Source organism: Dyella kyungheensis (assembly GCF_016905005.1).
Taxonomy (GTDB): Bacteria; Pseudomonadota; Gammaproteobacteria; order Xanthomonadales; family Rhodanobacteraceae; genus Dyella; species Dyella kyungheensis.
Window position 1 is genome coordinate 1 of record NZ_JADIKC010000003.1, and the last position, 112,159, is coordinate 112,159.

The following is a 112,159-nucleotide window of genomic DNA, read 5'->3' on the forward strand; positions in this document are numbered from 1 at the left end:
CCCAAAGGCACCGACCTGTCGGTGCATAGCCAACGCAAACTCGATGCGATTGCGCGGGAGATGAATCTGCGACCGCGGGCCACCCTCGACTACCACTGTCCGGCGGAGATGTTCATGCGTGCGCTGGGGCGCGATGACCTCGCCCAAGCGATCGATGATGCACTTCTAGATTGACACCGCCTAACCAAAAGAAAGGGCCCCCCGGATGACGCGCCTTCCGGGCCTGCGGCCCTCCAGGTGCGCGGGTGGGTTACGGGGTTTTTCGACAGGGCATCCTGCCCTGGCGAAAAACTGGCCCGCATCCATGCGGGCCACCCTGCGGGCTTTCCTCCACCCACCCGCCGCGTCATACGGGGACCCCTGAGAGCCAAGAGCTGAAGCCAAGAGCTGAAGCCAAGAGCTAGAGCCGGAGCCAAGAGCTGCGGATCTACTGTGGGAGCGCACCCTGTGCGCGACAAACCTACGGAGCGTTACATCCCAGTGTGCCTGTCGCGCACAAGGTGCGCTCCCACAGGTAGGCGCTTCGCCTAAACTGGTCCTATTGCACCGCGAAGCGACCCCGCATGGCCTCCCCCTTTACCGCCATCGATCATCTCCACATGGCGCACGCGCTGCGCCTGGCCGAACGTGGCCTCTATACCACCCACCCCAACCCTCGCGTGGGCTGCGTGATTGCCCATGGCGAACAGGTGGTGGGTGCGGGTTATCACCTTCGTGCTGGCGAACCCCATGCGGAGGTTCATGCGCTGCGCGAGGCCGGCGACAAAGCGCGCGGTGCCACTGCCTACGTCACGCTTGAGCCTTGTGCGCATCACGGCCGCACGCCGCCGTGTGCGGACGCCTTGGTCGCGGCGGGCGTGTCGCGCGTGGTGATCGCAGCGGAAGATCCGTTCCCGCAAGTCGCCGGCCGTGGCATCGGCAAGCTCCGTGAGGCCGGCATCACGGTGGATGCCGGCCTGATGCGCGAAGCGGCGCGTGAGCTCAACATCGGTTTCTTCAGCCGTATCGAGCGCGGCCGCCCGTGGGTGCGCGTCAAGCTCGCGATGAGCCTGGATGGCCGCACGGGTCTGGCCAATGGCGAATCGAAATGGATCACCGGCGAAGCGGCGCGTGCGGATGTGCAGCGCTGGCGCGCACGCAGTTCGGCGATTCTCACGGGGTCGGGCACCGTGCTGGCCGACAATCCACAACTCACCGTGCGCTTGCCCGACGGCGAATCCTTTACGCCACCGTGGCGCGTCGTGCTCGACCATCGACTGCGAACGCCGCTCGGGCATCATGTGCTCGACGGTGCGATGCCGACGCTGGTGCTGCACAACGAGCAATACACGCCGCACGATGCACGCTACCAGGCCGTGGAGCTGGCTGTGGTGAAGGAGAAGGGTGGCGCGATGGATCTGCACGCCGTGATGGATCTGCTCGCGCGCCGCCATATCAGCGAGGTGCATGTGGAGGCCGGTCCCAGCCTGTGCGGTTCGCTGTTCGCCGCAGGGCTGGTGGACGAACTGCTGCTGTACGTGGCGCCGGTATTGCTGGGCGACAGCGCGCGACCATTGCTGGGATTGCCGTCACTGACCGATATGGCGTCGCGCTGGAAACTGCGCACCATCGATCGGCGTGTGCTGGACGAGGACATGCGGCTGCTGCTGCGTCCCGTCACCTGAGCACCGCTTTTCACACGTAAGGGATGGCCAGGAACGAAGACATGACGCAACTCACCCCGCAGCACACCCTTCTGAGCGACGCTGAGCGCGCCTCTTTTCGCGAGCACGGTTACCTGATCCGCAAGCTCCTCGACGACGCCAGCATTGGCCGCTACGTGGCCGCGGTGGAAGAGGCGCGCCGCGAACGAGGCGACGTGCAGCGCATGAGCAACCTGCAGTTCCTGCAGCCGGGCAAGGCGATACGCGGCATCCAGGACATCATCTGCAACGAGGAGATCCTCGCTGTCTGCCGCGACCTGCTGGGCGACAACATCATTGTCGACGGCGCCTCGTTGTTCTACGGCGAGGCGGGCGTCGACTATCGGCAAGGCTGGCACCGCGACGTGCTGCAGGTGCCGGACGAACAGATCGACCTCAGCTGGTTCAGCGAGGACTATCACTACAACTACGTGCAGATGAACATGCCGCTGACCACGGACGGTTGCCTGTGGATCGTGCCGGGCAGCCATCGTCGTCAACTCGATGCGCAAGAGCGCGCGGTCTTCGGGAACACCGAGAAGATGGCGCCCGTCGACGCACCGGAACTCTCCAACGGCAAGCAGATCCTGCTGCAGCCCGGCGAGGCGGTGTTCTACAACAACTACGCCGTGCACCGCGGCTGGGGCGGCGTGCTGAAGGACAAGCGCATCACCATCCACATGGGATTCCATTCGGCGCAATATCCGCCGACGCTGCATTTCGGCGTGCTCGACCACACGGAATACAGCCTGGACTATCTCTCTTCGCTAGCGCCGTGCGTACGTGAAGCGCTGCGCGCGCACCTGGTCGAGCGAGCGCGGCATCCCGAAGTGAACGTGTTCCACGCCTATCATCAGCAGTTCCTCAAGCAGGAGTTCAAGACCACATGACGACGGCAGCGGTACGCTGGGGCATCATCGGTTGCGGCAACGTCACCGAGGTGAAGAGTGGTCCGGGTTTCAGCAAGACGCCCAACTCCGCGCTGGTGGCGGTGATGCGGCGCGACGGCGACAAGGCGCGCGACTATGCCGAGCGCCACGGCGTGCCGCGCTGGTACGACGACGCGGCCACGCTGATCGCCGATCCCGAGGTCAACGCCGTCTACGTGGCCACGCCGCCGTCGACGCACAAAGCGTATGCGCTGATGAGCATCGCCGCAGGCAAGCCCGTCTACGTGGAGAAGCCGATGGCGATGGATTTCGCCGAGTGCGAGGCGATCATCCACGCCGGGCAACAAGCCAAGGTGCCGGTGTTCGTCGCGTACTACCGCCGCAGCCTGCCGCGCTTCCAGAAGGTGCGCGAGCTGATCTTCGGTCAGCAGGCCATCGGCAAGCCGCGCATCGTCAATACGGTGCTGTACGAACCGCATCATCCGCGCTATCACGACGCGGCGAATCTGCCCTGGCATGTGCAACCGGAGATCTCCGGCGGTGGCGTGTTCATGGATATCGGCTGCCACACGCTCGACATCCTCGACTGGCTGTTCGGACCGATCGTCTCGGCGAGCGGGCAGGCGAGCAACCAGCGCGGCGCCTATTCGGTGGAAGACGGCGTGGCGATGTCCTTCGCGTTCGGCAACGGCATGCTCGGCACCGGTCTGTGGAATTTCGACGGCTTCAAGCGCCACGACCAGATCGAAGTGATCGGCGACCAGGGACGCATCACGTTCGCCACATTTGGCGACGGGCCGATCCATGTCGAAGGCGCCAACGGCTCGCACGACTATCGGGTGGAGAATCCGCTGCACATCCAGCAGCCGTTGATCGAAACCATCGTGGCCGAGCTGACCGGCCAGAAGGGTGCCTGTCCCTCCACCGCCGTAAGCGGCGCGCGTACCAGCTGGGTGATGGACCAGGTGTTGCGCGAATACCGGCGGGATACCGGGCAGGCGATCGGCTTGTAACCTGGCGAGGCCCGGCGGGCACTCACCGAAGGCAACACATTGTTCCCGGGTGAGGACGATGCGCCCCGGGCCATCGGGCGAGGGCGTGTTAAACTCTCCCGGCCGGTTTGCCGGCAAAACCACAAAACGACGTCTTCAGGGCGGGGTGCGATTCCCCACCGGCGGTAGGTCCCTCGGGACGAGCCCGCGAGCGCTTCCAGGTCATCGGAAGGTCAGCAGATCCGGTCCAATGCCGGAGCCGACGGTTGGCAGCCAGCGATGGCTTCCAGAAAGTCCGGATGAGAGAAGACGGTATGGCGCATGCCTTCGCGGGCGTGCGCCTGCCTGACGCCTTGGGGCGTTTTTCGCACTTTTTTTCGCGGGAAACGTTTCATGTCCAAGCATCGTTGCCATTCCTTCGCCACCTCCGTTCGGGAGGTGCGCTGATGTTCACCGGCATCATCCAGAGCGTGGGCCGCATCGCGCGGCTCGAACCACGCGGCGGCGACGTGCGCCTGCATGTCGACACCGCCGACCTCGATCTTGCCGACGTGCAACTGGGCGACAGCATTGCCGTGTCCGGCGTGTGCCTGACCGCGGTGACGCTGGGTGCGCGCGGCTTCAGCGCGGACGTCTCCAACGAAACGCTGTCGCTCACCACGCTGGGCAAGCACAAGGCCGGCGATCCGGTGAACCTGGAAAAGGCGCTGCGCCTGGCCGATCGCCTGGGCGGTCACCTGGTGTCCGGCCACGTCGACGGCGTGGGCAAGGTGGTGTCGATCACGCCGGATGGCCGCTCGCTGCGCTGGGTGTTCGAAGTGCCGGCCGCGCTGTCGCGCTACATCGCCGCCAAGGGCTCGATCTGCATCGACGGCACCAGCCTCACGGTGAACGAGGTCAACGGCCATCGCTTCGGCGTCAACCTTATTCCCCATACGGTGGAACACACGGCGTTCCAGGCACGCAAGGCGGGCGACACGGTGAACATCGAGGTGGACGTGGTGGCGCGCTACATCGAGCGGCTGATCGCCAGTGGCGATGCGCCGAAACTGGACGAGGCGTTCCTCAAGCAACACGGTTTCGCTTGATCTTGCGCTCGTCATTCCGGCGCGGGCCGGAATCCAGGCGCGGTGTGCACGAAGTCCGACAGCCTCAAACATTTTTTCGGATGGCTGCGTAATGGCGATAACCAAACCATGACGCTACTGGATTCCGGCCTGCGCCGGAATGACGAGCAGAACAGCAACAGCATTGAACTGGACAACCCATGAGCTTCAACACCATCCCCGAAATCCTCGAAGACATCCGCGCTGGCCGCATGGTCGTGATTCTCGATGACGAAGATCGCGAGAACGAAGGCGACCTCATCATGGCCGCGCAGATGGTGCGCCCCGAGGACATCAACTTCATGGTGCGCGAGGCGCGTGGCCTGGTCTGCCTCACGCTGACCGAGCAGCGCACGCGCCAGCTGGGCCTCAAGCCGATGGTGGTGGACAACACTTCGCCGTACCAGACCAACTTCACCGTCTCCATCGAGGCGGCCGAGGGCGTCACCACCGGCATTTCCGCGCATGATCGCGCCCGCACCATCCAGGTGGCGGTGAAGTCCGATGCGAAGCCGCAGGATCTCTCGCAGCCGGGCCATATCTTCCCGCTCACGGCGCAACCGGGCGGCGTGCTGACGCGTGCCGGTCATACCGAAGCGGGTTGCGATCTCGCCGCGCTGGCGGGGCTGGAACCTTCGGCGGTGTTGATCGAGATCCTGCACGAGGACGGCTCGATGGCGCGCCGTCCCGAACTGGAGATCTTCGCCAGGAAGCATGGCTTGAAGATTGGTTCGATCGCCGATCTGATCCGCTATCGCCTGGAAACCGAGAAGACCGTGCAGCGCGTCTATGAGGGCGACGTCGACACGGAGTTCGGCGCGTTCCGCCTGGTGGCCTATCGCGATGCGATTCGCCACGGCCTGCATTTCGCGCTGGTGCGCGGCCCGGTGGATGACGGCGAGCCGGTGCTTACGCGCGTGCACGTGCGCAACACGCTGTCCGATGTGTTGCATCTGCATCGCGACGATCTTGGCCTGACGGTCACATCCGCGTTGCGCCGCATCGCCGACGAAGGCCGTGGCGCCTTGCTGGTGCTGTCTGGCGAAGACACCGCGGACGCGCTGTTGCGCCGCCTCAATCGCCAGCCCTCGGCGCAGGCGCCCGAAGAAGCGCAGCAGCAGGAATGGAGGCAGTTGGGCCTGGGCGCGCAGATCCTCGCGGATCTCGGCATCCGCCAGCTGCGCGTGCTGGGCACGCCGCGCAAGATGGTCGGCCTGGGCGGTTTCGGGCTGGAAGTGACCGAATACGTTTGAAGAACCACGCCACCTTGTGGGAGCGCACTTGTGCGCGACTGCGGCGCCTGATCATTACCGCTCCGTAGGTTTGTCGCGCACAAGTGCGCTCCCACAGTAGGTTTGCTCGATCTTGCCACTTCCACGCCATCCCATCGTCGGCATACTCCAGGCTTTGAGCCAAGAACCCGCGCCATGACCTTTCCCACCGTCCGCCTGATCGCCCCCTCGGGCTACCCGCACGATCGCGATGCCATGTCTCGCGGCGTGGCTCGCTTGCGTGCGGCCGGATGCACGGTGGACGGACTGGGGGTGCTCGATCGGGTCGAACATCGCTTTGCCGGTCCGGACGAAGCGCGCGCAGCCGACCTCAATGCGCTGGCCACCGCCCCGGCGCTGCCGGATCTCGCGCTGGCCGTCCGCGGCGGCTACGGCGCCACGCGCCTGCTCGAACACCTGCACTACGGCGCGCTGAAGGAGCGGCTGGCCGGTTCGAACACGCTGCTGGTGGGCCATAGCGACTTCACGGCGATCCAGCTGGCGCTGTACGCGAAGAGCGGGCTGGTGACGTTCGGCGGCCCCATGCTCGGCCCGGATTTCGGTGCGCCGGAACTCAACGGGCTGATGTGGGAGCACTTCTGGCGCGCGGTGGGCGATGCCGAAGCCACCGCGAACTGGACCACGCCCACCGCGACCGAGCTGGATGTCGAAGGCCCGCTTTGGGGCGGCAACCTCGCCATGCTGTGCAGCCTGCTGGGCACGCCGTATTTTCCGGTCATCGAAGGCGGCATCCTGTTCGTCGAAGACATCGGCGAGCCGCCGTTCCGCATCGAGCGCCTGCTGTACCAGCTGCACCTGGCGGGCGTGCTGGATCGGCAGCGGGCGCTGGTGCTCGGCCATTTCACCCATTGCCGCCCGCACAGCTACGACAACGGCTACGACACCGAGGCCGCGTTCGAGCAGATCGCCCGCGTGGCGCGCATTCCGATCATCCGCGGCCTGCCCTTTGGGCACGAGGCGGACAAGTTCACCCTGCCGTTCGGCGTGCCCGCACGGCTGCGCGTGGCGGCAGGGCAGGCCAGCCTGAGTTTTTCAGGCCATCCGCGCCTGTCCGAGGCGGTTTCCCGGCCCGATCCGGGCACGCTGCCGCAAATCCCGTAAAATAGACGGCCCTCCGGGCCCCGACCCCAGGAAATTGGAATCCATGAAGATCATCGAAGGCGATTTCGCCACGCCCAAAGGCCGTTTTGCCATCGTCGCCGGCCGTTTCAACGGTTTCGTGGTCGAGCCCCTGGTGGCCGGCGCCCGCGACGTGCTGGTCCGCCACGGCGTGAAGGACGATGCCATCGAGCTGATCCGCGTGCCGGGCGCCTGGGAAATCGCGCTGGCCGCGCACAAGCTGGCCAACTCCGGCAAGTACGCCGCGGTGATCGCGCTGGGCGCGGTGATCCGCGGTTCCACCCCGCACTTCGACTACGTGGCCGGCGAATGCGCCAAGGGCCTGGCCCAGGCCGCCTATGCGTCCGGCGTGCCGGTGGCGTTCGGAGTGCTGACCACCGACAACATCGAACAGGCCATCGAGCGTTCCGGCACCAAGGCCGGCAACAAGGGCGCGGATGCCGCGCTGGCGGCGCTCGAGATGGTCAATCTGTACGGAAAGCTGTGATGAACCCACGTCCGGAAGGTATCGATCTCGCTGCACGTTCGCGTGCCCGCCGCCGTGCCCTGCAGGCGCTGTACGCATGGCAGATCGGCGGTAGCCGCATGCACGCCGTGATCGAACAGTTCCGCCACGAGCAGGACATGGAAGTGGCCGACCTCGAGTACTTCGAGGATCTGCTGAACGGCATCGAGCGTCATGTCGCCGTCATCGACGAGGCCATCAAGCCGTACGTCGATCGCGAGGTCGAGCAGATCGACCCGATCGAGCGCGCCGCCCTGCGCCTGGCCACCTATGAACTGAAATATCGCCCGGACGTGCCGTACCGCGTGATCATCAACGAAGCCATCGAAGTGACCAAGCGCTTCGGCGCCGACCACGGCCACAGCTACGTCAACGGCGTGCTGGACAAGCTGGCCGGCGTGCTGCGCAGCGCGGAAAAGCGTCACTGATGGACGGGGCCGCGGCGCGTTCGTCCGTGGTCCCGGTGGTGGAGACGGCGCGCCTGCGCCTGCGCGCCCACCGTGCCGACGACCTCGCCGCATGCCTGGCCATCTGGTCCGATCCGGAGGTGGTGCGCTACATCGGCGGACGCCCGTTCACTTCCGAGGAAGTGTGGAAGCGCCTGCTGCAGTACCAGGGCCTGTGGAGCCTGCTCGGCTACGGCTATTGGGCCGTGGAAGAGAAGGCGAGCGGCCGCTATATCGGCGACATCGGCTTTGCCGACTTCAAGCGCGAGTTGGAACCCTCGCTGCACGGCATGCTGGAATTCGGCTGGGTGCTCGCGCCCCACGCGCACGGCCAGGGCTATGCGAGCGAAGCCGTGACGGCCGCGACGGCATGGGCCAGCGAACACTTTCCGCACTTGAGCGCCGTGTGCATCATCGCGCCGGAAAACGCGCCATCGATCCGCGTGGCCGAGAAGGCCGGATTCGTCAAATGGACGGATTCGACGTATCACGGCGCGCCGACGGTGGTATTCCGGCGTTGAGCTTGCTTCGCCGCCGTTGATCGGCCGGCATCGCACAGCGCTACGGCGTCACTTCCCCGCGCAACTTGCGTGCTGGTTGTCCGCAATGCCGGCGACCAGCCACTTTCCATCGCGCTTGACCAGATGCGCGATGTCCGTGCCGCAATGATCCGGCTTGCCATCGATCAGGAATTCGTAGGGCGCCCAGATGATGGCGATGTCGTCGTCGACGCGCACCAGCGGATCGTGGATGCGTTCGGCGAACTGCTTGTCGCCACTGGTGGGGATGTGGTCGATGAAGGCGTCGAAGTGCAGCTGGGTGATCTTGTCGCCCCGCTTGAGCGTGATCATGCCGCCGGGCAACAGCGCCGCGCGCATCATCGCGTGATCGCGCTTGCCGATGCCGTCCAGCAAGGCCTGGAACGGGGCGAGCACGGCCTGTTCCTCCGGTGTGGCAGCGTGGGCTACGGAAACGCCCAGCGTGGCGCACGCGGCACCGGCAACCAGGGCTAGGCGCGACAGGCGGGGGAAACGAGCGTACATGGCGGGCTCCGGCAGCAGACAAGGCCTTTCGATTCTAGGGAGCGGCCCGCCAACCCGCAGCCATGACTGATGGCCGGGGCGCGGCGTCGTCGTTCAGCCTCGCGCTTGCGCGCGCGCGCGCCGGGTGGTCTTCTTCCTGAAGTATTTGCTTGCCGAGCTGCCATGGAATTCCGACTGATCGATCGTATCCGCGAGCGCACCGCGCAAGGCCGTGAAGATGTGAAGCTGGGCATCGGCGACGATGCCGCCGTGGTAGCACCGCCAGCGGGGCAGGAACTCGCCATCGCCATCGACACCATGGTCGAGGGCGTGCATTTCCCGCATGGCACGGCGGCGGCCGACATCGGCTGGAAATCGCTCGCGGTGAATCTTTCCGATCTGGCCGCCATGGGCGCCAGCCCCGCCTGGGCGCTGCTGGCCTTGAGTTTGCCGGTGCAGCGCGCGGAACAACTGGGTGCGTTTATCGATGGCTACGCCGACGGCTTCGCCCAGTTGGCCCAGCCGCATCGCCTCGCCTTGATTGGCGGCGATACCACCCGCGGCGCCCTGACTATCAGTGTGGCCGTGCATGGCTTCGTTCCGCCCGGCAAAGCGCTCACGCGTTCCGGCGCACGCGCGGGCGATGTCGTCCTAGTCACCGGCACGCTGGGCGATGCGGCCGCAGGTTTACAGTTGTTACGGCGTGGCGCGCGTGTGGACGAAGGCGACGGGCGCGCGACGTATCTGATCGAACGCTTGCACCGGCCCACGCCGCGGCTGTCGACCGGACTGGCCTTGCGCGATCGCGCCAGCGCCTGCATCGACGTCTCCGACGGACTGCTCGCCGATCTCGGCCATATTTGCGAGGAAAGCGGCCTGGGTGCGGAAATCGAAACGGAACTGCTGCCGCGCTCGTCGATGCTGATGGCGAGCTTCGACGAAGTGAGCGTGCGCGATTTCGCCCTTGCTGGCGGCGACGACTACGAATTGTGCTTCACCGTGCCAGCCGCGCTTGTGGCGGAGGTGCAGAGCGATCTTGCGCGGCTGGGCTGTGGAGCCACGCGCATTGGGCGTATGGTGGAGGGAGCGGGCGTGCGAGTGCGCGACGCGCAGGGACAATGGCTGGAAGCCGCACAGCGTGGCTGGGACCATTTTGCATGAGCGACAAGAAGACCCTCACTGCGGAACAGCGCCGCGCCTTGCTCGCCACGCCGGCCGGCTGGCTGGCCTGCGGTTTCGGCTCGGGCCTGGCGCCGGTGGCGCAAGGCACCTTCGGTTCGCTGGCGGCGTTGCTGCCATGGCTGTTGCTGCGCAGCCTGCCGCTGCAGCTCTACGTCTTCGCCATCACCGTGGGTTTCGTGATGGGGGTGTGGGCTTGCGGTGTGGCGGGGCGGGCAGTGGGGGTGGATGACCACCGCAGCATCGTGTGGGATGAGTTCATTGGATTGTGGATTGCGTTGATCCCGGTGTTGCTGGGCCCCTGGTGGATGGTGGCGGTGGGATTCGGGTTGTTCCGCTTGTTCGATGTCTGGAAGCCTTGGCCGATTCGGTGGCTGGATGGTCATCTGAAGGGCGGGGTGGGGGTGATGGTGGACGATGTGGTGGCAGGGATTTTTGCTGCCATCGTGCTTGTGGTTTTGCTGATGGTGATGCGTTGAGGGGCATGCTCGTCATTCCGGCGTAGGCCGGAATCCACTTCGCATCGCCTTTTGCGATGTACGACACTTCTCCCTCTCCCCGGAGGGGAGAGGGCTGGGGTGAGGGGCGGGTGCTCGCGGGAACGTGTGTGCTTTCTGTGGGAGCGCACTTGTGCGCGACAGCGACGCTGGAATCTACAGCTCCGTCGGCTTGTCGCGCACAAGTGTGCTCCCACACATAGCCCGCCACCGTTTCGCCACGTTGCCGACCTCGCCGCGCCCGAGCCCTGCGATATATTCCCCGGCCGCGACTCCGTCCGACGCACTCGCCTCGGATGCCGCATGGATGCCACTAGAGGGAACTGCGTGAACCGATTGCCGGGTTTGGATCTGCTGCGCGCGATAGCGATCGTGTGGGTGATGATCTTCCACTCGTATTTCATCGGCGGCTGGGGGCACTTCGGGGGTATCGAGCAGAACGGGTGGATGGGGGTGGACCTGTTCTTCGTGCTCAGCGGTTTCCTGATCGGATCGCAGGTGCTCAGGTCGCTGGCCGGACGCGGGACGTTTTCGTTCGCGGAGTTCTATCAGCGTCGAGCGTTCCGCATCCTGCCCGCGTACCTGGTGGTCGTGGCGGCGTATTTCATTTGGCCGTCCATCAGGGAACAGGGCGATGTGCAGCCGCTCTGGCAGTTCCTCACCTTTACGGTGAACCTGTTCATCGATGCGAAGGACCATCTGGCGTTCTCGCACGTATGGTCGCTGTGCGTGGAGGAGCATTTTTACCTGCTTTTCCCGCCACTGGCATGGTGGCTGGCGCGGCGTCCGTCCGTGCATCGGTTCGCACTGGTATGCGGCGGCATCGTGGCGGCGGGGATGCTGGTGCGCGGCCTCGTGTGGTGGCACGAGTTGTCGCCCTGGGCAGGGATTGACCAAAATTCCTATGGAAAAACCTTCCTCGAGCGCATTTACTATCCCACGTGGTCCCGTCTCGACGGCCTTTTGATGGGAGTGATGCTGGCTGCGGCCAGGGTCTACCGGCCCGTCCTATGGTCCCGATGGGGACGCCACGCCAACGGCTTTCTGCTCGCAGGGGTAGCGGTGGTCGGCGGTTCGATCTGGCTGTTCCGTGATCGGACCGGCTTCATTCCCACGGTGCTGGGATATCCGTTGCTTTCCTTCGGCCTGGGGCTGCTGGTGTTGGGCGGTGCCCACGCGTCCGGCGCGCTTGCGCGTGTTCGTGTGCCTGGCGCCGGCTGGCTGGCCGCGGTTTCGTACAGCCTGTATCTCACCCACAAGGCGGTATTCCACCTGCTGGAATCCACCCTGGGAGCCGCCAGCCTGGACGGCCACGGCGTGATGACTTTCGCGGGTTATGCGTCAGCGGTAGTGGGGATGGGCGCGTTGCTTCACTACGGGGTGGAACGGCCATTCCTGAAGTTGCGGGACCGTGTTTTGCATCAGGCGCCGTCTGCGGCGCGGGCATCCGGCGCGATCGCCGGAGCCGGAACGGAGACGGCCTGATGCGGATGTAAGGGGAAGTTCTCTCAAGGGGAGGGGTGTCATGTGCAAATCCATGCGCATTGTGTGTTTCCTGCTGTTGCTGTCCATCGTGCCTTGTTCGGTGTTCGCTGCCACCGCAGCGCCCGCGGGACCGTGTCGCATCATTGATCCATCCACTTGCGCCAATGCCAACCAGCTCGCGCATGCCAATGGCTTCGTGACCGCGCTCGGTCATTTCGCCGGCGACAACAAGGTCAACTATTTCCGGGGCAGCCGTTCGGTGAGCGACCAGGCGCTGTCCGCGCTGGGCGGTTCCTCGGCGTCGGTGCAGCTGCTGGCCGACAACCGCTACCTGTTCACCGCTTGCCCGGCACGCGAGTGCGGCGGCAGCGCGGCGGCGGTCATTGTCAATGAATACGGCCAGATCGAAGCGCTGGGCTTTTCCAGTTACCACTGCGATACCGCCTGCGACGATTTCCGCCATCTGGACTTCTACGTCCGCAAGGACGGCGACAACCAGGCGCTCATCGCCGCATTGAAGGCCTGGGGCACGGGCGATCCGCTCAAGAGCACGGTGTGGCGCCCCGAAGCGGACCACGGCATCGAAAACCGTATGGACGTCCATACGCTGCCGTAATCCGGCGGGCATCATGCATCGACGGCCGCCGGCAACCGGCGGCCGTACTCGGCGTTGTAGCGCACCTTCGGGAAGAACGAGGAGCAGCCGCGTAGCTGCGTTGGCTTCCGCTCATGCTGGCGCGTGGCGAAACGCAAGACTCTAGAGCGCATGGCGTTGGCGCCATGTGTAAAGCGCGATGATGGACGGATGACGCTTGCCCTTGGCATGCTGTTCCATCCCCACTCACCGGAGCGCTTCCATGCAATACCGTCGCCTTGGCACATCCGGCCTGCAGCTTTCGGCACTATCGTTCGGTGCCTGGGTCACCTTTGGCACCCAGGTGGGACGTTCGCTGGCCCGCGACCTGCTGGCGATGGCGCACGATCACGGCATCAATTTCTTCGACAATGCCGAGACCTACAACAACGGTGTCGCCGAAACGCTGATGGGCGACGTGCTCGCCGATCTGCGCTTCCCGCGCGACAGCTACTGCGTGTCGAGCAAGGTCTATTTCGGCGCGGTGGACAACCCGTTGCCTACGCAGCGCGGCCTGTCGCGCAAGCACGTGATCGAAGCCTGCCACCAGGCCTTGCAGCGCCTGCGGGTGGAGCATCTGGACCTGTATTTCTGCCATCGCCCTGACCCGGATACGCCGATTGCCGAAACGGTGGCGGCGATGGACACCCTGGTGCGGCAGGGCAAGGTGCTCTATTGGGGTACCAGCGAATGGCCGGCGGATGCGATTGTCGAGGCGCATCGGGTGGCGCGTGAAAACCATATGTTCGCGCCCGTGATGGAGCAGCCGCAGTACAACCTGCTGCATCGCGAACGGGTGGAGCAGGAGTACGCGCCGCTGTATGACGCCTACGGCATGGGCACCACCATCTGGTCGCCGCTGGCATCGGGCCTGTTGAGCGGCAAGTACAACGACGGTGTGCCGTCGGAGTCGCGTCTGGCGCAGCCGGGTTACGAGTGGTTGCGCGACGCGGTGCTCGAGCACGACGGCTCCCGCCTGGAGAAGGTGCGACGTCTCGCGCCCATCGCGGCGGAGTTGGGCGTATCGATGGCGCAGCTGGCGATCGCCTGGTGCCTGGTCAATCCGCATGTGTCCACGGTGATGCTTGGCGCCAGCAAGCTGGAGCAGCTGGAGCAGAATCTCGCCGCGCTGGATTTGCTGCCGAGGTTGGATGCGGCGGTGTTGAAGCGCATTGCGCAGGCGGTAGCCTGAGCGGCAACGTGTCCCTGTGGGAGCGCACCCTGTGCGCGACAGCCACGCTGCAGTGCAACGCTCGTAGATTTGTCGCGCACAGGGTGCGCTCCCACAGAAAGCTTTGCTATTGAGGCGGAGTTCCATTGCCCGCGTGTTGTCAGACTTCGCCCGCGTGTTGCCCGGGGATGGCCGCATGGAGGCGGCAGTGACTGCCAAGCTGCGCGCACCCTCTCAACAGGAACATCAACGCATGAAGCCTTTCTTTCGCGCCACGCTCGGTGTTTGTCTCGGCTTGTCGATCGCCGCGTCGGCCCACGCGAGCCCGCCCGAATGGACGCAGCCGCAGAAACCGTTCCGGATCTACGGCGACACCTACTACGTCGGCATGCGCGGACTCACGTCCATCCTCATCCAATCGTCCGACGGCCTGGTCCTGATCGACGGTACCTTGCCGCAGAACGCGGCGCAGATCGAAGCGAACATCAAGGCGCTGGGTTTCAAGCTCGGCGATGTGAAGCTGATCCTCAACACGCACGCGCACTCCGATCATGCCGGCGCCATCGCCACGCTGGCGCACGACACCGGCGCGCGCGTGGTCGCCAGCGAGATCGGCGCGAAGGAATTGATGCTGGGCGGCAAGTATCCCGACGATCCGCAATTTGCCGAAGCGCTCGACTATCCGGCGGTGGCGCACGTCGACACAGTCGCGGACGATGGCGTGGTGCGCCTGGGCGACGTGGAGATCACGGCCCATTACACGCCGGGCCATACGCCGGGCAGCACCAGCTGGACCTGGCAGTCGTGCGAAGGCCAGCGCTGCCTGCACATGGTTTATGCGGACAGCGTGAGCGCCCTGACGGCGGGGAGCTATCGCTACAGCGATCCGGCGCATCCGGAGCGTGTGCAGAACTTCCGGCACGGCCTGTCAGTCATCGCGGCCCTGCCTTGCGACATCCTGGTCACCCCGCATCCCGACCAGATCGATTTTCTCGAGCGCGTCGCGCAGCGCGATGCAGGCGCGAAGCCCGATCCGCTGCTCAAACCGGATGCCTGCAAGAGCTATTCGGGCGCTGGCAGCCGAGGCCTGGACGCCAGGTTGGCGAAGGAACAGGCGGCGGGTAAGGGCGGCTCTCCCTGAACAGGGGTGTTGACACTCAAATGAGAATTATTATCATCTAAGTCGTCACCTCTCCTGCGGAGCTCCACCATGACCACGACGGTTTTGTCCCTACCCCAGGGTGCCGACGCCCTGGCGCGCCCGTTCCGTCTGCTGAGCCTCAAGCCATCGGCGCCCCTGGCGCCCGATGCCCCCACGCGCCGTATCTCCAGCCAGCAGCTGCTGAAGGGCGAGCGCGAACTGGTGATCCAGCACCAGGGCAACGAGTACCACCTGCGCCTCACCCGCAACGACAAGCTGATCCTGACCAAGTAGCGTCGCCGTGGTCCGCGCTGCGGCGCGGCCACCGGCGGCCATGCCTCCCCCGAGGGAAGCTTCATGGGCATGGATGCCTCTTTCCCTCCGGCCCCGGGTCGGGGGGCCTTTCCCAAGGCCTAACGCCACGCCGTTCTCGCCGAACGCCAGCCGGGTCGTTTCCTGCCAAGGAGCACTGATGATGTTTGGCTGGCTTGCGCACGCCTTCGGCACGGTCCGGTCCTGCGCCGATACGGCGGCATGGACCATCAGCCGCACCTCCGTCCGGATGTCCGGCCCCGAGCTGGCTTCCCGTCTTCCCCTGCTGGGCGGGGTGCTGTATTTGCCGGCCTGCGCGTCCTCGCGCCCCACCCGCGACGTCGCGCCGGGTTGGCTGGTGACGCGCGAGGACCTGGCGCCGCTGTTGCAGACCGAAGAACTTCGCGCCTCCAGCATGATCGGCGCCGACGGCCCCCGCGAATGGATCGACTGCTTCGCCGCCTCCGGCGCGTTCTGCGCCCGGCTCCACCTGTTGCCCGACACCGACTATCTCGCTTGGGATGCCTTGCTGGCCCGGGGCACCTCGCTGCCGGCGGCACCGGTATGCCCAGGGGAAGTCGCCTGCAAAGCGGCCATCGCCGAGCTGCTGTGCTTCCGTACCCTGCGGATGGCGTCGCTGGACGTGCTCGACACGCTGCCGCTGGGCCAACTTTCCTTGCTGGGTCGCGGGATTGCCCGCGACGTGGCGAGGGCCGCGGCGGTGGCGCTGGAGCCCGCGTTCGACTAACCGTCCGCGGACGTTTGTCCGTCTGTCCGTCGTTGTGTCCGCGGACAGCGGTCCATCGCTGATCGATGTTTTCAAGTCACTGAAAAATATCGAATAAATCGATCATTCCGGCTTGGCACGCAGATTGCTGAGTAGGGTCAGGGGCCGCATTGTCCGCGGCCAGGGACCCATCGATGATTCGCGATACTTCCGCACAAGACCGTCTGGTCGAGGTCAAATCCAATCCCAAGCGCCGGCTGGTGCTGATTGGTGTGGGCGTGGCCGTGGTGGCGCTGCTGGCGCTGTTCGGTCCGCGCATTGGCCGCCTGTTCTCGGCCGACGCCTCGGTCAGCAGCTCCCGCCTCGCTTTCGCTACGGTCGAGCGCGGCCCGTTCGTCCGCGACATCGCGGCCGAGGGCAAGGTGGTGGCGGCGGTCAGCCCCACGCTTTATGCCACCTACGGCGGCGCGGTCACCCTCAAGGTGCACGCGGGCGATGCAGTGAAGAAGGGCCAGGTGCTCGCCGTCATCGACAGCCCCGAGCTGACCAACAAGCTCGCGCAGGAAATGAGCGCCGCCGATGCCATGCAGGTGGACTACCTGCGTGCGCAGATCGATGCGCGCAAGACCCGCGGCGAACTGCAGAAGGCCTACGACAACGCCAACATCGACGACCAGGGCGCGCAGCGCGACCTGGCCCGTTACCAGAAGGCGTTCACCCTCGGCGCCGTGCCCAGCATGGACGTGGACAAGTCCAAGGACGCGCTGCAGAAGGCGAACATCACCCTGGCGCACGCCAAGGCCGATCTGGCCACCAATACCGACAGCCTCAACTTCGACATCCAGTCGAAGAAGCTCGCGCACGATCGCCAGCTGCTGCTGGTGAAGGACCTGCAGCGCCAGGTGGAAGACCTCAACGTGAAGTCGCCGGTGGACGGCCAGGTCGGCCAGCTGTTCATCGCCGAACGCGCCACCGTGGCCAAGGACGCCCAACTGGTCAGCGTGATCGACCTCTCCGCGCTCGAAGTGGAAATGAAGGTGCCGGAAAGTTTCGCGCGCGACCTGGGTATCGGCATGACCGGCGAGATCAGCGGCAACGGCGCCACCTGGAAGGGCCTGGTCAGCGCCATTTCGCCCGAAGTGGTGAATGGCGAAGTCGCCGCCCGCCTGCGCTTCGATGGCCAGACGCCCAAGCAGCTGCGCCAGAACCAGCGCCTCTCCGTGCGTATCCTGCTCGACAAGCGCGACAACGTGCTGACCGTGCAGCGCGGCTCCTTCGTCGACGAATCGGGCGGCAGCTACGCCTACCTCGTGCGCGACGGCGTGGCGGAGAAGCACCCCATCCGCGTCGGCGCCAGCAGCATCGACAAGGTGGAAATCCTCGATGGCCTGAAGGAAGGCGACAACATCGTGATCTCCGGTACCGACAGCTTCAAGGGCGCCCAGCGCGTCGCCATCTCCAACTAACCACCACCGAAGGACGACAACACCATGCTCAAGATGACTCATCTGTCCAAGGTCTACCGCACCGAAGTGGTGGAGACCTATGCGCTGCGCGACTTCAACATCAACGTGAACGAGGGCGAGTTCGTGGCCGTGACCGGTCCGTCCGGTTCGGGCAAGACCACCTTCCTCACCATCGCCGGGCTGCTGGAAACCTTCACGGGCGGCCAGTACCACCTCGACGGCGTGGAAGTCAGCAACCTCAACGACAACGAGCGCTCGCGCATCCGCAACGAGAAGATCGGCTTCATCTTCCAGGCGTTCAACCTGATTCCCGACCTCAACGTGTTCGACAACGTGGAGGTGCCGCTGCGTTATCGCGGCATGAAGGCGGCCGAGCGCAAGGAACGCATCATGAACGCGCTCGAACGCGTGGGCCTGGCCTCGCGCGCCAAGCACTATCCGGCCGAACTCTCCGGTGGCCAGCAGCAGCGCGTGGCCATTGCCCGTGCGCTGGCCGGCTCGCCGCGCCTGCTGCTGGCGGACGAACCGACCGGCAACCTCGACACGCAGATGGCCCGCGGCGTGATGGAACTGCTGGAAGAAATCCATCGCGAAGGCGCCACCATCGTGATGGTGACGCACGATCCGGAGCTGGCTGCCCGCGCGCAGCGCAACGTGCACATCATCGACGGTCAGGTGGTGGATCTGGCGGAAGACCCGCGCTTCCATCACGCCGTGCACGCGGCCCGCGGCAACGCTCCGGCCTGATAACCGGCCACCGAGCCTCCCGCTTCGGCGGGAGGCGGCCATACGCCTTCGTGAAGGACGATCATGTTCGCCTATTACCTCCAGCTTGGCTTGCGCAGCCTCCGAAAAAACCCGCTGTTGACCCTGCTGATGGTGTTGGCGATCGGCTGTGGCGTGGCCGCGTCGATGACCACCTACTCGGTGTTCCGCGCCACCTCCAACAATCCGATTCCGCAGAAGTCCTCGCAGCTGTTCGTGCCGCAGATCGACAACTGGGGTCCTGACGCGTCGCAGGACAACAAGGGCGAGCCGCCCAATGCGATGACTTATACCGACGCCATCAACCTGATGCGCGACAAGCGTGCCACGCGGCAGACGGCCCTGTTTCCCGCGGCGGTGTCGATCGTGCCGGCCGATCCGCAGATGCTGCCGTTCCGCGAAACCAGCTACGCCTGGTATGCGGACGCGTTTGCGATGTTCGACATTCCCTTCCTTTATGGCCACGGCTGGACGGCGGACGAGGATGCCTCACACGCCGCCGTGGCGGTGATCGGCAAGAAGCTCAACGAGAAGCTGTTCAACGGCGCCAACAGCGTGGGCCGCAACATCAACCTCAACGGCCGCGACTATCGCATCATCGGCGTGGCCAACACCTGGAATCCTGAGCCGGTGTTCTACGACGTCATCAACACCAACGGTTTCGATGACCCCATCGAGGTCTTCATGCCGTTCACCCGCGCGGTCGAACTGCAGACGACGACCAACGGCAACAACAATTGCAGCAAGGACCCGGGCAAGGGTTGGGATGCGTGGATCGGCTCCGAGTGCGTCTGGCTCGGCTTCTGGGCGGAACTGCCGTCCAAGGAGAAGGCCGATGCGTACCGCCAGTATCTCAATGGCTACGCCGCTGAACAGCAGCGCTCCGGCCGCTTCCGCTGGGCGCCCAATACACGCCTGCGCAACGTCACCGAGTGGCTGGAGTACCAGAAGGTGGTGCCGCAGGAAGCCAAGGTATCGCTGTTGGTGTCGCTCGGCTTCCTGCTGATCTGCCTGGTCAATACGGTGGGCCTGCTGCTGGCGAAATTCATGAAGCGCTCGTCGGAGATCGGCGTGCGCCGCGCCCTGGGTGCGCCGCGCAAGGAGATCTATCTGCAGTTCCTGATCGAAGCGGCAGCCATCGGGCTGGCCGGCGGCGTCGTGGGTCTGATCCTCACGGGCCTGGGCGTGATGGGCATCTCGCTGGTGTTTGAACCGGACATCGCCAAGCTCGCCACGCTCGATGTGTCGCTGGTGCTGCTCACCATGCTGCTGGCCGTGCTGTCGACCGTGCTGGCGGCGTTCTATCCGACATGGCGTGCTGCGCAGGTGCAGCCGGCATGGCAGCTGAAATCCAACTGAGGCGACGACGATGCTACAGATCAAGCCCATTCTCGCCGCGCTCAAGCGTCACAAGGCAGGCACGATCCTCATCGCGATGCAGATCGCCTTGACCTTGGCGATCGTCTGCAACGCGATCTTCATCATCCACCAGCGGCTGGATCGCGTGCAGCGGCCCACCGGCATGGTGGAAAGCGACCTGATGACCATCCAGAACCGCTTCGTCGGCACCGAGGAAAGCAAGGCCGGGCCGCTGGTCAAGGCCGATCTGCAGGCCCTGCGCCAGCTGCCCGGCGTGCAGGACGCGGTGGCGCTCAATTCCTATCCGCTGCGCGGTGGCGGCTGGTCCACCGGCGTGCGCACCGATCCGGATGCAAAGAATTCCAAGGGGCACACCACCCAGTATTTCGGCGATGAGCACACCTTGCCGACGCTGGCCGTCAAGCTCATTGCCGGCCGCAATTTCCGCGCTGACGAAATCGTGGAAGCCGATCCGCAGGCGATTCCCGATCCGGCCGTGATCATCGTCAGCAAGGCCTTGGCGGAGAAGATGTATCCGGAAGGCAGCGCACTGGGCAAGACCATCTATATCGGCGACTCCAAATCGCCCAGCACCATCGTAGGCATCGTCGAACGCCTGCAGGTGCCGTGGAATGGCACCTGGTCCGATACCTTCTACGAGAACTCGCTGATCCAGCCGGTGCAGTTGACCAGTGCGTTCACCAACTACGTGATCCGCACCAAGCCGGGCCAGTTGGCCGACGTGTTGAAGGCGGCGCCGGCGGCGCTGGTGAAGGCCAACCGCATGCGCGTGATCCCGTCCGAGCGCGGTGTGCGCACGTTCGCCCAGGTGCGCGAGGCTGCCTACAAGGGCGACCGCGGCATGGCCATCCTGATGGGCGTGGTGTGCCTGGTGCTGTTGGGTATCACGGCAGCGGGCATCGTCGGCCTCACCAGCTTCTGGGTCGGGCAGCGTCGCAAGCAGATCGGCGTGCGTCGTGCGCTGGGTGCCACCAAGCACGACATCCTCAGTTACTTCCTCACCGAGAACCTGCTCATCGGCATTGCCGGCGTGTTGATCGGCGCCTTCCTGGCGGTCGGCATGAACCTGTGGCTGGTGACACAGTTCGAGATGGCGCGCCTGTCGGCGGTCTATGTGGTGGTGGGTGTGATCGCGTTGTTGCTGCTGGGGCAGGGCGCCACGCTGGCGCCGGCCATGCGCGCCTCGCGGGTGTCGCCGGTGGAAGCCACGCGTTCGGTCTGATGGGCGCGCGGTGTTGAAGCAGATGGACGGTCGGGAACCATGAGGTAACGATGAGCGGCATGTTTGTCCACAACCTGCGACTGGGCACGGCGAGCCTTCGGCGCAACGTCCTGCTGACGGCATTGATGATCATGTCGATCGGCTTCGGCGTGGCGGCGTCGATGGTGACGTTCGCCGTGTTCCGGGCGGTGTCGGGCGATCCGATTCCGCACAAGTCCTCGCAGCTGTTCGTGCCGCTGATCGATAACCGCGGGCCTCAGTACAACCGCCATGGCGAGCCGCCTTCGGCGCTCAACTACGTCGATGCCGTGGCGCTGATGCGCGCGCACAAGGCCGAGCGCCAGACCATGATCTATCCGGTGGCGCTCTCGGTGATGCCGGACGATCCCCAACGCATGCCGTTCAAGGCGCCCGGTTATGCCACCTACGGCGACTTCTTCAGCATGTTCGACGTGCCGTTCCAGTACGGCAGCGGCTGGGGCAGTGCGGAAGACGAGGCACGCGAGCCGGTGATCGTGATCAGCCGCGCGCTCAACCAGAAGCTCTACGGTGGCAACAACAGCGTCGGCCGGCGGGTGATTCTCGACGACCGCCAGTACCGCATCGTGGGTGTCACCGACAACTGGGATCCCAAGCCGCGCTTCTTCGATACCTTCAGCGGCAACGCCTACGCCGATCCGGCGCAGATCTATCTGCCCTTCAGCTACGCGATTGCGCAGCACATCGATACCCGCGGCAACAACAACTGCGGCAGCGACGGCAAGCGCGGCGATACCTGGGAAACCTGGCTGCACGGCGAATGCGTGTGGATCAGCCCGTGGGTCGAGCTGAGCAGCGTCGCGCAGGTGCAGGCGTACCGGCAATTCCTCGACGGTTATGCGCGGGAGCAGCGCGAGGCGGGGCGCTTCAACTGGGCGCCGAACAACCGTCTGCGCAACGTGCGGGAGTGGCTGGACTACCAGCGCGCGGTGCCGCAGGAGAGCCGCATCTCAATGACGCTGGCGTTCGGCTTCCTGGTGATCTGCCTGGTCAACACCATCGGCCTGCTGCTGGCGAAGTTCATGCGCCGTGCGCCGGAAATCGGCGTGCGCCGCGCGCTGGGTGCGTCGCGCGGCGACATCTACCGACAGTTCCTGGCCGAAGCGGCGATGGTCGGACTCGCTGGCGGCGCGCTGGGACTCCTGCTCACGACCATCGGCATGTTCGGCCTCGACCTGGTGTTCGAACCGCAGATCGCGCGACTGGCGCATCTGGATGCATCGCTGGTGCTGCTGACCCTGCTGGTGGCCATCACGGCCACGGTGATCGCGGCGTTCTATCCCACCTGGCGGGCGGCGCAAGTGCAGCCTGCCTGGCAGCTCAAGTCCAACTGAGGGGGCGCGAACCATGCAGATCAAGCCGATTCTTTCCGCATTGCGCCGGCACAAGGCGGGCACCTTCCTGATCGCCGCGCAGATTGCCTTGACGCTGGCCATCGTGTGCAACGCCTTGTTCATCATCCAGCAGCGCGTGGCGCACTTGTCCGAGCCGACCGGCATCGACGAGCCGAATATCTTCGTGATCAAGAGCGAGTGGGTGGGCGCACCGGCGCCCGATCAGGCCGACGCGCAGATGCGCGCGGACCTGCAGGCGCTGCGCCAGCTGCCCGGCGTGCAGGACGCCACGCCCAGCAATTCGTATCCGTTGCGTGGCGATGGCTGGGACGATGCGGTGCGGCTCAAGCCCGACCAGGCTCAGGACAGTTCCGGCTCGACCATCTACTTCGCCGACGAGCATTTCATCGATACGCTGGGTCTGAAGCTGATCGCCGGACGCAATTTCCGGGCCGAGGAAGTCGGCCACATGGATATGCGCTACAAGCTGGCGCCCCCGCTGGTCATGATCACCAAGGCGCTGGCCGAGAGGCTCTTTCCGGGCGACACCGCGGTGGGCAAGACGATCTACCTGATCGGCGGCCCCGCCACCGTGGTGGGCGTGGTCGAGATGCTGCAGGCGCAAAGCGTGGAGCACTGGGCCTCGGATTTCGCCTATCGCGCGGTGATCATTCCCGAGCGGCTCAATGTCTCGTTGGGCACCTTCTACATCGTGCGCGCCAGGCCCGGGCAGTTGGACGCGGCCATGCAGGCGGCCGCCAAGGCGCTGTTCGCGCAGAACCCGCGGCGGGTGATCAACGACGACGACGGCGTGCTCAGCTTCAGCGAGGTGCGCTCGCGCGCCTATGAGCGCGATCGCGGCATGGCGATCTTGATGGGCGTGATCTGCGTGGTGCTGCTGGCGATCACCGCCGCGGGCATCGTCGGGCTCACCAGCTTCTGGGTGGGCCAGCGCCGCAAGCAGATCGGCGTGCGGCGCGCGCTGGGCGCCACCCAGCTGGACGTGCTGCGCTATTTCATGACCGAGAACCTGTTGATCAGTTGCGGCGGCGTGCTGATGGGCGCGGTACTGGCGATTGCGATCAATCTTTGGATGGTCACCCGCTTCGAGATGCATCGGCTCTCGCTGATGTACCTGATCGTGGGCGTGGTGTTGCTGCTGTTGCTGGGCCAGGGTGCGGTGCTCGCGCCGGCGCTTCGTGCGTCGCGGGTGCCGCCGGTGGAGGCCACGCGATCGGTGTGACCGCGTGGAAGGCGCTAGGAGGGGATACCAATATGCTCGGCTACTACTTTGACCTGGCGCTACGCAGCCTCAGGCGCAACAAGATGCTCACCGCGTTGATGGTGGTGGCCATTGCGCTGGGTATCGGCGCCAGCATGACCACGCTGACCGTGCTGCATGTGCTCTCGGGCGATCCGCTGCCGGGCACCAGCAGCACGCTGTTCTACCCGCAGGTCGATCCGCGCGACATGGACGGCTACGAGGAAGGCAAGCGTCCGCCGGAACAGGTCAGCTGGGTCGATGGCATGAACCTGCTGCGCGCCAAACGCGCGGATCGCCAGGCGCTGATGACCGGCGGCGCGGTGCCGGTGCAGCCGGCGCAGTCGAACATCGATCCGTTCTTCAGCGATGCGCGCTACACCAGCAGCGACTTCTTCCCGATGTTCAAGGTGCCGTTCCTCTACGGCCGTCCCTGGAGCGAATCGGAGGATGGCGCGAAGGCGCGTGTGGTGGTGATCAGCCGCACGCTCAACGAAAAATTGTTTGGCGGCAAGGACAGCGTCGGGCAGACGCTGCGTATGAAGGACACCGCGTTCCAGGTAGTGGGCGTGATCGACCTGTGGCGCCCCAGCCCGCGCTTCTACGACCTGAACATGGACAGCTACGGCTCGCTGGAAGATGTCTTCGTGCCGCTGAGCACCGCGCGCGACGTGCACTTCGAGCACAGTGGTTCCACCGATTGCTGGGGCACCGGCGGCGGCGACGAGGAGCACGCCGAAACCTCGCCCTGCGTGTGGCTGCAGTTCTGGGTGCAGATCAACGACAGCGGCAAGGTGGCCGCGTATCGTGACTATCTGGTGCACTACTCGCAGGAGCAGAAGGCGCTCGGCCGCTTCCAGCGTCCGCCCAATGCGCAACTGCCCGGCCTGATGGAATGGCTGGACATCAACAAGGTGGTGCCGGGCGACGTGCGCCTGCAGACCTGGCTGGCGCTCGGCTTCCTGCTGGTCTGCCTGGTCAATACGGTGGGCCTGATGCTGGCGAAGTTCCTGCGCCGCGCCGGTGAACTCGGCGTGCGGCGTGCCTTGGGCGCCTCCAAACGCGAAGTGTTCGCCCAGTTGCTGGTGGAGTCGGGCGTGATCGGATTGGCTGGCGGGTTCTTCGGACTGCTGCTGGCCTTTGTCGGGCTGTGGCTGGTGCGCAAGCAGCCTTCCAGTTATGCGGCGCTGGCCCACATGAGCTCCGGCATGCTGCTGGTGACGTTCCTGCTGGCGGTAGGCGCGACCTTGCTTGCCGGTCTTCTGCCGGCCTGGCGTGCCTGCCAGATCACTCCTGCGTTGCAACTGAAGAGCCAATGACCATGGACATTCTTCCGATTCTTTCGACGCTGCGCCGGCACAAGACCACCGCCTTCCTGGTGATCGCGGAAATCGCGCTCACCTGCGCCATCGTGTGCAACGCGGTCTTCATCATCAACCAGCGCATCGAGCGCATCCACATGCAGAGCGGGGTGGACGAGCAACGCCTGCTGCACATCGCGCTGGCCAATATCGGCGTGACCAAGGACGACAAGGCGCGCCGTGCCGAAGACCTGGCCGCCCTGCAACAGGTGCCGGGCGTGATCTCGGTGGCTTCGGTCAACCAGGTACCGTTCGGCAACTCTTCGTCCAACGGCAGCATCAAGCTCGATCCGAAGCAGCGCCTGGCCACGCTCAACGCCACCGACTACTTCGGCGAGAACGTGACGCAGACGCTGGGTACGCAGTTGATCGCCGGACGCGAGCTGCACGCCGACGACTACATGGACATGGACCAGGTCGTCAATGCGGCCGCTGCCAAGGACGCCAAGGGCATTCCGCATGTCACGGTGATCACGCAGAAGATGGCCGAGCGCCTGTGGCCCGGACAGCCGGCGCTGGGCAAGCAGATCTACATGTCCGACTACGCGTTCACCGTGGTGGGGGTGGTGAAGGAGTTGATCCGGCCGTCCATCTGGGACGACTCCGCAGCGAGCTACACGATGGTGCTGCCTGTCCGGGTGGCGAACAACGAATACATCCTGCGGGTGGACGATCCGAAGAATCGCGAACGGGTGCTCAAGGCGGCGGTGGCCAAGCTGAAGGAGATCAATCCGCATCGCGTCGTGCTCAAGCAGCATCTGCTGTCGAACATGCGCGAGGACTTCTTCCAGAACGATCGCGCGATGACCGGCCTGCTGGTGGGCGTCTGCGTGGCGCTGCTCGTGGTCACCGCGCTGGGCATCGTCGGGCTGGGCAGTTTCTGGGTGGCGCAACGCCGTCGGCAGATCGGCGTTCGGCGTGCACTGGGGGCCACGCGCAGCAACATCCTGCGCTACTTCCAGACCGAGAACTTCCTGCTCGCCACCATCGGCATCGGCGTGGGCATGGTGCTGGCCTACGGCATCAACCTGCTGCTGATGGTGCACTACGAGTTGCCACGGCTGCCGGCTATCTATTTCCCCGTGGGCGCCTTGCTGCTCTGGACGATAGGACAGCTGGCCGTGCTGGGGCCGGCGATGCGTGCAGCAGCCGTGCCGCCGGTGGTCGCCACGCGTTCGGTCTGAGCCAAGGAGGGAGAAGGGAATGTTCGGTTACTACCTCGATCTGGCGCTGCACAGTCTCGGCCGCAACAAGATACTCACCGCATTGATGGTGTTGGCCATTGCGGTGGGTATCGGCGCCAGCATGACGACGCTCACGGTGGTGCATCTGCTCTCCGGCGATCCCTTGCCGGGGCGCAGCCAGGCGATCTTCTATCCGCAAGTGGACGCGGATCCGAAGAACAAGGACAGCAGCGAACCGCTCGACATGCTGGACTACCGGTCAGCGCTTGACCTGTGGAGCGCCAAGCGCGCCGATCGCCAGGTGATGCTGGTGCAGAGCACGGTGCGGCTGAATACGGACGATGCCGGCAAGCCCGCCGTGATGATGCCGATGCTGTCGGCCACGGCGGATTTCTTCAGCATGTTCAATGTGCCGTTCCGTTATGGCGGGCCCTGGAGCGAGCAGGATGATGCGGCGCGCGCGCGCGTGGTCGTGATCACCGACGATCTCAACCAGAAGCTGTTCGCCGGCGAGAACAGCGTGGGGCGCGTCTTGCGCCTGCGCAGCAGCGATGTGCGTATCGTGGGCGTGCTCAAGCCATGGCGACCTTCGCCACAGTTCTACGCAATCCGGGGCGGCCGCTTTGCCGCGGGCGATACCAGCGACTTCTATGCCAAGCCGGAAGACGTGATCACGCCGTTCTTCACCGGGCTGGATGTCAACGATGGCAATTTCCAGCAGTTCACCTGCTGGCAGATGCCCGCGCATCCGGGACATTTGCAGGATTCTCCCTGTGTTTGGGTCGCGCTATGGGTGCAGATCAACGATGCCACCCACGTTGCCGCTTATCGACGCTTCGTGGCTGACTACGCGGCGCAGCAGCAGGCAATCGGTCGCTTTACGCATTCGGGCAACACGCGTATGCGCAGCCTGATGGGTTGGCTGGATTTCAATGGCGTGTTGCCCAGCAATGTGCGACTGCAGGCTTGGCTGGCGGTGGCTTTTCTGGCCATCTGCCTGGTCAACATGGTGGGTTTGTTGCTGGCGAAATTCCTGCGCCGCAGCGGCGAAATTGGTTTGCGACGCGCTCTGGGCGCCAGTCGCGCCGCGGTATTCGCGCAGTACATGGTGGAGTCGGGCCTGATTGGCCTGATCGGCGGGGTCTGTGGCTGGTTGCTGACCATGGCGGGACTGTGGTTTATCCGGCAGCAACCGGTGGCCTATGCGGATCTGGCACGCCTGGACGTGCCGATGTTCCTGCTTACCTTCGTCGCCGCGATCGGCGCCAGCCTGCTGGCTGGCGCGCTTCCGGCAGTGCGTGCCTGCCGCGTGGTGCCGGCATGGCAACTGAAGTCCTTGTGAGGCCCGCCATGACGCAATTCGCCCCCATCTTTTCCGCTTTGCGCCGTCATCGCCTTGCCACGGCACTTATCGCGCTGGAAATCGCGCTCGCCTGCGCGGTGTTGTGCAACGCCTGCTTTCTTATCGTGGAGCAGCTGCGGGCGCTGCATATCGACAGCGGCGTGGCCGAATCCTCGCTGGCGGTGATCAACCTCGGTTGCGACGGATGCAAGGGCGCCGACCTCAACGCCAGGGTGACCACTGCGTTGCGCGCGGTGCCTGGCGTGCAGTCGGTGGCGGTGGTCAATGCCGTGCCGTTCGCGCAACCCACGGGCTATGCCGGCATCAACCTCGACCACGAACATTTCATCGCCGTGCCGCACTTCTATGCGGGCGGTCCTGGCGCCGTGGAAACGCTGGGGCTGCAACTGGTGGCGGGACGTGCATTCCAGCCGGAGGACTTCCAGACGGCCGAACTGTGGCTGCCACAGAACCCCTCCGTATGGATCACCCGCGCGTTCGCCGAGCGGTTGTGGCCGGGACAGGATCCGCTGGGCAAGGAGTTCTTTTCGGACCAGCACCACTTTCGCGTGATCGGTGTGATGGCGCACCTGACGCCTCCCGATCCAGGCGGTGGTCATGGCGACAGTGCGGGCGAGTGGTCCGTGTTCGTGCCGGTGAATCCAGGCGCATCGCTCAATGGTGTTTATGCATTGCGCGCGAATCCCGGCGATCTTCCTCGCGTGCTGCGCGAAGCCCGCGACGCTGCACAGAAGGCGGCCCCGGAAGCGGTGCTCGACCTGCAGCAGAGCCGTACCGTGCCTGAGCTTCGCTCGGACTTCTTCCGCCAGACGCGCATCATGGTCGGCACGCTGGCCGGCGTCATCGTGGCGTTGCTGCTGGTGACGGCGCTGGGGATCGTTGGGCTGGCCAGCTTCTGGGTGCAGCAACGGCGCAAACAGATCGGAATACGCCGCGCCATCGGCGCCACGCGCGGCGACATCCTGCATTACTTTCAGGCCGAGAATTTCCTTATCGTGACGGTGGGCATCGCCATCGGCATGGTGCTGACCTTCGCACTCAATCTGGTGCTGATGAAATTTTACGAAGTGCCGCGCCTGCCGGTGTATTACCTGCCAGTGGGTGCGCTGGTGCTGTGGGGCCTGGGGCAGCTAGCCGTGTTGGCGCCGGCCCTGCGCGCGTCGCAAGTACCGCCGATGGTGGCGACGCGATCGGTGTGATTTCTTGCGGGGAATGGCATGGCCGGCGCTGCGCCGGTTAATGTCACAGGGGAGCAGCGTGCCACGAACGCTGCGGCAAGATGGTGACTCAAACAACAGGGCAGGGAACGCATGCGTTACAACCTGATGTTGGCGTGGCACGGACTCAAGCGATTTCCACGCAGCACCATACTCGCCGTGCTCACGGTGGCCATGGGACTGGCCGCCACCATGACGACATTGGCCTTGCTGCACCAGCTTACGGCCGATCCGTTGCCAGGGCGCAGTGGTCACCTGTATCTGGCGTGGGTGGATACGGTGCGTGCCAAGTCGGGGCAAAGTACATCGCTCAACGGTGTGGCGATCAACGCGAACCACCGGATCAAACTGGACGATGCGAAGGGGCTCTTGCACGACCACCGGGCCCACTGGCAGGCCCCCATGGCCAGCACCTCGGTGGAGATGACTGGTAGTGGTCCCAATCCGCGCAGCAAACACGACTACGTCATGGCCACCACCAGCGAGGTGATACCGCTGTTTGGCATTGCGCTGCGTAGCGGGCGCGGTTGGACGCCCGGTGAGGACGAGCAGCGCGCACGCGTTGTCGTGATCGACAGCGAGCTTGCGCAATCGATTTACGGGACAGTCGACGTTCTAGGTCGTGAACTGAAGATCGGCAAGGGTGTGTTTCGCATTATCGGTGTAAGCGCAGTGTTCGCACCTCAGCCGCATTTCTACGATCTGTCGGCATTCGCATTCAGTGGCACACGGCGGGATCGCGCTTTCGTTCCCTTATCCGCCTTGCTTGATGCCGGTGGCGAACTGTCCGGTAACGATGGCTGCGACGAAGACGCGCCTGCGAAAAAGACCACGCTCTTTGGCACCGATGTCGCGCATTGCGCCACGCTTAGCTATTGGGTGGATCTCCCTTCGAAAGCACAGGTCGACGAATTTCGCTCTTATCTCCAGCACTACGTGGAAGAGCAGAAATCGCTGGCAGGTTTTGGCAAGCCCGCGCGCTCTGACCTCATAGGTGTGGGGGCATGGTTGAGCAGGCAGAACGTGGTGCCGGACAACGCGCGCTTGAACGCGTGGCTGGCGGGCTCGTTCCTGCTCCTGTGCATGGCCAACGTGGCGGGCCTGCTCGCGGCGCGTTTCCTGCGTCGTGGCGCGGAAATCGGCATTCGTCGTGCACTGGGTGCGCCTCGGGGTGCGATCTTCCAGCAGCACGTTTTCGAGGCTGCATTGATCTGCCTGGTCGGTGGCTTGCTGGCGCTGCCGCTGACTTTGTTCGGGCTGTGGACGTTGCGTCTGCAGGACAGCGGCTTCACTGATCTGGCCCGCCTGGATCCGGCGATGTTCGGCGCACTGTTCCTGCTTGCGCTGGGCGTAGGTGTGCTTACGGGCTGGTTGCCTGCCTGGCGGGCATCGCGCGTTGAGCCTGGCCTGCAGGTCAAGAGCGCATAAGGGGAGCGCGATGTCACTTCGGATCATGCTCAAGATTTTGCAGCGCCATGCGTTGATGCCTGCGCTGGTCTTGCTTCAGGTGGCGTTGGCATGCGCCATTCTGTGCAATGTCCTGTTCCTCGTCTGGCAACGCGTGCAGCCGATGGTCGCACCCAGCGGCCTTGCCGAGGACGAACTGGTGCTGGTGGATCAGATCGCCTCACACGTACGGCCGTGGACCGCTGCCGAGGCACGCGAAGGACAACTTGCACTGAGCCATCTTCCAGGCGTGCGTTCGGCATCAAGTGCGCTGGGCCTGCCCATGATTGGCCAGGTGACCGTCGATTACGCGCTCAAATCGCCTGCAGGCGTGTCGGTAGGCGTGAATGGTTATTTCGGCGATGGCCTGGTCAAGACATTGGGTCTTGAGTTGGTCGAGGGTCGCGATTTCCTGCCAGGCGAGTACGGTGACATTGGTGTGAGCCAAAGCTCCAGCGGCGTGCCCACTGCGAAGTCGGCCCAGTCGATCATCATTACGCAGTCGCTCGAGCGGCAGTTGTTCAAAGGTGAGTCTGCGGTGGGCAAGCTGTTGGCTGTCCCCGATGACCCCAGCGACCCGGGTTACCGGGTGGTGGGTGTCGTGCGCCATCTGTTGCGCAACCAGGTGGATCTTGCGACGGATGGGCGCGCCGACGACACCATACTGGCTGCCCTGCGCGTCGGCGATACGGCCATCCTGAGTTACGCCGTGCGGATCGATCCGGTCATGCGCGAGGTGGCCTTGCGCGGTATCCACGACACCATCAAGCGCGAGTTTGGTCCCCTGATGGGCGGGGAGTCCTTTTTGCGCATCGGCACCTATGCCGAGCGCCGCAACGAAGCATTGAAGAGCGCCCGCGCCGCCCTGTGGCTCTTGGCCGGCGTCACCATCGCCGTGATCGTCGTCACCGCCATCGGCATCATGGGCCTCACCGGCTTCTGGGTGCAGCGCCGCACGCGCCAGATCGGCATCCAGCGGGCGCTGGGCGCGCGACGTTCGCAGGTGCTGCGTTACTTCCTGCTGGAAAACCTGTTGATCGCGGGTTTCGGCGTGTTGCTCGGCATGGCGCTCGCGTTCGTGGCCAATGGTTTGCTGATGCACTTCTACGAGCTGCCGCGCCTGCCGTGGAATTACCTGCCCATCGGCGGGGCCATCGTGCTGGTGCTGGGGCAGCTGGCTGTACTGGGACCGGCCATGCGGGCTGCCGACGTGCCGCCCGTGGTGGCCACGCGGGCGATTTAGCTGAACGGGAAGCGTGCAGTTCGGCACGGGCGGCCCGGCGTGCAGTGTGCAAAATTGGGGGTTATCTCAACCCGAGGGGTGTACCCATGAAGATTGGACCACGAATGCTCCTGGTCGGCCTGGCGCTGTCTGCCGCCTGTGCCGCCTCGACGCAGGCCGCCACGGCGGATGTTGCCACGCGCGAGAAGGCGCTGAACGACCTGCTGGCGGAGCAGTGGCAGCACACCCTGGAGAACTCGCCGGAGTTCGCCACCATTCTGGGCGACCTGCGCTACAACAACCGCTGGTCGGATGTTTCGCTGGCCCACCTGAACGCCGAAGTCGCCAAGAACCAGGAGTTCCTCAAGCGCTTCCAGGCCATCGACACCACCGGCTTTTCCGACGACGACAAGCTCAATCAGCAGCTGATGGTTCGCCAGCTGCAGGACGCGCTGAAGTCGCATCAGCTGAAGCTCGATGAGATGCCGCTGGATCAGATGAGCGGCGCGCATCTGCAGCTGGCCGGCTTCATCAGCTCCATTCCGTTCGACAACACCAAGGAATACGACGACTACCTGGCCCGCCTGAAGGCCGTGCCGACGCTGTTCGACCAGGTCACGGGCGTGGCGCAGCAGGGCCTGAAGGACGGCATGATGCCGCCCAAGTACCTGCTGGAGAAGGTGGTCACGCAGATCGACAGCATCGGCAAGGCGGCCGGCATGGACAGCGTGTTCGCCGAACCGCTGAAGCATTTCCCCAAGTCGGTGTCCGCGGCCGACCAGAAGCGCCTGCATGACGCCATCCTCGCGGCGATCGACCAGCAGGTGCGCCCGGCGTACCAGAAGCTCGGCGCGTTCGTGAAGAACGATTACGCCCCGCATGGCCGCAGCGAGCCGGGCGTGTGGCAGCTGCCCAATGGTGCGGCGATCTACGCGTTCCAGGTGGAGCAGATGACCACCACCAAGGAAAGCCCGCAGCGCATCCACGAGATCGGCCTGTCCGAAGTGAAGCGCATCGAAGGCGAGATGACCGAGATCGCCAAGCAGCAGGGCTTCAAGGACCTGGCCAGCTTCCGCGAATCGCTCAAGACCAACCCGAAGGTGCACGCCGCTTCGCGTGAGGACATCCTCAACCGTTACCGCAATTACCTGGCCGGCATGCAGCCGGAGCTGCCCAAGCTGTTCGGCCTGCTGCCCAAGACCAAGGTGGAAGTGGTGCCGGTGGAAGCGTTCCGCGAGAAGGAAGCTGCCGCAGCCGAGTATCACCAGGGCACGCCGGATGGTTCGCGTCCGGGCCAGATCTTCGTCAACACCGGCGATTACCAGAACCGCAGCGTGCTGAGCATCGAGTCCACGGCCTATCACGAAGGCATCCCGGGCCATCACATGCAGATCTCGATCGCACAGACCCTGCCCAAGCTGCCGCCGTTCCGCCAGCAGGCGGGCTACACGGCTTACATCGAAGGCTGGGCGCTGTATGCGGAGCAGTTGGGCAAGGAAGTGGGCTTCTACAAGGATCCGCTCTCCTACTACGGCCATCTCTCCGATGAGCTGCTGCGCGCCGACCGCCTCGTGCTGGACACCGGCGTGCACTACAAGCACTGGTCGCGCCAGCAGATGATCGACTTCTTCCACGCCCATTCCAGCGAGGACGAGCCGGATGTGCAGGCCGAAACCGACCGCTACATCACCTGGGGCGGCCAGGCGCTGGCGTACAAGATGGGTCAGTTGAAGATCCTCGAGCTGCGTGCGCGTGCCAAGCAGCAGCTGGGCGACCAGTTCGACATCCGCGCCTTCCACGACGAAATCCTGGGCGGCGGCGCACTGCCGCTGGACGTGCTCGAAGCACGCACCGACGCCTGGATCGCCGCGGTGAAGGCAGGCAAGGCACCGGCGCATCCCGTGGCCGGTTGATCCCGTTGCGCGCGCCGTCCCCGGGCGGCGCGCGCATCCTGGATCGGTGTCGGACGGGTGGCTGAACGATGAATCGCCACGAATCGTCCGATTGATGGCAACCTTTTGGCGTGGAGATGCATCCACGTCTACATGTGCAAGCGACGAATGCGAACCGTACTGATCATCGACGACAACCCGGCCGTGGGCGAGGCGCTGTCCCTGGCGCTCTCGCTGCATGAGATCCGCCCGCTGACCGCGCTCACGCAGGAGCAAGGCCTGGCCATGCTTGAGACCGAGCGGGTGGACGTGGTGATCCAGGACATGAATTTCACCGCCGATACCACCTCGGGCGAGGAGGGCATCGCGCTGTTCCGCGAGCTGCGCCAGCGCCATCCCGACATGCCGGTGATCCTGCTCACCGCCTGGACGCATCTGGAAACCGCGGTGGAGCTGGTCAAGGCCGGCGCCGCCGACTATCTCGCCAAGCCGTGGGACGACGCCAAGCTGCTCGCCACGGTGGAAAACCTGCTGGAGCTTTCCGAATCCACCCGCGAAGTGACGCGCGCCCGCAACGAGCGCCGCAAGCGCCGTGAGGACCTGCAGCGCCGCTACGACCTCGACGGCATCGTGTTCGCCTCCGAAGCGATGGCGCGCACGCTAGACCTGGCCTGCCAGGTGGCGCGTTCGGACGTCCCGGTGCTGATCACCGGCCCCAACGGCGCCGGCAAGGAGCGCATCGCCGCCATCGTGCATGCCAATTCGGCGGTCAAGCGCGGCCAGTTCATTGCGGTGAACTGCGGCGCGCTGCCGGGCGAGCTGATCGAAGCCGAGCTGTTCGGTGCCGAAGCAGGCGCCTATACCGGTGCCAACAAGGCGCGCGAAGGGCGCTTCGAATTGGCCGACGGCGGCACGCTGTTCCTCGACGAGATCGGCAACCTGCCGTTGTCGGGCCAGGTGAAGCTGCTGCGCGTGCTGGAAACCGGCCAGTTCGAGCGCCTGGGCTCGGGCCGCACGCGCCAGGTGAAGGTGCGCGTGCTCAGCGCCACCAATGCCGATCTCAAGGCGATGATCCGCGCGGGCACCTTCCGCGAGGATCTGTACTACCGGCTCAACGTGATCGAAGTGAACCTGCCGCCGCTGGCCGATCGCGTCGACGATATCCTGCCGCTGGCCGAGTTCTTCCTCGATGGCCGTGCCGAACTGACCGACGCCGCGCGCGATTCGATGCTGGGCTATCCGTGGCCGGGCAACGTGCGCGAGTTGAAGAACTCGATCGAGCGCGCTGCGCTGCTGAGCAGCGACGGGCGCATCACGCCTGAACAGCTCAACCTGCCGCAGGTCGCCACGGCCGCGGCGCGCAATCTGGACGAGCCCAGCCGCGAGACGGTGGAAGCCGCACTGGGCAAGGCAGGCGGCGTGGTCAGCCGGGCCGCCCAGTCGCTGGGCCTGTCGCGGCAGGCGTTGTACCGCCGGATGGAGCGCTACGGTTTGGCCCAGGCGTGAGGGTAGAAGACCCCTGTGGGAGCGCACTTGTGCGCGACATAGGCCTCGCGAAAAGCCGTCGCGCACAAGTGCGCCCCAAAGACAGCCAAACCGCGGCACGATTGCCCACGCCCCCAAGCCCGAGCATGATATCGACCGTGCCGAAGGAGTCCGCCATGCGACACCGCGCCCTGCTGCTCGTCATCGGCTTGTGCTGCCTGAGCGCCGCGGCCTGGGCCCAGGTCGGCGCGCCATCCAAAGCGCCCAATCTCACCTTGCCCACCATGCCGCCCGCGGCGGCGAGCACGGTGGCGGAGGGGTATCGCGATACCCTGAGCAGCGCGGCCAGCAACGCGCAGCGCTTCAACTTCAACGACGGCAGCGGGAAGGACAGGGCGCCGCCGGACCAGTCGCCGATCCGCGTGATCATCAACAATGGCCGCGGGCCGAACGTGAACTGCGTGCCGATGGGGCCGGGTGCCGCGTGTCACTGACGGCGGCGTTGCCACAAGGAGAGGCTTGATGCGGCTGGGCCTGCGTACGCTCGAGTCGCGCATGATGCTGCTGCTGGGCTTTGCCGGCCTGTCCGGCGCCCTCATCTATGCCGGCGTCACCCAGTGGCCGTTGCCGCAAGTGCTGGTGTGGATGCGCCACGACCTGGGCATCGATCTGGGCACGCCGGCGCATTTCGGTTTCTATGGCGGCCTGATCGTATCGCTGGCGTTCCTGCTGCCGCTGTCGCTGTGGCTGGGGCATCGCGTGATGTCGCCGATCACCAAGCTGCTGCGCGCGCTGGAAGGTGCCGTGGCGAGTTATCGCGACGGCGACTTCAGCTTTTCCATCGCGGCCACGCGTCGCGATGAGTTGGGCGAGCTGATCCGCATGCACAACGCGCTGGGCCAGACCCTGCGCGAGCAGCGCCAGAACCTGGCGCAACGCGAACTGCTGCTCGATACGGTGGTGCAGAACACGCCCGTGGCGCTGGTGCTCACCGACGCCAGCGGTCGCGTCACCTATGCCAACATCGCCGCGCGCCATCTGTTCAACGAGGGACGCACGCTGCACGGCCTGAGCTTTGCCGAACTCATCAGCGACAGCCCCGAGGCGTTGCGCCGCGCGGTGGAGAGCGGCGAAGACGCGCTGCTTACGGTCGAAATGGACGGCGGCGAGGAAACCTTCCATCTTTCGCAGCGCAGTTTCCGCCTGCACGGTCGTCCGCACCGGCTGCAACTGTTCCGCCGCATGACGCGCGAGCTGTCGCGGCAGGAAGTGGCGACCTGGAAGCGCGTGATCCGCGTGATCAGCCACGAGCTCAACAATTCGCTGGCACCCATCTCCTCGCTGGCGCATTCGGGCGCGGAGCTGGCCCGTCGCGGCGATACGACGCGCCTGCCGGGCGTGTTCGCCACCATCGGCGAGCGGGCGCGGCATCTGCACGGCTTCATCGCAGGTTACGCGAGTTTCGCCAAGCTGCCCGCGCCGCAACCCACCTCGATCGAATGGAAGCCGTTCATCGAGGCCTTGTCGTTGCACTGCACGTTCCAGGTGCGCGGCTCCTTGCCGGAGCAGCCCGGCTGGTTCGACGCCGCGCAGATCGAGCAGGTGCTGATCAACCTGGTGAAGAACGCGCACGAATCGGGCAGCGCGGAAGACGGCGTGTCGCTGTCGCTGGCGGTGATCGGCCGCGACGTGCGCATCGAAGTGGCCGACCGCGGCCCCGGCATGAGCGAAACCGTGCTGGCGCAGGCCTTGCTGCCGTTCTATTCGACCAAGCGTTCGGGCACCGGCCTGGGCCTGGCGCTGGCGCGCGAGATCACCGAAGCCCATGGCGGCCGCATTGCGTTGGGCAACCGGGAAGAGGGCGGCCTGCGGGTCAGCCTGTTGCTCCCGCTGGGGCCGCGCTAGCCGATTATCCGCTGCCTGCCGGCTCGCCTATACTCGAGCCATCCTTCATGGAACGGAGATCAGGCAATGGGACAGCTTTTCGCTTTGGTAGTGATCGTGGTCGCGGTCATCGTGCTCGCCAAACTGGTGCGCATCGTGCCGCAGGGTTACGAATGGACGGTGGAGCGTTTTGGCCGTTACACGCGCACGCTGTCGCCCGGCCTGCATTTCCTGGTGCCCTTCATCTACACCATCGGGCGCAAGATGAACATGATGGAACAGGTGCTCGATGTTCCTTCGCAGGACGTGATCACCAAGGACAACGCCGTGGTGCGCGTGGACGGCGTGGTGTTCTACCAGGTGCTGGATGCGTCCAAGGCCGCCTATGAGGTGGCCAACCTGGAACAGGCCGCGCTGGCCTTGATCATGACCAATATCCGCACCGTGCTCGGTTCGATGGATCTGGACGAATCGCTCAGCCAGCGCGACGCCATCAATGCCAAGCTGCTGAAGGTGGTCGACGAAGCCACCCACCCGTGGGGCGTCAAGGTCAACCGCATCGAGATCAAGGACATCGCGCCACCGCGCGACCTGGTCGACTCGATGGCCCGCCAGATGAAGGCCGAGCGCGAGAAGCGCGCCAACATCCTCGATGCCGAGGGCTTCCGCCAGGCAGCCATCCTCAAGGCCGAAGGCGAGAAGCAGTCGGTGATCCTGGCTGCCGAAGGCGAGAAGGAAGCCGCTTTCCGCGCCGCCGAAGCGCGCGAACGCTCCGCCGAAGCGGAGGCCAAGGCGACGGCGATGGTGTCCGAGGCGATCGCCAACGGCAACGTCAACGCGCTGAACTACTTCGTCGCCACCAAGTACGTCGAAGCGCTGAAGGAAATGGCCAACTCGCCCAACCAGAAGATGCTGCTGCTGCCGATGGAATCGACCGGCATCCTCGGCTCGCTGGCGGGCATCGCCGAACTGGCCAAGGATTCGCTCAGCCAGCAGCAGGCGAGCACCACGGTTCGCCGTACACCGCCGTCGATAAGCTGAGATCGGGACGCGACCACGATGGAACAGATCGCACTTCACTATCTCTGGTGGATTCTTGCGCTGGTGCTGATCGCCATCGAAGTGATCCTGCCCGGCTATTTCATGTTGTGGATCGGCATTGCCGCCGGCATCACCGGCGTGGTGGTGCTGGTGCTGCCGGAGCTGTCGATCCTGGGACAGGCACTGGCCTTCGTGGTGCTCGCCTTCCTCTCCTGCGCGGTGTACTGGTACGGCTTGCGGCCGCGCCTGATGCGCGATGAGCCGGGCGATGCGCTGCTCAACCGCCGTGGCGAACAGAAGATCGGCCAGCGCTATGTGTTGGCGGAGGCGATCGTGCATGGGCGGGGGAAGGCGAAGGTCGGCGATGGCTTGTGGCTGGTGAGTGGGCCGGATTTGCCGGTGGGGGCGATGGTGGAGGTGGTGGGGGTTGATGGGACGACGCTGGTGGTGAAGGTGGCTGACTGAGTCGTTTTTGCTCGTCGCTCTGGTTTGCATCACTGGTTTTCGCGGTGCACCCCACGGCGCCCTCTCCCCTTCGGAGAGAGGGCTGGGGTGAGGGGCGGGTGCTCGCGATAGCGTCGTTAATCCGAGCGTTGGCTCGCTCGTACAGATACCCAATCGCCCAAGCAACACCCCTCCCGCTGACATAGCCATCCAAATCAGTTTTACTACAGGCATGTCTTTGGCCATGCCCATCATTCCCAGTCCCTCATCCGCGGCCACTGTCGCGCAGACGATCACGCGATGACTCCCCCCGCCGTCCTCAAGCCGTTGGCCCTTGCGCCCCTCAACACACGCATTGCGTTCCTGCTCGAGCTGGCGCGGCGGCTGCATCAGTACGGTACGGCGGCGCCTCGCCTGGAGGGTGCGATCTGGGGGGCGGCGCAGCGATTGGGGTTGGTGGCGGATGTATGGTCCAGTCCCACGGCCATCATCATCTCGTTCACCGACCTGACCCAGGGTGAGGACGAAGTGGCGCAGGTGACGCAGGTGATGCGTCTGGCCCCAGGGGACGTCAACCTTGGACGCCTCAGCGAGGCCGATGCCATCGCCGACAAGGTGATCGCGGGCGACATCGAATTGCGCGAAGGTTTTCGCCTGTTGCGCGAGCTGGGGCGGCCCGATACGCGGCGCGCGCAGGCGGGAGTGATCGCCAGTTACGGTCTTGCCGCCGCCAGCGTGGTGGCGCTGTTGCTGCACAGTTCTTGGGCGGACCTGGTCACGGCGGCGCTGATCGGGTTGATCATCGGCACCATCACCGTGCTGTCGGCCACGCGTCCGCGCCTGGCGGTGGCGAGCGAAGCGATCAGTGCGCTGGTCGCCACCACGATTGCCATCGTGGTGAGCCAGTTCGTGGTGCCGCTGGCGATCAAATCGGTGATCCTCGCCGGCTTGATCGTGCTCATGCCCGGCATGGCGCTCACCACGGCGGTGCGGGAAATTTCCAGTCAGCATCTGGTGGCGGGCGTGGCGCGCATGGGCGGCGCCATCGCCACGCTGATCAAACTCACCTTCGGTACCGTTGCCGCCACGCAGCTATGCAGCGCGTTCGGCATCGAAGGGCGCGATTACGCGCTGCCTCCGTTGCCGGCGTGGACGGATTATCCGGCACTGCTGGTCGGCGCCTTCGCCTTCGCCATCTCCTTCCGCGCGGCGCGCCGCGATTGGCTGGTGGTGATGGCGGCGGTGGTGCTGGGTTATCTCTCCACGCGCTGGGGTGGCGCCCTGGCCGGCAAATTGCCGGCGGCACCGTTCGGCGTGTTTCTTGGCGGATTGATCCTCAGCAGCGTGGCCAATCTCTATGCGCGCTTCGTGCATCGGCCCGGCGCCATGATTCGCGAGCCGGGCATTATCCTGCTGGTGCCGGGTAGCGTGGGGTTTCGCAGCGTGTCGTATATGTTGGAACGCGATACGACCCTGGGCATGGACAGCACCATGCTGCTGATCACCTTGCTCATTGCGTTGGTGGCAGGTTTGCTGTTTGGCGACTTGTTGATCGCGCCGCGCCGCTCGCTTTGAACAATGCCCGCCGAGTGGCGGCGCTCGCTGACAGGACGGCGCGAAAACAACGGGTACGCCGTGGCGTAATCTGTTTCAGACGAAGCGCAAACTGGTTCTTACTTGGGCTGCAACGACCACTCTGTCGAATGGAGCATGACCTTGCAGCCGGAATCGGTGGCGGAAGGGCGGCCGCGTAGCGTTCTGATCGCCGATGATCATCCGATGTTCCGGCTGGCCTTGCGCTATGCGCTGTCCGCACGCGACGGGCAGGTGGAAATCGTCGAGGCGGCGAGCCAGGCGGCGCTGGAGGCGGCCGTCATGGCGGATGCGTTCGACCTCGCCCTGCTCGATCTTGCCATGCCCGGCGTCAACGGGTTCTCCTCCCTGGTGTATCTGCGCTGCGAGCGCCCGCATATGCCGGTGATCGTCATTTCTTCCTACGAGGATCCCGGCACCGTGCACCGCGCCCGGCAGCTCGGTGCCGCCGCCTTCGTACCGAAGTCCGCCATGGTGAAGGACATCTGCCATGCGATCGAGGTGGTGCTCGTCGGCGGCACCTGGTTCCCGGCCGGCAAAGCCGATGGAGGCGGTGCGGATGCCCGGGTCCGTCGGCGCCTCACCTCCCTGACCACGCAGCAACTGCGAGTGTTGTTGTGCGTTGGCGAGGGCCTGCTCAACAAGCAGATCGCCGACGAACTGCATGTGTCGGAAAACACTGTCAAAGTCCATATCACCGCGATCCTTAAAAAACTCCAGTGCAGCACACGCACGCAGGCGGCGTTACTGACGCGCAGCCTTCTGCTGGACCCGTCGCTTGCGCCCTTGCAGATTCGCGGTGAAGGGATCGCCTGACGACGCTTTGCCTGGGGGCACGCCCCGAGCGGGTGGATCGATCATCGGTGGGCGGTCCTCGATGATCGCGCCTTGCGCGTCAAAGGGCTCGATAAAGCGCCGAACGTACGCCAAATCGTGGGGATCGTCGTGCCTGGAACGGCGACTTCGATCGTTCTTGAGGAAGGTGTATGGACGTCCAAATGGAATGCGCTTGCGGACGCGACGTCATCTGGCCGCCATGTATGTTGCAGCGCATTAGTACCAATTAATTATATGTCGTTCCGGCGTGCCATCCCTAGGATGGATGAACGCCGCGCGATTGCCTGGGGTGGGTCGCATCGCGCGTAACGCGTGATCAAGCAAGGGGGAGAAGCAATGAGTGGCAGGGAAGAGGAATGTCCGGGCATCGATGCCGTGCAGCCGTTGTCGTCCATGCAACGCCTGAAGTCGATCGTGGGTGGCTCGATTGGCAACCTGGTCGAGTACTACGACTGGTACGTCTACACGTCGTTCTCGCTGTATTTCGCCAAGGCGTTCTTTCCGCAGGGTGATGCCGTCTCGCAGGCGCTCAACGCCGCGGCCATCTTCGCGGTCGGTTTTCTCATGCGGCCCATCGGCGGCTGGTATTTCGGCCGGTACGCCGACCGGCACGGACGCCGCGCGGCGCTCATGCGCTCGATCGTATTGATGTGCGCAGGTTCGTTGCTGATTGCGCTGTGTCCGACCTACGGGACCATCGGCATCGCTGCACCCGTGCTGCTGGTCTTTGCGCGCTTGATGCAAGGCTTGAGTCTTGGCGGCGAGTACGGCAGTTCGGCGACGTATCTGTCCGAAATGGCCAGCGGAAAACGACGGGGTTTCTGGTCCAGCTTTCTCTACGTCACGCTGATCGCCGGCCAGTTGCTGGCGCTTGGTGTGCTGATCGTTCTGCAGCAATGGGTGTTCACCGAGGCCCAGCTCAAGGCCTGGGGATGGCGCATTCCCTTCGCGATTGGCGCCGTCGTGGCGGTCGTTGCGCTGTTCCTGCGCCGTAACATGTGCGAAACCGCGGCGTTCGTGAGCAACCAGGCCAAGGCGGCGCCCGTCCGCCGGCAGAGTTCGCTGGGCCTGTTGGTCAAGCATTGGCGTCCGGCACTGATCGTGGTCGGCTTGACCATGGGTGGCACGCTGGCCTTCTACACCTACACCACCTACATGTCGAAGTTCCTGGTGCTCAGTGTCGGGCTGAGCAAGGAGACGGCCACCCTGATAAACGCCGCCACGCTGTTGGTCTACATGGTGTTGCAGCCCCTGGTGGGCGGTCTCTCCGATGTCATCGGCAGGCGTCCGATCCTGATCTCGTTCGGAGTGCTCGGTGTGCTGTTGACGGTGCCGGTGCTCAGCACGCTGCGAGGCGTCACCAGTCCCTACGAGGCCTTTGCACTGATCATGCTGATGCTGGTGGTCGTGTCGGGTTACACGTCGATCAACGCGGTCGTGAAGGCTGAGCTGTTTCCCGTCGAGATACGCGCCCTCGGCGTGGGTCTCCCGTATGCATTGGCGGTCGCGATTTTCGGCGGCAGCGCGGAGACGGTCGCGCTGTGGTTCAAGCAGAGCGGCCATGAGAGCGGGTTCTACTGGTACGTCACGGCGTGCATCGGTTGCTCGCTGCTGGTTTACCTCTTCCTCCCCGATACCAAGAAGACCTCGTTGATCGAGGACTAAGCGGCACTTTTCCTTCTGCCTCTCCCGGTCCGCGCAAGCGGGCCGTGGGGAAGTGCGGCCTTTTTTTCCCCAAGTAGAGTCGAGGAGCCGGTTGATGACGAGACGAATGCGCAATGCTTTATCCCTGGCCGCGCTGCTCGGTGCGGCCGGTTCCGTCGCTGCGGCGCATGCCGCCGACGAATTGACCTGGCATGGCATCACCCTGTACGGCACGTACGACATCGGCCTCGTGCACCTGACCCATGGCGCACCGCCAAGCAAGGACTGGGGCGTTGGCACGGCTTATCTGATTGCAAAGAACAGCGACAAGCCGCAGACGACGATCGCGCCGAACGGGCTTTCGCAATCCCGCATCGGCCTTAAAGGCAAGGAGGATCTGGGCGGCGACGTCGCCTTCGTCTTCAATCTCGAAGTCGGCTTCAATCCGCAGTCGGGCCGACTTTCCGACGGCCCTGCCTCGCTCGCCTACAACAACGGTCGTCCGCTGGACAAGCAGAGGTCGGCTGGCGATGCGTCGCGTGCGGGCCAGGTCTTCAACGGCCCGGCATTCGTCGGTCTGAGTTCGAAGGAGCTCGGAACGCTGACGGCAGGACGGAACAACACGGTGTTGCTCGACAATATCGGTCGCTACGACCCAATGAACGGTTCGTATGCGTTCTCGCTGATCGGTCTTCAGGGCACCTCGGGTGGTGGCTATACACAGGATGCGAGGGCCGACAATTCGCTCAAGTACAACGGGAAATGGGACAGCCTGCGCCTGGCCGCGTTGTACCAGCTCGACCGCGGGCATGGCAGCCAGGGTACGGGCTGGCAACTCAACGCAGGCTTCGATGGGCAGGATTTCTCGGTGGATGCGGTCTACGCGAGCAAGAAGGATGGCGTGTCCGCCGCGCCGCTCAATGCCGCGCAAGCGAGGATCATGCCGCACGATTCGCTTGCCGCCGTCGTTTCGGACAACACGTCGTGGACGATCGACGGAAGCTATACAAACGGCCCTTTCAAACTGTATGCGGGCTTGGAGCGCATCGAGTATGAAAATCCCTCGCGACCGCTGCGGCCGGGCTTCACCGGTCTCGGGGGCTACACCTTCAGCGTGGTGAACAACGAGGCATTCGTGCATGCCAAACGCCTCGACGTAACCTGGTTGGGAGTGAAATACGCCATCAACAAGGATTTCGACCTTACAGGCGCCTACTATCACTACAACCAGAATGCGTACGGCAGAACGATTTGCCATGAACGCAGCGCGGGCAATTGCAGCGGTCAACTCGATGCTTATTCGGTGCGGGTGGTCTGGCACAACTTCGCCAAACGTTTCGACGCTTATACGGGCGTCATGTTCTCGCGTGTTTCCGGCGGTCTCGCCGCGGGTTATCTACACACGTCGACGATGGATCCCATGGTGGGCGTGCGTTTTCAGTTCTAAGGTTTCGCTGGGCGAGAGCCAAGGGTTTGATTTTGTCTGCCGGCGTGACGCGCAGCCCATGGCTTTCGATGAGGTGGATCGCAAGGCGTATCCGTTTTCGATCCGCTTGTTAATCCTGTAAAAAAAATCGCCCCGGCGTGGTGGCCGGGGCGATGATCTTTACTCGGTGATGGCCCGGAGGCCGATGGCGAACGCGGATTTTCGCAATTCGCCGGCAGCGATCAAATCGCCAGATCCTTTTCCTTCTTGCCTGCCTTCAGCGCATCGTTGAACCAGCGCGGGCGCTTGCCGCGGCCGGACCACACCTGCTCGGGGTCTGCCGGGTTGCGGTACTTCGGTGCCACCGTGCCGCCGCTGCGACGGGTCTTGCCGCCCTTGGCGCCGCCGAAGATATCGTCGAAGGAATAACCCTCGGCCTTGATCAGTGCGTGGATTTTCTCACGCAGTTTGACGACCTTTTCCTTGCGCAATTCCTGCTGGCGAACCTGTGCCTTGCTAATCAGCTCATTGAGCTGGTTATGGTTGAGACTCTTTAGATCAACTGCCATGCGTAACTCCCGGGATGAGTGTGACTGCCTGACTTGGGTCCTGCGACATAAGCAGTACCTCTTTTGGTTTATTGATTTTTACCGATCATTCGTTGTGTTGCAAAGCAAAAATGTTGCAAACGGTGGAAATTATGGAGATTTGATCCGCCGATAATGGGTAGTAGGGCCCAAAGCCGGTAGCGCAAGCGATCGGCGCGCCCGGTCCAGCCCAATGTCAGCGCTAGACAAAAGAACGGCCGCTCGTGCGGCCGTCTTTGTCAGGGAGTTGCCTGGCCGCTCAGCCCAGCAGCGAAAACAGCTCATCCAGCGTCACGGCGCGGGCTTCGGCTTCGTGACGGGCGCGATATTCCAGCGTGCCGGCGGCGAGGCCGCGTTCGCTCACCACCACGCGATGCGGGATGCCGATCAGTTCCATGTCCGCGAACATGGCGCCGGGGCGCAGGCCGCGATCGTCCAGCACGGTATCGATGCCGCGCGCGGCCAGCTGCTGGTAGAGCGATTCGGCGGCCTCGGCGATTTCCGGTGCGTTCTTGGGATTGATCACGCACACGGCCACGCGCCACGGTGCCATGGGCTCGGGCCAGAGGATGCCGGCGTCGTCGTGGCGCTGTTCGATGGCGGCCGCCACGATGCGGCTGACGCCAATGCCGTAGCAGCCCATCATCATCACCTGGGCCTTGCCGTTCTCGTCGAGAACGGTGGCTTTCAGCGCCTCGGCGTACTTCTTGCCCAGCTGGAAGACGTGGCCAACCTCGATGCCGCGGGCCATATGCAGCGTGCCCTTGCCGTCCGGCGAGAGATCGCCCGCGACGACCTTGCGGATGTCCTCCACGCGCGTCACGCGTGCATCGCGATCCCAGTTGGCTCCGGTGTAGTGGCTGCCGTCCTGGTTGCCGCCGCAGACGAAATCGGCGAGCACCGCCGCGTCGCGGTCGACGATCACGGGGATTTCCGCCGGCAGGCCCACCGGGCCGATAAAGCCGGGGCGGGTGCCGGTGAGGGCGAGGATCTCTTCTTCGGTGGCGAGCACCGATTCGCCGGGCATGCCTTCCAGCTTGCCGGCCTTCACTTCATTGACCTCGTGGTCGCCGCGCACGCACAGCGCGACCAGGCCGTCGCTGCCGCGAACCAGGATGGTCTTCACGCACTGCTGCGGCGTGACCTTGAGAAAGGCCGCCACCTCGTCGATGGTCTTCTGCGTGGGCGTGTCCACGCGCTTGAGCTCGGCCGAAGGGGCAGGGCGGGCGGTGGCGGGTGCCAGGGCCTCGGCCTTCTCGACGTTGGCGGCATAGTCGGACGCATCGGAGAAGACGATGGCGTCTTCGCCCGAATCGGCCAGCACCTGGAATTCATGACTGGCATTGCCGCCAATGGCGCCCGTGTCGGCCTGCACGGCGCGGAACTTCAGGCCCAGGCGCGTGAAGATGCGCTGGTAGGCCTGGTACATCGCGTCGTAGGTCTGCTGCAGCGATTCCTGCGAGAGATGGAAGGAGTACGAGTCCTTCATCAGGAACTCGCGCGCACGCATCACGCCGAAGCGCGGGCGAATCTCGTCGCGGAACTTGGTCTGGATCTGATAGAAGTTGACCGGCAGCTGCTTGTAGCTCTTGAGCTCGTTGCGCGCGAAGTCGGTGATCACTTCCTCGGCGGTCGGCGCATAGCAGAATTCCTGCTCCTTGCGATCCTTGACCTTGAGCAATTGCGGGCCGAACTTCGCCCAGCGGCCGCTTTCTTCCCACAGCTCCTGGGGCTGGATGGTGGGCATCAGCAGCTCGACAGCGCCGGCGCGGTCCATTTCCTCACGCACCACCGCTTCCACCTTGCGCAGCACGCGCAGGCCCAGCGGCGACCAGGTGTACAGGCCGGCGGCGAGCTTGCGGATCATGCCGGTGCGCAGCATCAGGCGATGGCTGGCGATTTCGGCGTCGGCAGGGACTTCCTTGACGGTGGCCAGGTGGAATTGGCTGAGGCGCATGCGAGCGGATCCGGCGAAATAAAACATCGATTATAGGGCCGGACGCACGAATCTCTGCAGTGTCCGCCCGCGGAAGCTAATCGGGCGGTCAGGCGTGTCGCGTGGTTCAGCCGTTGGGGCAGTACTGTTTGTACTGGGCTTCGGTGGCGGATTGTTGCTGTTGGCGCGCGTCACCCGTCAGTACCTGCTGTTGGCCATTCTGGCCTCCGATGACCACCGGCCCGCTGCTCTTTAGCGCATCCAGGTTGGCCTTCAGTGCCACACAGAACTTGGCGCGATTTTCCGGCGTATCGGCCATCGGCTGGTTGGAGGGCGGCGGATTGCCGTTGCTGGAAGAGTCGCCGCTGTCGCTGCTGCTGGACGGGGCTGCCGTCGCCAACGGCTCCACCGAACCCGACGTGGTGACCTTGTTGTACTTGGTGCCCTGCGGCGGAGGCGCATCGGAGTAGTGCACGGTGCCGCTGGCATCCGTCCACTTATAGGCCTGGGCGGCGACCAGGGGCGCAGCGAGCAATAGCGCGGTGGCAATCAACAGTCGACGCATGGTGGGCTCCGGGGCGCAAGGCGGCGCGTTTGTTAAGGAAAGCGAACCTGTGAGGGGGCTTTCCGGGCAACGCCCGAGGCGCCGACGGAGCCGGCCCATGCCCCCCTGTGAGGCCGTAGCATCCTTGCACCCCGTCCAGCCGGACTCAAGCGGGGGATGGTTTACACTGCGCGTATTCCGTCACGGATTGATTCATGAGCGACAGTATGCCCGTCCGCCCCCCGCGTCACCGGGGCATTTATCTGCTGCCGAACCTGTTTACGACCGGCGCGATGTTTGCGGGGTTCTACGCGATCGTGACGAGCATGGCTGGCGATTTCAGCTCCGCGGCCATTGCGGTGTTCGTGGCGGCGCTGCTGGACGGCATGGACGGTCGCGTGGCTCGCCTCACCAACACCCAGAGCGAGTTCGGCATGCAGTACGACTCGCTGTCGGACCTGGTGAGCTTTGGCCTCGCCCCGTCGCTGGTGATGTACACCTGGTCGCTGTCCACGCTGAAGGACTATGGCCCCACCTGGGGCAAGATCGGCTGGGCCGCCGCCTTCATCTACGCCGCCTGCGCGGCGTTGCGCCTGGCGCGCTTCAATACCCAGGTGGGCGTGATCGACAAGCGCTATTTCCAGGGCCTGGCCAGCCCGGCCGCCGCCGCCGTCTGCATGTCCTTCGTGTGGAGCATGGACAAGTTCGGCGTGCTGGGTGCGGAGGTCGCGTTCATCACCGTGGTGATGGCGGTCATCGTGGGTCTGCTGATGGTCAGCAATTTTCGTTATTACAGCTTCAAGTCGCTGCCGATGGGCGACCGCGTGCCGTTCCTGTGGGTGCTGATCGGCGTGCTGGTGCTGGTGCCGTTCTTCATCGATCCGCCCCGCGTGTTGTTCGTGGTATTCACGCTGTACCTGCTGTCCGGTCCGGTGATGACGCTGTGGGGACGCGCCACCCGTCGCCGGCGCCGGGGAGTGGCCTGATGGCCGCGCTCGCCCCTGCCGTTGCGCATCGCGAACGCCTGCTGCGGGCATTGGGCGTCACGCCGTGGGTGCGTCGCACCACCGTGGCCGAGCCCGTGGGTGGCGAGTCTCCCGTGGTCGATGCGATGGCGACGCTGGTGTCCGGCGAATGCATCGTCGTGCTCCCCGCCGGCTGCTCGCCGCGTGAACTCGATCTGGTCGGCCGTGCCCTGATGGCCTGCGGCGCCGCCCTGGCGCGCGCACCGCGCATCGAGGTAAGCAACGGTCAGCTGCCGGCCGCACCGGAAGCACGTGCCTACCTGGTCTTTGGCGAGGCGCAAGCGCATGCCCTGGGTCGGGAATTGCCGGCTGCGGCACTGAGTCGTGCGCATATCGTGTTGGCCGACGAACCGGCGAGCGTGCTCGCCTCGGGCGCGGGCAAACGTCGTTTATGGAATGCGCTGCGCAGCCTGCGTCGCGCGCTGGCCTCTCCCGCGGAGTAGCGCTCGCATGGTCGCCGTGGCCCGCCCTCACGCCGAAATCCGCGCCATGCGTCGCGACGACGTGCCCATGGTGGCCGCGATGGAAGCTGCCTCCTACGATTTCCCCTGGACCGCCGGCATCTTCAGCGACTGCCTGAAGGCGGGGCACCCGTGCTGGGTGATGTGGGTGGAAGGCGCAGTCGCCGGTTACGGCGTGCTCTCGGTGGCGGCCGGTGAGGCGCATGTGCTCAACGTCTGCGTCGGCCCGGATCATCGTGGGCTGGGGCTGGGCCGCTTCCTGCTCCGGCGCCTGCTCGACATCGCGCGCTGGAATGGCGCGGGGCGTGTATTCCTCGAGGTACGGCCGACCAATCCGGTGGCGCAGAGTCTTTATCGGTCGATGGGATTCGAGGAGATCGGCCGGCGGCCGAAGTATTACCCGGCAAAGGATGGTCGGGAGGATGCCATCGTGATGGCGCTGGATTTGTTGCCCTCGCCGTGAGCCTCACCCGCCCCTGAGTCGCGGTTCCAGTGCCCGCTGGCCGGCCCTTGCCGGTGCAGTTTGCGGCACACGAGGTCCTGCCGGGTGGATCACCCGCTTTCGGACAACTCTGCTATGTTTGGCCCAGGGGTGAGATTACGCTGTGGGGCGGGTGCAGCTGGTATGGACGGCTGCCTCACGACCTCCAGTTCCGTATCTCATAGGGGCTGTTTCCGGGAAGACTGAAACGAGTAGACGCGGTGGCGCCTGGCGCACCTGCACGTTCGTCGCGTGCGTGTGCTGTTCGCGCTCATCCGATCCGGGCGCAGGACATCGTGCGGAGGGGTGTCTTGCTGACAGAAGAGGGCCTCCGTCATCCAAGGATCAATGCCAATGGAAAATACAGGTACACATAATCCGTACGAGGCTCCTGCCGCGCCGTCGATGCCGCCGAGCTCTTCCGATTCGGATGCCGGTTTCGTCAAGGCAGAACGTGGCACGCGTTTCCTCGCCGTACTGCTGGACGGCCTGGTTTACGTCGGTGTGATGATTCCCTTTTTCATCGCGGTCGCGGTCAGCGGCGGTTTCAAGCGTTCGACAGGCAATGGCGGCATGTTCGCCGCGATCATGGGTATCGGCGCATTGGCCTTCCTTTGCCTGTTCATCTACAACCTGGTGCTGCTCAACCGCGAAGGGCAGACCCTGGGCAAACGCTGGATGAAGGTGCGGATCGTGCGTTCCAACGGCGAGCGCGCCGGCCTGGGGCGCATCTTCTGGTTGCGCATGTTCGCGCCGGGGATCATCACCCGCATTCCGCTGGTAGGCGTGATCTTCGCCATTGCGGACCCGCTTTTCATCTTCGGCGAAGAACGTCGCTGCGTGCATGACCTTATGGCCGATACCATCGTCGTCAACGCCTGATGCTCGATACCTTTCGCGAAGTCGTTACTCCTGAAGGGGTGGTCCTGCAATTGCGGGCTGCCGGGCCCGTGCCACGCGCGCTGGCCTGGCTGATCGACGTGGCGATACGCATGGGCGTGCTGGTGGCGGCGGGTTCGGTGTTTGCGGTGCTGGGCAGGGCGGGCGCGGGCTTCTACCTGATCGCCCTGTTCCTGGTCTGGTGGTTTTACCCCGTTGTGTTCGAAGTCCTGTGGAAGGGCTGTACGCCGGGCAAGCGCGCGCTGAATTTGCGGGTGATTTCCGGCAACGGCGGACCGCTGGGATGGCAGGCGGCCTTTACCCGCGACCTGCTGCGAGTGGTCGACATGCTGCCGCTTTTCTATGCCACGGGATTGGTGTCGTGCCTGCTCGATCCCTGGGGACGCCGGCTCGGCGACATGGTCGCCAATACGCTGGTGGTGCACGATGCTCCGCCGCGTGCACTGGTGGAGGCAACTGCCGCTCCCCCGATTGCCTCGACGGTGGTTCTGCGCCAGCACGAGCAGGCCGCCCTGATCGCTTTTGCCGAGCGGGGACCGCGGCAAAGCCTGGCGCGGCAGATCGAATTGGCCAATCTGGCCGAACCGTTGACGGGTTTGCGCGGCGAAGCCGGCGTGCATCAACTCTACGGCCTCGCCAACGGCCTGTTGGGCCGGAACGAATAGGGCGAACGCAGGGACGCGGCCAGATGAAGCAGGAGCTTTTTGTCCAACGCTACCGGCACGAATGGGATGCTTTCGAGCACTGGTTGAACGTGCGCGGCGAAAGCGCCAAGGACGCCCGATCGACGCGACGCCAATGGCACGGCCTGGGCGACACGGAAATACCCGCGCGTTTTCGCCGCTTGTGCCAGCAACTCGCCTTGGCCCGGCGCCGCGGTTACAGCCCGGTGCTGGTCGAGCGCCTGCAGCTGCTGATGCAGCGAGGCCACACGTTGTTGTATCGCACGCCGGCGCCCCGCTGGCGGCGGCTGGCCATGTTCCTGCTGGCCGGATTCCCGCGGCTGGTGCGCGAGGAACGGTTTTGCATGACGCTGTCGGCGCTGTTGTTCTGGCTGCCGCTGGCGGCGATTTTCATCGCCACGCAGTACCGGCCGGAACTTTCCTCGGCCTTGTTCGATGCCTCCACGCTGCATAAATTCGAAGCCATGTACGACCCGCACGACGCGGCGCATGCGCTGGGGCGCGGCAGCGAAACCGATCTGGCGATGTTCGGGTTCTATATCTGGAACAACATCAGCATCGGCTTCAAGACCTTCGCCAGCGGACTGGTGGCCGGCATTGGCGCCGTCATCGTGCTGCTCACCAATGGCGTGATGATCGGTGGCGTCGCCGGGCATCTGCAGGCGATCGGTTCCGGGGATCCGTTCTGGCGCTTCGTGGCCGGACATTCCCCTTTCGAGCTGACCGCCATCGTGATTGCCGGCGGTGCGGGGCTGCGCCTGGGCCTGAACCTGATGGCTCCGGGTCAGCGCCGCCGCGTGGATGCATTGATCGATGGTGGACGCCGCGGCGCTTTGCTTTGCGCAGGCGTGCTGGTCATGTTGCTCATTGCAGCCTTCATCGAAGCGTTCTGGTCGTCGATCGGATGGATGCCGGCCGGGGTCAAATACAGCGTGTCGGCGCTGTTGTGGCTATCGGTGGGATGGTGGTTGTGGCGCGGTGGGCGCAACGCTGCCTTTGATGGCACGGCTGGCGAAGGTGCGACACGGTGAAGATTGACACGCTCACCGTCACCCTGCGTCCGCGCACGTCGTGGGAGGCGATCGAACTCGGCATGGCGCTGACACGGCACCACGCCAGGCTCATTTACGGCGCCTGGCTGCTCCTTACGCTGCCTGCCCTGCTGCTGGCCAACGCGATCGGCTGGGCGTTGCATAGCCTGTGGGCGGCAGGGTTGCTGTTGTGGTGGTTGAAGCCGCTGTTCGATCGGGTGCCCCTGTACGTGCTTTCGCGCGCCGCCTTCGGCGACATCCCGTCGCTTGGGCAAACCCTGCGGGCGCAGCGCCAGTGGGGCGGCAAATGGATGTGGTCGTACCTGATCTGGCGGCGCCTGGGTCCGGTGCGTGCCTTGTATCTCCCGGTCGACCTGCTGGAGGGCAGCACCGCCGAGCGGGCCCGCGCCCGACGGCAGGTGGTGAGTTCGTCCATCTATGGCGTGAGCCTGATGCTCACCCTGATGTGCAGCGTGTTCGGTCTCGTGTTGCAGTTGGGGTTGTTGGGACTGGTGCTGATCTTCATCCCCAACATCTACCTGCCTGGCGTGTTCGAGCACGTCAGCGCCGCGGTGAAAGCCTCGCCCTGGTGGTTCTCGCTGATCGCCAACGTGGCCTCCTGGTTGGTCATGACCGCCGTCGAGCCGTTCTATATCGGGGCGGGATTCGGGCTGTACATCAACCGGCGCACGCAGCTCGAAGCGTGGGACATTGAGCTTAACTTCCGACGTCTGCGCGCGCGCCTGACGCAGGCTGCTTCCGCGCTGGCGTGTTTGCTCGCACTCGGTCTCGCCGTCGTGCCGCAGGCAGGTCACGCCGCGGCTGCACGCACCTGCGCCGCGCAGATGGCGCAGCAGGCCGCCCACGACGAGGATGCACCCGCCGAAACGAAGCCGTTGGTCGCCGAGCCAGAGAGCGTGCAGCACATCTTTGGCGATCAACCAGTCGGTGGAACCTCGTTCCGTCGTGCCGTCGAACAAGCGTATGCCGACCCTTCGCTCAGCCCCAAGCACAAGCTCGTCAGCTGGAAACAGCGTCATCCGGTGCCTGAGAAAGAACTCGACCCAACCTATCGTGGACTCGATCTGTCGGGACTCGGCAACCTGATCGCCGTGATCGGCAAATTCGCCTTGTGGGGCCTGCTGGCTGCGCTGGTGATCACGCTGGCGCTTACTGCCAGGCGCTGGCTGCCATGGTTCTCCGAAGTCGCGGCGCGCGCCAAGGCGACCGATGATGAAAATGTGCAGCGCAGCGAAGTGACCGAGCAGGCTTCGTTGCCCGACGATGTGCCCGAGGCGATTCGTCAGCTCTGGTACGCCGGGCGTCAACGCGAGGCGCTCGCCATGCTCTATCGCGCCGCGGTCGAAGCCATGGTGACGCAGACGCGCACCATGCTCGTGCCTGGCGCAACGGAGGCCCAGTGTCTGCGCGCGTCACGCCAACTGGCGGAGCGTGAGGATCGCGACGCCTTCGCTCGCGTCGTGCGCGTATGGCAGTACGCCGCCTACGCGCAGGTCTTTCCTTCCACCGATGCGTTCGAATCGCTGCTGAGCGGGTTGAAGCAGCGCTTCGTATGGCGCTCCATCACCAGCGCCGCGCACGGAGTGGCCGTCCGATGATGCGTGTTCGCATACCTTGGTGGGGCTGGGCCGGTGCGTTGCTGGCGGTGGTGTTGGCATTCGGATTCGTCGCCTGGTGGCGAGCGAACTATGAGCGGGTCGAAACCGTCGTCGACAAGCCGCGTTCGGGCGAGGCGCTTAGCAATCCGCTGTATGCGTTGAAGTTGTCCTTGCGCGCCGATCACGTGCAGGTGGTGGATGGCTCAGCGCCGGTATGGGACGAGCGTCACGCCTTGGGCGACAAGGACACCGTGCTCGTGTTCAATGATTCGAGCAGCCTGTCCGATGCCCAGCTGCGGCGTCTGCTGGACTGGGTGGAACGCGGCGGGCATCTGCTGCTGGTCGCCCCCGCCTTTTCGCTAACCCAGTCGCCGCTGACCGCCAGCCTGCACATCTTTCCCGGCAGCGCCGGTACCTGCATGATCCTGCGCGGGGAAGGCAAGGAATCCTCGCGGCTGTTCTGCGGCGGCCGACGCTTCACGTTGAAGCACGCACAGGCTGCTCCCGTGTTGAACTGGCAGGATGTTCCCAAGCGCAATGAAGCGTACCGCAGCGTATATATGCGCCTGGCCCGCGGCAAGGGCGTGGTGGATGTGGTGTCGGATTTCGAGTTTCTGAATACCTATTCGCTCAACCAGCCGTTGAATGCGGAGTTCGTTCGCCAGCTGTTGGCACCGAACTATGGTGCGGGCACCACCTATCTGGTTCGCGATCTGGCGATGCCCTCGTTCTGGGGCGAGCTGTGGCGTGAGTACTGGATGGCGTGGGTGCCGTTGCTGCTCGCACTGCTGGGCTGGCTGTGGCAACGCATGCAGCGGTTCGGGCCGCTCTTGCCGGCACTGAACACAGAGCGCCGTTCCCTGCTCGAGCATATCGAGGCCAGCGGCCAGCACACCTATCGCTATGGCTATGCGAACCGTCTGTACGACGCGGTACGCCACGCTTTTCTCAGCCGCCTGCGTGCACGCGATCCGCAGACGGCGGCCCTCCCCGTGCCGCTGCAGGCGCAATGGCTGGCCGAGCGCTGCGGCGAGTCCGCCGACCAGATCCACGATGCGCTGGAGGCGGCGCGCATACACGAGCCCGCACAATTCCGCAGCAGCGTGGCGCTACTGATCCGTCTGCGCAATCAATTGCGTTGAATCCAGCCGATTTCATCCGAGCATTGACCTATGAATCTCGACATCCAACAGCCTCTCATCCCCTTCACCGGCGCCGACCTGACCGAGCGCGTGGCCGCCGTGCGCGACGAGGTTGGCAAGGTTTTCATCGGGCAGCCCGAGGTGCTCGAGCAGATCCTGATCGCGTTGCTGGCGGGCGGCCACGTGCTGATCGAAGGCGTTCCCGGCCTCGGCAAGACCCTGCTGGTGCGTGCCTTGTCGCGCGCGCTCGACTGCGGCTATGCGCGTGTGCAGTTCACGCCCGACCTGATGCCCAGCGACATCAGCGGCCATGCCGTGTGGGATCCGAAGACCGAAGCCTTCAACATACGGCGCGGTCCGGTCTTCACCAACCTGCTGCTGGCCGACGAGATCAATCGCGCGCCGGCCAAAACCCAGTCGGCATTGCTGGAAGCGATGGCCGAGCTGCAGGTGACCATCGAGGGAGAGAGCGTGTCGCTGCCGCCCCCGTTCCTGACCCTGGCCACCCAGAATCCGGTCGAACAGGAAGGCACCTATCCGCTGCCCGAAGCGCAGCTTGATCGCTTCCTGCTCAAGGTGCTGATCGGCTATCCCTCGCACAAAGACGAGAAGCGCATGGTGACAATGGTCAGCCAGGGCAGCGCGTCCGAATTCGATCTCTCGCAGATCCGGCAAGTGGCGCGGCCGGAGGAGATCGTGGCCATGCAGCTGGGCACGGCGCAGACCGCGATGGACGACGCGGTGATCGATTACGCCGTGCGCATCGTCGCGGCCACGCGCAAGCATCCGGGCATCGCCATGGGCGCCGGTCCGCGCGGCAGCCTCGCACTGGTGCGCGCCGCACGCGCCCAGGCGGTCCTGGCCGGCCGCGACTTCGTCACCCCGGACGACGTGCGCGAAATCGCCAAGCCCGCCTTGCGCCATCGCATCGCGCTGGCACCGGAGCTGCAGATCGAGGGACAGACGACCGACGCCGTGCTGCATGCGCTGCTGGCGAAGGTGGAAGCGCCCCGCAAGTGATGCAGCCGAGGATCGACCGATGAATGCCGCCACCCCTCGGGCCTCGATGCGCCGGCGGAGCCTGCCGCGTCCTTCGCCCTGGGCGTTGGCGTGGCTGGCGTTGTGGGCGGTGCTCGGTGTCGCGGTGGGCCTGGATCTGTCCGCGGCAGAGCTCTGGCTCTTCGCGGGCGGTTCCCTGCTGCTGGTACTTGTGCTGGATGCGGTGCGCCTGATGCGAAGCGCCGGGCCGGAGATCCGGCGCGAGCTGGCCGACACCTGGCCGATGGGCGTGGAACGGCCGGTGCGATTGAGCCTGCAGAGCGGCACGCGCCGGCAACGGCTGGACGTATTCGATCTGCATCCGGGCAGTTGGAACGTGCGCGGGCTGCCACGGCATTTGCAGCTCGAGCGTGGCGAGCTGGCGTCATTCGATTACCACCTGCGTGCGAATGCGCGCGGAGATTTTTCTTTCGATGGCATGCACGTGCGCCTGCATTCGCCGTGGCGGCTGTGGCGGCAGCTTCGAACGGTCGGTGCGTCACAGGTCGTGCGCGTCTTTCCCAACTTCGCGCCCCTGGCCAAGTTCGCCATGTTCAGCGCGGACCAGGCCTCTCGCATGGTGGGAGCGCACGTCAAACGCCGGCGCGGCGAAGGCACCGATTTCCATCAGATGCGCGAGTATCGCGTGGGCGACAGTCTGCGCCAGATCGACTGGAAAGCGTCGTCGCGCGTGCGCCGCCTCATCTCGCGCGAGTACCAGGATGAAAAGAACCAGCAGCTGATCCTGCTGCTCGACACCGGGCGACGGCTGATGGCGCGCGAAGAAGGGCGTGCGCATTTCGACCATGTGCTCGATGCGGCCCTGGTCGTCGCCTATCTCGCCTTGCGGCAGGGCGATGCGGTGGGCCTGCTGGCCAGCGGCGGCGCCACCTCGTGGGTCCCTCCGCGGCGTGGCGTTGCAGCCATCGACGAATTGCTGCGCGCCAGCTATGCGCTGCAGCCGCAGCCTGTCGCGACGGACTTTCTTGCCTCGGCGACCGAGCTGTTCCTGCGCCAGCGCAGGCGCTCGCTGGTCATGCTGGTGACCAACCTGCGCGATGAAGACATGGACGACCTGCTGGCCGCCGTGGACATGCTGCGTGGGCGCCACCTGGTATGCGTGGCAAGCCTGCGCGAATCGGCGCTGGACAGCGCATTGGCCCAGCCGGTGAACGATCTGGACGCCGCCATCCGCGCCGGTTCGATCGCGCAATACCTGGAGCAACGCCGTGTGGCGCATGACGCGCTGCGCAGCCACGGAGTGATGGTCCTGGACGTGACGTGCGACCAGCTGGCGGGGTCGCTGGTTGAGAAATACCTGTCCGTGAAGCGCGACGGGTTGTTGTGAAATCTGGAGGTCGCTCCGGATGACGCGACTTAGGGCGCCTCACTAACCAAAAGCTATTGTGGGAGCGCACTTGTGCGCGACAAGCCGACGGAGCGATAAGCCCTGGCGTGGCGTGTCGCGCACAAGTGCGCTCCCACAGAAAGCAAGCGTGCGATCAGCCCAGCTTCTGCGCCTGCTCGCGCAACGCCGTCAGCTGCACGCCCCAGTCCGTGATGCGCTGACGCTCCTGCGCCACCACCTCCGCCGGTGCATTGGCCACGAAGTTCGCGTTGCCCAACTTGCCTTCGCACTTCTTGATCTCGCCCTCGATGCGCGAAATCTCCTTGGACAAACGCGTCTTCTCCGCAGCAAGGTCGATCAGGCCGGCCAGCGGAATCAGCACGCGCATCGAACCGACCACGGCCACGGCAGCGGCAGGTTCGTTCGCATCCGACTCGATCCACTGCGGCGCATCCACGCGAGCGAGGAAGCTGATCTGCGCGGCGAACTTGGCCGCGCGGGCGCGATCGCCCGCATCGCCGTCGGCGAGCAGCAGCGGGATGGTCTTGCCCGGTGCGATGTTCATTTCCGCGCGGATGCGGCGGATGCCGCTCAGCACGTTCTTGAACCATTCGATTTCCGCGGTGGCCGCGTCGTCGGCAACGATGGCGTCGGCCTTCGGCCACGGGCGCTCCATCAGGAACTTCTCAGGCAAGGCCAGCTTCAGCGACACCGAATGCCAGATCTCTTCGCTGATGAACGGCACGATCGGATGCAGCGCGCGCAGGATGGTTTCCAACACCACCACCAGAGTGTGACGGGTGGAGGCCGCCGCTGCCGCGTCGTCGCCGTTCAAGGCCGGCTTGGACAGTTCCAGGAACCAGTCGCAGAACTCGTTCCAGGTGAATTCGTACAGCTCCTGCGCGAGCAGGTCGAAGCGGTAGCTGGCGAAGTGCTGTTCGACGTCCGTTAGCGTCTGCTTGAGGCGCGTGAGAATCCAGCGTTCGGCTTCCGTCACCGGACCATTCGCAGGCGCGGACAGCTCGCCTTCCGGCAGGTTCATCAGTACGAAGCGGGCGGCATTCCACAGCTTGTTGCAGAACGCCTTGTAGCCTTCGGCGCGCTTGATGTCGAAGTTGATGGTGCGGCTATAGCTGGCGAGCGCGGCGAAAGTGAAGCGCAGCGCATCGGTGCCGATGGCGGGAATGCCGGTCGGGTAATCCTTGCGGATGCGTTTTTCCACCTTCTCGCGCACCTGAGGAATCAGCAGTGACTTGGTGGATTTGGCCACCAACGGCTCCAGCTCGATGCCGTCGATCAGGTCCAGCGGATCGAGCGTGTTGCCCTTGGACTTGGACATCTTCTGGCCTTCCGCATCACGCACGATGGCGTTGATGTAGACATGGCGGAACGGCACACGTCCGGTGAAGTACTTGGTCGCCATCACCATGCGCGCGACCCAGAAGAAGATGATGTCGAAACCGGTGACCAGCACGGCGCTGGGCAAAAACACGTTGTCGGTTTCCCAGTTCGCCACCAGCTCGCCGTGCTCGTTCTTCTGCGGGCCCTGCATCGGCCAGCCGAGCGTGGAGAACGGCCACAGCGCGGAGCTGAACCACGTGTCGAGCACGTCGTCGTCCTGATGCAGGGCGCCAACCGGCGTGGTGCTGGCATGCGCACGCGCGTCGGCTTCGTCTTCGCCCACGAAGATGTTGCCCGCTTCGTCGTACCACGCCGGGATGCGATGACCCCACCACAGCTGGCGGCTGATGCACCAGTCCTGGATGTTGTCGAGCCACTGCGTGTAGGTGGTGCTCCAGTTTTCCGGCACGAACTTCACTTCGCCCGAACGCACGGCGTCGAGCGCGGGCTCGGTGATTTCCTTGCGGCCCTTCTCGCTGGTGAGGTCGAGGAACCACTGGTCGGTGAGCATCGGCTCGATCACCGCATCCGAACGCTGGCTCACCGGCACCTGCAGCTTATGCGGCTTGGTTTCCACCAGCAGGCCTTCGGCTTCCAGATCGGCGAGCACGGCCTTGCGCGCTTCGTAGCGATCCAGGCCGCGGTATTTTTCCGGGGCGTTCTCGTTGACCTTCGCGTCGAGCGTGAAGATGTTGATCGGTGCGAGGTTGTGACGCTGGCCGATGGCGTAGTCGTTGAAATCGTGCGCCGGGGTGATCTTCACGAAGCCGGTGCCGAATTCGCGATCGACGTAGTCGTCGGCGATCACCGGGATCTCGCGGCCGCTCAGCGGCAGGCGCAGCGTCTTGCCGATCAGGTGCGTGTAGCGCTCGTCTTCCGGATTCACGGCGACGGCGACGTCGCCCAGCATGGTTTCCGGACGCGTGGTGGCCACCACCACGCTGTCCTTGCCGTCGACCGTGTTGTAGCGGATCGACCACAGGTGGCCGTCGCGCTCCACGTTGTTCACTTCAAGATCGGACACCGCCGTGCCCAGTGCCGGGTCCCAGTTCACCAGGCGGTTGCCGCGGTAGATCAAGCCCGCGCGGAACCAGTCGACGAACACCTTGCGCACCGCGGCCGACAGGCCCGGGTCCATGGTGAAGCGTTCGCGCGACCAGTCGGCCGCCACGCCGAGGCGGCGCATCTGGTTGGTGATGGTGGAACCGGACTCTTCCTTCCACTGCCACACGCGCTCGACGAACGCTTCGCGGCCAAGGTCGTGGCGCGTTTTGCTTTCGACAGCGAGCTGGTTCTCGACGATCTTCTGTGTGGCGATGCCCGCGTGGTCGGTACCCACCTGCCACAGCGTGTTCATGCCGCGCATGCGCTGGTAGCGGATCAGCATGTCCATCACGGTCTGCTGGAACGCATGACCCATGTGCAGGGTGCCGGTGACGTTCGGCGGCGGCAGCAGGATGCAGTAGGGCTCGCCCTGGCCGGACGGCTTGAAGTCCCCGCTGGCTTCCCAGGCGGTATACCACTTCGATTCGATCTGGCCGGGTTCGAAACTCTTGTCCATCGGGGGCTCGCGATTGCGCGCCGGGGCCGGCGCGTGGGGATTGGCGTGAAAGGGTCGATTGTACGGGCGGGGGCGCCGGGGTGCCAAAGACCGCGCTCTTGCTCCCTCTCCCCTGCGGGGAGAGGGTTGGGGTGAGGGGTCGGGGCTTGCCCGAACGCTTGAGTGGAATATGGGGTTTTTCTAGAAAAATTTGAGGGGTAGCAGCCCTTTCCGCCCCTCACCCCAGCCCTCTCCCCGCCGGGGAGAGGGAGCAAAGCATCAGCCGCGCAGCTGGCGGCCGTATGCGTGCACCTCATCCACCAGCACCTTCACATGCTCCGGATTCACTTCCGGGGTGATGCCATGGCCCAGGTTGAACACATGGCCGGGGTGGTTGCCGTAGCTGTCCAGTACGCGGCGTACCTCGCGGCGGATCACTTCGGGATCGGCCAGCAGGATGGCCGGGTCCAGGTTGCCCTGCAGCGCGACGCGGCCCTCAACGGCCTGGCGGGCATCGGTCAGGTCGATGGTCCAGTCCACGCCCAGCGCGGTGCAGCCGGTATCGGCCATGCGGGACAGGTGCTGGCCGGCGCCCTTGGAGAACAGGATCACCGGCAATTCGCGGCTGGCCGGATGGGCCTTGAGCGCATCCACCACCTGCGCCATATAGCGCAGCGAGAACTCGCGGAACGGCGCCGGACCGAGCAGGCCGCCCCAAGTGTCGAAAATCATCAACGCCTGCGCGCCAGCGGCGGCCTGGGCAATCAGATAGGCCGCCACGGACTGGGCCAGGGTATCGAGCAATCGGTGGGCGAGGGCGGGCTCGCTCCAGCACATGGCCTTCAGGCGGGCGAAATCGCGCGAACCCTGGCCCTCCACCATGTAGCAGGCCAGCGTCCACGGGCTGCCGGAGAAGCCGATCAGCGGCACGCGGCCGCGCAGTTCCTTGCGGATCACGCGCACGGCGTCCATCACATAGCGCAGCTCGCTTTCCATGTCGGGCACGCCGAGTTTCTCGATATCGGCCTTGGTGCGCACCGGGTGTGCGAACTGCGGACCTTCGCCGGTGGCGAAGCTCAGCCCCAGTCCCATCGCATCGGGAATGGTGAGGATGTCGGAGAACAGGATGGCCGCGTCCAGCTCGAAGCGTTCGAGCGGCTGCAGCGTCACTTCGCAAGCCAGTTCGGGGTTCTGCGCAAGCGCCATGAAACTGCCGGCGCGCGCGCGGGTGGCGCGGTATTCCGGCAGATAACGGCCGGCCTGGCGCATCACCCACACGGGCGTGGTGTCGGTGGCCTCCCGGCGCAGCGCGCGCAGGAAGCGGTCGTTCTTCAGTACATCGGTCATTTCAAGGTCCGTAGGGCCCATCCAGGCCCTGGCTGAACATCACGCGGAAGCCGCGCTTGATTTGCGCATCGCGCGCTTTTTCGAAGGCGGCGAGTGCATCGTCGCGTTCCAGGAATTGGTCGCGCTTGAGCGTGGCCTTGCCGCCTTGCACGCCCGATTCGCGATACAGCGTCCAGCCGCCCAGCAAGTCCTGCTCCAGCGTGATCTGGACATAGCGCGGCGCCTCGGCGGTGGCGGTCATGGCTTGCAGGTAAAGGCGCATGGATTCCGGTTCGAAATGGGTCGGCGGGCCGTAGACCCCGCATTCTAGAAGGCTTGGCACCCAAGGGGCGAGTGCGACGATGCGCGGCTCTCTGTGGGAGCGCACTTGTGCGCGACGACCAACGGAGCGTGACCCGTCAGCGAGTCGCCGCCCTCAGTACTGCCATCACGTCTGTTTCATTCACGCCGCTGATGATTTCCGCGCGACCCACGCCCCGCCACAAAATCAAGCGCAACGTGCCCGCAAGATTCTTCTTGTCCAGCCGCATCAGCGCCAGCAACTGCTCGGGATCCATGCCGGCGGGAATCGATGTCGGCAGGCCCACGGCATCGAGCAGGCGATGCAGGCGCTGGGTATCGGCCGCTGCGCTCATGCCCAGTCGTTCGGACAGCCGTGCCGCCAGCAGCATGCCCACGGCCACCCCTTCGCCGTGCAACAACACCTGGTATTTGCCCGCCGTTTCCAGTGCGTGGCCAAAGGTGTGACCGAGATTGAGCAGGGCGCGCTCGCCCTGTTCGGTTTCATCACGCGCCACCACGCCGGCCTTGTACTGCACCTTGCGCGCAATGGCTTCGATCAACGGAGCGGCCTCGCGTGCATTCAGGGCCGCGGCGTTTGCTTCCAGCCACGCAAAGAAGGCCGGATCGCCGATGGCCGCGCCTTTCACCACTTCCGCCAGGCCCGCGCGGTATTCGCGCTCGGGTAGCGTGGCCAGCGTGTCGGTATCGGCGACGACGGCGCGGGGCTGGTGGAAAGCGCCCACCAGGTTCTTGCCGGCGGGCAGGTTCACGCCGGTCTTGCCGCCCACGGAGGAATCGACCATCGACAGCAGCGTGGTCGGCATCTGGATGAAATCGATCCCGCGCATCCAGCAGGCGGCACTGAAGCCGGCAAGATCGCCCACCACGCCACCGCCGAGCGCTACCACGCAGGCATCGCGAGTGGCGCCCAACTGCGCCAGGGCCTCCAGCGCGCGGCCCACGTTGGCGAAGGTCTTGTGCGACTCGCCATCGTCGATCAGGAACGAGGACCACTGCAGGCCGTCCAGGCCTTCCGCCACACGGTCCAGGTACAACGGCGCCACCGTCGTATTGCTGATCACCAGGGCATGGCGGCCACGCAAGGCGGCGCGCCAGCGGGCGCGATCACGAAGCAGGCCGGGGCCGATCCATACCGGATAGCTGCGCTCGCCAAGGGCGACGTCGATGGTGCGGGGCGGGGCGTGCGAGGGGATGGTCATGCGGCTACCGTTGCCAGTGCTGGTCGATCAGAAGAATGCTGCGCGCGCTGGCAGCATGGACGGTTTCGTGCGCGCCGGGGATGGTGAGGTCGGCGATTTCCTCGTACAGCGAGGTGCGCCGTTGCGCCATGGCAGTGAGGCGTTCCGCGCGATCGGCGCCAGCGAGCAAGGGGCGCTGGCGATCCTGCGCCAGGCGCTCCAGTTGCTGTTCCAGCGTGGCCTGCAGCCACAGCACATAGCCGCGCTCGGCGAGCAGGCGGCGGTTGGCCGGATCGAGCACGGCTCCTGCGCCAGTGGCCAGCAGCACGCCGCTGCGCCGGCTCGATTCCTCCAGCAGGGCGTGCTCGCGCTGCCGGAAGCCTGCCTCGCCCTCGATCTCGAACACCGTGCTCACCGGCACGCCGCAGACCCGCTCGATCTCGTGATCGATATCGATGAAGCTCAGCCCATAATGGTCCGCCAGCCGACGCCCGATGGACGTCTTGCCGGCGCCGGTCGGGCCGACGATGAACAGGTTGCACGATGGATTCATGGGTAAATGCTAACAGGCACGAACGCGCGCGGCGCTGCCGCGGGCCGGAGGACAGGCCATGAGTGCACGTGTATTGATTGCCGGCGCGGGCGACGTGGGACTGCGCGTGGCGCGTCTTCTGCGCATGCGTGGCGAAGAGGTCTGGGCGCTGCGTCGTGGCGTCGTCGCGGACGAGGGCGGCATCCATGGCATACAGGGCGACCTGACCCAGCCCGAGAGCTTGCGCGCGCTGCCGGACCACATCACGCACCTGGTCTATCTGCCGACCCCCGATGCGCGCGACGAGGCGCTGTATCGCGCGGTCTTCGTGGACGGTCTGCGCCATCTGCTGGATGCCGTGGGCTCGCCGGGATTGCAGCGTTTGCTGTTCGTCTCCTCCAGCGCCGTGTACGGCGAACACGGCGATACCTGGGTCGACGAGCAGACGCCACCCGCGCCGCCCGGTTTCAACGGCCGCGTCTTGTTGGAGGCCGAACGCCATGCAAGCGAGAGTACGCCATCCGTGGTGTTGCGGCTCGCCGGTCTTTACGGCCCTGGCCGCATGCAACTGATCGAGCGCCTGCGCAGCGGTGCCGTGCGCGTGCCGCGCAAGCAGGCGCACTGGGCCAACCGCATCCATGTCGACGACGCGGCCGCCGCCATCGTGCATTTGCTGTTCCTGCCCGAGCCATCACCGCTCTACCTGGGTGTGGACAACACGCCGCTGCCGCTCGACGTGCTCTACGACGATCTCGCCCGGCGCGTGCACGCGCCGCTGCCTGCCGACGGCGAAGCGCCGGCGGGCGTGGGCAGCAAGCGCCTGAGCAATGCACGCTTGCGTGCCAGCGGCTTCGTGCCGCAGTGGCCCGATGCGCGCGAAGGCTACGCCGCATTGCTGGACGACGGCGCTTGAGTCACGATCTACGTTCGCTTTGAACCCAGCCTGGAGAGAGCTCATGCCTGGCAATGTATCGCTCCACATGGTCACCACCGGCAACGATTTGCCGGGTCATCGCATCGTCCGCCCGATGGGCATCGTGCGCGGCCTTACCGTGCGTTCGCGCAGCGTGGTCGGCAATCTCGGTGCCGCGCTGCAGACGTTGGTGGGCGGCAACATCACGATCTACACGGAGCTGTGCGAGAAAGCGCGCGAAGAGGCGTTCGAGCTGATGCTGCGCCACGCCGCCGAGCGCGGCGCCAACGCCGTGATCGGCATGCGCTACGACGCCAACGACGTGGCCGAAGGCGTCACCGAGGTGCTGGCCTACGGCACGGCGGTGCTGGTCGAGCCGGCGGCCTGAAAGCCTTCGACAGGCGCTGACGATCAGCTGTGGTTGAGGGCGATGACGTGACGGTCATCGTCGTATTCCACCGAGGTGTCGGCCTGCTCGGCCAGCGTGGCCAGTGCGTGTCGGCTCAGTCGTTCGTAGTGGGCGAGAAAGCGCAGCATGGTGTCGGCATCCATCGCCAATGGCGCATGTCGGGCCAGCAGCTCTTCTTCCTGCTCGCTGCGCCACTTGCGCACGATTTCCCAGTTCGGTGCCTGTAGCACGATCAGTGCATCGAGCTTGCGCCAAAGCGGTTGGTAGGCGCGCAGCTGCTTGTTGACCCAGTGGCGCCAGACGCCTTCCGGGTCTTCGTCGCGTTCCAGCGAATTCACCGGTTGCAGCAGCGCGGCCTGCAACTGCGGTCGCAGACCCAGCGCCCAGCCTTCAAGGATGACCAGCTTGGGCGGCCGGACCACCTTGGGCCATTTCGACGGCGCCACGCGGGTGTCGCGGCCCTTGTCGAAGCGCGGGTAGCTCACCGGCAACTTGTCCGAGGCCTGCGGCAACGCGGCCAGCACCGACAGCAGCAACTCGATTTCATGCGTGCCCGGCACGCCGCGCGTACGCAGCAACGGGTGGATCTGGTGAGCAAGGACTTCACGTTCGCTTCGCGAATAATAGAAGTCGTCCAGCGACAACACCTCGGTCGGCCAGCCACGGGCTTCCGCCTGGGCCTTCATCTCGCGCGCCAGCGTGCTCTTGCCGCTGCCCTGGAGGCCTGACAGCCCAAGCACATAGGGGCGTCGGGCGCGGGCTATGCGGCCGGCGTACTGGTCGAGCAGGTGCCCGGCCAGGGTTGAATTCTGCGTGCTAGCATCTGGAGACATGCCAGCCATGATGGCGCGCGCGAGCCACGATTCAAGACCCCCATGCTGAAAACCGAAATTCTCGACACATTTGTGCAACTGCTGGACGAAGCCGTTGCGGCGGGGGAAGCCGAACCCACGTCCATGAACCTGGCCACCGTCGACGCTGCTGGCCGCGTAAGTTCGCGCATCGTGCTGCTCAAGGGCGCCGACGAGCGCGGCTTCCGTTTCTACACCAACTACGAGAGCGACAAGGGCGGCCAGCTCGAAGCGCATCCGCAAGTGGCGCTCTGCTTCCACTGGAAGCGACTGCGCAATGCGGTGCAAGTGCGCGTCGAAGGCGTGGCGCGCAAGCTGCAGCCGGAAGAGTCCGACGCTTATTTCGCCACCCGTGCGCGCGAGAGCCAGCTCGGTGCGTGGGCGTCGCTGCAGTCGCAGACGTTGCCCGACCGCGACACCTTCGAGCAGCGCTACGCGCGATACGAGCACGAATTCGAAGGTCGCGAAGTGGCACGCCCCCCGCACTGGGGCGGTTACGTGGTCGAACCTGACATGGTGGAGTTCTGGTACGGCGCGGATTTCCGGCTGCACGAACGCGTGCGCTGGAGCCGCCACGGCCAGACCTGGACGAGCCGTCTGCTGTACCCGTAACTCAACGAGGCCATTCGGAGGCTTACCCGCATGCGTGCAGCGCCCGCTGATCATGTCGCCCAGAATGGCTTCGTCGTGCATACGCGTGGCCGTGGTTTCACCGAGATCACCGACAAGGTGGCCGACGTCGTCAGCGCCAGCGGTGTGCATACGGGCATCGCCCATGTCTTCAGCCTGCACACCAGTTGCTCGCTGCTGATCAGCGAGAACGCCGATCCGGCCGTGCGCGAGGACCTCGAACGCTGGTTCGCGCGCGCGGTGCCCGACGGCGACACGATCTTCCGCCACGACGAGGAAGGTCCGGACGACATGCCGTCACATGTGCGTGCCATTCTTACCGGCGTCAGCCTGGTGGTCCCCGTGCATGCGGGAAAGCCGCAGTTGGGCACCTGGCAAGGCATCTATCTGTGGGAACACCGGCTCGATCCGCATCAGCGCAAGATCACGGTGACCGTGTTGGGACATTGAAAGCGTGAGCAAGATTCGCAGCAGCACCGACCACTATCCGCAGCGCATCGTCTGCCTTACCGAAGAACCCACCGAAGTGCTCTACGCACTGGGCGAGGAGCACCGCATCGTCGGCATCTCCGGCTTCACCGTGCGTCCGCCGCGGGCGCGCAAGGAAAAGCCCAAGGTATCGGCCTTCACCAGCGCAAAGATCGAAGAGATCCTCAAGCTCGAACCGGATTTCGTGGTCGGCTTCTCCGATATCCAGGCCGATATCGCGCGTGAGCTGATCAAGGCTGGCGTGGAGGTATGGATCAGCAACCACCGCAGCGTGGACGGCATCCTCGCTTATATCCGTCGCCTGGGTGCGATGGTGGGCGCTGCCGAGAAGGCGGATGCCTATGCGCGAAAAGCCGAGGAGCAGATCGAACGCATCCAGTCGCAGGCGGCCCAGTTCGCGCGGCGTCCGAAGGTGTACTTCGAGGAATGGGACGATCCGTTGATCACCGGCATCCGCTGGGTGGCGGAGCTGGTACGTATCGCCGGCGGCGAAGACGTGTTTCCGCAGATGTCGGGCGAGTCGCTGGCCAAGCACCGCATCCTGGCCGATCCGACCGAGGTGGTGCGTGCGGCGCCGGACATCATCCTGGGCTCATGGTGCGGGAAGCGGTTCCGGCCTGAGCGGGTGGCGGCGCGCGAGGGCTGGGATGCGATTCCGGCGGTGCGTGACGGTGAGCTGTTCGAGATCAAATCGCCGATCATCTTGCAGCCGGGGCCGGCGGCGTTGTTCGATGGGCTTGAGGCAATGCATGGGATCTTTTCGGAGTGGGACCGCAAGCACGGCAGCTGACGTGGTGCGCCGTCGAAAATTTCCGAACCCTTGTGGGAGCGCACCCGGTGCGCGACAAACCTACGGAGCGATACACCGCAACGTGGCTGTCGCGCACAGGGTGCGCTCCCACAATGGGTGGTGGGGATAGAAGCGTTCCCGCGAGCACCCGCCCCTCACCCCAGCCCTCTCCCCGACGGGGAGAGGGAACAAGAGGCAATTACCAGATTTTCACCCGCTGATTCTCCGGCCGCCACATCGGCTGGCCCTGCTTCACATCGAACGCCTCATAAAAATCCGGCACATTCGACAGCGGTCCATTCACGCGCCACTTCGCCGGTGCGTGTACATCCGAGAGCAAGCCGGTGCGCAGCTGCTCTTCGCGCTCCTGCGACAACCAGCCCAGCGCATAACCAAGGAAGAAGCGCTGCATCGGCGTATAGCCGGCGATCTTCTCGCCCTTCTTGTATTGCTCGGTCTTCTTGAACGCATCGATGCCGATCATGATGCCGCCGAAGTCGGCGATGTTCTCGCCCAGGCTGGCCTCGCCGTTGATGTGGATGCCGGGCAGCGGCTCGTACGCATTGAACTGCTTGACCATCACGTCGGCACGCTGCTTGAAGCGGGCGGCGTCTTCCTTGCTCCACCAGTCGACCAGGTTGCCCTTGGCGTCGTACTGGCGGCCTTCGTCGTCGAAGCCGTGGGTGATTTCGTGGCCGATGGTGGAGGCGGCCACGTAGCCGTAGACCACGGCATCGTCGATCTGGTTGTCGGTGAAGCCCGGGATCATGAACTGCGCGGCGGGCAGCACGATTTCGTTGTTGGATGGGTTGTAGTACGCGTTGTACGTCTGCGGCGACATTTCCCATTCGTTGCGGTCCACCGGCTTGCCGAACTTGGAGATCATGTCCTCGGTCTGCCAGCGCGTGGCATTCATCATGTTCTGCGCGTACGAGGTGCGGCCGATGGTGAGCTTGGAATAGTCCTTCCACTTGTCAGGATAGCCCACCTTCTTGGTGACGGCAGCGAGCTTTTCGTGCGCTTTCGCCTTGGTGGCTGCGCTCATCCAGTCCAGCTTGTCGATGCGCTCGCCGTAGGCGGTGCGGATCGCTTCCACCATCGTGTTGTAGCGCTGCTTGGCTGCTTCGGAGAAATAGTCCTTCACATAGATGCGGCCGAGGATCATGCCGAGCGATTTGTTTTCCGCGCGCAAGGCGCGCTTCCAACGCGGCTTCTGCTGGGCCTGGCCATTCAGCGTGTGGCCGTAGAAGTCGAAGTGTTCGTTGTCGAAATCCGCGCTCAGGTAGCTGGCATAGGTGTCCACAAGATGCGCGCGCATGTAGTCGCGAATCACCGGCGTGGGCGTCTTGGCCAGCAGTGCCTGCAGGCCGCTGAAAAATTCCGGCTGGCCGACGATCACCTCGTTGGGCGACAGCTTCCATCCGGCCAGGCGCGTTTTCCACGCGATGGACGGCGTGTATTTCGCCGTGAGATCGGCTGGCGCCATCTTGTTGTAGTTCTTCTGCGGATCACGCAGCTCGGCCAGCGGACGCGATACCTTGGCAAGCGCGGTTTCGAACGCCATCACCTGCTTGGCACTGCTGGCCGCTTCGGCGTCGTTCTTGCCCAGCATGCGGAAGGAGCGATGCAGATGCTCCTCGTACGCGGCGCGTACCTTGGCGACACCCTTTTCCTTGTTGAAGTAGTAGTCGCGTTCCGGCAAGCCCAGGCCGCCCTGCCACAGGTGCACGGCCATCGCGTCGCTCTGTTTCTCATCCTGCTGCACGGAGAAGTCGAAGAACGGACCGACGCCCAGCAGCTGCAGCGCGAACGCTTCGTCGAGCGCGGAATTCACGTCGTGCACCGCGTCGATGCGCGCCAGTTCGTCGTTCAACGGCGTGACGCCGAGCTTGTCGGCCAGCGCCTGGTCCATCGCGGTGGTCCAGAAATCGCCGATTTTCTGTTCGTCGCTGCCGGGCGCCGCGTTCTTGTCGGCGGCGGCGTCCTCACTGATCTTGCGCAGCTTGGCGTACAGCTCGTCCTGCACCACCTGGCCGATGCCCCACTGCGATTCCTCGGGCGGAATCGGATGGCTCTTCAGCCACGCGCCGTTGGCAAACTCGAAGAAATCGTCGCCAGGTTTCACCGAAGTATCGATGTGATCGGCCACCACGTCGGGTTTGCTGGCAGGGGTAGTGGTGGCGGCATAAACGCTGCCGACGGAGGCGGCGGCAAGCGCCAGCACGAGCAGGCGGCGGGGCAGGGCAGGCAAGGTCGCTTTCATGCGAAGCATTCTCCAGAAGAGAGGTTGGACATGACGATTGACCGCACAGGGCGCACCGGCCGGCGATGAAGCCGGCACGGCGCGTCGTGAGCGTGGAAGAAGTTCAGACGCCGAGCGCCAGCCGCGCGCCGAGATCGGCCAGCGGCGACACCAGCAGGATGCGCGCGAGGATCAGCGCGATCATCACCGCCCACGGCGCGAAATCCAGGCCGCCCGCGGTGAGCTTGCCGCGCAACGGACGCAGCAGCGGTGCCACCAGGCTGCCGGCCAGGCGGTAGACCGGGTGATAGGTCTCGACCTGGAACAGGCTCATCAGCGACCAGATGAAGATCAGCACCACGTAGAACATGGCGATGAAATCCAGCATGTCCGCGATGGACAGCACGATCAGCCCCAGCACGTGCGGGAACAGGCCCAGCAACGCAAACAGCACGATGCGCTTGATCAGCATCAGCAGCCAGACGATCAGCAGGGCAGCGATATTGATGCGGCGCCAGTTCGGCAGCAGGCGGCGGATCGGCGCCAGTACCGGGTTGGTGGTGCGATAGACGAACTGGCTGAGCGGGTTGTTGAAGTCCACCCGGCTGGCTTCGGCCAGCAGGCGCAGTACGAACAAGGCGGCCGCGGCACCAAAGGCCAGCTCGACGATGAAAGAGAGGGCGTTGAGGAGATAGCTCACGATTGATGATCCAGGGCAGCGGCCAATTCGCCGGCCCGGCGCGAAGCGGCGGCCACGGCGCGGGTAACGATCTGGGCGAGGTGATCGGCGGCAAAGCTTTCCAGGGCGGCCTGCGTGGTGCCGTTGGGCGAGGTCACGCGCTGGCGCAGCACGCCGGGATCTTCGCCGCTTTCGACCAGCATGCGGCCGGCGCCGAGGCAGGTCTGTGCGGCGAGGGCGCGCGCCGTTTCACGCGACATGCCCTGGGCGAACGCGGCATCTTCCAGCGCTTCCACCATGGCGAAGAAATAGGCCGGGCCGGAACCGGAAAGGCCGGTCACCGTATCGATCAACGCTTCGTCCTCGACCCACCGGGTGATACCCACCGCATCCATGATGTGCTGCGCCTTGGCGCGCTGTTCCGGGCTGACGCGGCGATTGGCGAACAGTCCCGTGGCACCCGCACCGATCAGGGCCGGCGTATTGGGCATGCAACGTACGATGGCCAGCGCATGCCCGAACCAGCGCTCGAGCTGGTCGATGCGCACACCGGCGGCAATCGAGATCAGCAGGGGCCGCTGGCGCACCAGCATGTCCTGCAGCTCGGCATGGATGGCCGGCATGATCTGCGGCTTCACCGCCAGCACCAGCACGTCGGCCTCCGCCGCGGCGAGGCGGTTCTCGGCATAGCTGGCGATGCCGAAGTCGCGTCCCAGTTCCTGGCGCGCCTCGGCCCGCGGTTCGGCCACGGTGATCGACGAGGCGGCCACGCCGGTCTTGAGCAAGCCGCCGATCAGGCTGCGTGCCATGTTGCCGCCGCCGATGAAAGCGATACGTGTCATGCAGGGTCCTCGCTGATGGCCACGTACCTTACCGGAGGCCGGGCCTGCCCGTCCTGTGGCGAAAGTGCCTTCCTGCCAGCCTTCGGCAGTGCAACTTCCAACCTGGTCCGCAGTTTGCGGCTTACGGCCAAAGGAAAGACTGGTGGCCCGGCCCGCACGGCTAGTAGTATCGGGCCGCAGCTTGGGAACGGGGAATGGACCTGTCGGACGGCTTGGCGCCAGCGCGCCGCATCGTCGCGTCCGGGGGAACCGCCTTCCGCCCCGGGGCCTGCCATCCAGATGATCGGGTTCAAGGGGAAACCAGATGGATATCGCCGAACTGCTTGCCTTCTCGGTGAAGAACAAGGCCTCGGACTTGCACTTGTCCGCCGGCCTGCCGCCGATGATCCGCGTGGACGGCGACGTTCGCCGCATCAATATTCCCGCGCTCGAGCACAAGCAGGTCCACTCGCTGATCTACGACATCATGTCGGACAAGCAGCGCCGCGACTACGAAGAATTCCTCGAGGTCGACTTCTCGTTCGAGATTCCCGGCCTGGCGCGATTCCGCGTCAACGCGTTCAACCAGAACCGCGGCGCGGGTGCGGTGTTCCGTACCATTCCGTCCGAAGTGCTCACGCTGGAAGACCTGGCTGCGCCGGCCGTGTTCCGCGAACTGATCGAGCAGCCGCAGGGCCTGATCCTGGTGACCGGTCCCACCGGTTCGGGCAAGTCCACCACGCTGGCGGCGATGGTCGACCACATCAACAAGAACGAATACGGCCACATCCTCACCATCGAGGATCCGATCGAATTCGTGCACACCTCGCAGAAGTGCCTGATCAACCAGCGCGAAGTCCATCGCGACACGCATGGCTTCAACGAGGCGCTGCGTTCGGCGCTGCGCGAAGATCCCGACTATGTGCTGGTCGGCGAGTTGCGCGACCTGGAAACCATCCGCCTGGCGCTGACCGCGGCGGAAACCGGCCACCTGGTGTTCGGCACGCTGCACACCAGTTCGGCCGCCAAGACCATCGACCGCATCATCGACGTGTTCCCCGCCGGCGAAAAGCCGATGGTGCGCTCGATGCTGTCCGAGTCGCTGCGCGCGGTGATTTCGCAGTCGCTGCTGAAGAAGGTGGGCGGCGGACGTATCGCGGCGCACGAGATCATGGTCGGCATCCCCGCGATCCGCAACCTGATCCGCGAGGACAAGGTGGCGCAGATGTACTCGTCCATCCAGACCGGCCAGCAGCACGGCATGCAGACGCTCGACCAGAACCTGCAGGACCTGGTGAAGCGCGGTCTGGTGACGCGCCAGCAGGCGATGGGCTACGCGCGCAACAAAGACATTTTCAAGGGGTAAATGGTAAAGGGTGAATGGTAAAGGCTAAGAACGAACTTGCCGTCCTGCTTTCTCCATTCACTATTTACTGTTCACCACTAACCGCCCGGAGGGCTTATGAGCGACTTCGATTTCACCTCCTTCCTCAAGTTGATGGTGCACAAGAAGGCCTCCGACCTGTTCATCACGGCCGGCGTGCCGCCGTCGATGAAGGTGCAGGGACGCGTCGTGCCGATCACCCAGAGCCCGCTGTCCGCGCAGCAGTCGCGCGACATGGTGCTGAACGTGATGACGCCCTCGCAGCGCGAAGAGTTCGAAAAGACCCACGAATGCCAGTTCGCCATCTCGGCGCAGGGCGTGGGCCGTTTCCGCGTGTCGTGCTTCTACCAGCGCAACTGCGTGGGCATGGTGCTGCGTCGCATCGAGTCGAAGATCCCGACCATCGAGGAACTCAGCCTGCCGCCGGTGATCAAGCAGCTGGCGATGACCAAGCGCGGCATCATCATCTTCGTGGGCGGTACCGGTACCGGTAAGTCCACCTCGCTGGCTTCGATGATCGGCTACCGCAACGCCAATTCGACCGGCCACATCATCACCATCGAAGACCCGATCGAATACGTGCACAAGCACGAGGGCTGCATCATCACGCAGCGCGAGCTGGGCATCGATACCGACAGCTGGGACAACGCGCTGAAGAACACGCTGCGCCAGGCGCCCGACGTCATCATGATCGGCGAAGTGCGTACGCGCGAAACGATGGAGCACGCGATCAACTTCTCCGAAACCGGTCACCTGTGCCTGTGCACGCTGCATGCGAACAACGCCAACCAGGCGATGGACCGCATCCTGCACTTCTTCCCGGAAGACCGCCGCTCGCAGCTGTTCATGGACTTGTCGCTGAACCTCAAGGGGGTGGTGGCGCAACAGCTGATCCCCACCCCCGACGGCAAGGCGCGTCGCGTGGCGGTGGAAGTGCTGCTGGGTACGCCGCTGGTGCAGGATTACATCCGCCAGGGCGAGATCCACAAGCTCAAGGAAGTGATGAAGGAATCGACCAATCTCGGTATGAAGACCTTCGACCAGAGCTTGGTCGAGCTCTATCACGCTGGCGAGATTTCCTACGAGGATGCCCTGCGCCACGCGGACAGCTCCAACGAAGTGCGCCTGCGCATCAAGCTTGCCCAGGGCGGCGATGCACACACCTTGTCGCAGGGTCTGGACGGGGTGGAGCTGGAGGAAACCAAGGACTCGCAGAACTTCGGCGGCGGCCTGCTGCACCGCTGATAGCGGGTCCCATCGAGCAAAAAGGAAGGAGCCCCGCGAGGGCTCCTTCGTCGTTTCAGCGGCCGCATCGCGGCGGGCGTGCTTACTTCGCCGTGTCGGCGACGGTCAGGCCGCTCGCATCGACGCTCTTGACGCCCTTCACCTTCTTGGCGACGGCCTCGACCTTGGTCTTCTCCGCCGCGCTGGCGGTCGTACCGGTGAGCGTGACGACGCCGTCCATGGTGGTCACCGAGATATCGCTGCTCTTCACGTTCTTGGTGGTCGCCAGCTCCGACTTCACCTTGGTGGTGATCCACGTATCGGCAGTCTTGTCCGGAACCGTCTGGTTGTCCGACGACTTCTGCATGGCGTCCTGGGCGGCAACCTGCGCGATAGGCATGGCCGAGAAGGCAACCACCAGACCAGCGGCGATCAGCGACTTGCGAAACAGGTTGTTCGTGCGCATGGGGAATCTCCTGTGATGAGAAAGCGCTGTCCATGAGACAGACGGTCGCCGCGTGCTGCGGCATCCGTGGGGCTATCCAAACAGTTTCGAGATGAATCGAACATGGCTCGCAAATAAATCCGTTCAGCACGCAATTACGCATGCCAAAACGGTGTTACGAAGACGTTGGAACTGCGCTCATGCGGCCAAAGCTGGGCAATGGTGGCAAGCGGCACGATGAATCCACGCGTTAGCTTTCTGTGTGCTGACGCCATGGATGTGAAGGTTTGATGAGTCTGTGAACTGCGTCTTGAAATGGAATATGTGCCTTTGTGAAACGGACGGCTATACGGCAGATTTGCGAGGCGTAGCACATTCCGTGCTGGCTTGATTTCGGGGGGAATCATGGCCGAGTTGGAAGTTCGGGTGGTTTCCGAGCGTAGGGAAGGACTCCTGGTGGAGTTGGGTCGCGTGGTGACGGAGTACGGGCACGTACTCGTGCGCCAGCGATTGGTTCCGGATGCGCAAGGCGCGTGTCTCACGCTGCTTCTGCGCGGACCGGACGAGCGGCAACTGGCGCTGCAAGAAGCGCTGGGCACGCATCCCCGGGTGCTCAGCTTCGAATCCTCGCGGCCCGCATTCGCGGAGGGCGTTGCTGCGGCGACGGCCAGTGCCCCGATGGCCCAGGCGGCGCCTCTGGTCGAAGCCGCCCGGCCCGCGCCTGCGTCGTTGCCCGCGCAGGACGCGACGCCACTCGCCGCGGGCGCCGATGTGGCGCGCGTCGAGCGGATGCTGCCGAATCTGGCCAAGGACTATCCGCGAATCTTTCCCTGGTTGATCAATCTCGAATACGCCGTCGCCGACGAAGCGCGCGACGCCTCGCTTTATCTCGCGGGCCGGCGCACGGGCGCCTGGGTCTACAAGCGCGACTTCGCGCTCGGCGCCAAGCTGGGGATGACCGACGCGCTGCGACGCATCGCCGTACCGGCATTGCGCGGGCTGGTGACGGTCGAGCAGCACGATCATCAGCTGCATCTGCGCGGCTGTCCGCTTTGTCAGCCGGGCGGTGCCTCAGGCGGTCGGTTTTTCTGCGGTTTCATCGAGGGTCTGCTGACCGATTCGGTGGAAACGCCAACGGTGTTCGTACGCGAAACCAGCTGCCATAGCAGCGGCGCTGCCATGTGCGTGTTCGACATATCCCATTGATGGCCGCGGGGAGCAGTGCGGCAAACATCGCTGGGCGTCCGTAACCAACGAAGGGGAAGCTTCATGCAAGACATGCATCAGCATTACAACGGGGTGCTGGTCGGGTTGTCCTATGCGGTATCCGTATTGGGATCGTTTACCGCGCTGCAGTTTGCGTTGGGCATTCCGCTCGCGCAGAACGCGCGCCAGCGCTGGGGCGCGATCCTCGCCGCGGGCACCGCGATGGGCGGCGGCGCGATCTGGGCCATGCATTTCATCGCCATGCTCGCCTGCAACATGGGCACGCAGGTGACCTTCGACATGTGGTTGACCACGGTGTCGGCGCTGATTGCCATCGTCGCCTGTTCGCTGGGCCTGGCGATCGTGGGCAGCGGCAGGTTCCGCTTCATCAACCTGCTGTTCGCGGGCGTGCTGATGGGGCTGGGCGTCGCCGGCATGCACTACCTGGGCATGGCCGCGATGCTGACCTCGGCGCTGGTGTCCTATGACGGCAGCCTGGTGGCGTTGTCGGTGGGCATTGCCATCGTGGCATCCATGGCCGCGCTGTGGCTGGCCTTCAACCTGCGCGGAAAACTGCAGATGCTGGGCAGTGCGCTGGTGATGGGCGTGGCGGTATGCGGCATGCACTACACCGGCATGTCGGCAATGGAGCTGACCCAGGGCGATACCTTGCCGGCCGGTTTCGAGCAGGGCATGCACGGCGACCATCTCGGCCTGGTGATCTTCGTGGTGGTGGTGCTGCTGCTGGCGCTCGCGCTGGGACTGAGCTTCGTGCGGCAGCAACGCCGGGCGGCACTGTCGATCTAGCGGCTTGCCGCGCGGCAAAAAAAACGGGGCGCCTTGGCGCCCCGTTTTCGTTTCCACGCAGGGTGGAAGATTTACTTCAGTTCGGTCTGGCTGGTGATCACCAGGCCGGCGCTTTCCATGTGCATCTCGCCGTTGAGCGACTTGATGCGTGCGGCCTGCGCTTCCATCGATTCGAACTGGGCCTTGGAGCGGGCTGCCGTGGCTTTGGCTGCAGCCTGGGCTTCCGGGTCGTCGGCCGAGCCGGCGGTAAGCTCAGCGATGTGCTCGGCCTTGTCCGCCATGGCCTTCACCCAGGCCTGGTACATCTCGCCGCTCAGGCTGAGGCGACCCATGCGACCGGCGTCGCCGCCAGCCGCATTGAGCAGTTCACCCAGCTTCACGTCCTCGCCCTGGCCGACGGCCAGGGCCAGCGCCTTCGGACCCATCGCGGCCCACACCGGCGCACCCAGCGGTGCGGTCAGTTCGGGCGGCAGCGGTGCCGGTTTGCCGTCCGGCGTCAGCTTCAGCTGCTGCAGGCCCGAGGCGGCCATCTGCGCCATGGCGAGCAGGCCCGCCGGGTTGGAGGTGCCGATCAGGATGCGGCCGCTGAACTTCGGCATGGCGTTGTTGCTGCCGGGCTCGAAGCTGTCCAGCGCCACGCGCAGGCCGAGCAGGTCGCCGACCGGCGGCACCGCGGCCTGCTGCGTCATCAGGCCGATCTTGGCGAAGCCTTCGTTGAGATCGGTGAGCGACGGGCAGGTAAAGGGCTTGGCAGCCACCGCTTCGGCCTGGGCGCCCCAGAAGGTACGCAACTGGGCGATCGGCACGGCGATGCTGACGTCGAACGGCGCGGTGCCCGCGGCACCCAGGCCCGGCAGCTCCACCTTCATGCCGCTGAAGGCCTTGGTGACGTCGTCGGCCAGCGCCACATCCCAGCGGATGTTCTGGTGCTTCTCGTCGAGCTTGGTGTAGCCGAAGCTCATCGACGGCACGCGCGAGGCGATGCGCGTGGCCTCGCTTTCGCAAGCCGGCGACACCTTCAGCTGATTGGACACCGGCTCGCCGGTCTTGGCCGACTCGGCTTCGGCGTGGGCCTTGAGCAGTACGTTGAACAGCGGATCCTTGCCGCTCGCTGCCAGCGGCAGCAGGCGGGCGAAATCGACCTGGCCGATCGCCCACGGCTGGTAATCCTTCGCCTTGGCGAGCTTTTCCAGGCGACCGTCGTCCTGCAGGTTCTTCTCCGGGCGATCCAGGCCGAAGGCGAGGCGCAGCGTGGCCTCGGGTGCATCGGCGGGCAGGATGGCGGCGACCGCCTGCTTGCCGACTTCGGCCATCACGATCTGCAGGCCACCGTCGGTGGTGACGTGCTTGCGGTAGTTCTGGCCACCCACGGTGGCGGTGTCGAACGGCTTGCCGTAGGCCGCTTCCAGGCGGCCGACGAAGGCGTCGAAGGCCTTCGGATCGACCAGCTCGAAGCGCGCCACCGGCGCCAGGCCCAGGCCGTAGACGGCCGAGCGGCCCTTGATGTTGAGGCCGGCATTCTGCGCGAACGTCTCGATGGTCTTGCCATCCAGCTCGGCGATCATGGCCTTCAACAGGCGCGACAGGTCCGGATCCTTTTCCGCCATCTCGTCGGCGGCGGAGCGCAGCTGGACCAGCTCCGACGGCAGCTGGGCGTTGGCCTGGGCCAACAGCGCCTTGCGGGTGTCGTCGTCGAGCACGTCGAGGTTGGCCACCACGTACGGCGTATCGGCCGGTACGAAGGCGAGGGGAGCGTCCTTGTCCTTGTGATGGCATGCAGCCAGCAGGACACCGGCGAGGCCCAGCGCGGCAATGCGCGTCGTCGATCGCATGTCTAATCCCTTGAGTGAGGTGGTGTTGCGCCGCGCATTATGCCTGTATTCGCAGCATTCCGCGGTGAGCCACGGCCTTATCAGGCTGTGGCCGAAAGCCTTAGGTGGCAAGCTTTTAGCGGCCCAGAACCTCAGCCAGCACGGCCATGCGCACGAACACGCCGTTGCCGACCTGCTCCAGGATCCGCGACTGCGGGCCGTCGGCCACCTCGGGGGCGATTTCGATGCCGCGGTTGAGCGGTCCCGGATGCATCACCAGGGCCGCCTTGGCGGCGCGGGCGAGGCGGCGGTTGTCCAGGCCGTAGCGCTGGAAGTAGGCCGCTTCGTCGGGAAGATCGGTCACTGCCATGCGCTCTTTCTGCAGGCGCAGCATGATCACCACGTCGGCGCCTTCGACGGCGGCGTCAAAGTCGTCGGTGATCACGCAGCCCGGGAATTCCGATTCCTGCGGCATCAGCGCCTTGGGCGAGCACAGGCGGATTTCCTTCACGCCCATCGCCTTGAGCGCGTGCACGTCCGAACGCGCTACGCGCGAATGCTTCACGTCGCCGCAGATCACCACGGTGAGCTGGCTGAAGTCCGGCCGGTGCTGGCGGATGGTCAGCACGTCGAGCAGGCCCTGGGTGGGATGCGCGCGATTGCCGTCACCGGCGTTGATCACCGAGACCCCGCTCATGGCGTGGCGCACCAGTTCTTCGGGCGTGCCCGAGATCTTGTGGCGAACCACGATGGCGTCCAGATGCATCGCCTCCAGCGTGTGCAGCGTGTCGAACAGCGCCTCGCCCTTGCTGGTGGAGGAGAAGCCGATGTCGAAATTGATCACGTCGGCACTGAGCCGGCGCGCAGCCAGTTCGAACGAGGTGCGCGTGCGCGTGGACGGCTCGAAGAACAGGTTGAGGATGGTGCGGCCCGAGAGCAGCTCCAGTTTGCGCGTGCCATGCGCGCAACCCTCACGCATCGACTCGGCACGATCGAGCAGGCGCTCGATGGTCTCGCGGGGCAGGTGTTCCAGGGTGGTGAGGTGGCGCAGGCGAGGGCTCATGGCGGGCGGAAGTCCGTACTTAGGGTCCGGTGGTATCGGCTGAGGCCAGCCAGCGTTCGAGAATGACCGCGGCGGCTTCGGCATCGATCGTGGCTGCATCGCGCTTTTTCTTCAGGCCGGCAGCGCGCGCACTGGCGAAGCGTTGCGCGGCTTCCTGCGAACTGTAGCGCTCATCGGTGAGCTGCACCGGCAGGTTGTAGCGCTGGCCGAGCTTGTCGGCGAAGCGGCGGGCCCCTTTGCTGGCCGGCTGCTCTTCGCCGTCGAGCGTGAGCGGCAGGCCGACCACCAGGGTCTCGGGCAGCCATTCCTTGCGCAGCGCGTCGAGCGCCGGCCAGTCGGGATCGCCATCGCGCACCGCAATGGCGGCAAGTCCGCGCGCGCTTCCGGTAAACCGATTGCCGACGGCCACGCCGATCAGGCGACTGCCGTAGTCGAACCCGAACACACAGCTCATGCGTGCCCTGCGTAACCTGGCAACTGCAGCGGGTCGACCCCGACCAGGCCCGCGGCGGCGCTCCAGCGCTCTTCCAGCGGGGTATGGAAGACGACGCGCTCGCTCGCTTCGACGGTCAGCCAGGTGTTGTCCTTCAGTTCCTGCTCCAGCTGACCGGCGCTCCAGCCGGCATAACCTAGCGCCATCATGGCCAGGCGCGGGCCTTCGCCATGCGCCATGGCAACCAGGATGTCGCGTGAGGTCGTCACCGACCATTCGTTGTTGATGCGGTAGCTCGACTCCCAATGCCCCGGCTCGCGATGGAGCACGAAGCCGCGCTCCTGCTGCACCGGTCCACCGATCAGCACGGGCGCATCGGCAAGCTCCAGGTCATTGCACTCCAGCTTCATCTGGGTGAGCACATCGCCCAGGCGGTATTCGGAGAGCTGGTTCACTAGCAGACCGACCGCACCGTCTTCGTCGTGCTGGCAGATGAAAGCGACGCCGCGCGAAAACGGCGGCTCGGCCAGGCTGGGCATGGCGATCAGGAACTGACCGGCGAGAGACTGCGGGCTGGAGAGGGAGGAAGCCATGGCCGCATTGTATGCCCTGAACGCGCCGGCCGCCCACGGTCATGTGCGCTGGGTTAAGCGAGGTGAGCAAACAGCGAAAGCAGCGCGCTGTGCGTCGCTGCGTTCACCCGCTCCTCACTCAACGGCTGTGCAGCGTGTCGTTGGGCATGAACTGCCAGGTGCGCGTGATGTTCAGCTCGTCGATGCGCTCCTTGTCCGCCGGCAGCGAGGGGAACGGCGCGGCCAGGCGCACGATGCGCTGCGCGGCGGCGTCCAATAGCGGCTGGCCGGAGCTGTCCACGATGGTGATGTCCTTCACCGAGCCATCCCGGTTCAGCGTCACGGTCAACAGCACGTCGCCATGCAGGCCGCGGCGGCGCGCCTCGTTCGGGTAGTTGAGATTGCCCACGCGCTCGACGCGGTCGACCCAGCCGCGCATATAGGCGGCATAGGCGTATTCCTTGGTGTTGGACGAGATGAACTTCTTCTTCGGCCGCTTGGCGTACTGCTCGCTCTTGTCACGCACTTCGGCGGCGAGCTGCGCCATTTCCTGGTGGCGCTTCACGTCGGCGGGCGATTCGGGCAGGTCCTGCGTTGTCTGCTCGAGCTTGGCGCTCTCGGTGTTGACGCTGTAGTGGCTGTTGCCCGTGGTGGTGAGCAGCTTGTCGTTGGTCGCTTCCTGCGGGCGCGGCGCGCTGGCCTCGATGGGCTGGGGCGCCACGCCGTTGGTGGGCCGGGGCAGGGCGCCGGAAACCAGCTGCGACGGGCGCGCGGCCTTGTCGCTCTCGCCGCCGCCGCTGTTGTTGGCCTGGGCCAGGAAGTCGGCCTTGTCCGGCGCTTCGCGGTTGGCCACGTCGACCAGGGTCACGTCCAGCGTGGGCAGGCTGGGCTTGGCCTTCACATAGGTGAAAGTGATCCCCAGGATCACCACGCCGTGCAGCAACAGCGAGAAAAGCATCGTGGCGCCGAACATGTCGGCGCCGGTGCGGACAGCAGGTTGGCTCACGCGGCGCGGGTTCCGAGTCGGTTTTGCTCAATCACATCGAAGAGCTGACCCGCGATATTAAGCCCGAATTGCGCATCCAGTTCGCGCACACACGTCGGCGATGTGACGTTGATCTCGGTGAGGTAGTCGCCGATCACGTCCAGGCCCACGAACAGCAGGCCCCGGCGGCGCAGTTCCGGCGCCACCTGGGAGACGATCCAGCGGTCGCGCTCGCTCAACGGCACCCCTTCGCCGCGGCCGCCGGCGGCCAGGTTGCCGCGGAAGTCGCTGCCCTGGGGGATGCGCGCCAGTGCGTACGGCACCGGTTCGCCGTCCACGACCAGGATCCGCTTGTCGCCCGAGCTGATCTCGGGGATGAACTTCTGCACCATGGTGAATTGCTTGTGCTCGCCCTTGGGGCCGGCGGCGATCAAGGTTTCCAGCATGGAGTTGAGATTGCTGTCGCCCGCCTTCACGCGGAAGATGCCGCGCCCGCCCATGCCGTCCAGCGGCTTGAGCACCACTTCGCCGTGGGTCGCCACGAAGGCGCGGATGTCGGCCGCGTCGCGGCTCACCAGGGTGGGGGACATGCACTGCGGGAAATGCATGGCGAACAGCTTCTCGTTGCAATCGCGCAGCGCCTGCGGGCGGTTCACCACCATCACGCCGGCCCGCTCGGCCAGTTCGGCCACCATGGTGTCGTAGATGAACTGCGGGTCGACCGGCGGGTCCTTGCGCATCAGCACCACGTCCATCTCGCGCAGGTCGCGCCAGGCGGGCTCGCCCAGCATGTACCAGCCCGAGGCGTCGTCGCGCACGGAAAGCGGCGCCAGGCGCGCCCAGGGCTCGCCGCTGCGGGCGGCCAGGTCGCCCTGTTCCATGTAGAACAGGCTGTGGCCGCGCCGCTGGGCCTCCAGCAGCATGGCGAAGGTGGTGTCCTTGGCGATCTTGATCGAGCCGATCGGGTCCATCAGCACGGCGACCTTCAGGGTCATCGTCATTCTCCGGTAGTGGTGCATGTTCACCATGCGCGTCCGGCCTGGGGCGGGCGGATGGCGTGGCAGTGTATGTCGTCCGAAGCCTAAGAGCCTGGTCAACATCTCCTCGTGGCCCGCGTTGTTCTTGATTGGCCGCCAGGTGGTAGTGCGTGGCGCAGCGCCTGCCTGGCTGGCAGGTCAAGCCGCGCGCTGCCGCCTGGCGGCCAATCAAGAACAACCCTCCGGGTCGGGTCTGTTTGCCCGCAGGCCGGCGTCATCACTCGGTCATGTACGGACGTACACTCCCTCGTTCTTCCTTGTCCTGCGCGCAAACAGCTCCGGCGCGGGTCACGAGGAGATGTCGACCAGGCTCTGAGAGATTGCGTTGAATGCTCCAACGATCAAGAGAGACTCCCATACGCGTGGATGAGATGGGATGATCGCCCCAGGGAAGCATGCCCGTCCGCCCCACGGTCGGTACCCCATGGCGACAAACCGTGCAATTCAATGACGTAGGACGCTTAACTTAAGAATTCTCCTTGACGTCACGCCGGGCAGGCGGTAAACAGCACGAACGAGTGCCTGCCGGCTGAACGTTTGCCGTACGTCTTCACAGGCGTGCGGTTGGTATTTACACAGGGCATCGCCGGTCCACCGGTTGGCGGTTGCACGATTTACCTGAGCCAGGGGCGGGTCGCAGGGGGGTGTTGTGAACTTGAACATAAGTGGAAATGGCTTGGCCGGCCTGAAGGTCATGGTTATCGACGACTCGAAAACCATCCGTCGTACCGCCGAAACCTTGTTGAAGAAAGAAGGTTGCGACGTGCTTACGGCGGTGGACGGTTTCGAGGCGCTAGCCAAAATCTCCGATCAGAAGCCCGCGATCATCTTCGTCGACATCATGATGCCGCGACTTGACGGCTATCAGACGTGCGCGCTGATCAAGAACAACCCGCAGTTCCGCGGGACGCCCGTGATCATGCTCAGCTCGAAGGACGGCCTGTTCGACAAGGCACGCGGGCGCATCGTGGGTGCGGAACAATATCTGACCAAGCCGTTCACGCGCGACGAACTGCTGGGTGCAATCCATCGACATGTCGTTACGGTTTAAGTCGGACGACTACAGGGTCTGAGGGGGGCCTGTGGCCAATATTCTTATCATTGACGATTCGCCGACCGACGTGCGCGTGTTCACCACGCTGCTCGAGCGCGCGGGTTACCAGGTCGATTCGATCGGCAACGCCGAAGAAGGCATTGAGCGCGTGCGCGAACTGAAGCCCGATCTGGTCATCATGGACGTCATCATGCCCGGCATGAACGGCTTCCAGGCCACGCGCACGCTGACGCGCGACCCGATGACGTCGAGCATTCCCATCGTCATGATCACCACCAAGTCCATGGAGACCGACCGTGTGTGGGGGCTGCGCCAGGGTGCGCGGGCCTTCATCACCAAGCCGGTCAACGAGAAGGATTTGCTGGCCTGCATCAACGATCTGCTGCCCAGCGCTGCGTGAGGCGACCATGAGTCAGACCGCCTCGCTCACGCCCTTCGAAATCCTCGCCCGGTACGAGCGCCTTTCGCTGGCGCACGCCTCCGGCACGCCGGAAAGCCTCGAGGCCCCGGGTCTGTGGCGCGGCATTGGTTACCGTGCGGGCAGCCGCCTGTTCGTCAGCGGCATCGACGAGATCAGCGAACTGCTGGCGGTACCCTCGTTGACGCCGGTGCCGGGCACCCAGCCCTGGCTGCTGGGCGTGGCGAACGTGCGCGGCAATCTGGTGCCGGTGATCGACCTGGCACGTTTCCTGTTTGGCGAACGCACGTTGTCCACCGAACGCACCCGCCTGCTGGTGGTGCGCCAGGGTGCGGGCAGCGTGGCGCTGATGGTGGATGAAGTCTTCGGGCAGCGCACGGTCGACGCGGAGCAGCGTCGCCAGGCCGAGCAGGAAGACGACCCGCGTTTGGCACGTTTCGTGGATGATCGTGTAGGCGATTCGCGACTGGCTGTGTTCAGTATGGGCAAGCTGGTTCGTGCGCCGGACTTCCGTCAGGCTGCGGCCTGACGCGCAACGTTGAACCATAAGTAGGACCGGCGCTGCTCAAGGCCGGAATCAGGGCGATGATCCGACGCCTTCGCCGGCATGGGCGGCGAGGCGTAGAAGGGCGAGGTGAACGAAATGAGCACTACAGGGGGCGTGGGCAAAGAGCGAGGTTATACAGGCCTCATCATTGCGCTGGTCATTGCGTTCGGTTTCACGGGTGTCGACTTTGCCATGCTGACCTTGCGTGGCCGCGAGGACACCCAGGCGACGGGTCTGACGACCCAGATCCAGGTGTTGTCGCAGCAGACGGCAAAGCTGGCACTGGAAGCGGCCACGGACGGTAACGCGGATTCCTTCAAGGAACTCGAGACCAACCGCAACACCATCGATGCGGCCGTTCAGCGCCTGAACAAGGGCGATGAAAAGAGCGGCATGAAACCGTATGCCGACAACAACGCCACGCCCGCCGGGCGCGCCGTCAGCGCGCTCAGCAACGCGTGGGGCCAGCTCGACGCGGACATCGGCAAGATCCTGTCGAACAAGGCACTGGTGGTGGATTCCGCGCAGCGCGCGGCCACCCTGGGCCGCGAATTGCCGGTGCTCAACTCCAACATGGAGCAGGTGGTGAACATCCTGCAGCAGCGCGGTGGCAGCGCGGAGCAGACCTACACCTCCGCCCGCCAGATGCTGCTGGCCGACCGTATGATCCGCCGCGTGCAGGAAGTGCTGCAGGGTGGCGAAGCCTCGCAGCCCGCCGCCGACGGCCTCGCCCGCGACGGCCAGCTGTACGGCTCGGTGCTCAAGGGTCTGCTCGAAGGCAACGCCGAAGTGGGCGTGCGTTCGATGACGGATGCCAACGCGCGCAAGATCCTCACCGACATGCAGGCCCAGTGGGACAACCTGCAGGATCCGGTGGGCAAGCTGGTCAGCGCCGCAGGCAACCTGGGCGATGTGAAGCGCGCCGGCAACCAGGCCTCGCTCGACTCGCAAAACGTGCTGCTGCGCGCGAACGAACTGGCCGACCAGATCGGCAAGCTGCCGACCCGCCGCCTGTTCCCGAACCTGTGGTGGGGCGTGCTCGGCGCGATCGGTGCGGCCGCCTTCCTGGCCGTGCTTATCGTGCAGTTGGTGTCCGACCAACGCCGCCGCTTCCAGGAATCGACCGAACTCAACCAGCGTAACCAGGAGGCCATCATGCGCCTGCTGGACGAAATGGGTTCGCTTGCCGAAGGTGACCTGACCGTCAAGACCACCGTGACCGAAGACATCACGGGCGCCATCGCCGACTCGGTGAACTACGCCATCGACGAATTGCGCACCCTGGTGACGACGATCAACGAGACGTCCGAGCAGGTGTCCTCCTCGGCCCAGGAAACGCAGACCACCGCGCGCCACCTGGCCGAATCGGCACAGAACCAGGCCCAGCGCATCAGTACGGCGACCACCGCGATCAACCAGATCGCAAGCTTGATGGATACCGTGTCGAAGGACTCCGCCGAATCGGCCGACGTGGCCGAACGCTCGGTGAAGATCGCTTCGCGCGGCGCCGAAGTGGTGCGCGAGACGATCTCGGGCATGGACTCGATCCGCGACCAGATCCAGGAAACCTCCAAGCGCATCAAGCGCCTGGGCGAATCCTCGCAAGAGATCGGCTCGATCGTGGAACTAATCAACGACATTGCCGAGCAGACCAACATCCTCGCCTTGAACGCCGCCATCCAGGCAGCGTCCGCCGGTGAAGCGGGCCGCGGTTTCGCGGTGGTGGCGGACGAAGTGCAGCGCCTCGCGGAACGCTCCGCGAGCGCGACGAAGCGAATCGAAACGCTGGTGCAGACGATTCAGTCCGATACCAACGAAGCGGTGAACTCGATGGAACAGACCACCGCCGAAGTGGTGGCTGGTGCCCGACTCGCCGAGGACGCGGGTAGCGCGCTGGGCGACATCGAGCGCGTCTCGCACGATTTGTCCGCGCTGATTCAGAACATCTCCACGCAGGCACGCCAGCAGTCCACGGCGGCAACCGATATTTCCGTGTCGATGAATGCGATTCAGGAAATCACTTCGCAGACCTCGCAGGGCGCGAGCCAGACGGCCGATTCGATCGGTTACCTGGCCCAGCTGGCGAGCGACCTGCGTCGTTCGGTGGCCCACTTCAAGCTGCCGGGTTAAGTGAGCAGTTGGCGGATAACGATTTTCACAGGGGGCAACCTCGCCGGTTGCGTGACAACGCGTTACGTGGCGGCTGAGAGGGGCGCATGAGACTTCAAGACCATATCGATTTCACCACCCTGCAGTGGGTCAAGCCCGAGCTCGACGAGACGCTCGCCGTGGCCCGCGAGGCGTTGGAGTCCTACGTCGACAACCCGGGCAACCGGGATGCGATGCGCTCCTGTGCGGACAGCCTGCACCAGGTGCACGGCACGCTGCGCATGGTCGAGCTATACGGCGCCGCCATGGTCACCGAGGAGATGGAGACACTCGCCATCTCGCTGCTCGAAGACCATGTGGCCCAACGCGAGGAAGCCTACGCCGCGCTGATGCGCGGCCTGATGCAGCTGCCCGATTACCTCGAGCGCCTGTCCGGCGGTCATCGCGACGTGCCGGTGGTGTTGCTGCCGCTGTTGAACGACCTGCGCGCCAGCCGCGGCCAGCAGGCGCTGCACGAGTCGGCGCTGTTCACGCCCAACCTGGAAATTGCGCTGCCGGCCCAGGCGCCGCAGCCGCCGCACGAGCTGGTGCTGGAGCGCCAGCGCAACGAAGTGACCACGCTGCGCCTGCGCTTCCAGCAGCAGCTGCTGTCGTGGTTCCGCGGCCAGGGCAACGACCAGCAGCTGGGCGGCATGATCCAGACGCTGGACGCCATCACCGCGCGTTGCCACACCATCCCGGGCCGTCGCCTGTGGTGGATTGCGGCCGGCGTGCTGGAAGGCGTGCAGCAGGGTGCGCTGAAGAGCCAGACGGGCGAAGTGCGCCAGCTGATCGGCAAGGTCGATCGCAGCATCCGCCAGCTGGTCGAACACGGCGAGGCGAACCTGCGCGGCGGCGACGCCGACGAGCTCGCACGCAAGCTGCTGTACGTCGTGGGTCAGGTCCGTCAGGGCAGCCCGCGCATGGAACTGCTGCGCCAGACCTATTCACTCGATGCGCTGCTGCCTGAAGCGAGCGAGATCGAACACGCACGCGGTTCGATGGCGGGCCATAACCGCGCGTTGCTGGACTCCGTGGCCAAGGCGTTGAAGGACGACCTGCTGCGGGTGAAGGAATCGCTCGACCTGTTCCTGCGCCAGACCGACGCCGATCCCGCGCAGCTGTCCGGCCAGACCGAAGTGCTCGAACGCGTGGGCGACACGCTGGGCATGCTCGCCCTGGGCGTGCCGCGCCGCGTGGTCAACGAACAGCGTCGCGTGCTGGAAGAAATCGCCAGCCGCGTGCGCGCACCGGACGAAGAGCTGCTGCTCGATGTCGCCGGGGCGCTGTTGTACGTGGAAGCATCGCTCGACGATCACATCGAAAGCCTCGGTGCCGACGGCGAAACCGCCGCCGAGATGCCGACCGCGATGCTGCCGCGCAGCGAAGCGCGCCACATCCTTGCCACGCTGATGCACGAGGCGACCGCCAACACCGGCAAGGTGAAGGACGCCATCGTCGCCTACGTGGAATCGGGCTGGCAGTCGACGCAGCTGGCCGAAGTCGGCGCGCTGATGGACGAAGTCGCCGGCGCCATGCGCATGCTGTCGGCGCCGCGCCCGGCCGAACTGGCCGAGGGCATCGGCCGTTTTGTCGGCAACGAATTGCTGGCCGACCGCCGCGTGCCCAGCACCGCGCAGATGGATCATCTCGCCGACGCGTTGGCTGCACTCGAGTACTACCTGGAAGCCGCACGCGAACATCGCGGTGGTCTCGAACATATCCTGGACGTCGCCGAGCACAGCCTCAGCAGCCTCGGTTACTGGCCGCCGCCGGCTGCGCGTGTGGCCTCCGACGACGAGCTGGACGAAGCGCCCGAGCATGTGGCGCGTGCTGCCGATGCCGCGCTTGCCGCGACGCTCGCCAACCAGCCGGCGCTCTCCGAGAGCGTCAGCCTGGGCCATGGCGATGACCTCAGCGATTTGATCGTCGGCCACAGCGAGACGCCCGAACCGGTTGCACAGGAAATCACCGGCCTGCGCCTGGCCGACACCGTGCACGTCACGCCGCAGGAACCGGTACAGGACAACGAAGACGACTGGATCGAGATCGAGGAAGAAATCGTCGAGGAAATGCCCGTCTCCAGCGGCGCATCGGCGATCGACGCCCGCTTCCAGTCCAGCACCGCCGGCATCGACGACGACATCCGCGACATCTTCCTGGAAGAAATGCAGGAAGAGATCGACAACCTGCACGCCACCCGCAAGACCTGGCTGGCCGATCCGCTGCAGTTCGACGCGCTCACCTCCATCCGCCGTTCTTTCCACACGCTCAAGGGTTCGGGCCGCCTGGTCGGCGCCACCGTGCTCGGCGAGTTCGCGTGGAAGGTGGAGAACATGCTCAACCGCGTGCTGGATCAGTCGATCCCGCCGAACGAGGGCGTGCAGGAAGTGGTCAGCGCCGCCATCGACGCGCTGCCGCAGCTGCGTGTTGCGCTGATGGGCGAGGGCGCTGTCACGGCGCCGCTGCTGGCCATCATGGAAATCTCCGAGCGTCTGTCGGCCGGCCAGGCCGATGCACGCCTTGCCGACATCGCCACCACCAGCGGTACCGAAACGGTGCGCCGCATTGTTCGCCGCCGCGTGCCGCGCGTGGATACCTCGGCCGAGGCGATTCCTGCCGCCAGCCTCGCCGGCATCGAAAGCTCGCCCGCGGAACCGGTGCTGCCGGTGCCGACGCACGACTTCATCGACGCGCCGGTGATGCCGCCGATCGATCCGGTGCTGCTGGAAATCCTGCGCAGCGAAGTGGCGCAGTACCTGGCCACCATCCGCACGGCGATCAACCGCGTCGACGGCGAACTGCGCGTCGAAGACAGCCTGCTGCGCGCCGTGCATACGCTGCACGGTGCCATCGCGATGGTCGACATTCCGCTGCTCACGCAGCTGCTGTCGCCGCTGGAAAGCCTGCTCAAGCGCCTGCGCGCCGCCGGCCTGCCGCTCTCGCCCGAAGGCGTGATGCTGCTCAGCCAGAGCGCCGATGCCGTCGATCACGTGATGGGCCAGTTCGACGTGGCCACGCCGCATCTGCCGGACCTGGACAGCCTGATCCATCGCCTGACCGAGCTGCGCGACAGCCAGCCCGAACCGCAGGTGGCGCACGTGCTGTTCGAGACGCCGGCCGACCTGGCGGACGAGGCGCCGGCGCAGGTTGCCGACAACTCGCATGAAGAAGCGCTGGGTGCGTCGCTCGACGATGCACTGTCCGATGCAGCATTGCCGGTGGAGCACATCGAGCTGGCGTCGCCGCCAGCGGTGTCCGACACCGACAAGTACACCGACGAACTGCTCGCTGCGCTGGGCGAATTCGATCTGGACGCCCATCTGCCGGCGTCGGAGCAGGCCCCGCATCACGCGCCGGCCTCGGCGGAGGACGAGTTCAGCAAGGCCTACGCCGATCTGCTGGACGACGCCGAGACGCTGGAAGTCGGCCCGGTCACCGACGATGCCGACGCCACCGTCGAACACGTCGTCGCGCACGAGCTGGATGTCGAGCAAGCGGAGCCGCCGGTCGAGTCTGAAGCGACCACGCCGCTCCACGTCGAGCCGATTTCCGAACCCGTCATCGAACACGTCGAGCCAGTCGAAGCGCTGGATGCCAGCGACGAGACGCCGATCGAAGAGATCGTGCTGGAAGCGCCGGTGCTCGACGAAGCGGAACCGCTGATCGAGGAGCCTGTGGTCGAGGAGCCGGCCGTCGAAGAGCCGATCGTCGAAGAAGCGGTGGCCGAAGCACCGGCAACGCCCGCCGCAGCGGAAGAACCGATCGACGAAAGCGCATTGCTGCCCAACCAGATCGATCCCGACCTGCTGGAAATCTTCATCGAGGAAGCGCGCGAGATTCTCGATCACTCCGACGGTGTGCTCGCCCAGTGGCGTGCCGAGCCGAGTGCGATCGAACATCTGGCCGAGATCCAGCGCGACCTGCACACCCTCAAGGGCGGCGCGCGCATTGCCGGCATGGTGCCGGTGGGCGACCTTACCCACGCCATCGAAACGGCGCTGGAGAAGCCGCTGCACGCGGAGTCGGCGCATATCGGCGAATTGATCGCTGCACTGGAAGTGGGCTTCGACAAGCTGCACGGCCTGGTGCAGATGGTCTCGCAGGGGCGGCCGGTGCCGTATCCGCAGGCGATCATCGATCGCTTCCTGGCCATGTCTGGCGAAGGCGCGACGAGCGTATCCGCGGATGCCGGCGAAGCGATCAATGTGGTCGAAGCCGCCAACGTGGTGCCGTTCCCGGCCCGCCTGGCGCCGCTGCCCGAACTGTTGCCGGAACTGCTGCCCGAAGAGCGCGAAGACGCACCGAGCACGCCGCAGGAACAGATCCGCGTTCGCGCAGAACTGCTCGATACGCTGGTGAACCACGCCGGCGAGGTGGCGATCTATCGTTCGCGCCTTGAGCAGCAGGTCGCCGGCTACCGCTTCAACCTGGTCGAACTCGACCAGACCGTGCAACGTCTGCGCAGCCAGCTGCGCATGATGGAAATCGAAACGGAAGCGCAGATCATCGCGCGCTTCCAGCGCGAGCACCGCGAAGCGGGTATTGCGGTATTCGATCCGCTCGAACTCGACCGCTTCTCGCAGCTGCAGCAGTACTCGCGTGCGCTGGCCGAGTCGGTATCCGACCTTGTGTCCATCCAGGGCATGCTGGACGAACTGACCCGCCAGGCCGAAACGCTGCTGATCCAGCAGTCGCGCGTGAGCTCGGAACTGCAGGAAGGTCTGCTGCGCACGCGCATGCTGCCGTTCGACACGATGGTGCCGAACCTGCGCCGCACGCTGCGCCAGGCCGCGCAGGAAGAAGGCAAGGGCGCCCAGCTGTACGTGGAAGGCGCCCACGGCGAAATGGATCGCAACCTGCTCGAGCGCATCAAGGCGCCGTTCGAGCACATGCTGCGCAACGCGGTGGCCCACGGCATCGAGTCGCCCAAGGATCGCCGCAAGGCCGGCAAGCCGGAAGAAGGCGCCGTGCGCATCCGCGTGGCACGCGAAGCCACCGAGGTGGTGGTGCGCGTGACCGACGACGGCCGCGGCCTCGATCGCGATGCCATCCGCAAGCGCGGCGTGGAGCGCGGTCTGATCCGCAACGACACCCGCCTGAGCGACGACCAGGTGCTCGCCCTCATCACCCAGCCTGGCTTCTCCACCGCCAGCACCGTGACCCAGCTCGCCGGCCGCGGCGTGGGCATGGACGTGGTGGCGAACGAAATCAAGCAGCTGGGCGGTGCGCTGTCGATCGAATCGAACGAAGGCCAGGGCACCACGTTCGTGCTGCGGCTGCCGTTTACGCTCGCGGTAACGCAGGCCATCCTGGTTCGCATCGGCGAATCCAACTACGCCATCCCGATGACCTCGGTGCAGGGCGTGGCGCGCATCAGCCCGGCCGAACTGGCCGAGCGCATGGCCGAGCCGGAGCCGACTTTCCCGTACGGCGGCGAGAGCTACGAGATCCACAATCTCTCCGAGCTGCTGGGCGCCGTGCCGGTGAATGCGATCGACGACGAGCAGATTCCGCTGCTGCTGACGCGTTCAGGCGACCTGCGCGCGGCGATCCGCATCGATGCCGTGATCGGCTCGCGCGAAATCGTGGTGAAGTCGGTCGGTCCGCAGATCAGTTCGGTGCCGGGCATCCTCGGCGCGACCATCATGGGCGACGGTTCGGTGCTGATCATTCTCGATCTCGCCCCGCTGGTGCGCCATGGCATCGCCCGCCGACTGCAGCGCCTGGACGAAGGCCTCACCGCCATCGCCACGCCCGTGGTGGAAGAGCAGCGCGTGCGTCCGCTGGTGATGGTGGTCGACGACTCCATCACCATGCGCAAGGTCACCGGCCGCGTGCTGGAACGCCACGAGTACGAAGTGGCCACCGCGAAGGACGGCGTCGACGCCCTCGAGAAGCTGCACGAGCGCGTGCCTGACCTGATGCTGCTCGATATCGAGATGCCGCGCATGGACGGCTACGAGCTGGCCACGCAGATGAAGTCCGATCCGCGACTGCGCGACGTGCCGATCATCATGATCACCTCGCGTACCGGCGATAAGCATCGCCAGCGCGCGTTCGACATCGGCGTGGACCGCTACCTCGGCAAGCCGTACCAGGAAGCCGAGCTGCTGGCGCAGATCGGTGAGGTGCTCGAACAGCGCACCACGGAGTCGCTCAATGGCTGAAACGGCGACCGCGGTAGCGTTGTTGTTCGATGACGTGGAACTCGGCGGTCAGCTGCGTGAAGCGTTGCGCGAACGCGGGGCCCGGATCGTGCACGAAGGTGCGCTGTCCACCCTCGACAAGCAGATGCTCAGCAACACCGGCGCGGAAGTGCTGGTGGTCAACCTGGACGAAGACGCCGACGACGACCTCGATCGTCTCTACGACGTGATCGACGGCGACCGCCCGCGCGTGGTGTTCAACGATGCTGCCGCCAGTCGCTCCCTCGACGGTTGGGACCGTGCCCGCTGGGCGCGCCACCTCGCGGTGAAAGTGATGGCGCAGGGCGACCTCGATCCGCCGCGCCCGCAGGACGCACCGGTCGTGCCCGAAGTGGCCGAGCCAGTGCTGGTGGAAAACGCCGAGGTGCCGCCGGTCGTGATCGCCGAGGAACCCTCGCCGAGTTTCGTCGCTACGCTGGAGCCGATAGCGCCCACCGACATCGCCCCGGCCGAGATCACGCCGCAAGCGGTCGAAGCTACCGAAGTGCAGTCGGAAACTCTGGCGGCGGAACTGGAAGCGTTCATTGCTGCCGACGAGCCGGCGCTGGCCGAGGACGAGTTCGGTTCGGAACTGTCCTTCAGCGCGGTGGAAGAACCGCTGCACCTGGACGATTTCGCCGCATTGAAGGACCTGCCGCTGGAGACGGAAGACGAATTCGGCTCAGGTCTGAAGTTCACCGCCGACGACGAACTGCCCGCCTTGCACGACGGCAATTTCGGCGCGCCCGAAGGCGAAGCGTCGGCCGATCACGACTTCGGCTCGGGGCTGAAATTCAGCGCCGATGACGACCTGCCGGCGCTGCACGACGGCAGCTTCGGCCTGGATACGCTGAGCACGCAGGGCCATGCGCCGCTGGACGAGCCGGCGGCCGATGCAGCCGCGCGGCAGATGCCTTCGTTCCAGCTCGATCACCTGGCTTTGGCGCCGCTGGACGAATCGTTCATGCCGTCGCCCGCGCTGGCAGAGAGCCCGGAAAAATCACCTTCGACGCTGCTGGGTTCGGCATCTGCCTGGGCGTTGGTGGACGAAGGCGAGGCGGCCGCACCGGCGGCTTCCGCGCCCGCGCCTGCCGCCAGCTTCGGTATCGAGAAGTTGAGCGCTGCGGATTTCCTCGCGCCGGAAGGCGGCGAGGAAGCATCCTCCATCATCGAGCCCGGCATGAAGCTTGAGCTGGTATCGATGGAAGAAGCGCTGGCACCGAAGGAATACGACGCCGCCGCCACTGAAATGATGCTGGACGATCTGGACAGCGCGATCAGCCGCCTGCTGGTGCTTGGTGCGGCGGCGGACAGTCTCGAAGCGGTGTGTTCGTTCCTCTCGATGCTGCCCGCGGATCTGCGCGCTGCCGTGCTGCACGTCCAGCATCTGGGCGGCAAGTCGGTCGAAGCGCTGTCCGATACCTTGACCCGTTACAGCGAGCTGCCCGTGCGCATTGCCACGAACGGCGCGCGCGCCCGCGTCGGCGAAGTGCTGGTGGTGCCCGATGGGCAGCAGGCGCGCGTGCATCGCGATGGCCGGGTGGAGTTGCAGTCGCTGGACAACAGCGACGTGCGCAGCTCGCCGATCGATGCCTGCTTCACCCTGGCGGCCAATGTGTTTGGCCGCAACGCACAGGCCATCGTGTTCGCGGGCCAGGCCAACGATGCGCTCGGTGGCTGCCAGGCGATCCACGATCGCGGCGGCCAGGTGTGGATCGAATCGTCGGATGGTCAGTTCGCCGATATGGTGCACGGCATCGAAGCCGAGCGCCTGCACAGTTATTCAGGCACGCCTGCGGAACTCGCGGCGCGCCTGGTGGAAGAGATGTCGATGGAGGGCCGGCGATGAGCGATTTGCCACTACCGCGTGAAATTCGTTGCGTCCTGGTGCCGGTCGGCAACCTGCGCTTGTTGCTGCCCAATGCCACCGTGGCCGAAGTGATCACGATGCCCGCGGCGCCCGAACCGGTGGAAAGCGCGCCGGAATGGTTGCTGGGGCGCATCGCCTGGCGCGGCTGGCGTGTGCCGCTGGTGTCGTTCAACAAGCTCGCCGGTGCGGGCGAGGGCGACAGCGAGCAGGCCGTTCGCGTGGCCGTGTTGAAGGCGCTGGGCGGCCACAACGACCTGCCGTTCATCGCCGTGGTCACGCAAGGCTTCCCGCGCCTGACCACACTCAACGCCGAGCTGATCATTCCCACCCACGACGGCGCACCGTTGCCGCCGGGCGTGCGTGCGCAGGTGCTGGTGCGCGACGACATCGCGGTGATTCCGGATCTGGAAGGCATCGAAGCGGAGCTGCTCGAATTGCTCGAGCTGGCCAGCTGATCTTCCACCTGGCTTTCCCTGGAACACGCCCCTCGCGGGCGTGTTTTTTTTGGGGACCCAGCGCCGACGAAATCTCGCTTGAGCGCTCATCCCCCTCACCGTCATTCCGGCGCAGGCCGGAATCCAGTAGCCGCGTGCGCGGTCTTCGCGGGGCGCAACTGGATCGTCTTATGCGACAACTCAGCGCATTCGCTACTGGATTACCAGCCATTCGGCTGTTAAAGCACCTCCGGCCTGCGCCGCAATGACGAGCCGTGAGCGGGGGCTACTAAACGTCGCCGTGCAGCGCCTGCAACGCCGCCAGGGCAGCCAGGCCGGCCGTCTCCGTGCGCAGGATGCGCGGACCCAGGCGCAGGCCTTCGAAGCCCGCCTCCGCCAATGCAGCGGTATCGCGATGGCCCAGGCCGCCCTCCGGCCCGACCACCAGCACGCCACCGGCAGGGCTGAAGCGCAACTCGCTGGCGCGTCGCGTGCCCTCCGGCAACAGGGCGAGGCGCAAGACTTCATCCCGCGGCAACTCGCGCAGCCAGTGTTCCAGCGAAACGGCCGGCAGTACGGCCGGCACGCGGGCGCGACCGCTCTGCTCGCAGGCGCTGGCCACCACCGCCTGCCAATGGGCCAGGCGCTTCTCGGCGCGGCCGGCGTCGAGCTTGACCTCAGAACGCTCGGTGAGCAGCGGCACGATGCGCGCCACGCCCAGTTCGGTGGCCTTCTGCACGATCAGGTCCATCTTCTCGCCGCGGGCCACGCCTTGCGCCAGGGTCAACGGCAGCGGCGACTCGTTGTCGATGGGCTGGGCCGTTTCCACCCGGACCGTCACCTCTCGCTTGCCGACGGTCTGGATCACGGCGGGGTAGTCCGTGCCATCGCCGTTGAAGAGGGTGACCGGCGCACCGGCCGTCAGTCGCAGCACGCGCGCGACGTGCTCGCCCGCCTGGGCCGGGAGGGTCAGTTCCTGACCCACGGCCAGCGGCAGTTCGACATGTATGCGGATGGTGCGCATGGGACGTTATGACGGTTACGAAACGAAAAGCATAGCGGAGCGCCGATGCCCCGTCCCATGCGGCGTGCGGCGGACTAGCTGAACGCCCGGGAGATGCCGGTCGACCGGCATTTGCCCGCAAGCCGGAGCAGGCGCAGCATGTAGTACATCCCTCATTCCCCGGAGGTGGATCATGATCAGCAAATCCCTTCTAGTCCTGGCGATGGCGTTGGGCGCCGTGCCGGTCGCGATGGCGCAGGATTCCGCCACTGCGGGCGCCACCGGACAGACTAGCCAGCAGGACATGGCCAACCAGGCGGCATCGAAGAAGCCGCCGCAACCGGGCGACCGGAACTGCCTGCAGAGCACCGGCAGCCTGATTCCCGCCAAGCCCGGCACCTGCCTGCCGGTGGCCGGTCGCAGCTACAGCAACCAGGACATCCGCAACACTGGATCGCCCACCATCGGGCCCGCCTTGCAGCAGCTCGATCCCAGCGTCACCGTGAGCGGCGGCCGCTAAGCGGCGGCCAGCTCGATGCCCGCGATGGCGGTGTCGACCAGGTGGTCGATCTCGTCGGTGCTCACCACATAGGGCGGCATGAAGTAGATGATGTCGCCCAGTGGCCGCAGCAGCGCCTCGTGCTCGAGTCCATGCAGGTACACGCGCAGTCCACGCCGTTCCGTCGAAGGGAACGGCGTGCGATGGGTTTTGTCCGCCACCAGTTCCACCGCGGCGATCATGCCGGTCTGGCGCACATCCGCCACGTGTGGATGATCGCGTAGCGGCGCCAGCCGCTTGCCCAGGTGGGCGGCGAGCACGCGGTTGCGTTCCAGCACCGGCTCGTCGTTGAAGATCCGCAGCGTTTCCAGTGCCACGCGGCAGGCCAGCGGGTTGCCGGTATAGCTGTGCGAGTGCAGGAAGGCCTTGCCTGCGCTGTATTCGGCGTAGAACGCCTCGTACACCTTGGTCGTCGTGAGCACCGCGGACAACGGCAGGAAGCCGCCGGTGAGTCCCTTGGAAAGGCACATGAAGTCCGGCGAGACACGGGCTTGTTCGCAAGCGAACAGGGTGCCGGTGCGACCGAATCCCACCGCGATTTCATCGGCGATGAAATGCACGTCGTATTCGTCGCAAAGACGACGCAACCCCGCTAGGTAATCCGGGTGGTACATGCGCATGCCGCCGGCACATTGCACCAGCGGTTCCACGATCACCGCACACACTTCGTGCGCGTGCCGTTCCAATAACTGACGCAATTCACCGAGACGGCGCTTGGCGACCTCGCTGGGGCTTTCGCCGGGCAACGCTTCGTACGTATCGGCCGAGGGTGCCAGGATGGGCGTGAGCAGCAAGGGTGCGTAGGTCTTGCGATACAGCGCCACGTCGCTGACCGAAAGCGCGCCCAGCGTCTCGCCGTGATAGCTGCCGGTAAGCGCGATGAAGCGCGTCTTCTCGCCGTGTCCCTGGTTGAGCCAGTAGTGGAAGCTCATCTTGAGCGCCACTTCGATCGCGGCCGAACCGTTGTCGGCATAGAACACGCGATCCAGGCCCGGCGGCGTGACGCGCACCAGTTCTTCGGCCAGCGCCACTGCCGGCTCGTGCGTGAAACCCGCAAAAATCACGTGCTCCAGCGTCTTGGCCTGCTCGGCGAGCGCTGCTGCCAGACGCGGATTGGCGTGGCCGAACAGATTGGTCCACCACGAACTGATGCCGTCCAGGTAACGGCGTCCGCTGGTATCGATCAGCCAGGCGCCTTCGCCGCGGGCAATGGGCACCATCGGAACGGTCTGATGATCGTGCATCTGCGTGCAGGGATGCCACAGCAGGCTCAGGTCGCGACGCACCAGCGCGTCGGCAGCAGGGAATGAGGTGTTCATCCGGCTATGATCGGGGTTTCGAGCGTGCCCGCTCAAGTCTTGCATCCAGCCAGGGAGCCGATTTGAAGGTTTGGCGTAGTGCATTTATGGGCCTGCTGGGCCTTTTCATCATTGCTTCTGCGCTGCTGTGGTTCCTGCCGGCGCAATGGGCCCTGCCATGGCTGCATGCGCGCTTGAATGGCGTGCACCTGCAGGACGTCAGTGGTCTGGTGTGGGACGGCAGAGCTGGCCAGGTGCTGTCCGCCCGTGGCGAGAACCTGGGTGCGCTGCAATGGCAGCTGTCGCGCAGGGCCCTGCTCGGCGACAACCGCCTGCAGGTGGCGCTGCACGGGCCGCGTATCGATTTCACCGGCCACATGGCCGGCAAGCAGGCTACCGAGGCTACCTGGACGGACGTCCAAATGCGTATCGACCTGGATGTGCTCGGTGCCGGTCCTCTGCTGCTGGGCGGCGTGCCACGCGGCACATTGCACGTCACGGCCGGCAGCATCGAACTGCGCGGCGGCTGGCCGTGGACGCTCGATACGCAGGTGCAGTGGCAGGGTGCGGTGTTGCTCACGCGGCAGGCCCATCTGCCGTTGGGCAACCTGCAGGCCGATCTGCGCGCTGGGAACGGCGTCATCGAAGGGCATCTGCAGGACGATGGCCACGGTCCGCTGCGCATCGATGGCCATCTGCAACTCAGCCCGTTGGCGCGTCGTTTCACCGCCGTGGCGGCACCGCGAGGCCGGCAGCCGGCGCTGCAAACATGGCTCGCCGGCTTTGGCGCGGTCGATGCCGACGGTGTCACGCACATCGATTACAGTGGCGGTCTTGCCGCCGCCATCCGTGGGAAGCAACCATGAGCGAACTGGATCTGCCCAAGGCTCTTGCAGCCGCGCGCGAAGCGGCCGAGGCCGCCGGTGTGGTGTTGCGGCACTACTGGCGCAAGGGCGTGGCGGTGGAGCTGAAGAGCGACGACACGCCGGTCACCGCGGCGGATCGCGAAGCGGAGCTCGCGATCCGCGAGATCCTGCACAAGGCGCTGCCGCAGGCATCCATCTACGGCGAGGAATTCGGCCGTGACGACAGCAATCACGACCTGATGTGGCTGGTCGATCCGCTCGACGGCACCAAGAGCTTCGTTCGCCGCACGCCGTTCTTTTCCACCCAGATCGCGCTGATGCATCGGGGCGAACTGGTGCTGGGCGTATCGAGCGCTCCCATCTATGGCGAAACCATGTGGGCGAGCGCGGGCGGTGGCAGCTGGTTCGACGGCGAGCGCGTTCACGTGGCCGCGACCGCCGAGATGTCCAAGGCATCGATATCCACCGGCAACATCAAGACCCTGACGCGCGACGCGCGCTGGCATGCGCTGGGCACGATGATCCAGGACAGCAACCGCATCCGTGGCTACGGCGATTTCTGCCATTACCACCTGCTGGCACGCGGCGGGCTCGATCTGGTGATCGAGTCGGACCTGAACATTCTCGACGTGGCCGCGCTGGCGGTGATCGTTCGCGAGGCGGGCGGGGTGTTCACCGATATCCACGGCGCCGCGCTGACGCTCGACACCGCCAGCGTGCTCGCCGGCACCCCAGCCATCCACGCGCAGGCGCTGGACCGACTCTCGACATCGCACTGAGGAGCAAGCCATGGAAGACGTCGCGATGCTCTACAGCATCCTGGTGGCCAACGGGCCGGTGTTCGCCGCTGCCCTGATCGGTATCGTGGTGGCCCTCGTCTGGTGGCCGAAAGCGCCGCTGCCGGCCAAGCTGGTGCTGGTCGCCTGCGTGCTGGAAATGCTGCTGACCGGCATGTCGGCCTGGATGTCGGGCTGGTATGTGCCGCACATGGTGCGCGAGGGCAACACCATGCAAGGCATACGTACCATCGTCACGGCCATATCCGTGTGCGCGAGCGTGCTGCGCGCGGTGCTGTTCGGCCTGCTGATCTGGGCCGCCTTTGCCGGCCGCGATGCCACCCATCCCACGCTAAGGTGAAGCGCGAGCTACAATCGTCCGATGCACAAGCCACCGATCATCCATGCCACCCGGGACGTGCACGACAGCAGCTTTCTTCGCGTCGAGCAGCTCGATCTAGAATTTTCCAACGGCGAACGCCGCACCTATGAGCGGTTGAAGGGCAGCGGGCTGGGTGCCGTGATCATCGTGCCGATGATCGACGACGAGACCGTGCTGCTGATCCGCGAATACGGGGCCGGCGTCGGCCGCTACGAACTGGGCCTGCCCAAGGGACGCCTGGACCGCGACGAAACGGTGGAGCAGGGCGCCGATCGCGAACTCAAGGAAGAGATCGGCTACGGCGCGCGCCACCTCAAGATCCTGCACAACCTGTCCCTGTCGCCCTCGTACATGACGCATATGGCGCACGTGGTGCTGGCGCAGGATCTGTATCCGGAACGGCTCGAAGGCGACGAGCCCGAAGAACTCGAAGTGGTGCCGTGGAAACTCGCCGACCTGCACACGCTGGTCGCGCGCGAGGATGTCACCGAAGGCCGTTCCATCGCCGCCCTCTTCATGGCCCGCGAATACCTCGCCGGCCGATTCCAGCCGACATGACCGACGCGCCTTTCTCCCGCTTGCTGCAGCAGATCGCAGCGATTGCCCGCGATGCCGCCGAAGCGATCCTGGTCGTCTACGGCCAGGATTTCGAAGTCGAGCGCAAGCAGGATCATTCGCCGGTGACCGCCGCCGACCTCGCTGCCCAGCGCGTGATCACGGCCGGCCTCGCCGCGCTGGATGGCGTGCTGCCGGTGATTTCCGAAGAAGCCCGCGCCGCGCCGTGGGCGCAGCGACGCGAATGGCAGCGTTACTGGCTGGTCGATCCGTTGGACGGCACGCGCGAATTCATCAAGCGCAATGGCGAGTTCACCGTGAACATCGCGCTTATCGAAAACCATGAGCCGGTGCTCGGCGTGGTACTGGCGCCGGTCACGGGCGAACTCTACGCCGCCGCGCGTGGCGAGGGTGCGTGGCTGCAGCGCAGTGCCGATGCCGGCTGGCAGCGCATCGGCACGCGCGACCTACCCGAACTGGCCACCGTGGCGGGCAGCCGCTCGCATGGCGGCTCGGGCGTGGCCTTGCTGCAGCAGCTGATCGGTGACGACTACCAATCGCTGCCGATGGGCTCGTCATTGAAGTTCTGCCTGGTGGCGCGAGGCGATGCGGACGTCTATCTGCGTCGCGGAGCCACCAGCGAATGGGATACGGCGGCGGCACAAAGCGTGCTGGAAGAGGCCGGCGGTGCCGTGCTCGATCTGGCCGGCGCACCGTTGCGCTACAACCGCGGCGACTCGCTGATCAATCCCGAATTCATCGCCGTGGGCGATGCCTCCATCGACTGGAAAGCCCGCCTGGAAGCGGCCGACCTGGAAGCCTCATGAGCGACACCAGGCAGCACGACATGGCCGACCTGCTGGCCATCATGGCGCGCCTGCGCGACCCGCAGAACGGCTGTCCCTGGGATGTGCAGCAAGATTTCTCGACCATTGCGCCGTACACCATCGAAGAGGCGTACGAGGTGGCCGATGCCATCGACCGCCAGGACTGGCCCGACCTGCGCGACGAACTCGGCGACCTGCTGCTGCAGGTGGTCTTTCATGCGCAGATGGCCAAGGAAGCAGGCCTGTTCGAATTTGCCGACGTGGCGCATGCGATCAGCGACAAGATGATACGTCGCCATCCGCATGTGTTCGGCAATGAAAGTTACGACGATCTCGACGCGCAGAAGCAGGCCTGGGAAGACATCAAGGCCGCCGAGCGCGCCGCCAAGGGCGAGCAGCATGACGACAGTGCGCTGGCTGGCGTGTCGCGCGGGCTGCCCGAATGGAAGCGCGCACTGAAGCTGCAGGAGCGGGCGGCCAAGGTAGGTTTCGATTGGCCGGACGAACAACCCGTGCTCGACAAGCTGCTCGAGGAAGTGGAAGAAGTACGAGCCGAGTTCGCCAACGGCCGCGACAAACAGCGCCTGCAGGACGAAATCGGCGATGTGCTGTTCGTGATGGTGAACCTGGCGCGCCACGCCGGCGTGGATTTCTCGCAGGCCTTGCGCCACGCGAACAGCAAGTTCGAACGCCGCTTCCGCCACATGGAACGGATCGCGCATACCGACGGCAAGCCGCTGCCTGAGCAGGACCTCGCTTCGCAGGAAGCCCTTTGGCAGCGCGCCAAGCGGCTGGACGACACGGCGGCCTGAGAGAAAAAAGGAGGCACGGGTTCTGGGGTCCCGTGCCTCAGGGCAAGGCGCTGCCTACCGACAGTGCCGCTTTTCTTCTTATGGGTTTATGACGCCGCCGCCGAGGGTGCCTCCTGGGCCATGACCGGCCAGCTCGCGCCAGCGATGATCAAGACGGGTGCGGAGGCGGGCAGTGTCCTGCGTGGCATGGCCGTGGGTCTCCACGTGGGTTCGTGAAGCCTCAAACGCCGCGGGCGGTGACAGGTTGACGGCCAAGGCTCTAAACCTTTTTCCGCGGCACGCCATCCAAGCTTCGTCCCGTTCACAAGGAGCCATTCATGCGCCGTCTATTCCTCGCCGTACTGTTGCTGTCCCCTCTGGCGTCCTATGCCGCCGACCAATGCCAGTACTCGGCCCCGCGAGATCTCACGCTCGACCTGGCCGGCGTGCGCGAAGTGCAGGTGGAATTGCACAGCCACGATCTCCATCTCAGCGGCGGCGAAGGCGGCAAAGGTGCGCTGACCGGCAAGGCCTGCGCCTCCGATCCCAAGCTGCTGGATGCGCTCACCGTGACACAACACCGCGAAGGCGATCGACTGGTGGTGGACATCGGTGGCAATGAGCACAACCATTTTTCCATCGGTTACAGCTATACCGACCTGAAGGTCGACATGCAGATACCGGCACAACTGCCGGTGGTCCTCAACGTCGGTTCCGGCGATGCCTGGGTGAGCAACCTGCAGCGCCTGAGCACCAAGGTGGGTTCCGGCGACGTGCATATCAGCAAGATTTCCGGCCCCGTCGCGCTCAGCGTCGGCTCTGGCGACATCGACGTGAATGACGTGGCCAGCCTCGACGTCGGTTCGGTCGGCTCCGGCGACCTGAAGATCAACGGCGTGCGCAGCGATGCACGCATCGGCAGCATCGGCTCCGGCGACATCGGCATCCGCAACGTAGGCGGCAGCGTGCGCGTGGATACGCTCGGCTCCGGCGACCTGGTGGTGCACGACGTGCAGGGCGACTTCACCCTCGGCGCCAAGGGCAGCGGCGACGTCAGCCACTCGGGCATCAAGGGCAAGGTGAACGTGCCGCACGATCGCGACGACGACTGACGCTAGGCTCGAGACATAGGCGCGTCATTCCCAAACAGCGGGAATGGCGCGCCACGCTTCGAGTGTCAGCCCAGCCAGCGCATCACCAGATAGACCAGCGGCGCGCACACCAGCAGAAACGGTATCGACACCAGGTGCAGCAGTCGCGCGCCCTTGGGCTGTTTGGCCAGGCGCAACGCGATCAGGTTGGCCAGCGAACCGATGGCCACACCGAAGCCGCCCACATTCACCGCCACGGCCAGCGCCATGGGATCGGGGGCGTGACGCAGCAGCAACACCGTGGCCGGTACGTTGCTGATGACCTGCGATGCAAGAATGCCGCTCGCGTAGAGGGTGAGCGGATTTTCCAGATTGATGCTCGCCAGGGCGCGCTGCACCCAGCCCAGTTCGGCGAAATGCCCCAGCCCCAGGAAGATCGCGGCGAACGTCGCCAGCAGCAGCCAGTCGATGCGGCGCAGCGTGCCCGATTCCAGCAATGCAAACGGCACCAGCAAGAGCAGCGCGCCGAGCACGGCGTGGTTGTGTTCCATCATCACGACCATGCTGACCAGGGCGAGTACTGACAGGATGGCCTGTGAGTTCGAGACCGGATGGCCATCGATATCCTCCGCGTGAAGGATCACTCGTCCGCGCGGCATCCACACCAGCGTCAGCAGCAGCACGAGTACGAACATCACGCCGAACGCCGGCAGCATCGTGCGCATGAACTCCAGGAAGGGCAGGTGGGTGTACTGCCACAGCAACAGGTTTTGCGGATTGCCGATGGGGCTGAGCGTGGAGCCCGCATTCACCGCCAGCGCTTCCAGCACCACCGTTCGCATCACCGGCAGGTTCGAGATGCTGCCGATGGCCAGCGTCAACGGCACCAGCAAGAACAGGCTTACGTCGTTCGTCAGCACCATCGACAGCAATGCTGTGGCACTCACCAGCAACACACCCAGCCCGCGCAGCGAATGCACGCGCTCGATCAAAGCCGCCGCCGCGTGCTGCACCAGCCCGCTGTCGCGAATACCCTGGATACAGATCATCAGGCCCAGCAAGCCGGCCAGCGTGGGCAGTTGCAGCCAGCGCTGATAGCTGGTCAAGGGACGCGGATCGACGATGGCGAGCACGATCGCCAGCAACGCGAAGAGGATGAGCAACCGTTCGTGCCCGAGACGTTTGATCCAGCTTGGCACTCAGCTTTCCCTTAGCAAACGCATCGGCGAGGTGCGGCTGACGCGTGCCGTACCGGCCAGGCCCAGCAGCATCACCACGATGGCGGCAGCCAGCGCAGCCAACAGTAGCGCGCCCAGCGGCGGCACGAAATGCTCGATGTGGAAGATCGCATGACCGAGCCACATGCCGGTGCCTGCTGCGCCGAACGCCGCCGTCAGTCCGGCGACCAGGCCAAGCAGGGCGAACTCGCAGGCAGCCGCCATGCGCAATTGCGTGCGGCGCGCGCCGAGCGTGCGCAACAGCGCCGCTTCGTGGCGGCGCTCCTGTGCGCTGGAAGCCAGCGCCGCGGCAAGTACCAGGGCGCCGGCCAGCAGACTGAAGCCAAGCACCCAGCGCACTGCACCGCTTACCTGATTCACGATCTCGCGGACACGGTCGAGCATGGCATCCACATCGATCAGGCTGAGGTTGCTGTACTCGCGCGACAGCTGCGCCAGCGACTCGGTATGACCGCGCGGCAGGTAGAAACTCGCGATCCATGTATGCGGCAGCGAGGCGGCGTGCGCGGGGTCGAAGACCAGGAAGAAATTCACCCGGAACGAGGTCCAGTCCACCTTGCGGATGCTGCCCACGCGGGCGTCGATGCTGCCTTCGCCCACATTGAAGCGCATCATGTCGCCCACCTTCAGGCCGTACATGTCGCGCCACATGGTGTCGATGGATACCTCGGCCTGCGCGGGATGATCGCCATGCCACTGGCCGGCGATCACTTCGTTGCTCGGCGGCAGCTCGGCGGCCCAGGACAGGCGCAGCTGGCGGTCGGACCAGTCCTTCGCGCGCTCGTCCTTGAAGTGCATCTGATCGATCGGCTGATCATTGATAGCCGTGAGTTTGCCTACCGCGAGCGGCAGCATGTTGAGTTTTTCGCCGCCGCTGCGGGCCAGCGCTTGCTGGAAGCCGTCACGCTGGTCGTCCTGCAGGTTGAGCACGAACCAGTTCGGCGTGTCGGCCGGCAATTCGCTGCGCCAGCCCTGGAGCAGGGCCGGTGCCACGATGGCCAGCAGCAATAACGCGACCAGGCCCAGGCTCAACGCGGTGGCCTGCAGCAGGCTCATGCCGCGGCGCCGTGCAAGCGCCGCCAGGCCCAAGCGCAATGCCGGATGGGCGCCGGGCGCCACGCGCCGGGCGATCCACAGCATCAAGGCCGAAAGCAGCGCCGCCACCACCGCGACGCCGACCAGGCTCACCGCCAGAATGCCAGCCAGCTTGGCCGAGCCGCTCTGGCTCCAGATCAACACCAAGGCCACCAGCGCCGGCACCAGATACAGCGCATCGAAGCGCCTCACCCGCCGCGCCGCACTTTCGCGAAACACCGCGACCGGAGGCACCTCGGCCAGTCGCGCCAGCGGCGGCAAGGCGAAACCGGCGAGTACCGCCAGGCCCATCACCGCGGCGGCCACCGCCGGTCCCAGCGGCATCGTGGTGGGAATGGCGGCGAACAACTGGCTGGCGAAACTCCAGGTGAGCTGCGCAAGACCCAGCGCGATCAGGCCGCCCGCGAGCACCGAAGGCACGGCAAGCAGGCCCAGCGTGCCCACCAGCAAGCCCAGCACTTGCCGGCGTGGGGTGCCCAGCGCGCGGAGCAGGGCCACTTCATTCGTCTTGCGGCGTGCGTAACGCTGTGCGGCAAGCGCAATGGCCACGCCAGCCAGCAACGCGGACAGCAGGGCGGTGAGGCGCAGGAAGGCGCTGGCGCGGTCGAAGGCGCTGCGCATGCGTTCCTGGGTCTGCTCCGGGGTAATCAGCTCGGCCCCTTGCGGCAGCGTCTGCGCCTCCACCCATGCACGCCAGCTCTGCACCGGCGAAGGCTGCCCGGCCACCAGCAGGCGGTGGCGCGCGCGGCTGCCCACGCCCAGCAGGCCGGCCTGTTCGGCGTCGCCAATGTTCATCAATGCGCGCGGCGCCATCGCGACCAGTTCGCCGCCATCGGGCAGGCGTACCAGCTCGGCGCCAATGCGCAGGTCGCGTCCGCCCAGCTGCACGCTGTCGCCGACTTTCAAGTTGAGCGCCACCAGCGCGCGATGATCGAGATAGACCGTTCCCGGCGCCGGCCCGTGGCCGACCACGGTGCCGGATCCCCGCGCCAATTCCATGCTGCCGCGCAGTGGGTAGGCGTTGTCGGTGGCGAGTACATCGAGCAGCTGACTCTGCTCGTGCGCGAACGCCACACTTGGAAAACTCGCGCCGTCGGTGACCTGCAAGCCGCGATCGCGCGCTTGCGCCGCGAAGTTTGCCGGCAGCGTTTGCGGCGAACTGATGCCGATGTCGCCGCCGATCAGTTCCGCGGCGCTGGCGAGCACGCCGCGCTCCATCCGCGCCGCCAGCGTGGCGACCACGCCCAGCGCGACCACGGCGAGCACCAGCGATGCGCCCAGTGTGCGCAATTCGGGCAGGTGCCATTCGCGGCGCAGGCTGCGCAGGGAAAGCGTGAGCAGCCTCATGCGAGACACTCCCGGAACGATGCCATGCTCATGGCGCCACCGCAGGCGCGCGCGGTGCGAGCACTACACGGCCGCTATCCAGCGTGATCTGGCGCGCACAGCGCGCGGCCAGCTTGGGATCGTGCGTGACCAGTATCAGGGTGGTGCGGTGATCGTGGTTGAGCGAGAACAGCAGATCGCTCACATGCTGTCCGGTGCGTTGGTCGAGGTTGCCGGTCGGTTCGTCGGCGAACAGCAGGCGCGGGCTGTGCACGAAGGCGCGCGCAATGGCCACACGCTGTTGCTCGCCGCCGGAGAGCTGCGCCGGATAGTGGCGCCGGCGCGCGCTCAGTTCGACCGCCTCCAATGCTTCGCGCGCCCGGGCGCGTGCATCGTCGCGGCCTTCCAATTCCAGCGGCAGCATCACGTTTTCCTCGGCGGTGAGCGCGGGCAGCAGATGGAACGACTGGAACACGAAGCCGACCAGGCGACGGCGCAGGTCGGCGCGCGCTTCCTCGTCGATGCGCTCCAGCGCGTTGCCGTCGAGCGCGATATGGCCGCTCGATGGTGTGTCCAACCCGGCCAGCAGGCCGAGCAGGGTGGTCTTGCCCGAGCCCGAGGCGCCGACGATGGCGAAGCTCTCGCCTTCGCGCACTTGCAGTGACACCGCAGTAAGGATGTCGAGCTGCCCCTCGGGCCCCTGCACCGACTTGCTAACATCGACCGCGTCCAGCAGGACACCCTTGGCACCCGATGACGGGTTGCCGGATAAAGCGGAGGCATTGCCACTCATGCGTCGTTTCCTATGTTGCCTGGTCGTGCTGTGGGGTGCCGTCGCCGGCACCGCCCAGGCGGCTCCGCCGAAAACCGTACTCGTGCTGGGCGACTCGTTGTCCGCCGCCCACAACATCCCGGTCGAGGCCGGCTGGGTGCATTTGCTCGGCGACCGTCTCACCAAGATGGAGCCGCCTTGGACGGTGGTCAATGCCAGCATCAGCGGCGAAACGTCATTGAGCGGTCGAAATCGTCTTCCGGCTTTGCTGGAGAAGACCAAGCCGGCGGTGCTGGTGATCGAACTGGGCGCCAACGACGGCCTGCGCGGCCTGCCGCTGGCCCAGCTGAAGGACAACCTTGCGGCGATGATCGATGCCGGCCAGCAGGCGCACGCGCGGGTGCTGCTGCTGGGCATCGAGCTGCCGGTGAACTACGGCCCGCAGTACCGCGACGGCCTGCGCGCCATCTACGCGGACCTGGCCAAGAGCAGGAATGCCGCCGTGGTGCCGTTCCTGCTCGATGGCGTGGCGCTCAAGCCGGAGCTGATGCAGGACGACGGTCTCCACCCGGTCGCCGCAGGCGAGCCGATGGTGCTGGACAACGTGTGGAAAGGGCTGGCGCCGCTGTTGCGTTAGCGTGAGGATAATCACAACCGTCCGTGAACTGGGACCAGGCGCTTTCACGTGCCCCTCACGACGGCGGTCGTTAGCTGTTCACCTTTGTGAAGTCAGCTTCAGGAGGTACGGATGAGCTCGCGCGACGAACAGGCAGGACTGATCCTTCTGGTCGAAGACAACCGCCAGATCGCAGAAATGGTCGGCGAATTTCTGGAGCGGCGGGGGTATTCGGTCGACTATGCGGCCGACGGCGTCAGTGGCCTGCATCTGGCCGTTTCAAACAGTTATGACGTGGTGGTGCTGGACTTGATGTTGCCGGGCATGGATGGCCTGGACGTGTGCCGCAAGCTGCGCCGCGATGCCAAGAAATCCACCCCGGTACTCATGTTGACCGCCCGCGACACGCTCGAAGACAAGCTGGTGGGCCTGGAAGCCGGCGCCGACGACTACCTGGTGAAACCCTTCGAAGTGCGCGAACTGGAAGCACGCCTGCGCGCGCTGATCCGTCGCGACCGCCGGCAGGTATCCACCGAAATCCTCACCGTGGGCGACATGACGCTCGATACCGCCACCTTGCGCCTGGTGCGCGGCGGGCAGGAACTCACCGTGTCGCCGATTGGCCTGAAGCTGCTGGCCATCCTGATGCGCGAATCGCCTCGCGTGGTCAGTCGCCGCGACATCGAACGTGAAATCTGGGGCGATACGCTGCCGGACTCCGACACCCTGCGTTCACACCTCTACAACCTGCGTCGCGTTATCGATAAGCCTTTCGACCGCCCGCTGCTGCACACCATCCACTCCGCTGGATATCGCCTCGCCGATCTCGAGTCGGAGGTGGCTACTGCCTCGCAGCCGGCATGATCGCGTACGCATGAGTTGATTATGACGAGCAGGGGTAGTGCACGGCCCGCGCAGGTGTTCCGGCGCGGGCTGTACCATCGACGCATGGCGATCATCTTTGGCTTGCAGCTGCTGGCCATCGTGATCGTTTGCCTGATGGGCTTCTATGACGTCGCGCCGTTGAGCGCCGTGTTGGCGGTCATCGTGATCGTCAGCGTGCTCTCGTGGCTCGCCGCGCGTCGCCAATGGGCACCGGTGAGCCGGCTGGCGCAAGCGGTGAGCGACTGGAACGAGCAGTCCAGCGATTTCGATGGCTGGCGCCCCGACCAGTTGCCACGGCGTACCGATGCCGATGTCGCCACGCTGGCCGGCAGCCTCTACGGATTCGCCAACCGCATCGCCGGCTACAACCAGCGCGAGCGCAATTTCACCCGCGACGCCAGCCACGAACTGCGCAGCCCGCTGACCGTGATCAAGATGTCGGCCGACATGCTGGCGGATGACGCGTCGCTGGGCGATTTCGGCCAGCGTTCCGTGCAGCGCATCAAGCGCTCCACGCGTGAAATGGAAGCCCTGGTCGAAGCCTTGCTGATCCTCGCGCGCGAATCGGACAACGGCCTCACCGAGGAAGACTTCGTCGTCAACGACGTGATCCGCCACGAACTGCCCGACGTGATGGAGATGCTGGAGGGCCGCCCGATCAAGCTGGAACTCGAGGAGCCCGCACGTTTCGTGCTGCACGGCTCGCCGCGCGTATTCGCGGTGTTGTGCTGGCAACTTATCCGCAACGCGTGCCAGCAGGCCGAAGGCGGTACCGTGGTGATCACGGTGATGCCGGGCGTGGTGACGGTGTCCCATCGGGGCGAACCCGTGCCGTCGAACGGTGCGAACCGGCATGGCTTCGAACTGGCCATCGCCCAGCGCATCAGCGAGCGCTTCCACTGGCCGCTGGAATTGCAGACGCGCGAAGGCCGACGGCACATCGCGCGGATCCGTTTTCCGGAATCCACGCCGGTCACGGCGTAACCGAGGCATCCCGGACGCGCCGGGATGCCAACCGCAAGACTTACTGCTTGAGCGACGGGCTGACCGTAAACGCGCAGCCCGTCTTCGCCTTCACATCGTCCAGCGTCACGCCATCGTGCAGCTCGATCAAGGTGATGCCTTTGCCCTTCTCGACCGAGAACACGCAAAGATCGGTGATGATCAGGTCCACGCATTCCTTGCCGGTGATGGGCAGGTCGCACTGGTTCTTGATCTTCGGTGAACCATCCTTTGCGGTGTGCTCCATCAGCACCACCACGCGCTTCACGCCGCTGACCAGGTCCATCGCACCGCCGGGACCTTTCACCATCTTGCCGGGCACCATCCAGTTCGCGATGTCGCCGGTGCATGACACTTCCAGGCCGCCAAGGATCGACAGATCCACATGGCCGCCGCGGATCATCGCGAACGACTCGGCGCTGGAGAAGAAACTCGAGCCGGGCAGGGCGGTGATGGTCTGCTTGCCGGCGTTGATCAGGTCCGGATCGACGTGCGCTTCATCCGGGAACGGGCCGATGCCGAGCAGGCCGTTTTCCGACTGCAGCGTGACGTCCATGCCGGGCGGAATGTAATTGGCCACCAGGGTCGGGATGCCGATGCCGAGATTCACGTAGAAGCCGTCCTGCAGCTCCTTGGCGGCGCGCTGCGCCATGGCCGTGCGGATCGGGCTTTCCTTGCCGGTGTTGGCGCCGGCGATGGTGCGGAACTCGATGCGCTTCTCGTACGACGGCCCCTGGATCACACGGTCGACGTAGATGCCCGGCACGTGCACGTTGTTCGGGTCGAGCGAACCCACTTCCACCAGTTCTTCCACCTCGGCCACGCACACCTTGCCGCAGGTGGCGATCATCGGATTGAAGTTGCGCGCGGTTTCGCGGAACACCAGGTTGCCCAGGCGATCGCCCTTCCAGGCCTTCACGATGGAGACGTCGGCGTGGATGGCTTCTTCGAGCACGTACTCCTTGCCGTCGAAGACCTTGGTTTCCTTGCCCTCGGCCAGCTTGGTGCCGAACGCGGTGCGGGTGTAGAAGCCCGGAATGCCGGCGCCGCCGGCGCGCAGCTTCTCGGCCAGCGTGCCCTGCGGCACCAGGTGCAGTTCCAGTTCGCCGGCCAGCACCTGGCGCTCGAATTCCTTGTTCTCGCCCACGTAGGAGGCATACACGCGCTTGACCTGGCGGGTCTTGAGCAGCGGACCCATGCCAAAATCGTCCACGCCGGCGTTGTTGCCCACGATGGTGAGTCCCTTGGTGCCGGCAGCCAGCAGCGCGCCGATCAGGTTTTCGGGAATGCCGCACAAGCCGAAGCCGCCAGCGGCGATCGTCATGTCGTCGAACAGCAGGCCGTCGAGGGCTTTTGCCGCGCTTGCATAAACCTTGTCCATTGCGATGCCTTCTTGCAGGGGAGAACCAGCTGCCAAGCATACGACGGATTGGTGACCGCTCATGCTGTACCAAGGTCGCAAGGGCCGGGAATGGCGATGTGATGCGGTTTTCACTTCGCCGGGCTGTTATCCGCATGGGGTCGCCAGCGGCTTGACGGTCATCGTTTACGCATGTAAACATGAACATCAATTACACGCGTAAACGGTGGCCTCATGGCAGTCAGCGAAGCGGAAGCGATCATCATGGAGGTGCTGTGGCGCTCGTCGCCGCGCAGTGCTGAGGACATCCTGGCGGAGGTCGGCCCGCAACAAGGCTGGCAGGAAGGCACCGTCAAGTCCTTGCTCAATCGCCTGCTGAAGAAGAAGGCAGTGAAGGCCGAACGGGACGGCCGGCGTTATCTCTACGCACCGCGCCTCACGCGCGAGCAATACGTGTCGCAGGAGAGCAAGGGCCTGCTCGATCGCCTCTTTGGCGGTCGCGTGGCGCCGCTGGTCGCGCACTTCTCCGAGCAGCGCAAGTTGTCCAGGAAAGACATCGTCGAGCTGAAGAAACTGCTGCAGGAGCTCGACGATGAGCAGTCCTGACTGGCTGTCCGATGGTTGGCTGGCGACGCTGGCATTGACCTTGGTCCTGGGCGCGGTGGCATTGCTTCGACACGCGTGCCGTCGCGTATTCGGGGCGCAGCTGGCGGTGTTGCTTTGGGTGGTGCCGCCGCTGGCGTTCGTCGTTGCCTGCCTACCGCATGCAGCGGCGGCATCGTTGACGGGTCTTCCGCCCGTGGTGCTGCAGATCAGGAGCGCACCCGCACCACTGATCGAGGTGGCGCACGCATCCGCTCACGAGCGCGGCCTTTCGTGGCTGGTGGTCGCGGCATGGCTCGCTGGCGCCGTGGTCGCGTCAGTGGCCGCAGCCGTGGCGCAGCGGCGATATCGCCTTCGTCTGCAGGGTGCTCGGCCAATCCCTGCCGCGAACTTGCCGTGGCCCGTGTTGCAGGCAACGCATGCGGACATGGGGCCGGCCCTGGTGGGTGCATGGCGCCCGCGCATCGTGCTGCCAGCGGATTTCGAGCAGCGCTACGAACCTGCCGAACGTGCGTTGATTCTCGCGCACGAAGCGATGCATGCGCGCCGACGCGACGGTTGGTGGTGCCTTGTCGGGCAGGCGATGGCGTCGCTGTTCTGGTTCCATCCCATGGCGTGGTGGGCGCTGCGTGCGTTGCGGCAGGATCTGGAGCTGGCCTGCGATGCGGCCGTGCTCAGCGCGAACGATGCGCCGCGTGCCCTCTATGCCCGCGCCATGCTCAAGACACACGCCACTGGCGCGCTGTTGCCGGTGGGTTGCAGTTGGTCGTCACGACATCCCATCACGGAGAGAATCGTCATGTTGAAGCGGGTTCAACCGGGCCATGCCCGGCGTTTGACGGGTCGCACGAGCGTGGGTTTG

General features: G+C 65.2%; 105 protein-coding genes, 1 pseudogene and 1 riboswitch (1 of these 107 cut by a window edge). Of the genes and pseudogenes, 79 read left to right on the forward strand and 27 right to left on the reverse strand.

Annotation, left to right across the window (positions count from 1 at the left end):
- From ISP20_RS21530 to ISP20_RS04745, 10 genes and pseudogenes are all read left to right on the forward strand, one after another.
- Positions 1-174: pseudogene (locus ISP20_RS21530) on the forward strand (IS30 family transposase); the annotation flags it as partial.
- 425 nt (positions 175-599) lie between these two features.
- Positions 600-1,664 (forward strand): bifunctional diaminohydroxyphosphoribosylaminopyrimidine deaminase/5-amino-6-(5-phosphoribosylamino)uracil reductase RibD, encoded by a 1,065-nt coding sequence (gene ribD / locus ISP20_RS04705; RefSeq protein ID WP_204635861.1) that lies wholly within the window; start codon positions 600-602, stop codon positions 1,662-1,664.
- A gap of 41 nt (positions 1,665-1,705) precedes the next feature.
- On the forward strand, positions 1,706-2,572 hold the full coding sequence (locus tag ISP20_RS04710) for a phytanoyl-CoA dioxygenase family protein (RefSeq protein ID WP_204634938.1): 867 nt from the start codon (positions 1,706-1,708) through the stop codon (positions 2,570-2,572).
- The gene (locus ISP20_RS04715) at positions 2,569-3,585 is read left to right on the forward strand and encodes a Gfo/Idh/MocA family protein (protein WP_204634939.1); all 1,017 of its coding nucleotides are present in this window, start codon (positions 2,569-2,571) and stop codon (positions 3,583-3,585) included. The genes ISP20_RS04710 and ISP20_RS04715 overlap by 4 nt, the downstream gene beginning before the upstream one ends.
- 127 nt (positions 3,586-3,712) lie before the next feature.
- Positions 3,713-3,879, forward strand: a riboswitch (FMN riboswitch).
- A gap of 131 nt (positions 3,880-4,010) precedes the next feature.
- A complete protein-coding gene (locus ISP20_RS04720; RefSeq protein ID WP_204634940.1) occupies positions 4,011-4,652 on the forward strand; it encodes a riboflavin synthase in 642 nt (213 codons plus the stop codon).
- A 179-nt stretch (positions 4,653-4,831) separates the two neighbouring features.
- Positions 4,832-5,923, forward strand: coding sequence for a bifunctional 3,4-dihydroxy-2-butanone-4-phosphate synthase/GTP cyclohydrolase II (gene ribBA / locus ISP20_RS04725; RefSeq protein ID WP_204634941.1), 1,092 nt, complete (start codon positions 4,832-4,834; stop codon positions 5,921-5,923).
- A 174-nt stretch (positions 5,924-6,097) separates the two neighbouring features.
- Positions 6,098-7,063: a muramoyltetrapeptide carboxypeptidase gene (gene ldcA, locus ISP20_RS04730; RefSeq protein WP_204634942.1), complete on the forward strand. Its 966-nt coding sequence runs from the start codon at positions 6,098-6,100 to the stop codon at positions 7,061-7,063.
- 43 nt (positions 7,064-7,106) lie between these two features.
- Entirely contained in the window at positions 7,107-7,568 is a 462-nt protein-coding gene (gene ribH, locus ISP20_RS04735) for a 6,7-dimethyl-8-ribityllumazine synthase (protein WP_204634943.1), read from the forward strand.
- On the forward strand, positions 7,568-8,014 hold the full coding sequence (gene nusB / locus ISP20_RS04740; protein ID WP_204634944.1) for a transcription antitermination factor NusB: 447 nt from the start codon (positions 7,568-7,570) through the stop codon (positions 8,012-8,014). Before ribH ends, nusB begins: the two co-directional genes overlap by 1 nt.
- Positions 8,014-8,553, forward strand: a complete 540-nt coding sequence (locus ISP20_RS04745) for a GNAT family N-acetyltransferase (RefSeq protein WP_204634945.1) — start codon at positions 8,014-8,016, stop codon at positions 8,551-8,553. Before nusB ends, ISP20_RS04745 begins: the two co-directional genes overlap by 1 nt.
- Positions 8,554-8,601: 48 nt before the next feature.
- On the opposite strand, the gene ISP20_RS04750 is transcribed toward ISP20_RS04745, so the two are convergent.
- Entirely contained in the window at positions 8,602-9,075 is a 474-nt protein-coding gene (locus ISP20_RS04750) for a nuclear transport factor 2 family protein (protein ID WP_204634946.1), read from the reverse strand.
- Between the two features lie 162 nt (positions 9,076-9,237).
- Between ISP20_RS04750 and thiL the strand changes: the two genes are divergently transcribed.
- The 4 genes from thiL (at position 9,238) to ISP20_RS04770 (ending at position 12,831) form a co-directional block, all read left to right on the forward strand.
- Positions 9,238-10,215 carry a thiamine-phosphate kinase gene (gene thiL / locus ISP20_RS04755; protein WP_204634947.1) on the forward strand — a complete coding sequence of 326 codons (978 nt, stop codon included), beginning with the start codon at positions 9,238-9,240 and terminating at the stop codon, positions 10,213-10,215.
- Complete coding sequence (locus ISP20_RS04760; protein ID WP_204634948.1) at positions 10,212-10,712, forward strand: phosphatidylglycerophosphatase A family protein; 501 nt, start codon at positions 10,212-10,214, stop codon at positions 10,710-10,712. Before thiL ends, ISP20_RS04760 begins: the two co-directional genes overlap by 4 nt.
- A 321-nt stretch (positions 10,713-11,033) precedes the next feature.
- The gene (locus ISP20_RS04765; RefSeq protein WP_204634949.1) at positions 11,034-12,215 is read left to right on the forward strand and encodes an acyltransferase family protein; all 1,182 of its coding nucleotides are present in this window, start codon (positions 11,034-11,036) and stop codon (positions 12,213-12,215) included.
- 52 nt (positions 12,216-12,267) lie between these two features.
- Positions 12,268-12,831, forward strand: coding sequence for a hypothetical protein (locus ISP20_RS04770; RefSeq protein ID WP_204634950.1), 564 nt, complete (start codon positions 12,268-12,270; stop codon positions 12,829-12,831).
- An 11-nt stretch (positions 12,832-12,842) separates the two neighbouring features.
- On the opposite strand, the gene ISP20_RS04775 is transcribed toward ISP20_RS04770, so the two are convergent.
- Complete coding sequence (locus tag ISP20_RS04775; protein ID WP_204634951.1) at positions 12,843-12,983, reverse strand: hypothetical protein; 141 nt, start codon at positions 12,981-12,983, stop codon at positions 12,843-12,845.
- 89 nt (positions 12,984-13,072) lie between these two features.
- Between ISP20_RS04775 and ISP20_RS04780 the strand changes: the two genes are divergently transcribed.
- The 26 genes from ISP20_RS04780 (at position 13,073) to ISP20_RS04905 (ending at position 43,727) form a co-directional block, all read left to right on the forward strand.
- Positions 13,073-14,041, forward strand: coding sequence for a potassium channel beta subunit family protein (locus tag ISP20_RS04780; RefSeq protein ID WP_204634952.1), 969 nt, complete (start codon positions 13,073-13,075; stop codon positions 14,039-14,041).
- Between the two features lie 232 nt (positions 14,042-14,273).
- The gene (gene bla / locus ISP20_RS04785; protein ID WP_204634953.1) at positions 14,274-15,161 is read left to right on the forward strand and encodes a subclass B3 metallo-beta-lactamase; all 888 of its coding nucleotides are present in this window, start codon (positions 14,274-14,276) and stop codon (positions 15,159-15,161) included.
- Positions 15,162-15,230: 69 nt separating this feature from the next.
- Positions 15,231-15,455, forward strand: coding sequence for a hemin uptake protein HemP (hemP, locus tag ISP20_RS04790; RefSeq protein WP_204634954.1), 225 nt, complete (start codon positions 15,231-15,233; stop codon positions 15,453-15,455).
- A 178-nt stretch (positions 15,456-15,633) separates the two neighbouring features.
- Positions 15,634-16,221, forward strand: a complete 588-nt coding sequence (locus ISP20_RS04795) for a hypothetical protein (RefSeq protein WP_204634955.1) — start codon at positions 15,634-15,636, stop codon at positions 16,219-16,221.
- Positions 16,222-16,394: 173 nt separating this feature from the next.
- Positions 16,395-17,666, forward strand: a complete 1,272-nt coding sequence (locus ISP20_RS04800; RefSeq protein WP_204634956.1) for an efflux RND transporter periplasmic adaptor subunit — start codon at positions 16,395-16,397, stop codon at positions 17,664-17,666.
- Positions 17,667-17,690: 24 nt separating this feature from the next.
- The gene (locus tag ISP20_RS04805) at positions 17,691-18,413 is read left to right on the forward strand and encodes an ABC transporter ATP-binding protein (RefSeq protein WP_204634957.1); all 723 of its coding nucleotides are present in this window, start codon (positions 17,691-17,693) and stop codon (positions 18,411-18,413) included.
- A 63-nt stretch (positions 18,414-18,476) separates the two neighbouring features.
- The gene (locus ISP20_RS04810) at positions 18,477-19,790 is read left to right on the forward strand and encodes an ABC transporter permease (protein ID WP_204634958.1); all 1,314 of its coding nucleotides are present in this window, start codon (positions 18,477-18,479) and stop codon (positions 19,788-19,790) included.
- A 10-nt stretch (positions 19,791-19,800) separates the two neighbouring features.
- On the forward strand, positions 19,801-21,033 hold the full coding sequence (locus ISP20_RS04815) for an ABC transporter permease (protein WP_204634959.1): 1,233 nt from the start codon (positions 19,801-19,803) through the stop codon (positions 21,031-21,033).
- Between the two features lie 59 nt (positions 21,034-21,092).
- On the forward strand, positions 21,093-22,406 hold the full coding sequence (locus ISP20_RS04820) for an ABC transporter permease (RefSeq protein ID WP_204635862.1): 1,314 nt from the start codon (positions 21,093-21,095) through the stop codon (positions 22,404-22,406).
- A 13-nt stretch (positions 22,407-22,419) separates the two neighbouring features.
- Complete coding sequence (locus tag ISP20_RS04825; protein ID WP_204634960.1) at positions 22,420-23,649, forward strand: ABC transporter permease; 1,230 nt, start codon at positions 22,420-22,422, stop codon at positions 23,647-23,649.
- A 32-nt stretch (positions 23,650-23,681) separates the two neighbouring features.
- Complete coding sequence (locus ISP20_RS04830) at positions 23,682-24,986, forward strand: ABC transporter permease (RefSeq protein WP_204634961.1); 1,305 nt, start codon at positions 23,682-23,684, stop codon at positions 24,984-24,986.
- A 2-nt stretch (positions 24,987-24,988) separates the two neighbouring features.
- Positions 24,989-26,212: an ABC transporter permease gene (locus tag ISP20_RS04835; RefSeq protein WP_204634962.1), complete on the forward strand. Its 1,224-nt coding sequence runs from the start codon at positions 24,989-24,991 to the stop codon at positions 26,210-26,212.
- A 19-nt stretch (positions 26,213-26,231) separates the two neighbouring features.
- The gene (locus ISP20_RS04840; protein ID WP_204634963.1) at positions 26,232-27,554 is read left to right on the forward strand and encodes an ABC transporter permease; all 1,323 of its coding nucleotides are present in this window, start codon (positions 26,232-26,234) and stop codon (positions 27,552-27,554) included.
- Between the two features lie 8 nt (positions 27,555-27,562).
- Positions 27,563-28,774 (forward strand): ABC transporter permease, encoded by a 1,212-nt coding sequence (locus ISP20_RS04845; protein WP_204634964.1) that lies wholly within the window; start codon positions 27,563-27,565, stop codon positions 28,772-28,774.
- A 111-nt stretch (positions 28,775-28,885) separates the two neighbouring features.
- A complete protein-coding gene (locus ISP20_RS04850; protein WP_204634965.1) occupies positions 28,886-30,220 on the forward strand; it encodes an ABC transporter permease in 1,335 nt (444 codons plus the stop codon).
- Positions 30,221-30,230: 10 nt separating this feature from the next.
- Complete coding sequence (locus tag ISP20_RS04855; RefSeq protein WP_204634966.1) at positions 30,231-31,481, forward strand: ABC transporter permease; 1,251 nt, start codon at positions 30,231-30,233, stop codon at positions 31,479-31,481.
- A gap of 86 nt (positions 31,482-31,567) precedes the next feature.
- Entirely contained in the window at positions 31,568-33,373 is a 1,806-nt protein-coding gene (locus ISP20_RS04860; RefSeq protein ID WP_204634967.1) for a DUF885 domain-containing protein, read from the forward strand.
- Between the two features lie 147 nt (positions 33,374-33,520).
- The gene (locus tag ISP20_RS04865; protein ID WP_204634968.1) at positions 33,521-34,858 is read left to right on the forward strand and encodes a sigma-54-dependent transcriptional regulator; all 1,338 of its coding nucleotides are present in this window, start codon (positions 33,521-33,523) and stop codon (positions 34,856-34,858) included.
- A gap of 155 nt (positions 34,859-35,013) precedes the next feature.
- Entirely contained in the window at positions 35,014-35,331 is a 318-nt protein-coding gene (locus ISP20_RS04870) for a hypothetical protein (protein WP_204634969.1), read from the forward strand.
- A 28-nt stretch (positions 35,332-35,359) separates the two neighbouring features.
- Positions 35,360-36,742, forward strand: a complete 1,383-nt coding sequence (locus tag ISP20_RS04875; RefSeq protein WP_204634970.1) for a sensor histidine kinase — start codon at positions 35,360-35,362, stop codon at positions 36,740-36,742.
- A gap of 66 nt (positions 36,743-36,808) precedes the next feature.
- Positions 36,809-37,762, forward strand: a complete 954-nt coding sequence (locus ISP20_RS04880; protein WP_204634971.1) for an SPFH domain-containing protein — start codon at positions 36,809-36,811, stop codon at positions 37,760-37,762.
- An 18-nt stretch (positions 37,763-37,780) separates the two neighbouring features.
- Complete coding sequence (locus tag ISP20_RS04885; RefSeq protein WP_204634972.1) at positions 37,781-38,227, forward strand: NfeD family protein; 447 nt, start codon at positions 37,781-37,783, stop codon at positions 38,225-38,227.
- A gap of 279 nt (positions 38,228-38,506) precedes the next feature.
- Complete coding sequence (locus ISP20_RS04890) at positions 38,507-39,781, forward strand: threonine/serine exporter family protein (RefSeq protein WP_204634973.1); 1,275 nt, start codon at positions 38,507-38,509, stop codon at positions 39,779-39,781.
- 135 nt (positions 39,782-39,916) lie between these two features.
- Positions 39,917-40,615, forward strand: coding sequence for a response regulator transcription factor (locus ISP20_RS04895; RefSeq protein WP_204634974.1), 699 nt, complete (start codon positions 39,917-39,919; stop codon positions 40,613-40,615).
- A 357-nt stretch (positions 40,616-40,972) separates the two neighbouring features.
- Positions 40,973-42,301, forward strand: a complete 1,329-nt coding sequence (locus tag ISP20_RS04900) for an MFS transporter (protein WP_204634975.1) — start codon at positions 40,973-40,975, stop codon at positions 42,299-42,301.
- Between the two features lie 52 nt (positions 42,302-42,353).
- Positions 42,354-43,727: a porin gene (locus ISP20_RS04905; protein ID WP_338030966.1), complete on the forward strand. Its 1,374-nt coding sequence runs from the start codon at positions 42,354-42,356 to the stop codon at positions 43,725-43,727.
- A 221-nt stretch (positions 43,728-43,948) separates the two neighbouring features.
- Here the strand turns inward: ISP20_RS04905 and ISP20_RS04910 are convergent, their stop codons facing one another.
- From ISP20_RS04910 to ISP20_RS04920, 3 genes are all read right to left on the reverse strand, one after another.
- Positions 43,949-44,275, reverse strand: coding sequence for an H-NS histone family protein (locus ISP20_RS04910; RefSeq protein ID WP_204634976.1), 327 nt, complete (start codon positions 44,273-44,275; stop codon positions 43,949-43,951).
- Positions 44,276-44,552: 277 nt separating this feature from the next.
- Positions 44,553-46,250, reverse strand: a complete 1,698-nt coding sequence (locus ISP20_RS04915; protein ID WP_204634977.1) for a proline--tRNA ligase — start codon at positions 46,248-46,250, stop codon at positions 44,553-44,555.
- Between the two features lie 106 nt (positions 46,251-46,356).
- Positions 46,357-46,794 (reverse strand): DUF4124 domain-containing protein, encoded by a 438-nt coding sequence (locus ISP20_RS04920; RefSeq protein ID WP_204634978.1) that lies wholly within the window; start codon positions 46,792-46,794, stop codon positions 46,357-46,359.
- A 194-nt stretch (positions 46,795-46,988) separates the two neighbouring features.
- On the opposite strand from ISP20_RS04920, the gene pssA reads away from it, so the two are divergent.
- From pssA to ISP20_RS04970, 10 genes are all read left to right on the forward strand, one after another.
- Positions 46,989-47,759, forward strand: coding sequence for a CDP-diacylglycerol--serine O-phosphatidyltransferase (gene pssA / locus ISP20_RS04925; protein WP_204634979.1), 771 nt, complete (start codon positions 46,989-46,991; stop codon positions 47,757-47,759).
- On the forward strand, positions 47,759-48,241 hold the full coding sequence (locus tag ISP20_RS04930; protein WP_204634980.1) for a hypothetical protein: 483 nt from the start codon (positions 47,759-47,761) through the stop codon (positions 48,239-48,241). The genes pssA and ISP20_RS04930 overlap by 1 nt, the downstream gene beginning before the upstream one ends.
- A gap of 7 nt (positions 48,242-48,248) precedes the next feature.
- Positions 48,249-48,722 (forward strand): ribosomal protein S18-alanine N-acetyltransferase, encoded by a 474-nt coding sequence (gene rimI / locus ISP20_RS04935; RefSeq protein WP_204634981.1) that lies wholly within the window; start codon positions 48,249-48,251, stop codon positions 48,720-48,722.
- 372 nt (positions 48,723-49,094) lie between these two features.
- Positions 49,095-49,622: an RDD family protein gene (locus ISP20_RS04940; RefSeq protein ID WP_204634982.1), complete on the forward strand. Its 528-nt coding sequence runs from the start codon at positions 49,095-49,097 to the stop codon at positions 49,620-49,622.
- Positions 49,622-50,305 (forward strand): RDD family protein, encoded by a 684-nt coding sequence (locus ISP20_RS04945; RefSeq protein WP_204634983.1) that lies wholly within the window; start codon positions 49,622-49,624, stop codon positions 50,303-50,305. Before ISP20_RS04940 ends, ISP20_RS04945 begins: the two co-directional genes overlap by 1 nt.
- Positions 50,306-50,328: 23 nt before the next feature.
- Positions 50,329-51,354 (forward strand): stage II sporulation protein M, encoded by a 1,026-nt coding sequence (locus tag ISP20_RS04950; protein ID WP_204634984.1) that lies wholly within the window; start codon positions 50,329-50,331, stop codon positions 51,352-51,354.
- Positions 51,351-52,973 carry a DUF4129 domain-containing protein gene (locus ISP20_RS04955; protein ID WP_204634985.1) on the forward strand — a complete coding sequence of 541 codons (1,623 nt, stop codon included), beginning with the start codon at positions 51,351-51,353 and terminating at the stop codon, positions 52,971-52,973. The genes ISP20_RS04950 and ISP20_RS04955 overlap by 4 nt, the downstream gene beginning before the upstream one ends.
- Positions 52,970-54,115, forward strand: a complete 1,146-nt coding sequence (locus tag ISP20_RS04960) for a DUF4350 domain-containing protein (protein ID WP_204634986.1) — start codon at positions 52,970-52,972, stop codon at positions 54,113-54,115. The genes ISP20_RS04955 and ISP20_RS04960 overlap by 4 nt, the downstream gene beginning before the upstream one ends.
- Before the next feature lie 30 nt (positions 54,116-54,145).
- Positions 54,146-55,135 carry an AAA family ATPase gene (locus ISP20_RS04965; RefSeq protein WP_204634987.1) on the forward strand — a complete coding sequence of 330 codons (990 nt, stop codon included), beginning with the start codon at positions 54,146-54,148 and terminating at the stop codon, positions 55,133-55,135.
- 19 nt (positions 55,136-55,154) lie between these two features.
- Positions 55,155-56,501 carry a DUF58 domain-containing protein gene (locus ISP20_RS04970; RefSeq protein WP_239535358.1) on the forward strand — a complete coding sequence of 449 codons (1,347 nt, stop codon included), beginning with the start codon at positions 55,155-55,157 and terminating at the stop codon, positions 56,499-56,501.
- 154 nt (positions 56,502-56,655) lie between these two features.
- On the opposite strand, the gene ISP20_RS04975 is transcribed toward ISP20_RS04970, so the two are convergent.
- The 5 genes from ISP20_RS04975 to ISP20_RS04995 form a co-directional block, all read right to left on the reverse strand.
- The gene (locus ISP20_RS04975; protein ID WP_204634988.1) at positions 56,656-59,463 is read right to left on the reverse strand and encodes a valine--tRNA ligase; all 2,808 of its coding nucleotides are present in this window, start codon (positions 59,461-59,463) and stop codon (positions 56,656-56,658) included.
- A gap of 258 nt (positions 59,464-59,721) precedes the next feature.
- Positions 59,722-60,789 carry a uroporphyrinogen decarboxylase gene (hemE, locus tag ISP20_RS04980; RefSeq protein WP_204634989.1) on the reverse strand — a complete coding sequence of 356 codons (1,068 nt, stop codon included), beginning with the start codon at positions 60,787-60,789 and terminating at the stop codon, positions 59,722-59,724.
- Position 60,790: 1 nt separating this feature from the next.
- A complete protein-coding gene (locus ISP20_RS04985) occupies positions 60,791-61,051 on the reverse strand; it encodes a WGR domain-containing protein (RefSeq protein WP_204634990.1) in 261 nt (86 codons plus the stop codon).
- Positions 61,052-61,187: 136 nt separating this feature from the next.
- Positions 61,188-62,291 (reverse strand): 3-dehydroquinate synthase, encoded by a 1,104-nt coding sequence (gene aroB / locus ISP20_RS04990; protein ID WP_204634991.1) that lies wholly within the window; start codon positions 62,289-62,291, stop codon positions 61,188-61,190.
- A gap of 4 nt (positions 62,292-62,295) precedes the next feature.
- Positions 62,296-62,823 (reverse strand): shikimate kinase, encoded by a 528-nt coding sequence (locus ISP20_RS04995; RefSeq protein ID WP_204634992.1) that lies wholly within the window; start codon positions 62,821-62,823, stop codon positions 62,296-62,298.
- Positions 62,824-62,881: 58 nt separating this feature from the next.
- Between ISP20_RS04995 and ISP20_RS05000 the strand changes: the two genes are divergently transcribed.
- A complete protein-coding gene (locus tag ISP20_RS05000; protein WP_204634993.1) occupies positions 62,882-63,715 on the forward strand; it encodes an NAD-dependent epimerase/dehydratase family protein in 834 nt (277 codons plus the stop codon).
- A gap of 43 nt (positions 63,716-63,758) precedes the next feature.
- Complete coding sequence (locus ISP20_RS05005) at positions 63,759-64,103, forward strand: YbjQ family protein (RefSeq protein ID WP_204634994.1); 345 nt, start codon at positions 63,759-63,761, stop codon at positions 64,101-64,103.
- Between the two features lie 23 nt (positions 64,104-64,126).
- Here the strand turns inward: ISP20_RS05005 and ISP20_RS05010 are convergent, their stop codons facing one another.
- Positions 64,127-64,957 carry a kinase gene (locus ISP20_RS05010; protein WP_204634995.1) on the reverse strand — a complete coding sequence of 277 codons (831 nt, stop codon included), beginning with the start codon at positions 64,955-64,957 and terminating at the stop codon, positions 64,127-64,129.
- 42 nt (positions 64,958-64,999) lie between these two features.
- Here ISP20_RS05010 and pdxH point away from each other — a divergent pair, with 42 nt between their 5' ends.
- Genes pdxH through ISP20_RS05025 form a run of 3 tightly spaced genes read left to right on the forward strand, consistent with a single transcriptional unit; the run spans position 65,000 to position 66,884 of the window.
- Positions 65,000-65,587, forward strand: a complete 588-nt coding sequence (pdxH, locus tag ISP20_RS05015; RefSeq protein WP_204634996.1) for a pyridoxamine 5'-phosphate oxidase — start codon at positions 65,000-65,002, stop codon at positions 65,585-65,587.
- A 30-nt stretch (positions 65,588-65,617) separates the two neighbouring features.
- Positions 65,618-66,055 carry a secondary thiamine-phosphate synthase enzyme YjbQ gene (locus ISP20_RS05020; RefSeq protein WP_204634997.1) on the forward strand — a complete coding sequence of 146 codons (438 nt, stop codon included), beginning with the start codon at positions 65,618-65,620 and terminating at the stop codon, positions 66,053-66,055.
- A 4-nt stretch (positions 66,056-66,059) separates the two neighbouring features.
- Positions 66,060-66,884, forward strand: a complete 825-nt coding sequence (locus tag ISP20_RS05025; protein ID WP_204634998.1) for a helical backbone metal receptor — start codon at positions 66,060-66,062, stop codon at positions 66,882-66,884.
- 199 nt (positions 66,885-67,083) lie between these two features.
- Here ISP20_RS05025 and ISP20_RS05030 read toward each other — a convergent pair whose 3' ends face one another.
- The 3 genes from ISP20_RS05030 to proC all read right to left on the reverse strand — a co-directional run bounded on the left by ISP20_RS05030 (position 67,084) and on the right by proC (position 70,647).
- Positions 67,084-69,147, reverse strand: coding sequence for a M13 family metallopeptidase (locus tag ISP20_RS05030; RefSeq protein ID WP_204634999.1), 2,064 nt, complete (start codon positions 69,145-69,147; stop codon positions 67,084-67,086).
- 103 nt (positions 69,148-69,250) lie between these two features.
- Complete coding sequence (locus ISP20_RS05035; protein ID WP_204635000.1) at positions 69,251-69,826, reverse strand: YggT family protein; 576 nt, start codon at positions 69,824-69,826, stop codon at positions 69,251-69,253.
- Positions 69,823-70,647, reverse strand: a complete 825-nt coding sequence (proC, locus tag ISP20_RS05040; protein ID WP_204635001.1) for a pyrroline-5-carboxylate reductase — start codon at positions 70,645-70,647, stop codon at positions 69,823-69,825. The genes ISP20_RS05035 and proC overlap by 4 nt, the downstream gene beginning before the upstream one ends.
- A 304-nt stretch (positions 70,648-70,951) precedes the next feature.
- On the opposite strand from proC, the gene ISP20_RS05045 reads away from it, so the two are divergent.
- Positions 70,952-71,992 (forward strand): type IV pilus twitching motility protein PilT, encoded by a 1,041-nt coding sequence (locus tag ISP20_RS05045; RefSeq protein WP_204635002.1) that lies wholly within the window; start codon positions 70,952-70,954, stop codon positions 71,990-71,992.
- A 96-nt stretch (positions 71,993-72,088) separates the two neighbouring features.
- On the forward strand, positions 72,089-73,255 hold the full coding sequence (locus ISP20_RS05050) for a PilT/PilU family type 4a pilus ATPase (RefSeq protein ID WP_046970393.1): 1,167 nt from the start codon (positions 72,089-72,091) through the stop codon (positions 73,253-73,255).
- Between the two features lie 82 nt (positions 73,256-73,337).
- Here the strand turns inward: ISP20_RS05050 and ISP20_RS05055 are convergent, their stop codons facing one another.
- Positions 73,338-73,700 carry a BON domain-containing protein gene (locus tag ISP20_RS05055; protein WP_204635003.1) on the reverse strand — a complete coding sequence of 121 codons (363 nt, stop codon included), beginning with the start codon at positions 73,698-73,700 and terminating at the stop codon, positions 73,338-73,340.
- A 384-nt stretch (positions 73,701-74,084) separates the two neighbouring features.
- Between ISP20_RS05055 and ISP20_RS05060 the strand changes: the two genes are divergently transcribed.
- Complete coding sequence (locus ISP20_RS05060; protein ID WP_204635004.1) at positions 74,085-74,885, forward strand: hypothetical protein; 801 nt, start codon at positions 74,085-74,087, stop codon at positions 74,883-74,885.
- A 63-nt stretch (positions 74,886-74,948) separates the two neighbouring features.
- Entirely contained in the window at positions 74,949-75,692 is a 744-nt protein-coding gene (locus ISP20_RS05065; protein WP_204635005.1) for an MHYT domain-containing protein, read from the forward strand.
- Between the two features lie 71 nt (positions 75,693-75,763).
- Here the strand turns inward: ISP20_RS05065 and ISP20_RS05070 are convergent, their stop codons facing one another.
- The 6 genes from ISP20_RS05070 to gshB form a co-directional block, all read right to left on the reverse strand.
- Complete coding sequence (locus tag ISP20_RS05070) at positions 75,764-77,524, reverse strand: hypothetical protein (RefSeq protein ID WP_204635006.1); 1,761 nt, start codon at positions 77,522-77,524, stop codon at positions 75,764-75,766.
- A gap of 115 nt (positions 77,525-77,639) precedes the next feature.
- Positions 77,640-78,566, reverse strand: a complete 927-nt coding sequence (locus ISP20_RS05075) for an aspartate carbamoyltransferase catalytic subunit (RefSeq protein WP_204635007.1) — start codon at positions 78,564-78,566, stop codon at positions 77,640-77,642.
- A gap of 19 nt (positions 78,567-78,585) precedes the next feature.
- On the reverse strand, positions 78,586-79,020 hold the full coding sequence (gene ruvX, locus ISP20_RS05080; protein WP_204635008.1) for a Holliday junction resolvase RuvX: 435 nt from the start codon (positions 79,018-79,020) through the stop codon (positions 78,586-78,588).
- Positions 79,017-79,592 carry a YqgE/AlgH family protein gene (locus ISP20_RS05085; RefSeq protein ID WP_204635009.1) on the reverse strand — a complete coding sequence of 192 codons (576 nt, stop codon included), beginning with the start codon at positions 79,590-79,592 and terminating at the stop codon, positions 79,017-79,019. The genes ruvX and ISP20_RS05085 overlap by 4 nt, the downstream gene beginning before the upstream one ends.
- A 118-nt stretch (positions 79,593-79,710) precedes the next feature.
- A complete protein-coding gene (locus tag ISP20_RS05090; RefSeq protein ID WP_338030967.1) occupies positions 79,711-80,577 on the reverse strand; it encodes an energy transducer TonB in 867 nt (288 codons plus the stop codon).
- Positions 80,574-81,551, reverse strand: a complete 978-nt coding sequence (gshB, locus tag ISP20_RS05095; RefSeq protein WP_204635010.1) for a glutathione synthase — start codon at positions 81,549-81,551, stop codon at positions 80,574-80,576. The genes ISP20_RS05090 and gshB overlap by 4 nt, the downstream gene beginning before the upstream one ends.
- A gap of 736 nt (positions 81,552-82,287) precedes the next feature.
- Here gshB and ISP20_RS05100 point away from each other — a divergent pair.
- The 7 genes from ISP20_RS05100 to ISP20_RS05130 all read left to right on the forward strand — a co-directional run bounded on the left by ISP20_RS05100 (position 82,288) and on the right by ISP20_RS05130 (position 94,273).
- A complete protein-coding gene (locus ISP20_RS05100; protein WP_019464684.1) occupies positions 82,288-82,644 on the forward strand; it encodes a response regulator in 357 nt (118 codons plus the stop codon).
- Between the two features lie 31 nt (positions 82,645-82,675).
- Entirely contained in the window at positions 82,676-83,047 is a 372-nt protein-coding gene (locus ISP20_RS05105) for a response regulator (RefSeq protein WP_204635011.1), read from the forward strand.
- Between the two features lie 7 nt (positions 83,048-83,054).
- Positions 83,055-83,594 carry a chemotaxis protein CheW gene (locus ISP20_RS05110; RefSeq protein ID WP_204635012.1) on the forward strand — a complete coding sequence of 180 codons (540 nt, stop codon included), beginning with the start codon at positions 83,055-83,057 and terminating at the stop codon, positions 83,592-83,594.
- A gap of 114 nt (positions 83,595-83,708) precedes the next feature.
- Positions 83,709-85,742 (forward strand): methyl-accepting chemotaxis protein, encoded by a 2,034-nt coding sequence (locus ISP20_RS05115; protein ID WP_204635013.1) that lies wholly within the window; start codon positions 83,709-83,711, stop codon positions 85,740-85,742.
- 86 nt (positions 85,743-85,828) lie between these two features.
- Complete coding sequence (locus ISP20_RS05120) at positions 85,829-91,930, forward strand: Hpt domain-containing protein (RefSeq protein WP_204635014.1); 6,102 nt, start codon at positions 85,829-85,831, stop codon at positions 91,928-91,930.
- A complete protein-coding gene (locus ISP20_RS05125; protein ID WP_204635015.1) occupies positions 91,923-93,797 on the forward strand; it encodes a chemotaxis protein CheB in 1,875 nt (624 codons plus the stop codon). Before ISP20_RS05120 ends, ISP20_RS05125 begins: the two co-directional genes overlap by 8 nt.
- The gene (locus ISP20_RS05130) at positions 93,794-94,273 is read left to right on the forward strand and encodes a chemotaxis protein CheW (RefSeq protein ID WP_204635016.1); all 480 of its coding nucleotides are present in this window, start codon (positions 93,794-93,796) and stop codon (positions 94,271-94,273) included. The genes ISP20_RS05125 and ISP20_RS05130 overlap by 4 nt, the downstream gene beginning before the upstream one ends.
- A 268-nt stretch (positions 94,274-94,541) precedes the next feature.
- Here the strand turns inward: ISP20_RS05130 and ISP20_RS05135 are convergent, their stop codons facing one another.
- Positions 94,542-95,276, reverse strand: a complete 735-nt coding sequence (locus tag ISP20_RS05135; protein ID WP_204635017.1) for a 16S rRNA (uracil(1498)-N(3))-methyltransferase — start codon at positions 95,274-95,276, stop codon at positions 94,542-94,544.
- A 172-nt stretch (positions 95,277-95,448) separates the two neighbouring features.
- On the opposite strand from ISP20_RS05135, the gene ISP20_RS05140 reads away from it, so the two are divergent.
- Positions 95,449-95,775 (forward strand): hypothetical protein, encoded by a 327-nt coding sequence (locus ISP20_RS05140; protein ID WP_239535360.1) that lies wholly within the window; start codon positions 95,449-95,451, stop codon positions 95,773-95,775.
- Here ISP20_RS05140 and bioA read toward each other — a convergent pair.
- Positions 95,772-97,133, reverse strand: a complete 1,362-nt coding sequence (gene bioA / locus ISP20_RS05145; protein ID WP_204635018.1) for an adenosylmethionine--8-amino-7-oxononanoate transaminase — start codon at positions 97,131-97,133, stop codon at positions 95,772-95,774. The genes ISP20_RS05140 and bioA overlap by 4 nt on opposite strands.
- 62 nt (positions 97,134-97,195) lie before the next feature.
- Between bioA and gspN the strand changes: the two genes are divergently transcribed.
- The 7 genes from gspN to ISP20_RS05180 all read left to right on the forward strand — a co-directional run bounded on the left by gspN (position 97,196) and on the right by ISP20_RS05180 (position 102,421).
- The gene (gene gspN / locus ISP20_RS05150) at positions 97,196-97,978 is read left to right on the forward strand and encodes a type II secretion system protein N (protein WP_204635019.1); all 783 of its coding nucleotides are present in this window, start codon (positions 97,196-97,198) and stop codon (positions 97,976-97,978) included.
- Positions 97,975-98,757, forward strand: a complete 783-nt coding sequence (locus ISP20_RS05155; protein WP_204635020.1) for an inositol monophosphatase family protein — start codon at positions 97,975-97,977, stop codon at positions 98,755-98,757. Before gspN ends, ISP20_RS05155 begins: the two co-directional genes overlap by 4 nt.
- Before the next feature lie 10 nt (positions 98,758-98,767).
- On the forward strand, positions 98,768-99,115 hold the full coding sequence (locus ISP20_RS05160) for a hypothetical protein (RefSeq protein WP_204635021.1): 348 nt from the start codon (positions 98,768-98,770) through the stop codon (positions 99,113-99,115).
- 21 nt (positions 99,116-99,136) lie between these two features.
- Positions 99,137-99,694 (forward strand): ADP compounds hydrolase NudE, encoded by a 558-nt coding sequence (nudE, locus tag ISP20_RS05165; protein WP_204635022.1) that lies wholly within the window; start codon positions 99,137-99,139, stop codon positions 99,692-99,694.
- A complete protein-coding gene (gene cysQ / locus ISP20_RS05170) occupies positions 99,691-100,518 on the forward strand; it encodes a 3'(2'),5'-bisphosphate nucleotidase CysQ (protein ID WP_204635023.1) in 828 nt (275 codons plus the stop codon). Before nudE ends, cysQ begins: the two co-directional genes overlap by 4 nt.
- On the forward strand, positions 100,515-101,330 hold the full coding sequence (gene mazG, locus ISP20_RS05175; RefSeq protein WP_204635024.1) for a nucleoside triphosphate pyrophosphohydrolase: 816 nt from the start codon (positions 100,515-100,517) through the stop codon (positions 101,328-101,330). Before cysQ ends, mazG begins: the two co-directional genes overlap by 4 nt.
- 317 nt (positions 101,331-101,647) lie before the next feature.
- Positions 101,648-102,421 (forward strand): DUF4097 family beta strand repeat-containing protein, encoded by a 774-nt coding sequence (locus ISP20_RS05180; protein ID WP_204635025.1) that lies wholly within the window; start codon positions 101,648-101,650, stop codon positions 102,419-102,421.
- A gap of 65 nt (positions 102,422-102,486) precedes the next feature.
- On the opposite strand, the gene ISP20_RS05185 is transcribed toward ISP20_RS05180, so the two are convergent.
- From ISP20_RS05185 to ISP20_RS05195, 3 genes are read right to left on the reverse strand one after another with little or no spacing between them, the layout of a single operon-like run.
- Positions 102,487-103,599, reverse strand: a complete 1,113-nt coding sequence (locus tag ISP20_RS05185; RefSeq protein ID WP_204635026.1) for an SLC13 family permease — start codon at positions 103,597-103,599, stop codon at positions 102,487-102,489.
- Positions 103,600-106,080, reverse strand: coding sequence for an ABC transporter permease (locus ISP20_RS05190; RefSeq protein WP_204635027.1), 2,481 nt, complete (start codon positions 106,078-106,080; stop codon positions 103,600-103,602).
- A gap of 28 nt (positions 106,081-106,108) precedes the next feature.
- Complete coding sequence (locus ISP20_RS05195) at positions 106,109-106,852, reverse strand: ABC transporter ATP-binding protein (protein ID WP_239535362.1); 744 nt, start codon at positions 106,850-106,852, stop codon at positions 106,109-106,111.
- Between ISP20_RS05195 and ISP20_RS05200 the strand changes: the two genes are divergently transcribed.
- The 3 genes from ISP20_RS05200 (at position 106,851) to ISP20_RS05210 (ending at position 109,316) form a co-directional block, all read left to right on the forward strand.
- The gene (locus ISP20_RS05200; RefSeq protein ID WP_204635028.1) at positions 106,851-107,468 is read left to right on the forward strand and encodes an arylesterase; all 618 of its coding nucleotides are present in this window, start codon (positions 106,851-106,853) and stop codon (positions 107,466-107,468) included. The genes ISP20_RS05195 and ISP20_RS05200 overlap by 2 nt on opposite strands.
- 111 nt (positions 107,469-107,579) lie before the next feature.
- Complete coding sequence (locus tag ISP20_RS05205) at positions 107,580-108,311, forward strand: response regulator transcription factor (protein ID WP_109124561.1); 732 nt, start codon at positions 107,580-107,582, stop codon at positions 108,309-108,311.
- Between the two features lie 84 nt (positions 108,312-108,395).
- A complete protein-coding gene (locus ISP20_RS05210) occupies positions 108,396-109,316 on the forward strand; it encodes a sensor histidine kinase (RefSeq protein ID WP_425490774.1) in 921 nt (306 codons plus the stop codon).
- 40 nt (positions 109,317-109,356) lie between these two features.
- Here the strand turns inward: ISP20_RS05210 and ISP20_RS21700 are convergent, their stop codons facing one another.
- Complete coding sequence (locus tag ISP20_RS21700; RefSeq protein WP_204635030.1) at positions 109,357-110,715, reverse strand: 3-oxoacid CoA-transferase; 1,359 nt, start codon at positions 110,713-110,715, stop codon at positions 109,357-109,359.
- A 213-nt stretch (positions 110,716-110,928) separates the two neighbouring features.
- Here ISP20_RS21700 and ISP20_RS05220 point away from each other — a divergent pair, with 213 nt between their 5' ends.
- The gene (locus tag ISP20_RS05220; RefSeq protein ID WP_204635031.1) at positions 110,929-111,300 is read left to right on the forward strand and encodes a BlaI/MecI/CopY family transcriptional regulator; all 372 of its coding nucleotides are present in this window, start codon (positions 110,929-110,931) and stop codon (positions 111,298-111,300) included.
- Positions 111,287-112,159: the 5' portion of a M56 family metallopeptidase gene (locus ISP20_RS05225; RefSeq protein WP_204635032.1), read on the forward strand. 783 nt of this gene lie beyond the right edge of the window; only the first 873 of its 1,656 coding nucleotides appear in the window; it begins with the start codon at positions 111,287-111,289; its stop codon lies beyond the right edge, outside the window. Before ISP20_RS05220 ends, ISP20_RS05225 begins: the two co-directional genes overlap by 14 nt.

What these genes read in the sequence shown, in the direction of transcription:
- ribD (WP_204635861.1), top strand. Translation starts at nt 600, where the DNA reads ATGGCGCACGCGCTGCGCCTGGCCGAACGTGGCCTCTATACCACCCAC.
- ISP20_RS04710 (WP_204634938.1), top strand. Translation starts at nt 1,706, where the DNA reads ATGACGCAACTCACCCCGCAGCACACCCTTCTGAGCGACGCTGAGCGC.
- ISP20_RS04715 (WP_204634939.1), top strand. Translation starts at nt 2,569, where the DNA reads ATGACGACGGCAGCGGTACGCTGGGGCATCATCGGTTGCGGCAACGTC.
- ISP20_RS04720 (WP_204634940.1), top strand. Translation starts at nt 4,011, where the DNA reads ATGTTCACCGGCATCATCCAGAGCGTGGGCCGCATCGCGCGGCTCGAA.
- ribBA (WP_204634941.1), top strand. Translation starts at nt 4,832, where the DNA reads ATGAGCTTCAACACCATCCCCGAAATCCTCGAAGACATCCGCGCTGGC.
- ldcA (WP_204634942.1), top strand. Translation starts at nt 6,098, where the DNA reads ATGACCTTTCCCACCGTCCGCCTGATCGCCCCCTCGGGCTACCCGCAC.
- ribH (WP_204634943.1), top strand. Translation starts at nt 7,107, where the DNA reads ATGAAGATCATCGAAGGCGATTTCGCCACGCCCAAAGGCCGTTTTGCC.
- nusB (WP_204634944.1), top strand. Translation starts at nt 7,568, where the DNA reads ATGAACCCACGTCCGGAAGGTATCGATCTCGCTGCACGTTCGCGTGCC.
- ISP20_RS04745 (WP_204634945.1), top strand. Translation starts at nt 8,014, where the DNA reads ATGGACGGGGCCGCGGCGCGTTCGTCCGTGGTCCCGGTGGTGGAGACG.
- ISP20_RS04750 (WP_204634946.1), bottom strand. Translation starts at nt 9,075, where the DNA reads ATGTACGCTCGTTTCCCCCGCCTGTCGCGCCTAGCCCTGGTTGCCGGT.
- thiL (WP_204634947.1), top strand. Translation starts at nt 9,238, where the DNA reads ATGGAATTCCGACTGATCGATCGTATCCGCGAGCGCACCGCGCAAGGC.
- ISP20_RS04760 (WP_204634948.1), top strand. Translation starts at nt 10,212, where the DNA reads ATGAGCGACAAGAAGACCCTCACTGCGGAACAGCGCCGCGCCTTGCTC.
- ISP20_RS04765 (WP_204634949.1), top strand. Translation starts at nt 11,034, where the DNA reads ATGGATGCCACTAGAGGGAACTGCGTGAACCGATTGCCGGGTTTGGAT.
- ISP20_RS04770 (WP_204634950.1), top strand. Translation starts at nt 12,268, where the DNA reads ATGCGCATTGTGTGTTTCCTGCTGTTGCTGTCCATCGTGCCTTGTTCG.
- ISP20_RS04775 (WP_204634951.1), bottom strand. Translation starts at nt 12,983, where the DNA reads ATGCGCTCTAGAGTCTTGCGTTTCGCCACGCGCCAGCATGAGCGGAAG.
- ISP20_RS04780 (WP_204634952.1), top strand. Translation starts at nt 13,073, where the DNA reads ATGCAATACCGTCGCCTTGGCACATCCGGCCTGCAGCTTTCGGCACTA.
- bla (WP_204634953.1), top strand. Translation starts at nt 14,274, where the DNA reads ATGAAGCCTTTCTTTCGCGCCACGCTCGGTGTTTGTCTCGGCTTGTCG.
- hemP (WP_204634954.1), top strand. Translation starts at nt 15,231, where the DNA reads ATGACCACGACGGTTTTGTCCCTACCCCAGGGTGCCGACGCCCTGGCG.
- ISP20_RS04795 (WP_204634955.1), top strand. Translation starts at nt 15,634, where the DNA reads ATGATGTTTGGCTGGCTTGCGCACGCCTTCGGCACGGTCCGGTCCTGC.
- ISP20_RS04800 (WP_204634956.1), top strand. Translation starts at nt 16,395, where the DNA reads ATGATTCGCGATACTTCCGCACAAGACCGTCTGGTCGAGGTCAAATCC.
- ISP20_RS04805 (WP_204634957.1), top strand. Translation starts at nt 17,691, where the DNA reads ATGCTCAAGATGACTCATCTGTCCAAGGTCTACCGCACCGAAGTGGTG.
- ISP20_RS04810 (WP_204634958.1), top strand. Translation starts at nt 18,477, where the DNA reads ATGTTCGCCTATTACCTCCAGCTTGGCTTGCGCAGCCTCCGAAAAAAC.
- ISP20_RS04815 (WP_204634959.1), top strand. Translation starts at nt 19,801, where the DNA reads ATGCTACAGATCAAGCCCATTCTCGCCGCGCTCAAGCGTCACAAGGCA.
- ISP20_RS04820 (WP_204635862.1), top strand. Translation starts at nt 21,093, where the DNA reads ATGTTTGTCCACAACCTGCGACTGGGCACGGCGAGCCTTCGGCGCAAC.
- ISP20_RS04825 (WP_204634960.1), top strand. Translation starts at nt 22,420, where the DNA reads ATGCAGATCAAGCCGATTCTTTCCGCATTGCGCCGGCACAAGGCGGGC.
- ISP20_RS04830 (WP_204634961.1), top strand. Translation starts at nt 23,682, where the DNA reads ATGCTCGGCTACTACTTTGACCTGGCGCTACGCAGCCTCAGGCGCAAC.
- ISP20_RS04835 (WP_204634962.1), top strand. Translation starts at nt 24,989, where the DNA reads ATGGACATTCTTCCGATTCTTTCGACGCTGCGCCGGCACAAGACCACC.
- ISP20_RS04840 (WP_204634963.1), top strand. Translation starts at nt 26,232, where the DNA reads ATGTTCGGTTACTACCTCGATCTGGCGCTGCACAGTCTCGGCCGCAAC.
- ISP20_RS04845 (WP_204634964.1), top strand. Translation starts at nt 27,563, where the DNA reads ATGACGCAATTCGCCCCCATCTTTTCCGCTTTGCGCCGTCATCGCCTT.
- ISP20_RS04850 (WP_204634965.1), top strand. Translation starts at nt 28,886, where the DNA reads ATGCGTTACAACCTGATGTTGGCGTGGCACGGACTCAAGCGATTTCCA.
- ISP20_RS04855 (WP_204634966.1), top strand. Translation starts at nt 30,231, where the DNA reads ATGTCACTTCGGATCATGCTCAAGATTTTGCAGCGCCATGCGTTGATG.
- ISP20_RS04860 (WP_204634967.1), top strand. Translation starts at nt 31,568, where the DNA reads ATGAAGATTGGACCACGAATGCTCCTGGTCGGCCTGGCGCTGTCTGCC.
- ISP20_RS04865 (WP_204634968.1), top strand. Translation starts at nt 33,521, where the DNA reads ATGCGAACCGTACTGATCATCGACGACAACCCGGCCGTGGGCGAGGCG.
- ISP20_RS04870 (WP_204634969.1), top strand. Translation starts at nt 35,014, where the DNA reads ATGCGACACCGCGCCCTGCTGCTCGTCATCGGCTTGTGCTGCCTGAGC.
- ISP20_RS04875 (WP_204634970.1), top strand. Translation starts at nt 35,360, where the DNA reads ATGCGGCTGGGCCTGCGTACGCTCGAGTCGCGCATGATGCTGCTGCTG.
- ISP20_RS04880 (WP_204634971.1), top strand. Translation starts at nt 36,809, where the DNA reads ATGGGACAGCTTTTCGCTTTGGTAGTGATCGTGGTCGCGGTCATCGTG.
- ISP20_RS04885 (WP_204634972.1), top strand. Translation starts at nt 37,781, where the DNA reads ATGGAACAGATCGCACTTCACTATCTCTGGTGGATTCTTGCGCTGGTG.
- ISP20_RS04890 (WP_204634973.1), top strand. Translation starts at nt 38,507, where the DNA reads ATGACTCCCCCCGCCGTCCTCAAGCCGTTGGCCCTTGCGCCCCTCAAC.
- ISP20_RS04895 (WP_204634974.1), top strand. Translation starts at nt 39,917, where the DNA reads ATGACCTTGCAGCCGGAATCGGTGGCGGAAGGGCGGCCGCGTAGCGTT.
- ISP20_RS04900 (WP_204634975.1), top strand. Translation starts at nt 40,973, where the DNA reads ATGAGTGGCAGGGAAGAGGAATGTCCGGGCATCGATGCCGTGCAGCCG.
- ISP20_RS04910 (WP_204634976.1), bottom strand. Translation starts at nt 44,275, where the DNA reads ATGGCAGTTGATCTAAAGAGTCTCAACCATAACCAGCTCAATGAGCTG.
- ISP20_RS04915 (WP_204634977.1), bottom strand. Translation starts at nt 46,250, where the DNA reads ATGCGCCTCAGCCAATTCCACCTGGCCACCGTCAAGGAAGTCCCTGCC.
- ISP20_RS04920 (WP_204634978.1), bottom strand. Translation starts at nt 46,794, where the DNA reads ATGCGTCGACTGTTGATTGCCACCGCGCTATTGCTCGCTGCGCCCCTG.
- pssA (WP_204634979.1), top strand. Translation starts at nt 46,989, where the DNA reads ATGAGCGACAGTATGCCCGTCCGCCCCCCGCGTCACCGGGGCATTTAT.
- ISP20_RS04930 (WP_204634980.1), top strand. Translation starts at nt 47,759, where the DNA reads ATGGCCGCGCTCGCCCCTGCCGTTGCGCATCGCGAACGCCTGCTGCGG.
- rimI (WP_204634981.1), top strand. Translation starts at nt 48,249, where the DNA reads ATGGTCGCCGTGGCCCGCCCTCACGCCGAAATCCGCGCCATGCGTCGC.
- ISP20_RS04940 (WP_204634982.1), top strand. Translation starts at nt 49,095, where the DNA reads ATGGAAAATACAGGTACACATAATCCGTACGAGGCTCCTGCCGCGCCG.
- ISP20_RS04945 (WP_204634983.1), top strand. Translation starts at nt 49,622, where the DNA reads ATGCTCGATACCTTTCGCGAAGTCGTTACTCCTGAAGGGGTGGTCCTG.
- ISP20_RS04950 (WP_204634984.1), top strand. Translation starts at nt 50,329, where the DNA reads ATGAAGCAGGAGCTTTTTGTCCAACGCTACCGGCACGAATGGGATGCT.
- ISP20_RS04960 (WP_204634986.1), top strand. Translation starts at nt 52,970, where the DNA reads ATGATGCGTGTTCGCATACCTTGGTGGGGCTGGGCCGGTGCGTTGCTG.
- ISP20_RS04965 (WP_204634987.1), top strand. Translation starts at nt 54,146, where the DNA reads ATGAATCTCGACATCCAACAGCCTCTCATCCCCTTCACCGGCGCCGAC.
- ISP20_RS04970 (WP_239535358.1), top strand. Translation starts at nt 55,155, where the DNA reads ATGAATGCCGCCACCCCTCGGGCCTCGATGCGCCGGCGGAGCCTGCCG.
- ISP20_RS04975 (WP_204634988.1), bottom strand. Translation starts at nt 59,463, where the DNA reads ATGGACAAGAGTTTCGAACCCGGCCAGATCGAATCGAAGTGGTATACC.
- hemE (WP_204634989.1), bottom strand. Translation starts at nt 60,789, where the DNA reads ATGACCGATGTACTGAAGAACGACCGCTTCCTGCGCGCGCTGCGCCGG.
- ISP20_RS04985 (WP_204634990.1), bottom strand. Translation starts at nt 61,051, where the DNA reads ATGCGCCTTTACCTGCAAGCCATGACCGCCACCGCCGAGGCGCCGCGC.
- aroB (WP_204634991.1), bottom strand. Translation starts at nt 62,291, where the DNA reads ATGACCATCCCCTCGCACGCCCCGCCCCGCACCATCGACGTCGCCCTT.
- ISP20_RS04995 (WP_204634992.1), bottom strand. Translation starts at nt 62,823, where the DNA reads ATGAATCCATCGTGCAACCTGTTCATCGTCGGCCCGACCGGCGCCGGC.
- ISP20_RS05000 (WP_204634993.1), top strand. Translation starts at nt 62,882, where the DNA reads ATGAGTGCACGTGTATTGATTGCCGGCGCGGGCGACGTGGGACTGCGC.
- ISP20_RS05005 (WP_204634994.1), top strand. Translation starts at nt 63,759, where the DNA reads ATGCCTGGCAATGTATCGCTCCACATGGTCACCACCGGCAACGATTTG.
- ISP20_RS05010 (WP_204634995.1), bottom strand. Translation starts at nt 64,957, where the DNA reads ATGTCTCCAGATGCTAGCACGCAGAATTCAACCCTGGCCGGGCACCTG.
- pdxH (WP_204634996.1), top strand. Translation starts at nt 65,000, where the DNA reads ATGCTGAAAACCGAAATTCTCGACACATTTGTGCAACTGCTGGACGAA.
- ISP20_RS05020 (WP_204634997.1), top strand. Translation starts at nt 65,618, where the DNA reads ATGCGTGCAGCGCCCGCTGATCATGTCGCCCAGAATGGCTTCGTCGTG.
- ISP20_RS05030 (WP_204634999.1), bottom strand. Translation starts at nt 69,147, where the DNA reads ATGAAAGCGACCTTGCCTGCCCTGCCCCGCCGCCTGCTCGTGCTGGCG.
- proC (WP_204635001.1), bottom strand. Translation starts at nt 70,647, where the DNA reads ATGACACGTATCGCTTTCATCGGCGGCGGCAACATGGCACGCAGCCTG.
- ISP20_RS05045 (WP_204635002.1), top strand. Translation starts at nt 70,952, where the DNA reads ATGGATATCGCCGAACTGCTTGCCTTCTCGGTGAAGAACAAGGCCTCG.
- ISP20_RS05050 (WP_046970393.1), top strand. Translation starts at nt 72,089, where the DNA reads ATGAGCGACTTCGATTTCACCTCCTTCCTCAAGTTGATGGTGCACAAG.
- ISP20_RS05055 (WP_204635003.1), bottom strand. Translation starts at nt 73,700, where the DNA reads ATGCGCACGAACAACCTGTTTCGCAAGTCGCTGATCGCCGCTGGTCTG.
- ISP20_RS05060 (WP_204635004.1), top strand. Translation starts at nt 74,085, where the DNA reads ATGGCCGAGTTGGAAGTTCGGGTGGTTTCCGAGCGTAGGGAAGGACTC.
- ISP20_RS05065 (WP_204635005.1), top strand. Translation starts at nt 74,949, where the DNA reads ATGCAAGACATGCATCAGCATTACAACGGGGTGCTGGTCGGGTTGTCC.
- ISP20_RS05070 (WP_204635006.1), bottom strand. Translation starts at nt 77,524, where the DNA reads ATGCGATCGACGACGCGCATTGCCGCGCTGGGCCTCGCCGGTGTCCTG.
- ISP20_RS05075 (WP_204635007.1), bottom strand. Translation starts at nt 78,566, where the DNA reads ATGAGCCCTCGCCTGCGCCACCTCACCACCCTGGAACACCTGCCCCGC.
- ruvX (WP_204635008.1), bottom strand. Translation starts at nt 79,020, where the DNA reads ATGAGCTGTGTGTTCGGGTTCGACTACGGCAGTCGCCTGATCGGCGTG.
- ISP20_RS05085 (WP_204635009.1), bottom strand. Translation starts at nt 79,592, where the DNA reads ATGGCTTCCTCCCTCTCCAGCCCGCAGTCTCTCGCCGGTCAGTTCCTG.
- gshB (WP_204635010.1), bottom strand. Translation starts at nt 81,551, where the DNA reads ATGACCCTGAAGGTCGCCGTGCTGATGGACCCGATCGGCTCGATCAAG.
- ISP20_RS05100 (WP_019464684.1), top strand. Translation starts at nt 82,288, where the DNA reads ATGGTTATCGACGACTCGAAAACCATCCGTCGTACCGCCGAAACCTTG.
- ISP20_RS05110 (WP_204635012.1), top strand. Translation starts at nt 83,055, where the DNA reads ATGAGTCAGACCGCCTCGCTCACGCCCTTCGAAATCCTCGCCCGGTAC.
- ISP20_RS05115 (WP_204635013.1), top strand. Translation starts at nt 83,709, where the DNA reads ATGAGCACTACAGGGGGCGTGGGCAAAGAGCGAGGTTATACAGGCCTC.
- ISP20_RS05120 (WP_204635014.1), top strand. Translation starts at nt 85,829, where the DNA reads ATGAGACTTCAAGACCATATCGATTTCACCACCCTGCAGTGGGTCAAG.
- ISP20_RS05125 (WP_204635015.1), top strand. Translation starts at nt 91,923, where the DNA reads ATGGCTGAAACGGCGACCGCGGTAGCGTTGTTGTTCGATGACGTGGAA.
- ISP20_RS05130 (WP_204635016.1), top strand. Translation starts at nt 93,794, where the DNA reads ATGAGCGATTTGCCACTACCGCGTGAAATTCGTTGCGTCCTGGTGCCG.
- ISP20_RS05135 (WP_204635017.1), bottom strand. Translation starts at nt 95,276, where the DNA reads ATGCGCACCATCCGCATACATGTCGAACTGCCGCTGGCCGTGGGTCAG.
- ISP20_RS05140 (WP_239535360.1), top strand. Translation starts at nt 95,449, where the DNA reads ATGATCAGCAAATCCCTTCTAGTCCTGGCGATGGCGTTGGGCGCCGTG.
- bioA (WP_204635018.1), bottom strand. Translation starts at nt 97,133, where the DNA reads ATGAACACCTCATTCCCTGCTGCCGACGCGCTGGTGCGTCGCGACCTG.
- ISP20_RS05155 (WP_204635020.1), top strand. Translation starts at nt 97,975, where the DNA reads ATGAGCGAACTGGATCTGCCCAAGGCTCTTGCAGCCGCGCGCGAAGCG.
- ISP20_RS05160 (WP_204635021.1), top strand. Translation starts at nt 98,768, where the DNA reads ATGGAAGACGTCGCGATGCTCTACAGCATCCTGGTGGCCAACGGGCCG.
- nudE (WP_204635022.1), top strand. Translation starts at nt 99,137, where the DNA reads ATGCACAAGCCACCGATCATCCATGCCACCCGGGACGTGCACGACAGC.
- cysQ (WP_204635023.1), top strand. Translation starts at nt 99,691, where the DNA reads ATGACCGACGCGCCTTTCTCCCGCTTGCTGCAGCAGATCGCAGCGATT.
- mazG (WP_204635024.1), top strand. Translation starts at nt 100,515, where the DNA reads ATGAGCGACACCAGGCAGCACGACATGGCCGACCTGCTGGCCATCATG.
- ISP20_RS05180 (WP_204635025.1), top strand. Translation starts at nt 101,648, where the DNA reads ATGCGCCGTCTATTCCTCGCCGTACTGTTGCTGTCCCCTCTGGCGTCC.
- ISP20_RS05190 (WP_204635027.1), bottom strand. Translation starts at nt 106,080, where the DNA reads ATGAGGCTGCTCACGCTTTCCCTGCGCAGCCTGCGCCGCGAATGGCAC.
- ISP20_RS05200 (WP_204635028.1), top strand. Translation starts at nt 106,851, where the DNA reads ATGCGTCGTTTCCTATGTTGCCTGGTCGTGCTGTGGGGTGCCGTCGCC.
- ISP20_RS05195 (WP_239535362.1), bottom strand. Translation starts at nt 106,852, where the DNA reads ATGAGTGGCAATGCCTCCGCTTTATCCGGCAACCCGTCATCGGGTGCC.
- ISP20_RS05205 (WP_109124561.1), top strand. Translation starts at nt 107,580, where the DNA reads ATGAGCTCGCGCGACGAACAGGCAGGACTGATCCTTCTGGTCGAAGAC.
- ISP20_RS05210 (WP_425490774.1), top strand. Translation starts at nt 108,396, where the DNA reads ATGGCGATCATCTTTGGCTTGCAGCTGCTGGCCATCGTGATCGTTTGC.
- ISP20_RS21700 (WP_204635030.1), bottom strand. Translation starts at nt 110,715, where the DNA reads ATGGACAAGGTTTATGCAAGCGCGGCAAAAGCCCTCGACGGCCTGCTG.
- ISP20_RS05220 (WP_204635031.1), top strand. Translation starts at nt 110,929, where the DNA reads ATGGCAGTCAGCGAAGCGGAAGCGATCATCATGGAGGTGCTGTGGCGC.